Source organism: Sphingobacterium sp. GVS05A, from assembly GCF_019969845.1.
Taxonomy (GTDB): domain Bacteria; phylum Bacteroidota; class Bacteroidia; order Sphingobacteriales; family Sphingobacteriaceae; genus Sphingobacterium.
On the sequence record NZ_JAHXYR010000004.1, the window covers coordinates 230,687 to 346,029 of the forward strand.

The 115,343-nt window shown below is 41.0% G+C and carries 81 protein-coding genes, 1 tRNA gene and 1 riboswitch (2 of these 83 running past the window's edge); of the genes, 48 read left to right on the top strand and 34 right to left on the bottom strand.

The features are described from left to right. Positions 1 to 381 carry the final stretch of a hypothetical protein gene (locus tag LC454_RS11575; protein WP_223582497.1) on the top strand. 606 nt of this gene lie to the left of the window's left edge, so 381 of the gene's 987 nt are visible here — the last part of the coding sequence; its start codon lies off the left edge, out of view; the stop codon is at positions 379 to 381. A gap of 294 nt (positions 382 to 675) precedes the next feature. Continuing rightward, positions 676 to 2,040, top strand: a complete 1,365-nt coding sequence (locus LC454_RS11580) for a sulfatase-like hydrolase/transferase (protein ID WP_223582499.1) — start codon at positions 676 to 678, stop codon at positions 2,038 to 2,040. Positions 2,041 to 2,406: 366 nt separating this feature from the next. Here the strand turns inward: LC454_RS11580 and bglX are convergent, their stop codons facing one another. The 5 genes from bglX to LC454_RS11605 all read right to left on the bottom strand — a co-directional run bounded on the left by bglX (position 2,407) and on the right by LC454_RS11605 (position 14,115). Continuing rightward, positions 2,407 to 4,683: a beta-glucosidase BglX gene (gene bglX, locus LC454_RS11585; RefSeq protein ID WP_223582501.1), complete on the bottom strand. Its 2,277-nt coding sequence runs from the start codon at positions 4,681 to 4,683 to the stop codon at positions 2,407 to 2,409. A gap of 258 nt (positions 4,684 to 4,941) precedes the next feature. Then, positions 4,942 to 6,327 carry a glucoamylase family protein gene (locus LC454_RS11590; RefSeq protein WP_223582502.1) on the bottom strand — a complete coding sequence of 462 codons (1,386 nt, stop codon included), beginning with the start codon at positions 6,325 to 6,327 and terminating at the stop codon, positions 4,942 to 4,944. A gap of 79 nt (positions 6,328 to 6,406) precedes the next feature. Continuing rightward, a complete protein-coding gene (locus LC454_RS11595; protein ID WP_223582504.1) occupies positions 6,407 to 7,837 on the bottom strand; it encodes a RagB/SusD family nutrient uptake outer membrane protein in 1,431 nt (476 codons plus the stop codon). Positions 7,838 to 7,858: 21 nt separating this feature from the next. Beyond that, complete coding sequence (locus tag LC454_RS11600; RefSeq protein ID WP_223582506.1) at positions 7,859 to 10,963, bottom strand: SusC/RagA family TonB-linked outer membrane protein; 3,105 nt, start codon at positions 10,961 to 10,963, stop codon at positions 7,859 to 7,861. 266 nt (positions 10,964 to 11,229) lie between these two features. Continuing rightward, positions 11,230 to 14,115, bottom strand: coding sequence for a triple tyrosine motif-containing protein (locus LC454_RS11605; RefSeq protein WP_223582508.1), 2,886 nt, complete (start codon positions 14,113 to 14,115; stop codon positions 11,230 to 11,232). 321 nt (positions 14,116 to 14,436) lie between these two features. Here LC454_RS11605 and LC454_RS11610 point away from each other — a divergent pair, with 321 nt between their 5' ends. From LC454_RS11610 to LC454_RS11655, 10 genes are all read left to right on the top strand, one after another. After that, positions 14,437 to 17,538: a SusC/RagA family TonB-linked outer membrane protein gene (locus LC454_RS11610; RefSeq protein ID WP_223582510.1), complete on the top strand. Its 3,102-nt coding sequence runs from the start codon at positions 14,437 to 14,439 to the stop codon at positions 17,536 to 17,538. 116 nt (positions 17,539 to 17,654) lie between these two features. Continuing rightward, complete coding sequence (locus LC454_RS11615; RefSeq protein WP_223582512.1) at positions 17,655 to 19,169, top strand: RagB/SusD family nutrient uptake outer membrane protein; 1,515 nt, start codon at positions 17,655 to 17,657, stop codon at positions 19,167 to 19,169. 289 nt (positions 19,170 to 19,458) lie between these two features. Continuing rightward, complete coding sequence (locus tag LC454_RS11620) at positions 19,459 to 22,548, top strand: SusC/RagA family TonB-linked outer membrane protein (RefSeq protein ID WP_223582515.1); 3,090 nt, start codon at positions 19,459 to 19,461, stop codon at positions 22,546 to 22,548. A gap of 11 nt (positions 22,549 to 22,559) precedes the next feature. Beyond that, on the top strand, positions 22,560 to 24,128 hold the full coding sequence (locus LC454_RS11625; protein ID WP_223582516.1) for a RagB/SusD family nutrient uptake outer membrane protein: 1,569 nt from the start codon (positions 22,560 to 22,562) through the stop codon (positions 24,126 to 24,128). Positions 24,129 to 24,146: 18 nt separating this feature from the next. Continuing rightward, on the top strand, positions 24,147 to 25,601 hold the full coding sequence (locus tag LC454_RS11630; protein ID WP_223582517.1) for an alpha-L-fucosidase: 1,455 nt from the start codon (positions 24,147 to 24,149) through the stop codon (positions 25,599 to 25,601). Between the two features lie 36 nt (positions 25,602 to 25,637). Beyond that, positions 25,638 to 28,112 (top strand): glycoside hydrolase family 2 TIM barrel-domain containing protein, encoded by a 2,475-nt coding sequence (locus tag LC454_RS11635; RefSeq protein ID WP_223582518.1) that lies wholly within the window; start codon positions 25,638 to 25,640, stop codon positions 28,110 to 28,112. A gap of 4 nt (positions 28,113 to 28,116) precedes the next feature. Beyond that, positions 28,117 to 30,687, top strand: a complete 2,571-nt coding sequence (locus LC454_RS11640) for a glycosyl hydrolase family 95 catalytic domain-containing protein (protein ID WP_223582519.1) — start codon at positions 28,117 to 28,119, stop codon at positions 30,685 to 30,687. Between the two features lie 19 nt (positions 30,688 to 30,706). Then, entirely contained in the window at positions 30,707 to 31,894 is a 1,188-nt protein-coding gene (locus tag LC454_RS11645) for an alginate lyase family protein (RefSeq protein ID WP_223582520.1), read from the top strand. 73 nt (positions 31,895 to 31,967) lie between these two features. Beyond that, a complete protein-coding gene (locus LC454_RS26530; RefSeq protein ID WP_317196259.1) occupies positions 31,968 to 34,673 on the top strand; it encodes a glycoside hydrolase family 88 protein in 2,706 nt (901 codons plus the stop codon). 62 nt (positions 34,674 to 34,735) lie between these two features. Beyond that, entirely contained in the window at positions 34,736 to 38,911 is a 4,176-nt protein-coding gene (locus LC454_RS11655; protein WP_223582521.1) for a two-component regulator propeller domain-containing protein, read from the top strand. A 238-nt stretch (positions 38,912 to 39,149) separates the two neighbouring features. Here the strand turns inward: LC454_RS11655 and LC454_RS11660 are convergent, their stop codons facing one another. The 5 genes from LC454_RS11660 to LC454_RS11680 form a co-directional block, all read right to left on the bottom strand. Further along, positions 39,150 to 40,349, bottom strand: a complete 1,200-nt coding sequence (locus tag LC454_RS11660) for an MFS transporter (RefSeq protein WP_223582522.1) — start codon at positions 40,347 to 40,349, stop codon at positions 39,150 to 39,152. Between the two features lie 198 nt (positions 40,350 to 40,547). Then, positions 40,548 to 41,606, bottom strand: coding sequence for a dihydrodipicolinate synthase family protein (locus tag LC454_RS11665; protein WP_223582523.1), 1,059 nt, complete (start codon positions 41,604 to 41,606; stop codon positions 40,548 to 40,550). Between the two features lie 18 nt (positions 41,607 to 41,624). Then, positions 41,625 to 42,647, bottom strand: a complete 1,023-nt coding sequence (locus LC454_RS11670; RefSeq protein ID WP_223582524.1) for an NAD-dependent epimerase/dehydratase family protein — start codon at positions 42,645 to 42,647, stop codon at positions 41,625 to 41,627. Positions 42,648 to 42,654: 7 nt separating this feature from the next. Beyond that, positions 42,655 to 43,884, bottom strand: a complete 1,230-nt coding sequence (locus LC454_RS11675; RefSeq protein WP_223582525.1) for an Nramp family divalent metal transporter — start codon at positions 43,882 to 43,884, stop codon at positions 42,655 to 42,657. A 4-nt stretch (positions 43,885 to 43,888) separates the two neighbouring features. Beyond that, positions 43,889 to 45,412 (bottom strand): PQQ-dependent sugar dehydrogenase, encoded by a 1,524-nt coding sequence (locus LC454_RS11680; RefSeq protein ID WP_223582526.1) that lies wholly within the window; start codon positions 45,410 to 45,412, stop codon positions 43,889 to 43,891. 375 nt (positions 45,413 to 45,787) lie between these two features. Here LC454_RS11680 and LC454_RS11685 point away from each other — a divergent pair, with 375 nt between their 5' ends. The 4 genes from LC454_RS11685 to LC454_RS11700 all read left to right on the top strand — a co-directional run bounded on the left by LC454_RS11685 (position 45,788) and on the right by LC454_RS11700 (position 54,020). After that, positions 45,788 to 48,904, top strand: coding sequence for a SusC/RagA family TonB-linked outer membrane protein (locus LC454_RS11685; RefSeq protein WP_223582527.1), 3,117 nt, complete (start codon positions 45,788 to 45,790; stop codon positions 48,902 to 48,904). Between the two features lie 11 nt (positions 48,905 to 48,915). Beyond that, positions 48,916 to 50,532 (top strand): RagB/SusD family nutrient uptake outer membrane protein, encoded by a 1,617-nt coding sequence (locus tag LC454_RS11690; RefSeq protein ID WP_223582528.1) that lies wholly within the window; start codon positions 48,916 to 48,918, stop codon positions 50,530 to 50,532. 55 nt (positions 50,533 to 50,587) lie between these two features. Further along, a complete protein-coding gene (locus LC454_RS11695; RefSeq protein WP_223582529.1) occupies positions 50,588 to 53,311 on the top strand; it encodes a hypothetical protein in 2,724 nt (907 codons plus the stop codon). 70 nt (positions 53,312 to 53,381) lie between these two features. Beyond that, positions 53,382 to 54,020 (top strand): GntR family transcriptional regulator, encoded by a 639-nt coding sequence (locus LC454_RS11700; protein ID WP_223582530.1) that lies wholly within the window; start codon positions 53,382 to 53,384, stop codon positions 54,018 to 54,020. A gap of 38 nt (positions 54,021 to 54,058) precedes the next feature. Here LC454_RS11700 and LC454_RS11705 read toward each other — a convergent pair whose 3' ends face one another. Further along, a complete protein-coding gene (locus LC454_RS11705; RefSeq protein WP_223582531.1) occupies positions 54,059 to 54,856 on the bottom strand; it encodes an SMP-30/gluconolactonase/LRE family protein in 798 nt (265 codons plus the stop codon). A gap of 159 nt (positions 54,857 to 55,015) precedes the next feature. Here LC454_RS11705 and LC454_RS11710 point away from each other — a divergent pair, with 159 nt between their 5' ends. From LC454_RS11710 to LC454_RS11740, 7 genes are read left to right on the top strand one after another with little or no spacing between them, the layout of a single operon-like run. After that, the gene (locus LC454_RS11710) at positions 55,016 to 56,338 is read left to right on the top strand and encodes an aspartate aminotransferase family protein (protein ID WP_223582532.1); all 1,323 of its coding nucleotides are present in this window, start codon (positions 55,016 to 55,018) and stop codon (positions 56,336 to 56,338) included. Positions 56,339 to 56,346: 8 nt separating this feature from the next. Further along, positions 56,347 to 57,525 carry a galactonate dehydratase gene (gene dgoD, locus LC454_RS11715; protein WP_223582533.1) on the top strand — a complete coding sequence of 393 codons (1,179 nt, stop codon included), beginning with the start codon at positions 56,347 to 56,349 and terminating at the stop codon, positions 57,523 to 57,525. Positions 57,526 to 57,537: 12 nt separating this feature from the next. Continuing rightward, positions 57,538 to 58,308, top strand: coding sequence for an SDR family NAD(P)-dependent oxidoreductase (locus LC454_RS11720; RefSeq protein WP_223582534.1), 771 nt, complete (start codon positions 57,538 to 57,540; stop codon positions 58,306 to 58,308). A 3-nt stretch (positions 58,309 to 58,311) separates the two neighbouring features. Beyond that, positions 58,312 to 59,703 carry a hypothetical protein gene (locus LC454_RS11725; protein WP_223582535.1) on the top strand — a complete coding sequence of 464 codons (1,392 nt, stop codon included), beginning with the start codon at positions 58,312 to 58,314 and terminating at the stop codon, positions 59,701 to 59,703. Beyond that, complete coding sequence (locus LC454_RS11730) at positions 59,684 to 61,249, top strand: SLC5 family protein (protein WP_223582536.1); 1,566 nt, start codon at positions 59,684 to 59,686, stop codon at positions 61,247 to 61,249. Before LC454_RS11725 ends, LC454_RS11730 begins: the two co-directional genes overlap by 20 nt. 45 nt (positions 61,250 to 61,294) lie before the next feature. Then, a complete protein-coding gene (locus LC454_RS11735; protein ID WP_223582537.1) occupies positions 61,295 to 62,527 on the top strand; it encodes a M20 family metallopeptidase in 1,233 nt (410 codons plus the stop codon). After that, on the top strand, positions 62,520 to 63,512 hold the full coding sequence (locus LC454_RS11740) for a Gfo/Idh/MocA family protein (RefSeq protein WP_223582538.1): 993 nt from the start codon (positions 62,520 to 62,522) through the stop codon (positions 63,510 to 63,512). Before LC454_RS11735 ends, LC454_RS11740 begins: the two co-directional genes overlap by 8 nt. A gap of 28 nt (positions 63,513 to 63,540) precedes the next feature. Here the strand turns inward: LC454_RS11740 and LC454_RS11745 are convergent, their stop codons facing one another. The 3 genes from LC454_RS11745 to LC454_RS11755 form a co-directional block, all read right to left on the bottom strand. Then, positions 63,541 to 64,218: a YiiX family permuted papain-like enzyme gene (locus LC454_RS11745; RefSeq protein ID WP_223582539.1), complete on the bottom strand. Its 678-nt coding sequence runs from the start codon at positions 64,216 to 64,218 to the stop codon at positions 63,541 to 63,543. Positions 64,219 to 64,552: 334 nt separating this feature from the next. Then, complete coding sequence (locus tag LC454_RS11750) at positions 64,553 to 65,491, bottom strand: hypothetical protein (RefSeq protein ID WP_223582540.1); 939 nt, start codon at positions 65,489 to 65,491, stop codon at positions 64,553 to 64,555. Then, on the bottom strand, positions 65,484 to 65,978 hold the full coding sequence (locus LC454_RS11755; protein WP_223582541.1) for a hypothetical protein: 495 nt from the start codon (positions 65,976 to 65,978) through the stop codon (positions 65,484 to 65,486). Before LC454_RS11755 ends, LC454_RS11750 begins: the two co-directional genes overlap by 8 nt. Positions 65,979 to 66,375: 397 nt before the next feature. On the opposite strand from LC454_RS11755, the gene LC454_RS11760 reads away from it, so the two are divergent. The 9 genes from LC454_RS11760 (at position 66,376) to LC454_RS11800 (ending at position 77,831) form a co-directional block, all read left to right on the top strand. Then, positions 66,376 to 67,185, top strand: a complete 810-nt coding sequence (locus LC454_RS11760) for a phosphoribosyltransferase family protein (RefSeq protein WP_223582542.1) — start codon at positions 66,376 to 66,378, stop codon at positions 67,183 to 67,185. Then, positions 67,178 to 68,686 (top strand): nicotinate phosphoribosyltransferase, encoded by a 1,509-nt coding sequence (locus LC454_RS11765; protein ID WP_223582543.1) that lies wholly within the window; start codon positions 67,178 to 67,180, stop codon positions 68,684 to 68,686. Before LC454_RS11760 ends, LC454_RS11765 begins: the two co-directional genes overlap by 8 nt. Continuing rightward, positions 68,676 to 69,458, top strand: coding sequence for an NAD(+) synthase (gene nadE / locus LC454_RS11770; RefSeq protein ID WP_223582544.1), 783 nt, complete (start codon positions 68,676 to 68,678; stop codon positions 69,456 to 69,458). Before LC454_RS11765 ends, nadE begins: the two co-directional genes overlap by 11 nt. A gap of 64 nt (positions 69,459 to 69,522) precedes the next feature. Further along, a complete protein-coding gene (locus LC454_RS11775; RefSeq protein ID WP_223582545.1) occupies positions 69,523 to 70,437 on the top strand; it encodes a hypothetical protein in 915 nt (304 codons plus the stop codon). A 4-nt stretch (positions 70,438 to 70,441) separates the two neighbouring features. After that, positions 70,442 to 71,146 (top strand): NUDIX hydrolase, encoded by a 705-nt coding sequence (locus tag LC454_RS11780; protein WP_223582546.1) that lies wholly within the window; start codon positions 70,442 to 70,444, stop codon positions 71,144 to 71,146. A 362-nt stretch (positions 71,147 to 71,508) separates the two neighbouring features. After that, entirely contained in the window at positions 71,509 to 72,321 is an 813-nt protein-coding gene (locus tag LC454_RS11785; protein WP_223582547.1) for a hypothetical protein, read from the top strand. Between the two features lie 210 nt (positions 72,322 to 72,531). After that, the gene (locus LC454_RS11790) at positions 72,532 to 75,009 is read left to right on the top strand and encodes a tetratricopeptide repeat protein (RefSeq protein ID WP_223582548.1); all 2,478 of its coding nucleotides are present in this window, start codon (positions 72,532 to 72,534) and stop codon (positions 75,007 to 75,009) included. 9 nt (positions 75,010 to 75,018) lie between these two features. Then, the gene (locus LC454_RS11795; RefSeq protein WP_223582549.1) at positions 75,019 to 77,592 is read left to right on the top strand and encodes an SEL1-like repeat protein; all 2,574 of its coding nucleotides are present in this window, start codon (positions 75,019 to 75,021) and stop codon (positions 77,590 to 77,592) included. Positions 77,593 to 77,600: 8 nt separating this feature from the next. Next, positions 77,601 to 77,831: a hypothetical protein gene (locus tag LC454_RS11800; protein ID WP_223582550.1), complete on the top strand. Its 231-nt coding sequence runs from the start codon at positions 77,601 to 77,603 to the stop codon at positions 77,829 to 77,831. A 66-nt stretch (positions 77,832 to 77,897) separates the two neighbouring features. Here the strand turns inward: LC454_RS11800 and LC454_RS11805 are convergent, their stop codons facing one another. Next, positions 77,898 to 78,434: a YfiT family bacillithiol transferase gene (locus LC454_RS11805; protein ID WP_120260806.1), complete on the bottom strand. Its 537-nt coding sequence runs from the start codon at positions 78,432 to 78,434 to the stop codon at positions 77,898 to 77,900. Positions 78,435 to 78,658: 224 nt separating this feature from the next. Here LC454_RS11805 and LC454_RS11810 point away from each other — a divergent pair, with 224 nt between their 5' ends. Beyond that, complete coding sequence (locus tag LC454_RS11810; RefSeq protein WP_223582551.1) at positions 78,659 to 79,324, top strand: DUF2625 domain-containing protein; 666 nt, start codon at positions 78,659 to 78,661, stop codon at positions 79,322 to 79,324. 5 nt (positions 79,325 to 79,329) lie between these two features. Here LC454_RS11810 and LC454_RS11815 read toward each other — a convergent pair whose 3' ends face one another. From LC454_RS11815 to LC454_RS11825, 3 genes are all read right to left on the bottom strand, one after another. Then, positions 79,330 to 80,175, bottom strand: coding sequence for a hypothetical protein (locus LC454_RS11815; RefSeq protein ID WP_223582552.1), 846 nt, complete (start codon positions 80,173 to 80,175; stop codon positions 79,330 to 79,332). Between the two features lie 318 nt (positions 80,176 to 80,493). Continuing rightward, positions 80,494 to 81,804: an NYN domain-containing protein gene (locus LC454_RS11820; RefSeq protein ID WP_223582553.1), complete on the bottom strand. Its 1,311-nt coding sequence runs from the start codon at positions 81,802 to 81,804 to the stop codon at positions 80,494 to 80,496. 424 nt (positions 81,805 to 82,228) lie between these two features. Continuing rightward, positions 82,229 to 83,008 (bottom strand): helix-turn-helix domain-containing protein, encoded by a 780-nt coding sequence (locus LC454_RS11825; RefSeq protein WP_223582554.1) that lies wholly within the window; start codon positions 83,006 to 83,008, stop codon positions 82,229 to 82,231. Positions 83,009 to 83,170: 162 nt separating this feature from the next. On the opposite strand from LC454_RS11825, the gene LC454_RS11830 reads away from it, so the two are divergent. Next, the gene (locus LC454_RS11830) at positions 83,171 to 84,379 is read left to right on the top strand and encodes a CynX/NimT family MFS transporter (protein ID WP_223582555.1); all 1,209 of its coding nucleotides are present in this window, start codon (positions 83,171 to 83,173) and stop codon (positions 84,377 to 84,379) included. 123 nt (positions 84,380 to 84,502) lie between these two features. Here the strand turns inward: LC454_RS11830 and LC454_RS11835 are convergent, their stop codons facing one another. Then, complete coding sequence (locus LC454_RS11835) at positions 84,503 to 86,362, bottom strand: CocE/NonD family hydrolase (protein ID WP_223582556.1); 1,860 nt, start codon at positions 86,360 to 86,362, stop codon at positions 84,503 to 84,505. 500 nt (positions 86,363 to 86,862) lie between these two features. On the opposite strand from LC454_RS11835, the gene LC454_RS11840 reads away from it, so the two are divergent. The 6 genes from LC454_RS11840 (at position 86,863) to LC454_RS11865 (ending at position 92,651) form a co-directional block, all read left to right on the top strand. Continuing rightward, entirely contained in the window at positions 86,863 to 88,191 is a 1,329-nt protein-coding gene (locus LC454_RS11840) for an inositol-3-phosphate synthase (RefSeq protein WP_223582558.1), read from the top strand. A gap of 198 nt (positions 88,192 to 88,389) precedes the next feature. After that, complete coding sequence (locus LC454_RS11845; RefSeq protein WP_223582560.1) at positions 88,390 to 89,130, top strand: NDP-sugar synthase; 741 nt, start codon at positions 88,390 to 88,392, stop codon at positions 89,128 to 89,130. Positions 89,131 to 89,143: 13 nt separating this feature from the next. After that, positions 89,144 to 90,028 carry a hypothetical protein gene (locus LC454_RS11850; RefSeq protein ID WP_223582562.1) on the top strand — a complete coding sequence of 295 codons (885 nt, stop codon included), beginning with the start codon at positions 89,144 to 89,146 and terminating at the stop codon, positions 90,026 to 90,028. Next, positions 90,009 to 90,962, top strand: coding sequence for a CDP-alcohol phosphatidyltransferase family protein (locus LC454_RS11855; protein ID WP_120260813.1), 954 nt, complete (start codon positions 90,009 to 90,011; stop codon positions 90,960 to 90,962). Before LC454_RS11850 ends, LC454_RS11855 begins: the two co-directional genes overlap by 20 nt. After that, positions 90,952 to 91,941: a lysylphosphatidylglycerol synthase transmembrane domain-containing protein gene (locus LC454_RS11860; RefSeq protein WP_223582564.1), complete on the top strand. Its 990-nt coding sequence runs from the start codon at positions 90,952 to 90,954 to the stop codon at positions 91,939 to 91,941. The genes LC454_RS11855 and LC454_RS11860 overlap by 11 nt, the downstream gene beginning before the upstream one ends. A 2-nt stretch (positions 91,942 to 91,943) precedes the next feature. After that, complete coding sequence (locus LC454_RS11865) at positions 91,944 to 92,651, top strand: HAD family hydrolase (RefSeq protein ID WP_223582566.1); 708 nt, start codon at positions 91,944 to 91,946, stop codon at positions 92,649 to 92,651. Here LC454_RS11865 and LC454_RS11870 read toward each other — a convergent pair whose 3' ends face one another. The 7 genes from LC454_RS11870 to LC454_RS11900 all read right to left on the bottom strand — a co-directional run bounded on the left by LC454_RS11870 (position 92,652) and on the right by LC454_RS11900 (position 99,364). Next, positions 92,652 to 93,524: a helix-turn-helix domain-containing protein gene (locus LC454_RS11870; protein WP_223582568.1), complete on the bottom strand. Its 873-nt coding sequence runs from the start codon at positions 93,522 to 93,524 to the stop codon at positions 92,652 to 92,654. A 2-nt stretch (positions 93,525 to 93,526) separates the two neighbouring features. Further along, positions 93,527 to 94,204: a M15 family metallopeptidase gene (locus tag LC454_RS11875; RefSeq protein ID WP_223582569.1), complete on the bottom strand. Its 678-nt coding sequence runs from the start codon at positions 94,202 to 94,204 to the stop codon at positions 93,527 to 93,529. A 133-nt stretch (positions 94,205 to 94,337) separates the two neighbouring features. After that, on the bottom strand, positions 94,338 to 96,407 hold the full coding sequence (gene ppk1, locus LC454_RS11880) for a polyphosphate kinase 1 (RefSeq protein ID WP_223582571.1): 2,070 nt from the start codon (positions 96,405 to 96,407) through the stop codon (positions 94,338 to 94,340). A 166-nt stretch (positions 96,408 to 96,573) separates the two neighbouring features. Next, complete coding sequence (locus LC454_RS11885) at positions 96,574 to 96,951, bottom strand: hypothetical protein (RefSeq protein WP_223582573.1); 378 nt, start codon at positions 96,949 to 96,951, stop codon at positions 96,574 to 96,576. 10 nt (positions 96,952 to 96,961) lie between these two features. Further along, positions 96,962 to 97,540, bottom strand: coding sequence for a DJ-1/PfpI family protein (locus LC454_RS11890; RefSeq protein ID WP_223582575.1), 579 nt, complete (start codon positions 97,538 to 97,540; stop codon positions 96,962 to 96,964). 77 nt (positions 97,541 to 97,617) lie between these two features. Next, a complete protein-coding gene (locus LC454_RS11895; RefSeq protein ID WP_223582577.1) occupies positions 97,618 to 98,181 on the bottom strand; it encodes an NADPH-dependent FMN reductase in 564 nt (187 codons plus the stop codon). 247 nt (positions 98,182 to 98,428) lie between these two features. Then, positions 98,429 to 99,364, bottom strand: a complete 936-nt coding sequence (locus LC454_RS11900; protein ID WP_223582579.1) for a 1-aminocyclopropane-1-carboxylate deaminase/D-cysteine desulfhydrase — start codon at positions 99,362 to 99,364, stop codon at positions 98,429 to 98,431. An 18-nt stretch (positions 99,365 to 99,382) separates the two neighbouring features. Here LC454_RS11900 and LC454_RS11905 point away from each other — a divergent pair, with 18 nt between their 5' ends. Further along, the gene (locus tag LC454_RS11905; RefSeq protein WP_223582581.1) at positions 99,383 to 100,429 is read left to right on the top strand and encodes an RluA family pseudouridine synthase; all 1,047 of its coding nucleotides are present in this window, start codon (positions 99,383 to 99,385) and stop codon (positions 100,427 to 100,429) included. A gap of 20 nt (positions 100,430 to 100,449) precedes the next feature. Then, positions 100,450 to 101,316: an aminotransferase class IV gene (locus LC454_RS11910; protein WP_223582583.1), complete on the top strand. Its 867-nt coding sequence runs from the start codon at positions 100,450 to 100,452 to the stop codon at positions 101,314 to 101,316. A 40-nt stretch (positions 101,317 to 101,356) separates the two neighbouring features. On the opposite strand, the gene LC454_RS11915 is transcribed toward LC454_RS11910, so the two are convergent. Beyond that, the gene (locus LC454_RS11915) at positions 101,357 to 101,932 is read right to left on the bottom strand and encodes an NADPH-dependent FMN reductase (RefSeq protein WP_223582585.1); all 576 of its coding nucleotides are present in this window, start codon (positions 101,930 to 101,932) and stop codon (positions 101,357 to 101,359) included. Between the two features lie 216 nt (positions 101,933 to 102,148). Here LC454_RS11915 and LC454_RS11920 point away from each other — a divergent pair, with 216 nt between their 5' ends. Together LC454_RS11920 and LC454_RS11925 are read left to right on the top strand one after the other, a co-directional pair. After that, entirely contained in the window at positions 102,149 to 102,691 is a 543-nt protein-coding gene (locus LC454_RS11920) for a hypothetical protein (RefSeq protein WP_223582587.1), read from the top strand. 309 nt (positions 102,692 to 103,000) lie between these two features. Further along, positions 103,001 to 103,927, top strand: a complete 927-nt coding sequence (locus LC454_RS11925) for a polysaccharide deacetylase family protein (protein ID WP_223582589.1) — start codon at positions 103,001 to 103,003, stop codon at positions 103,925 to 103,927. 92 nt (positions 103,928 to 104,019) lie between these two features. On the opposite strand, the gene LC454_RS11930 is transcribed toward LC454_RS11925, so the two are convergent. Next, positions 104,020 to 104,601, bottom strand: coding sequence for a PhnA domain-containing protein (locus LC454_RS11930; protein WP_223582591.1), 582 nt, complete (start codon positions 104,599 to 104,601; stop codon positions 104,020 to 104,022). 172 nt (positions 104,602 to 104,773) lie between these two features. Between LC454_RS11930 and LC454_RS11935 the strand changes: the two genes are divergently transcribed. After that, positions 104,774 to 105,643, top strand: coding sequence for a neutral zinc metallopeptidase (locus LC454_RS11935; RefSeq protein ID WP_223582593.1), 870 nt, complete (start codon positions 104,774 to 104,776; stop codon positions 105,641 to 105,643). 73 nt (positions 105,644 to 105,716) lie between these two features. On the opposite strand, the gene LC454_RS11940 is transcribed toward LC454_RS11935, so the two are convergent. Continuing rightward, positions 105,717 to 106,697 carry an acyl transferase gene (locus LC454_RS11940; protein WP_223582595.1) on the bottom strand — a complete coding sequence of 327 codons (981 nt, stop codon included), beginning with the start codon at positions 106,695 to 106,697 and terminating at the stop codon, positions 105,717 to 105,719. A 171-nt stretch (positions 106,698 to 106,868) separates the two neighbouring features. Next, positions 106,869 to 107,612: a 3-oxoacyl-[acyl-carrier-protein] reductase gene (gene fabG, locus LC454_RS11945; RefSeq protein WP_223582597.1), complete on the bottom strand. Its 744-nt coding sequence runs from the start codon at positions 107,610 to 107,612 to the stop codon at positions 106,869 to 106,871. Positions 107,613 to 107,928: 316 nt separating this feature from the next. Here fabG and LC454_RS11950 point away from each other — a divergent pair, with 316 nt between their 5' ends. The 3 genes from LC454_RS11950 to LC454_RS11960 all read left to right on the top strand — a co-directional run bounded on the left by LC454_RS11950 (position 107,929) and on the right by LC454_RS11960 (position 111,331). Next, positions 107,929 to 109,428: a malate:quinone oxidoreductase gene (locus tag LC454_RS11950; RefSeq protein WP_223582599.1), complete on the top strand. Its 1,500-nt coding sequence runs from the start codon at positions 107,929 to 107,931 to the stop codon at positions 109,426 to 109,428. A gap of 11 nt (positions 109,429 to 109,439) precedes the next feature. Next, a riboswitch (TPP riboswitch) is annotated at positions 109,440 to 109,581 on the top strand. A 60-nt stretch (positions 109,582 to 109,641) separates the two neighbouring features. Further along, complete coding sequence (pnuC, locus tag LC454_RS11955) at positions 109,642 to 110,262, top strand: nicotinamide riboside transporter PnuC (protein WP_223582600.1); 621 nt, start codon at positions 109,642 to 109,644, stop codon at positions 110,260 to 110,262. Next, positions 110,237 to 111,331 (top strand): acyl-CoA dehydrogenase, encoded by a 1,095-nt coding sequence (locus tag LC454_RS11960; protein WP_223582602.1) that lies wholly within the window; start codon positions 110,237 to 110,239, stop codon positions 111,329 to 111,331. Before pnuC ends, LC454_RS11960 begins: the two co-directional genes overlap by 26 nt. A 124-nt stretch (positions 111,332 to 111,455) precedes the next feature. On the opposite strand, the gene LC454_RS11965 is transcribed toward LC454_RS11960, so the two are convergent. The 4 genes from LC454_RS11965 to LC454_RS11980 form a co-directional block, all read right to left on the bottom strand. After that, a tRNA-Arg gene (locus LC454_RS11965) sits at positions 111,456 to 111,527 on the bottom strand. Positions 111,528 to 111,922: 395 nt separating this feature from the next. Next, the gene (locus tag LC454_RS11970; protein WP_223582604.1) at positions 111,923 to 113,215 is read right to left on the bottom strand and encodes a phenylacetate--CoA ligase family protein; all 1,293 of its coding nucleotides are present in this window, start codon (positions 113,213 to 113,215) and stop codon (positions 111,923 to 111,925) included. Beyond that, positions 113,212 to 114,876 (bottom strand): C45 family autoproteolytic acyltransferase/hydolase, encoded by a 1,665-nt coding sequence (locus tag LC454_RS11975; protein WP_223582606.1) that lies wholly within the window; start codon positions 114,874 to 114,876, stop codon positions 113,212 to 113,214. Before LC454_RS11975 ends, LC454_RS11970 begins: the two co-directional genes overlap by 4 nt. Beyond that, positions 114,833 to 115,343, bottom strand: partial view of a phytoene desaturase family protein gene (locus tag LC454_RS11980; RefSeq protein ID WP_223582608.1) — the end only. Its footprint extends 1,031 nt past the window's final position; 511 of the gene's 1,542 nt are visible here — the last part of the coding sequence; its start codon lies beyond the right edge, outside the window — the gene reads right to left on this strand; its stop codon occupies positions 114,833 to 114,835. The genes LC454_RS11975 and LC454_RS11980 overlap by 44 nt, the downstream gene beginning before the upstream one ends.

A 115,343-nucleotide genomic window follows, 5' to 3' on the forward strand; every position in this document is an offset into this window, starting at 1 on the left:
CGGGTCGTGCTGCGGGATCGTGACACAATTCAACAGTTAGCATATTTGAAAGATAAAGGTATAATAGATATTCCGCTATCGAGACAGCTAACTTCACTACCTAACTATGATGACCTTAGTCAATCTACCGAGCACCGGGCAAGAGCTTATCTCGAGGTGAATTGCGCGCATTGTCATAATCCTAAGGGGACTGCTTATATGACTATGCTTGATCTCAGATTTGAAAGTCCGATAAACGAAACTGGGATTTGGCTCAAACAGGCAAAAATTATCGGACGAATGTCTGTACTAGGTGAGATGCATATGCCTCAAAAAGGAACTACTATACTTCATGAGGAAGGTGTAATACTAATCAAGGATTATCTTAAGTCCTTGAAATAAATGAATTGTAAATTTTTTAAACTGTTGGTATTTAGGGTTTAAGGCCTGTGTTTTTTTTCTCTTAAATCGGATTTTGTATATGTTTTTAATAAAATCTATAGAATTAGTAGATTATATTGAAATATCTTTTATATTTGTGATAGATAAATTTCCCTTATCTTTTCTCAAATAGACATTAGGGGAGGCGCTCGCTTCCCCTAATGTCTTCAAAATAGAAACAAGTTTTCGATTGGCGTTGGCACTTGTTGGTATTTTCTTATATTGCGATAGTGTTTCCAATTAAATAATGCTATCATGATGCGGTATACCAAACTTTTCATGGCAATGGCCATGTTTCTCTTCGTTACATTTGTTAATGCTCAAAATAAGAAGCCTAATATAATCCTGATTCTTACAGATGATTTAGGGTACAGTGACCTCGGCTGTTATGGCAGTCCAAATATTTCAACCCCTTTTTTGGATTCGATCGCCAGTAAAGGTGTGCGGGCAACAAACTTTATGGTATCAACGCCCTCTTGTACCCCCTCACGGGCATCTTTGCTGACCGGGCGCTATGCTTCCCGCTATAATCTACCTGCCCCAATCGGTCCCGGATCAAATCTCGGATTACCGGATGAGGAAGAAACTATTGCGGAGCTACTAAAAAAAGTAGGATATCGTACGGGGCTGATCGGTAAGTGGCATCTTGGTGATAAACAAGCTTATCATCATCCAAATAAACAAGGATTCGATTTTTTCTATGGAATGCTGTATAGTCATGACTATCGTGACCCTTACGTAAAAACGGATTCTGTGATTAAAATTTTTAGAAATAGAAAACCAGAGGTTGTAGCACCTGATGATTCGGATTTAAGTGCCTTATACCATAAGGAAACAGTTGATTTTATAGAAAATCAGGATAAAGATCATCCATTCTTTTTATATTATGCACACAATTTCCCACATCTTCCATTGGCTTTTGCGAACAAAAAGAATAAGTTTGCCGATCAACAGAATGCAGGCCCATTAGGAGCGGTGATGCGTGAGCTGGATCATAACTTTGCCGAACTTTGGAAGACAGTTGAGAAAAAAGGATTGGCAGATAATACTATTCTGATTTTCTCAAGTGACAACGGCCCGTGGATTGCCTATCCTTCACGGATGTCAGATGACCATGCAACTAAAAATTGGCATGTGGGTACTGCTGGAGTATTTAAGGGGTCAAAAGCCGAAACGACCGAGGGTGGAGTACGTGTTCCATTTATTGTATACGGAAAAGGATATGCGCAAGAAGGTAAGGTAATTAGACAGGCGATCAGCAACTTAGATGTGTTACCGACAATAGCCAAATGGACAGGAGCTCCTCTTCCAAAAAAATCCATCGATGGCCAGGTAATAGATGATTTATTGAGTGGTAAAACAGAAGATTTAAAGGCTGTACATCGACCTATATTTTTAGTAAACTATGGTCACGTTGAAGCTGTTCGATCAGGTGACTGGAAATATAGACGAGTACCGGCGGGTGTCAACCAGATATCGGGAAAACCCTATGACGCGGTAGAGGAACTGCATAATATTGCTTGGGATCCAAGTGAGCGAACCAATATCTTAGCGGATTATCCCGAGAAAGCAGCGGAATTACGTTTACTGTTTGAAAACTTCGATGGGAATATGAAATAACAACGAGATTAGGGGATATACGTTAACAGTACTCATTCCTCTGTAAGGAATATTGGATCTATTTTTGAAATCGTCCTATTTGTTTTATTGGGTTGTTTACAGATGCTGGTACTTAACTTCTGACCAAGTTAACACCATCTTTGCCTGTAAACCCCTATTAACAGGTACTTTATATGGTTTTAACAGGGGGTTAATAGGGATTTAGCCCTGCTATACCCCTGTTAACCCCCTGTAATATCCCTGCTAATCCCCTATTAATATCGAAACTGGTATTAATCAATAGTTAATTTGCGCCTCAACCGCTAAGCAGACAAGTAAAAGCTGTCTAAAAAATAACGTAAGTCCCTGATAAGTGGGTAGTCTACTTTAAAGCAGCTTAAAATCCTTCTCCTTTACATCACGGCTATTGGGGCCGATGTAAACTTTGAAATCTCCCGGTTCGGCTACATAGTTTAGATTGTTATCAAAGAATTTGAGGTCTTTTACTCGAATCTCAAACTTAACAGTCTTCGTTTCACCTTTCTTTAAAAATATTTTTTGAAATCCTTTCAGTTCTTTTACGGGACGGGTGACTGAGCCGACCAAATCCTGGATATATAATTGAACAGTTTCTTCGGCGTCATAATGACCTGTATTGCTAATAGTAATACGCGCTTGAATATTACTGCTGCTGTCCAAAGTGTTTTTATCTAGATGAATCTCACCATAGGTAAAGCTCGTGTAGCTCAATCCATAACCGAAAGGGTAGAGTGGGGAGTTGCTTACATCTAAATAATTCGATTTAAATTTTTCAAAATCCCCAGAATTACCATAAGGTCTTCCGGTGTTTTTGTGTGCATAATAGATAGGGATCTGTCCAACATTACGCGGAAAAGTTGCTGTAATCTTTCCCGAAGGGACAACATCTCCAAACAATACGTCTGCAACAGCCTTTCCAGTTTCTGAGCCCCCAAACCAAACATTTAATATAGCAGGAACATGTGCATCTTCCCAGGTAAGGGTGAGTGGTCTACCAGTAAATAGTACGAGTACAACTGGTTTTCCTGTTGACAACAATGCTTTTAAAAGGTTTTTCTGATTGGCGGGAATATCCAATTCAGAGCGGCTTGAACTTTCACCAGACATTTCCGAGGATTCTCCAAGTGCAGCAACAACGACATCGGATTGTTGCGCGATTTTCACCGCTTCTGCAATAATTTCATCTTCTTTTCGGGGATCCCTAGTTATCGTACGACCAAACATTGTCGCATGCTTTTGGTAGGTAGGATCTTCCAGTAGATTACTTCCCAGGTGTGTGAGAATATTTACTTTGTCACCCAATACTGCTTTCATGCCCTCTACCAAAGATGCCGTTTTCTCCAATTCTGCACTCACACTCCAGGTCCCCGGCATATTGGCGCCTGAGTTGGCCAGTGGGCCAATCACAGCGATCGTACCTGTTTTTTTTAATGGGAGCGTCTGATTTTCATTTTTCAGTAAAACAAATGATTTAGTCGCAATTTCTCTTGCTTTGGCATGATTAGTTGCGGAACCGATTACCGTTTTCGCACGCTGCTCATTGCAATAACGATAAGGATCTTCGAATAATCCCAGTTTATACTTCGCTTCCAGTACAAATCGACAAGCTCTATCAATATCAGTGATTTTAACTTTACCTTCATCAAGTGATTTTTTCAACGTGGTGAGAAAACCTTCGCCCACCATATCCATGTCAATTCCGGCATTTAAGCTTAAAGCCGAAACTTGTTGCAGATCTCCAAGTCCATGCGCTGTTAGTTCGTTAACAGCGGTATAGTCGGTTACAACCAGACCTTTAAAACCCCATTGCTTGCGTAATACATCGGTCATCAACCATTTATTGGCCGAAGCAGGAACCCCATTAATGTCGTTGAAAGAAGTCATAATACTTCCAGCGCCAGCATCTATGGCCGCTTTGTAGGGCGGTAGATATTCATTGTACATACGATGGAGACTCATGTCTGTGCTATTGTAGTCCCGGCCACCCTCTGCTGCGCCGTATAACGCAAAATGTTTGACACAGGCCATCATCGTGTTGTATGCCGCTAAATTATCCCCTTGGAAGCCATGGACGATGGCCTCAGCGACTTTTGAACTTAGGTAAGTATCTTCACCCGCACCCTCAGAAATACGTCCCCATCTTGGATCTCTCGAAATATCAACCATCGGCGAAAACGCCCAGTTAATACCATCAGCAGTAGCTTCTTCGGCGGCAATACGGGCGGACTGCTGAATTAACCCCATGTCCCATGTCGCTGCAAGCCCCAATGGAATAGGGAAAACAGTACGATAGCCATGTATTACATCCATACCGAAGATAATTGGAATCTTAAGTCTGGACTGTTTGATTGCAATTTCTTGGGTTTTGCGAATCTTGGATGGTGTACTCATACTAAAGATACCACCAATCTGACCATTTCGTATTTTGGCTTCCACATCCGTGGAAACCGTAGTTCCCGTTGTCGCCTCCCCGCCGGTGACTAGATTCAGCTGTCCGATCTTTTCTTCGATGGTCATTTTGGCCATAAGTTGGTCAATAAACTGATCCATTTTTTGATTCGATTGTGCCGGACTGGCATGCCAAGCTAAAAATGCAAGGAGGAATGTTCCTACTACTTTTTTCATAGTATTAATTTCTTTTATATATGTACGGACTCTTGCTATGAGTGTGCTCAGCAGATCCGATTTTGATGATGATTGAGGTTTCAATAGATAACAATTACAGTGAATATCTATATTATTTACAGCTCATTTTCATCTGTTTTTGTTATTTATAAAATAGGCTTGATAATCAGTTCAAGCGTGTTGTTGACGATTTTATATTTTCGTGGATGGAACCATTTTCAACGTGTGACGGATTAAAAATGATTCCGGAATTTACCACTACTTTAAATAAGGACTTGTAAAACCAAGTTTTTTCAATCCTTGTTGAATCTCTGGTGCTTGCATGAATAAGTCCCAGATTTTTCCTGTTCTATAGTTCTCGATCATGACAATGATCGGTCCTTGATCTATCGCTAGATAGCGTTGCGGGAACCAATTGGCAGTTTCACTATAGGCATCATAATAGCCATATTTACCCCAAACTTTGGCTCCCAGTTGTCTATTCAGATATTGTGCAAATTGAATACTTTCATTTGGCGAGTAGGGCATAGAAGATAATGCTGCTGTGGGTGAGATTACTCCTGAGTCATTGTCCGGATGATGTGCATCGTATCCCTTGATTGAATAACTAGCTGTCCAGCCCCAACCTTTGTCTACACCATAACCTTTATAGCCTTTGGGGTTTTGCCCAGCATAAGCCAAGTTTATTTTGACATGATTCCGTGTCGCTTCCCAATAATCAGCATACTGATCTTTAAGTCCTTTCGGACTTAAACCCAAGTAAGAATAATGTTCCCAAAACAAAGGGCCTACTTCGCCTTCTTTGGCATTGTGTTTAAGTACTAATGGGATATCATATATTTTAGCAGTGCTTTTAATCCCTCCAGATCTAGCCCATCCTTCATGATATACACTCGGTGCGATAGGGTGAGAGGGGGAAGAGGCAGCTAAAACATAAGTGATTAGACATTCATCGTAGCCCTTGATCGGATGGTTCTGCTGAAAATTAAATTTTGGACTCCAATGCCAATAAAGTACATTTTGTCCATTTGTATAATGATTCCAGTCTATTTCTTTCCAAAGCTTATCGGCTTTTAGGGCGACTACTTTGGCGGCATCGCTTTTATCTTTCAGATACTCACGAACAGTGATGAGACCTTGTGCTAAAAAAGCTGTTTCAACAATATCTCCACCATTGTCTTTTTCGCTGAAAGGTTTGGCTGTGCCTAATTCTCCGTCATACCAATGTGCCCATGCACCACGAAATCGTTCTATTTTGGCGAGATAATCCATAATGTGGTTGAGCTTTTGCGTACCTTGGTCCGCGGTGATAAATCCGCGTTCCATGGCGACGATCATACCCATTAGACCAAAACCACTTCCACCGATGGTCACCACATTACGATCATTCTCGGGGTAGACACCATCCATATGAATGCGTTCGCGGGCTAGCCCCGATGTTGGCTCGGCACCTTCCCAAAAATATTGAAAGGTTTGTTGCTGAATATTCGTCAATAGGGAGTCTTCATTTACTTTATTTTGACCTATAGAATCCTTTGAGGACGGATCCCCGGATCCGTTGGTAGAGGTATTTTGGCATGAACTGCTGAGAAGAAGGGCCAAAGCAATACCAGTAAGGCTCAGATATGCTATTCGTTTTCTCATGGATAAAATATTTTTTAAGAATCTTGAAAAATGTCCAAACGACTTGCAGGTCGCTTGGACGGTTTATATTTTGTATGTACTACCAACCTGGATTTTGTGGCATTTCTGGAGTCTGAATACGTTGGTCTTCCGGAATTGGAAAGAGCAGCATTTTATCCTGAAACGTTTTTCCATTCGCAGCCATAGCTGTTTTTGCTTGTTTAGTACGAACAAGATCAAACCAGCGGTCGTGTTCAAAGGCTAGTTCGAGACGTCTCTCTTTCCAGATCAATTGACGAAGTTGAGCTTGGTCTGTGGTTGTTATATTTGACAATTTTACACGTGTACGTATAGCATTTAAGGCACTCAGTGATTCGTTGCTATTACCTAATTCGTTGGAAGCTTCCGCTAATATTAAGTAAATTTCACCTAAGCGAAGATAGCGGACATTTTTGTCCGTGTATTCGGCACCACCATTTGCGGATGAATATGCCTTCATATTATACATAGGGTTTTCGACGCCGTTGTCAATTACTCGTCCGTCATAAAGAGTAGAATTTCTAAAGATGATAGTGGCATCGCGACGGATATTATCTTTTTCAGCGTTGAAAGCATCTAATAAATTTTGACTAGGTGTATTAAACCCCCAACCAAGCCTGACAAGCCCTCCGCGGGGAGCTTGTACTTGGCTATATTGCTTAACCCCAAGGGCAATTGAGGTTCCTCGAGCCTGCCATTCAAACAATGATTCTGGACCATTCTCACCTTCCAGTCTCCAAATTTTTGCATAATCAGTCTCTAAACTGTAGCCACCCGAGCTGATCACTGTTTTTGCTAGATCGGCAGCCTGTTGCCATTTACTTTGATATAAATAAACTTTTGCCAACAGACCTTGGGCGGCCCCTTTGGTTGCACGTCCTAAATCTTTGGCAGCATATGCAGATTTTAGAGGTAGGTTGTCAATAGCAAATTGAAGATCAGCTTCGATATAGGCATAAACCGCAGATGCTGGCTCTCTTTTGATAAGATCGCGATCTTGAATTGGAACATCTCCCCAGCCACGTACAAGGTAGAAGTAATTTAATGCACGTAGAAAACGTGCTTCACCAATTAATCTATTTTTGTAAGCTACATCGGTCAAACCAAATTTTTCGGTATAGTCTATTGCTTGCGTAGCTCGTCCTATTGACTTATACCAACGAGACCACATAGATTTAATCGAACCTGTTGTAGTTGTATAGGTCAGATTGTCCAGATCTGCTTTGTCCCCACCATTGTCTGTCGCAGAACTTCCTTTATCCGCATTATCAGAAATCATATCGGTGATGCCGATATAAGAAAAAGAGTAGTCCCAGTCTGTAAACATGCCATAGACTCCATTAATAAATTGTTCTGGAGTAAATACCTGCTCACTATCATTTGCTTCAACCCTTTCACGCGAAGGAACATCTAAAAAATTACTGTCTTTACATCCTTGCATAACTACGCCGGTTGTTGCAAGGAGTACTATATAGAGTTTATTTATTTTCATTGTTAGTAAGATTTAATAATGTTAAAATTGCATATTAAGCCCGAACAGGAAATTACGTGTAGTAGGATAAGCAGATAGTTCTATCCCAGAAGTTAAATTGGGACTACCATCGCCTGCCAATTCTGGCGAGAAACCGCTATACTTGGTGAACATAAATGGATTTTGGGCAGTTACATATAATCGTAAGTTAGATTTTGAGCTGTAAAGATTACGGAAAGTATAACCTAATGTGATATTATTGATACGGAAATAACTGCCTGATTCTAGGAAATAACTTGACGCCCAATAGGCACGCTCCGCACCCGGGTGTACATTATTCGGGTTATCTTTGGTCCATCTTTCTTGAAATGTAGATAATGTCAGGTTTTCCCCCGCATCTTGTCTTACACTTTTTAATCCATTATATACTTTATTACCTGCAACGCCATAACCTGATAGATTGAAGTCAATTGCTTTATAATTGATGCCTATATTAATCCCGTAAGTCGAAGAAGGTAAGAATGAACCAAAGAATTTTTTATCTCGGGTATCAATTACACCATCACTATTTTGGTCCTTATATTTTAAGTAACCGGGTTTCGCTGGTCCAAAAGAAGGGTTATTCGCGATATCATTCGCATCCTGAAATACACCAATAGACTCAAACATCCACCAACCATAGATTGGTTGTCCGACACGAAGCTGTTTTGTTATTTCTCCATTGTTCAAACTACCTCCTGTTGCGCCATCGTAGGCTGGTTGAACTTCGGTAACTTTATTCTTGTTGTAGGCATAATTTAGACCAACGGTGTAACTAAAATCGGGACTTATACTTTTATTCCAATTTAAAACAACTTCCACACCTTGGTTTAAGACTTTCGCTCCATGCGCGTAAAAGTTTTGTTCTGAAGGAGAGGTTAACGTTGGGGTTACATTTAGTATCGTGTTCGTATTTAATTTATGATAGTAGTCAATTGAACCCGACAAGTTATTATTTAAGAAAGCGAAATCAATACCGGCTCCGGTTTCACGGGTTACTTCCCAGGTGAGGTCTACTGCTGGAGTACCATAGGCACTACCATACACCAAATTCTGTTCTGGACCAAAGACATAATTGTAATTAGATGCACCTGGACTATTCATGATTGTAGAAACATTAAGTGGAATATCTTGATTCCCTAATTTTCCCCAGTTTCCGCGAATTTTTAGTAAATTAATCCATGAGGCGTCCTTCATAAATTCCTCATTAGAAATATTCCATCCAAATCCTAGAGAAGGAAATGTTCCCCAATACTTACCCGTATTTTTAAATACGCTGGATCCATCTCGACGAATTGTTCCTGTGAAGTAATATCGACTATCATAATTGTATTGTACTCGACCAAAATACGACGCTAATGCACGTGGAGTATAATAAGTTTGACGGCTAATCAGTTCGTATTCGTCGGAAGCCAAATCAATGTTCCAATACTGTTCTTGCTCCGGTACACTGTAGCCTGTTTGGCTATTCATACTGTTAATATCATATTTCTCACGAGACATCCCCACCACAGCTTCGATATTGTGCTTATCAAATGTCTTGTTAAATGTTAGGAAGTTTTCCCATGACCATCGAAATTGTTCAAGGTTTTCATATTTTAGACTATTATTCGCAAAAGTTATATTCCCGGGCTTTCCATCGGCTTTCTCTTTATAAAAATCAGCCTCTGTTTTTAGTGGATTAGCATTAAGATAATTTTCTTTGATGTTTACAAATTGTCTGTCCTTTGAATAAAACTTATTGCCACCAATACGTGAATTTATTTTAAGATAGTCGGTAATTTTAAATTCACCTTCAAAGCTACCCTGTAAACGCAAAGTATTTGTCAGTTGATTCTGACGAAGAACTTCATATACCGGATTCCCCTGGGAGTTTAGATTGCCTAAGCTCTCGCCAGGTGCAGTTTCAATACCAACTATGCCTGTATTGATATTGACACTATTTGTGCCGTATCTTCCATTACCATACATTACAGGTACCAACGGTGATTGTCTGTAAGCTGTACTAAATGCACTATATGGTTTTGGCGTAGCTTTGGTTAACGTCAAATTTACATTTTGACTAAACTTAAGACGATTATTCAATAATTTATAAACATTATTGTTCCGTATCGTATTACGAGTAAATTTTGACCCTTCCAAAATACCGTTTTCAGTATAGTTATTTGCAGAGACAAAGTAATCAATCGTTTCTGAGCCCCCGGAAATATTTATCGCATTATTAAAAACGCTACCTGTTTTTAAAATTTCGTCAAACCAGTCTGTATTTGTAGCTTGTCCTGTTTTTAATCTATAACTACCAGGTTTATTGACTGATTCTAAAAATTCATTCGCAAAAGTGGTGAATTGTTCTGAATTAGCCATTTTAACACGGTTGAGAATTTTCTTCATTCCCGCAAAGCTTTCATAATTGATATTAACAGTGCCAGCCTTACCTTTTTTTGTTGTAACGATAATCACACCATTCGCAGCTCTTAAACCATAGATAGAAGCCGAAGAAGCATCTTTCAACACATCCATTGATTCGATATCCGAAGGGTTGATGTTGTTGATGTCCGTTTGTGCAATACCATCAACGATATATAATGGATTTCTCCCGCCCAAAGCTGTTCCCAAACCTCTAATAATGACATTTGGAGATGAACCCGGAGCTTCATTGGCTATAATATTTAATCCCGCCGCTTTACCCTGAATGGATTGCATTGCTGACATCGCAGGCTGTTTGGCAATATCCGAAGATTTCAATGAGCTAATTGATCCGGTGAGATCGGCTTTTTTCTGCGTACCATAACCGATTACGACAACTTCTTCTAATGCTTTATTTTCATTCTCTAGAAAAACACTTAGTTGCGTTTGGTTTCCGATGTATACCGTTTGCGTGCGGTAACCTAGAAAATTAAAAACTAATGAATCGGTAGGAGCGGCGTTGATCTGAAATTTCCCCGTTGCGTCGGTTTTTGTCGATGCGGTCTTTCCCTTGATACTAATGGTGACCCCAGGCATGGAGATCATGCTGGAGCCATCTTTGACGACTCCCTGGATAGAAGTTTGTCCATAGGCCACCGAGACGACCATGGATGTCAAAAATAATGCGGATAAATTCCTCATATCGTAAAATTTTGGTGTTTGTTTAAAAAATTCAATTGGTTATTCCCACAGCAAATATGTTGATGTAGTGCAAACTTGCCAAAATTTAACGTTTGCACATCACTACTACACTGTATTTATACTTTCTCAATGTGATTTTGGATTAGTTTTAATGTGTTGTTGTTGAGTGTTTTAATGTTTGTTTTTGTTGTAAAAAAAGAGCGCTTTAGTGTTGTTTTTACACTAAAGCGCTTGTGTGGTAATGATGTAGTCTTTGTAGCGAAATTTTAACGTTCCAACAGAAATTCGGATAGGTTTTTATCTGTTGGTATGCCCAGTTTTTTCCGCAAACGGTAGCGTCTGATCTCTACACCTCGCGTACTGATGTTGAGTAACGAAGCAATCTCTTTACTGGACATATTGAGCCGTAAATAAGCACATAGTTTTAGATCATTGGGAACGAGATCTGGAAATTCATGCTTTAATTTTTTAAAGAAATTTTCATGTGATTCATTGAAACTTTTCTCAAAAATATGCCAGTCGCGATCGTCGTTATGCGCGTCTTCGATTAGCTTATTTATTTTTTTCAATTCCTCAGAACTGAGTTTGTTTCCTTCTGCATCTTTGAGCTGTTTGAGTTCATCATGTAGATTATTCAACATTTCATTTTTATAAACGATATTGAGCGCAGCATTGGCCAGCTCCTTGTTCTTTAGGCTGAGCTGAGCTTCTAACTGTTGGTTCTTTAATTTAATCCATTCCTTCTCCTGTTGTTCGGCATCTCTTTCCAATGCAACTTTCTTTTCTTCTAGCCATTTTCGCTTTGCTTGAAACTGTCTTTTTCTTTCTCGTTGGAGATTGAAATTATAAATAAAATAAATCAATCCCGTAACCATCAAGATATAGCAGATTTTTGCCCACCATGATAGGTACCAGGGATATTTAATTGTAAAAGATATTGTCTGTATTTCCGAAGTCAGGCCGGTATTGGTTCTAGCTCTTATCTTAATTTCGAAATGCCCATAAGGTAGGTTTGTGAAATCTTGATAAGCTGTTTCACTCCAGTCCGACCATTTATCTGAATAACCTTCTAAGTAATACTGATATTGTAAGGGGGAAGAAGAGTAATAGGGGCTTGAGAAACTCACCCTGAGGTTATTCTCGGATGAAGCCAACTTAAGATCTCCATTTGGTATGATTGTTTCTCCGGTTGTGAGATTGGTCAATTGCGCAATCTGGGGCGGGGGCAATACGTATTTATGATCTTGACCTGAATTCCGATAAATGGCAAAACCATCATCTAATCCGATGAGATAATAATGATTTTCGATCGGTAGGATGTTTTCATAATTACTCATCATACGATCTTGCAAAGGGCTGAGCAGATTGGAATCTATTTTAAGCTTTCCTTTGCTATCAAAATCTACCTTGGCGATTTTTGTTTTCTGGATAAACCAATAGCTGTTGGTATTGATCGGGATGACCTTATTTGAATTTTTATAACTTCCTAACGCATTATTTAATTCGCTTGCATAACTAAAGCGTTTGACGATATTATCAAACTGCATGAATCCACTGTCAGTCGCAAAAACAAGATTGTTTTCTAATGTGTAAATGCCTGTAAATCTTCTTTTGGAAGCAAGACTATCTTGCTTCGATGTAAATTGAATTTGTGCTTGTTGAAAGCTTGGGTCAAGACCGATCAGCTGCACTTGTCCCCAATCTCCAATCCAGAATGAATGATTGTCTTTTTGGGCGAGGAATCGAACAGGTTCCTTAATCGAGGAAAATTGCTGTGCAAATCGAAGCTGCATATCATCAAATACGAACTTTGATAGTCCAGTATAATTTCCCTGAAGAATATTCTTTGTACCGAATATAGGTTTGAATATCCAACCGCCCGTAATTTTGGAAATCTTTTCCAATTTACCGTCAACCAGTTTAAAGGTTCCTTCGTTATGGCCGCAGATCAGTTCTGCACCAAATATGGCCAATGTCCAGACCTGACCATTTGAATTGGGAACCTGAACAAAATCTAAGGAATTATAATTGTTTAATCCCTTCCATTCGCTAACGAATAAGCCCTTATTTGTCCCTAAGTAAATTTTTCCCTGATAGATAATTGACGTATATACCGTGCCGATTTTACCTACAAAATCGGTATAAAAAGACAAAGAAGAGTTGATTTCAATGCGGTCAATCCCATTGTCCAACCCTACCCAGATATTCTGTTGTTTATCTTTTGCAATGCTGAGTACAGTATTGTTCTGTAGTCCGTTATTTTTATTGATATGTTGGACTACTTCTCCATTTTTATTAATAATAATTACGCCATTTTGAATGGTTCCAAACGCATACTGCCCTCCAAATAAATAGATACCGTTATTGATTTGGGATTGACTTAGTATTGGATTAGCGGGAATTGACCATGTTCGGATGTTTCCGTTGGAATCCATAAGATAGAGCCCGTGATGGGCTGTAGCAATAATTGAATTATTTTTATCAAATGGTAATATTGCCAGTACATTTTTGTCTTTAAGGATCTCCTTGCCTGGTACAGGTACTAATTTGTTCGCTTTGAATTCATGTAGGCCACTTGGGAGCTGTTCAAAAAACAGTTGATCGTTGAGTTGATGCGGAAATAAAAAAGGCTCACCTTTAGCCGTAAGTGGCCTAATTGTATTATTCTCCCATATATAGGCTTTGGAGAAAGTATGAAAAAATACACGATGATCTTCAACGATAATTTTCCATATTTCCTCGTTTGGAAAATAAGTCTTGTCTTTAACCAGCTTGGAAAGGCTATGATAACTCATCTCTCCAAAAGCCTTTGAAGTCCAATAGCCAAATTCTCCTCGTCCACCGGTGTATACTTTTCCCGTTTTATCAACAGCTACACTGCGGACGGTCGAGTGGTTTGGGAGTGGGTACATGCGCCAGTATTGTCCATCAAACCGCAATAAGCCTTCTGTATTGGCACTGTAGATTCGTCCTTCCTGATCAATAGCCAATGACCAGTTTTGATTTCCCGCTTTGTATTGGCTTTTCTTGTATTGCTTTACAAAAGGTGTGCCTGTAGGTATAATTGTCTGACAATAGCCCGTATTCATACAAAGAGCAAAAAAAGCACAAAACCAAAAGATATAGGCTATGCTATATTTTTTTGAGACCATCTAACACCTCGCTTTAAATTAATTTGAAAAGCAATATATAGATTTTATCGCAAAAGGGAGAATACCTACAGCAGATGAATGTCATTATAGACATTCAAGCTTGTTTTTTTGACCTAAAAGTCGAAATCGTTTTCGCATTTTTAATAGCCCAATTCATTGAAGGCTACTCGTTTTTTAATTACCTTGGAAACAAATAACCAAACAAAAGACGACTATGACTTGATCAAATCTTTGAAAATTAGATTTGGATTCAAACGAATTGCTCAAGGAGTGAATCCATCAATTTAAAACGTAAACCCCAAAACACTAAACAGTAAAATTATGAAATCAAAGCTTTTCAGAAGAGGGCCCTGTGCGCTTATTCCCTATGCTTCCATGGCAATATTTTTGTCACCGGGATTATCATTGGGGACCACTAAGGGCGAAAACAGAGGTATCTATTATCAAATTAATCAGGAAGAATCAGAAATCAGAGGTAAGGTTGTCAACAAAGACAATTCTCCCTTGCAGGGAGTTTCTATAAGCGTGAAGGGAGTCCCCGGCCGGAGTACACAGACTAACGATAAAGGTGAGTTTATGTTAAAGGTACCTGCGAATGCAACATTAACTTTTTCTTCCGTTGGTTACGCTGGGCAAGAAATTAAACTTGGGGCGAATCAAAAGACGGTACAGCTCACCTTACAATCGAATGAGTCAGTTATGGATGAGGTCGTTGTCGTGGGCTATGGAACACAACGAAAAAGTGATTTAACAGGTTCCGTGTCTTCCATTAATGCGAATCAAATTAATGCATTTCCATTGGCAGGTACTGCACAAGCATTACAGGGGAGAGCCCCTGGGGTCTCAGTGACCAGCACAAATGGAGAACCCGGTAAAACTCCTCGTGTTCGGATTAGGGGTGGTAGTTCCATCAATGCGAGTAGTGATCCATTGTATGTGGTTGATGGCTTTCCCGGTAGTTCGGCCCCTGCTCCCGAAGATGTCGAATCTATCGAAGTGTTAAAAGACGCTTCTGCAACAGCTATTTATGGCTCTCGTGGTGCCAATGGAGTGATCATGATAACAACGAAAAAAGGACGTTCGGGCAAACCTGTTATTGAATTAAATAATTCCTTTGCTTCACAGAAAGTAGGGAAGCGCCTTTCGCTATTAAATGCGTCGGAATTTGCCTCTTATATTAACGATACCTATAAGAATGCTGGGAACAATAATCTACCATTTAAAGATCCTGGATCCCTGGGTGAAGGAACTGATTGGCAGGACCTGATTTTTAGAAATGGAAATCAGTTGAATAATCAAGTCTCCGTGTCGGGAGGCAGTGACAATATCAGGTATTATACTTCCGTCAGTCATTTTGGACAAAAGGGAACTGTGATCAATTCGGATTTTAGAAGACTTTCCGGGACTTCAAATTTAGAGATGAAGGTCTCTGATCGCATCAAAATCGGAACAAGACTGCTGTTTAATCGCAATAAATTAAACGGTGTAAGAACACAGGAAGGAAGTAGCGGAACGACAGGTGCGGGAGTAATCTCCGCAGCCTTGCGCTTTGAACCTACACAGGGAGTTTACGATGATGAAGGAAAATACACCTTGAAGCAGTTCGGTGACCCGCATGATAATCCGGTAGCTGCTGCTATGGAAAGGAAAAACGAGGTGATTACAGATCTGTTTCAGGGGAATGGATTTGTGGAGTTGGGAATTCTCAAAAATCTGATCTTTCGTAGCACCTTTGGTGTACAGGTCAGCAATCAACGTACAGGTAATTATGTCTCAAAAGAACTTGTCGAAGGAAGAAATTTCGGTGGAGTTGGATCGATCGCGGCACATAAAAATACCAATTTGATTAATGAAAACTTCCTGACATATACGCAAACCATTCGCGAAGACCATAATCTGAATGCGATGGCTGGTTATTCCTATCAGAGTTCTAGAAATGAAACCTGGCAGGCTAATAATCGAAATTTCATTTCAGACAGCTTTAGCTATTGGAATCTAGGTGCTGGTTCCAATTATCAAAATGCATCTTCGAATCTTGAAGATTGGGTAATGTCTTCATTTTATGGACGTTTAAACTACAATTACAAAAATCGTTACTTTATTACTGCTACAGGTAGGTATGATGGTTCTTCGAAGTTTGGTGACAATAATAAATGGGCTTTCTTTCCTTCTGGGGCGCTTGCCTGGAACCTGAGTCAGGAGCCGTTTATGAAATCGATCGATTGGCTGAGCAATTTAAAATTGCGAACAAGTTATGGCGAAACCGGAAACTCGGAAATTGGTTCCTACCAATCCTTGGCTAGATTTTCACCTACTTTGACAACAATGGGCGGAAGTCCAGTTAACGCAGTGCGTCCCACGAATGTCGCCAACCCAAATCTGACTTGGGAAACGACCAAACAAACAGACGCTGGATTGGATATCGGTATTTTAAAGAGCCGAATCAACCTATCAGTAGACTATTATTACAAAAAAACGATCAATCTCTTGTATCAGGTGCCACTGCCGCTCTATTCAGGTTTTACTACGGCACTCCAAAATGTGGGAAGTGTACAAAACAAAGGTTGGGAATTTGGTTTGCAGACAACCAATCTCAACGGTGCCTTCGGATGGAAAACAGATTTTAACATCAGTTTCAATCGCAACAAGATTTTGCAGCTTCCTGGAGGCGAGATTCGATATAATACGATCCCTGGTCACATGCTTTCAACGGATTCGCAGCTGCTACGTGAAGGAGAGGTACTCGGCGCATTTTTTGGATGGGTGACAGATGGAATTTATCAGCAGGGCGATGATTTTAGCGCACAACCAAATAAGAAACCTGGAGATATTCGCTATAAGGATTTATTTGGGCGCGATAAAAATAATCAATTGATAGCCGGTGCAAATGGTGTTGTCAATGCCGACGACCGTACGATTATAGGCAATCCAAATCCTGATTTCACCTTCGGTTTTAACAATGATTTTAAGTATAAGAATTTTGATCTGAATATTTTTATGCAAGGAAGTTATGGCAATGATATGTTGAACATCACACGAATGGAACTGGACTGGATGGCCGGAAAAGGAAATGCTACAAAGGATGCACTGCGACGCTGGACACCCGAAAATACCAATACCGACGTACCAAGGGCAAGCTCAACCAACAATCCCGAAGTTTCCTCGCGCTGGGTAGAAGATGGCTCTTACCTCCGGTTAAAGAATCTTGCTCTTGGCTATAATTTTTCAGAAAAGTCACTCGAAAAAATTCATTTAAAATATTTAAGAATATATGTCAGTGCACAAAATATATGGACATGGACTAACTACACGGGTTTTGATCCTGAAGTAAGCTATCAGGATTCTAACCGAAATGTCGGATTAGATTACATGGGCTACCCCAATATTAAATCCTATACCCTTGGCTTAAATATAAGGTTTTGACATTACTAAGAACCATCTGAGTACCATTGATGGTAGTTAAATGAAAAATAAATAATTTGGGTGCAGCAATTTTCAGCTAGATGCTCGAAATAGGCACCTGTTAATAATTCATGCTCATGAAAAAGATAACTATATATCGTATTATACTTACGACGCTGTGTTTTACCAGCTTGTTTTCCTGTACCAAACTGAACGAGGAACCGGTAAGTATTTTGGATCCCAAGCAATATTTTAAGACCGAAGCGGATGCAGAAGCTTCAGTGATGGGGATTTACGGGCTTCTAGCCAATGCAGATTTTTATGGACGGCGATTGACCATGGTACTGCAATTACTGGGTGATGACATTGATATTGCGGATATTGGTACGCAATCTAGTCGGATTCAGTTGAACAGTTTTACACATGATGCGAGCAATCAGGATCTACTCGCGGTATGGAAAACCGCTTATCTGGGTATTGGCGCTGCAAATGCCGCAATAGATGGTATTCCAGCCGTCACAATGAATGAGGCTAAAAAATCCGCCCTCATTGCCGAAGCGAGGTTACTTCGGGCGCTATATTACTATCACTTGGTTCAACTATTTGGGGATATTCCCTATATTGGGGAATTCGTCAGTGATCCAAGCAAGGTAATTGCTATCAGCAAAACTCCAACAGCAAAGGTTTATGAGAATATCATCGCAGATTGTGAATATGCAATAGTGAATTTGCCAGATACCTATGCCAATAACAACAAAGCAAGACCATCCAAAGGCGCCGCTCAGACTTTGTTGGCTTCGGTCTATATGGTCTTGAAAAAATGGGATGATGCCGCTAAGATGGCTGAGGCTGTAATCAATGATGCAAACAAATACCAGTATGCTCTGGTCAAAGATTATAATAGTCTATGGGATGCTAATCTTGGTTTTCAGACCGAGCATGTTTGGGTAGTTGATTTTCTGGGGGGAATTACCGGAGAAAATGCATCCAACCAAGATTATACGGCGCCGATGACTGGTGTGCGGGATGCCGATATGTTGGGATGGAGCGTTATTGTACCATCAAATGGCGTATATGGTAGCTTTTCTGATCAAGATTACAGAAAGAAAATTAGCTTTCTGACCGAAACACCAATAAAAGGAGTGATGACACCCTATCAGAAATGGAAATGGCCTCGTATACATACAGCAAAATGGTGTTTGCATCCGGGCACTAATGCTGGAGCGGATGGCTCTGACTCCGATATCAAACATGTTATCTTTCGCTATGCTGAAGTTCTTTTAATGGCAGCTGAAGCATTAAATGAAAGTAAAGGCGGACCAACGGAAAAGGCATATAGCTATATAAATGCTGTTCGGGCTAGAGCAAGGTATACGCCACAGGGAGTACAGAATTATCCTGCAGACTTAGCAACGGGTATGTCGCAGACAGACTTTAGAAAGGCAGTGCAGGAAGAACGTCGTATTGAATTAGCTTTTGAATGGAAAAGGTGGTACGATATCAAACGTTGGGGACAAGTAGTAGATGCATTTACTAGGCAGGGAGCCTATGAAAGCCAGCCAAAAGTAAAAGATTTTCATGCACTGATGCCTATTCCTCAGGATGAAATCGCACGTAATACAAATTTACTGCCCCAAAATCCAGGGTATTAGTACAGCAATATCGGATTTCTTTGGTGTTAAATGAAAGAAAATATCAACTTGTAAATAGGTTGATATTTTCTTTTTAAGGATAGATAATACCTTTTTTATATCATCGTCAAGAATGAAACAGCGATTGAAAATTTAATTTTCTTCAAAATCCGTTTAATTCTACTGGAAATCAAGAAAAAAGACATTTTTTCCACCTATTCGAACGAAAAATCTCCCTCTAGAGACCGACTATTTTTGATATTTGGTTTCATTTATTGAGTTCAAAATAACCACATAAACCAAGAGAACTATGATAACACCGATAACCAAAACGGTAGGGAAGGGTTTGCTTTTATTTTCGCTGATGAGTATGGCTGCACCAAACGTGTTTGCACAGTCTCAGCTAAAAATATCAGGAAAAGTAACCTCACCTGCAGGCGAACCACTTGCAGGGGTGACAGTACAGATTAAAGGCGCAAAGAATGGAACCGTTACAGATGTATCCGGCAATTATCAGATTCTTGCCAAGGATATTGATGTATTGATTTTTTCACTGGTAGGTAGAGAAAAAACAGAAATCGCTATTGATAAAAAAGATCATATCAATCTAGTACTACAAGAGTCAAGTAGCCTAATGGACGAGGTCGTCGTTGTAGGTTACGGAACACAGAAAAAGAGCAATTTGACTGGAGCGGTTGCTGCAGTAGACGGAAAAGTACTGAATAAACGAATTGCGACTAATCCTACACAGTTACTTCAAGGGCGTATGCCGGGACTTCGTGTGACACAAGGATCCGGAGAGGCAGGTAATGAAAATGTGAATTTACAAGTTAGGGGATTAGGTTCTTATGGTGCTTCTTCCGCACCATTGGTCATTGTGGATGGGATTCCCGGTAGTTTGGAGAACCTGAATCCACAGGCGATTGAAAATATTACAGTATTAAAAGACGCCGCCTCAGCAGCAATCTATGGAGCAAGAGCTGCAAACGGTGTGATCCTCGTGACAACCAAACAGGGGAAATCCGGAAAAGCACAACTGAGCTACGATTACAATGTTGGAATAACAAAGGCTTCAGCATTACCTGATTTGGTCTATAATTCGGTAGATTATATGACCCTATATAATCAAGCTGCTAAAAATTCTGGTATCACCAATGCGAATTCGCTGTTCAGCCAGGAAATGATTGATGCATATAAAAATGCGACAGACAAAACGCTTTATCCTGACTTTAACTGGTTGGATGCCGTGTTTAAAACTGTACCCGTACAAACGCATAATTTAAGTTTAAGTGGTGGTGCTAATGGAACCAATTATAACGTCATCCTTGGTTATGTCGATCAGCCCGATATTATGATTGGTACTTCCTTTAAAAAGTATAATCTCCAATTGAACCTGAACTCGAAAATCAACGATAGAATAAGTTTTGGTTCGAGTATTACATTGAATTATCGTGATCGAAAATATCCGAGAAACGGAGCTGAAGATCAATTTCTGTCAACAATAAGCCAATCTCCGTTATATGGTCCTGTGCTTCCAGATGGAAGTGGCCGATATACTTCCCGAGCTTACCCATTTCAGTCACCCAATAAAAACCCCGTTGCGGTTGCAGACAACGCATTGACTAGGCTGAACAATTACTTTATGCAGGGCAATATCTTTGTGAACATAAAGCTATTGGAGGGTTTAGAATGGAAAACCAGCGGTGGTTTAACCTATAGTTTTAACAAAAACTATACAAACAAACCAGTGATCAATCAGTATATGTGGCAGGCAAAACCAGATGCACTGCCTGCACGCCAATTGGATGTCGGAGGACAAGGATTGGAGGTGACTGATGATAACAATGTATATCCTGTGGGGTATACCCAACTGACTTACGACAAGTCATTTGGAGACCATAATTTGAAAGTATTAGCCGGCACACAAGCAGAATATAACAAGACGCAAAAATTATTCGGTAGCAGATTGCAATTCCCTAATAAAGATCTGCTTGAATTGGATGGTGGTGGTGCCGGACAACAGTCAAATAGTGGCGTGACCGATGAATGGTCTTTAAGATCTTATTACGGTCGGTTAAATTATGATTATAAAGGCAAATACCTGTTGGAGGGAAATGCCCGTTATGATGCTTCTTCACGTTTTCCCGAAAATAGAAAATGGGCCTTTTTCCCATCCGTATCAGCAGGATGGAAGATCTCAGATGAAGCTTTTTTTGGCGAACGGCTTAAAGAGACAGTCAATGAAGTCAAACTTAGAGCTTCCATCGGAACCCTCGGTAATCAGAATATCGGAAACTATCCCTATCAAACTGTTTACAGCTCTGCTTTTGCCTATCCATTTGAAGAAACCCTACAACAGGGAGCACGTCAGGTTGCTATGGCAAATGAACGTATAAAGTGGGAAAGTACCAAAGTATTGGATTTTGGTATTGATCTCGGATTCTGGAATAATAAGTTGACAGCCTCTTTTGATTGGTACAATAAAGTGACCTCCGATATTCTGTCATCATCGACAGCATTCCCTTCCTATATCGGTCTTACTGCACCGACGGTAAATTATGGAACCTTGCGTAATAGGGGGATCGAACTCGGACTTCAATATCGTGAAAAAATTGGGGAGGTATCCTTAACATTAAATGGTAATATCCAGGCCAATAGCAATAAGGTTATAAAATATGGCGCTGAACGTATTTCAGGCAATACCATTATTCGGGAGGGGTTACCATATGGCAGTTTCTACTTACTGGAAAGTGTAGGAATATTTCGCTCGAAGGAAGAGATCGCAAGTGCGCCAAAACAACAAGTCCCAGCGCAACCTGGCTATTTGAAATTTGCGGATGTCGATGGTGATAACAAGGTGGACAATAATGACCGCGTTGTAGTACCTGGGGCATTTCCAGATTTTGATTATTCATTTAATGCCACCGCAGTATGGAAAAACTTTGATTTTACGGCATTTTTCTTTGGATCTCAAGGCCAAAAAATATTTGTTAGCGAATGGGGAATCGTTCCTTTTAGACAAGGCGGGACTTTCACGCGAGAATGGATGGACGCTTGGACACCGGAAAATCCAAATGCATCGTTACCGATTGTAGGATTAGACAATTCACCAGCAGCAAATAATGTACGGACGGCCTCTACATTTTTCTTGAAAGATGGATCTTTCTTACGATTGAAAAATATTCAAATAGGTTACAGTATTCCACAGAATACATTATCAAAGGCAGGTATTTCGGGATTACGTGTTTATTTTGCCGCAGATAATCTGGTTACTTTTTCGAAGTTCCCAGGTTTAGATCCAGAACGCGGTGTATCGTCCAGCGGTGGAGCAACCTCAGGACGTTATGTAACCCATCCTCAAAATAAAGTTTTTGCATTTGGTGCAAATATCACCTTCTAACTGATGAGATCATGAAAATTAAACTAAAAAAGACATATCTATATTTTTGTTTGGCGGCTACCACAGCGCTGGGCAGTTGTGCTAAAGATTTCTTAGATAAAAACCCAACGGATAAAATACCTGAATCTACTTTTTGGAAAACTCAAGCGGATGCAGACCTTGCACTATCGGGCGTGTATGAATTCTTATGTAGAGGATATAATTCTACATCTTCTTCCAATGCCCGGGGGGGCTGGGGTGGGGCAAGCATGTTCTGGGACGGCTTATCCGATGATGCATTCATATCAAGCACATCCAATAATTTTAATACAATTTCTAGAGGTGGATTGACCTCAACGACAGGCGGTATGCAAGCGGAAGGTTATGAAATCTCCTATCAAGCAATCGCAGCCTGTAATAAATTGATTGCCAATATAGACCGTATCACCAGCATGAGCCAGCAGGATCGGGATCGCTATAAAGCCGAAACCCGTTTCATTCGTGCGCATTATTATTTTTTACTGACTAATCTTTATGGTGATGTGCCACTGACACTTGAGCCACTAGGTTTGGATGATGCCAGCGCTAGACTGGGAAGGACTGAAAAAAGCAAAGTTTTAGAGGCTGTTTTAGCAGATCTTGATTATGCCATTGAAAAGTTGCCAAACACCGCATATAAAGGACATGCTGTCAGGGGTGCCGCACTCGGATATAAAGCAAAAGTATTATTGACAAATAAAAAATGGGCTGAAGCTGCTGCAGTAGCAAAGATGGTGATGGATGAAAACAAATTTTCGATCTATCAAGGTGGCTATAGGGATTTATTTAGAAAACCTGGTCAAAATAGTAATCCTGAAATTATGTTTTCAGCGCGTTTTCTACCACCTAATATGTATAGCCCTGCAGATATGATGTATTCCTATTTAATGACGGTACAGCCGCTGGGGTATCTGGTTGATTCCTATTATTGTATTGATGGCAAGGATATCAGTACCTCTGCCAAATATGATGCGAAAAATCCCTATGAAAACCGTGATCCCCGATTGAAGGCATCTATTATCTATCAAGGGGTATGGCGTGGAACGACAGCTTCTTCCGCCTTTGATCCTGTAGCAGCGGATGTTAAGGGGGGCTTCTTGCCCAGGAAATATATCAATGAAGCCAAATGGCCAACCAGCTACGCTACACAAAGTGATCAAGATTGGGTATTTCTTCGTTACGCGGATATTTTGCTGATGTATGCAGAAGCAAAAAACGAAAGTGCTGGACCTGAGCAAACAGCCGTCGATGCATTGAATCAGGTACGATCCCGTGCAGATGTGAAAATGCCTTTGCTGCAATTTAGTTCCGGATTGACAAAAGAAGAATTTCGCGATATTATCCGTCACGAGCGACGTGTTGAATTGGCTCTGGAAGGACAGCGTTACTTTGATCTAAAACGTTGGGGACTTATAAAACAAGTCATGGACAAAACCAAAGATCCCGATGGTGCAATGCGCTTATTTGCTGAGCGGGATACTTTATGGCCTGTGCCACAGTCCGAAGTAGATATTGCTAAAAGTTTGGGAAATGATAAATTTACGCAGACAAAAGGTTTCTAAAATATAACCATTATAGGCATGAAAACTAAACTCAAGATGTATAAAATACTATTCCTGATACTCTTGGTCTCAGGAATATCAAGTGGCGCATCAATGGCGCAAGAGAATAAGCTACCTGATAGTCTACGGATGAAATGGTGGGAGGAAGCCAGATTTGGTATGTTTATCCATTGGGGCGTATATGCACAATTTTGCGGTGTCTATCGTGGTCATGAACAAGCTCGGGGTGGAGCGGAATGGATTATGAACCGTTCAAAAATTCCAGTTGACGAATATCAGGCAATGGCAGGCCAGTTTGATCCTATACAATATAATCCCGACGAATGGGTGCGAATGGCGAAAGATGCCGGCATGAAATACCTCATTATTACAGCCAAACATCACGACGGTTTTGCGTTGTTCGAAACCAAAACCAGCAAATGGAATATGGTCGATGCGACTCCTTATGGTAAAGATTTGTTAAAGCCTTTGGCCGCCGCCTGTAAAAAGTATGGTGTCAAATTAGGTTTCTACTATTCACAAGCGCAAGATTGGAATAACCCTGGAGGTTCGGCAGCACGAAAGGTAATGCGAGAAGGCTGGCCCAATCCGGACTCGGCTAAAATAGATGCCTATACCTTAGCGCATAAAGGCCATTGGGACCCAAAGCAAGAAACTGCGAGTTTTGATGACTATATCAAAAATGTATCTGTACCACAGGTGAAAGAACTTTTGAGTAATTATGGTGATATTTCCGTCTTGTGGTGGGATACACCAACAAATATGACTGATGAAGCTGCGAGCATGCTACATGAACAACTGCGCCTGCAACCCAATATTATTACCAATGATCGTTTGAAAAGACCAAATTTTCCGGGGGACACAAAGACGCCAGAACAGAAAATTCCAGATTGGAGCGAGTTGGAAGGAAAGCATTGGGAAACTTGTATGACTATGAATGGAACCTGGGGATTTCGTACGTCTGACCATAAATGGAAGTCGGCAGAAACATTGATCCGTAATTTGGTTGATATCGCATCAAAAGGCGGGAATTATTTGCTCAATGTCGGCCCGAAACCAGATGGAAGCTTTCCACAGGAAAGCATAGACAGATTGGCGACGATAGGCAAGTGGATGAAAATCAACAGTGAAGCAATTTATGCAACCAAAAGCAGTCCTTTGCAACCCTTTGAGTGGGGAAGATGCACCATGAAGGAACAGGGCGACAAGACCCTGCTTTACCTGACCATATTTGACTGGCCTCAAGATGGAACGGTCGTTCTTCCAGTAAAAAATAAAGTTTTAAAAGCTAGTTTTTTAGCGAATGGTAAGACGCTTAAAGTGAAATCTCAGTCTGATACGATCAAAATTGACGTTTCAAAACAGGCAATTGATCCTGTCGCAACTGTGATCAAAATTGAGTTGGCTGGAAAACTAGAAAGAGATAAGATTGCCACAGCAAAGAAAATGAAAACCGGAGCCTTGGATGAATAAGCTGAATCCAAAGATTAAGAAAAGAAACCATATTTAATGATAAAGGAAAATAAGTTTTATAAAATACTTGCATTGCTATTGGGATTTGGCGCTTTACAGCTCCAGGCTCAGGAATCAAAGCGAATCGACAGGGAATGGGACTTTCTGAAGAGCGATCTTGGGGGGATTTGGGAAGCTGTACGGCCGGTTGGGGCGGGCAATCCTGAATCCGTTCCACTATGGCAAACCGTTAGTTTGCCTCATTGTTACAATGCCTTAGATGCTGTTGATCCAGCTGTCAATTATTATCAGGGCCCAGGTTGGTATAGAAAGACATTAACCATTGAAAACCCCTATCCAAATGGTCGTACATTGCTTCATTTTGAAGGTGCAGGACAAAAGTCTACGGTTTATATCCATACGCAAAAGGTTGGGGAACATGTCGGCGGTTATGACGAATGGACAGTAGATATTACTGAGGCCGTCGAACAGTTTAAAAAAACCGAAGCCTATAAAACACAGTTTAAAGGGAAGATACCGGTTTCAATTCGGGTAGATAACTCGCGTGACCTCGAAATGATTCCCTCAGACCTATCCGATTTTAACCTATATGGAGGTATCTATCGCCATCTGAATTTGAAATATGTACCACAGACGGCTTTAGAAAAAGTCTTTGTTAGCCCTACAGTGGATGCAGATGGAAAACAGGGGGTATTGCAAATCCGTGGTCGCCTTTTAACACAATCCAACAGCTCAAATTTTGATGTCGAAACACAGCTTTATGACCCTTCGGGTAAATTGCTACTGAGTCAGACACCGGTTGTTCGTTCGGTGGAAGGATCTCTTGACTTTGGAAAATTAACGGTTAAAAAACCCGAATTGTGGAGCCCAGATCATCCCGCTTTGTATCGTTTGGTAACCATCGTCAAAAGCAATGGACAGACATTTAAAGAAGAGAGTCTTTTTGGTTTCCGGCATGTAGAATTTAAAGATAATGGTCCCTTTTTATTAAATGGGAAAAGACTTTTGCTTCGGGGCACGCATCGTCATGAAGATCATGCTGCTGTAGGAGCGGCCATGACAGATGCACAGATTTTACAGGAAATGACGATGATGAAAGAGATGGGCGTCAATTTCATTCGGCTGGGTCATTATCAACAAAGCCGCAGGGTACTCGAAGCCTGTGATAGTCTTGGTATTTTGGTTTGGGAGGAAATCCCTTGGTGTCGCGGTGGCTTGGGCGGTGAAATCTATCAGCAACAAGGGAAACGGATGTTGACAAATATGATTGAGCAGCACTATAATCACCCTTCGATCATTATTTGGGGGCTCGGTAATGAAAATGATTGGCCCGGCGATTTTCCCGAATTCGACAAAGAGAAAATCAGGACATTTATGCGTGAATTGCATTTACTTTCCCACCAATTGGATCCCAGTCGAAAGACGGCCATACGACGTTGTGACTTTTGTAAAGATATTGTTGATGTGTATTCACCCTCTATCTGGGCTGGTTGGTATCGTGGAGTGTATACAGATTATAAAACGGCCTCGGCAGAGGAAATGAAAAAGGTCAAACATTTTCTTCATGTGGAATGGGGCGGAGATAGTCATGCTCGTCGCCATGCAGAGGATCCGGATCGGGCACTAGCCAAAATAGAAGGCGATGGTACCACCGATGAACGGGCTGGCGATGCATCCCTCGTGGGTGGCGCTGCAAGAGTTTCCAAGGATGGTGACTGGAGTGAAAGCTATATCTGTAATTTGATCGATTGGCACCTCAAGGAGCAAGAAACCATGCCTTGGCTTACGGGTACCGCATATTGGCCCTTTAAAGATTTCTCAACACCTGTTCGTCCAGATAATCCGGTTCCCTATGTCAACCAGAAGGGTGTTGTCGAACGCGATTTTACGAAGAAGGAATCCTATTACGTATTTCAATCGTATTGGACTTCAAAACCCATGCTTCATATCTACGGACACTCTTGGCCTGTTCGTTGGGGCGGGGCGGATGAGGCAAAGATGATCAAAGTATATTCCAATGCGAAAGAGGTCGAACTATTTGTCAATGGCGAAAGTCAGGGGATAAAGAAAAGAAATAGCCAAGATTTTCCCGCTGCCGGATTGCGTTGGATGGTGAAGTTACGTGAGGGAAAAAATCAAATCAAAGCTGTTACCAAAAATGGGAAGGAGCTTATGACAGATCAGATTGAACAAGTGTATCAGACACAGCGGTGGGGCAAACCTGCGAAATTACAGGTTGAAGAAATTGCACGGGAAGATGATATCATAACGGTGCAGGCCAAGTTACTGGATAAAGATGGTATTCCTTGTCTGGATGCTAAAAACTGGATCTATTTTGATGCTACAGGAGATGGTGAGCTGATCATTGATCAGGGAACATCGATAGGCGCGAGAAAAGTACAGGCATACAATGGAAGAGCCCTGATACGGCTTCGCTTATCCGCAGGAAAAGCAGTTGTGTCCGGACGGATGGACGAATCAAAAAGTACTTTGTTGACAATTGAAAAATAGTGAGATGATAAAATTAAACACTAATTTGAGCTTTTTTCTTTTGCTCGGGATAATGGCCACTGTTACCTGTGGTCATGCACAACATAAACAAAAGAAGCGCCAACTGTGGTACGATAAACCTGCTGCATATTGGGAGGAGGCACTACCTTTGGGTAACGGTACGACAGGAGCAATGGTCTTTGGCGGGGTGAGCAGGGATCGTTTTCAGATTAATGATAATACCCTGTGGTCGGGCGAACCTGAGGCTGGAAACAACCCCAATGGTCCGCAAATTTTACCGTCAGTACGTGAAGCTATTTTAGCTGGGAAATATGAAGAGGCTGCTGTTCTCTGGAAGAAAATGCAAGGCCCTTATTCAGCACGTTATTTACCCATGGGTGATCTGTGGCTGGATTTTCATCAAGAGGAGAAAGAGGTAAAAGCTTACCGGAGAGATTTGGATTTGGAAGGGGCGGTAAGTACGGTAAGTTATACTTATCAAGGTGTTCAATATCAAAGAGAGAGCTTTGTCAGCTACCCCAACAAAGCATTGATCATTCGCTTAAAAGCAAATAAAGCTAAATCGATCACTTTGGATCTGTCCATGACCAGTAAACTGAAAAGTACCGTTTCAGCACTCGGCAACGATGTACTGACCCTTGTGGGTAAAGCCCCCAGTTTTGTAGCCAATCGGGATTACGAACCTAAACAGGTGGTTTACGATAGCATTGAGGGAAAGGGGATGACTTTCGAAATGCGTGTTAAAGTACAGGCAAAAGGAGGGAAGGTACAGCAAGAAAAGGATAAGCTTCGTATCATTGGTGCTGATGAGGTACTATTATTACTGACAGAAGCGACCAGCTTTAATGGTTTCGACAAATCGCCGAGCCAAGCTGGAAAAGATGTAAAGGCGACAGTTAACCGTTTAATGAAACAGGTTGCAGTAAAAAACTTTACAACACTGCTTGCTGATCATCAGAAGGATTACAGATCGCTGTTTAACAGGGTAGATTTTGAACTGGCTGGAATTTCAACACATGCAAATTTACCGACCGATCAGCGGATTATGCAATTTTCAAAAGGTCCTACAGATCTGGATTTACTGACTTTGTATTATCATTTTGGACGTTACCTGCTGATCGCAAGTTCGAGACAAGGTGGAAGACCCGCCAATTTACAGGGGATTTGGAATGATCATGTACAGCCGCCTTGGGGAAGTAATTACACCACGAATATCAATACCGAAATGAATTATTGGCTGGCAGAAAATACCAACTTGTCCGAATGCCATCAGCCACTATTTGATTTTATGGAGGAACTGGCGGTCAATGGAGCGCAAACTGCCGCTGTAAATTACAACATAAAGGAAGGCTGGGTAGTTCACCATAATTCGGACCTGTGGGCCAAGACCTCTCCTCCGGGAGGGTATGACTGGGACCCTAAAGGTATGCCACGATGGTCTGCATGGCCAATGGCCGCAGCTTGGTTCAGCACACATTTGTGGGAGCATTATCGCTTTACAGGAGATAAATCTTTTCTCCAAAATAAAGCTTATCCACTGATGAAGGGGGCGGCTCAGTTTATGTTACATTGGCTGATCGCTGATCCTGAAAATAAATATTTGATAACAAATCCTTCTACATCGCCTGAAAATACAATTAAAATAGCAGGAAAGGAATATCAATTGACCATGGCATCCACGATGGATATGGCAATTATCCGCGAGTTATTTACTGCGGTTATTCGCTCTTGCGATGTACTGCAGATCGACCCTGAGTTTAAATCGACATTGGAACAGGCGAGTGCAAAATTATATCCCTATCAGGTTGGACAATATGGTCAACTGCAAGAATGGTTTAAAGACTGGGATGATCCCAAAGATCAGCATAGACATATTTCGCATCTTTTTGGACTCTATCCTGGTAACCAGATTAGCGTTACAGAAAATAGTGAATTGGCCGCTGCGGCAAAAAAATCGCTGCTTTTGCGCGGTGATGTGAGTACAGGTTGGTCGATGGCATGGAAAACAAATTGGTGGGCAAGATTACAGGATGGAAACCACGCTTATAAAATTCTTAAGGATGCGCTGAACTTTATTGATCCCAAACTGGATCGCGCTCAGATGAGCGGTGGTGGTGCTTATCCAAACTTATTTGATGCACATCCTCCTTTTCAGATCGACGGCAATTTTGGCGCAACGGCCGGAATGACTGAAATGCTTTTGCAAAGCCACGATGGTGCTATTCATCTATTGCCAGCGCTGCCCGATGAGTGGTCGACAGGGCATATTAAGGGAATTAAAGCCAGGGGAAACTTTACGGTAGACATCGATTGGAAGGATAATAAATTGCAACAGACGCGCATCGTTTCCAATATAGGTGGAATATGCAAGTTGCGGACCTCTATGCCAGTGAAAGTAATTGGAACGAATGGGAATAAAGTCAATGGGGCTGAAAATGAATTGCTATACAAACCAAGTTCATTGAAATACCATATCCTTGACCGCGAAAAATTATCGCCTTTATCAACCAAAGAAACTTTTGAAATTGAATTTCAAACAGTCAAGGGCAAGGAGTACCGCATTATCCCGATATAGCTCATAAAAATCTAAGGAAATGAATTTAAAATCAATCTTCAGACTAGCGTGCACATTTATTGGGATTGTGCTGCTCCCCCTGTTTGCTGGGGCGAATGAACCCAATGGATCTTTCAAGAGTAAAATCGTAACGGTTTTGCGTCCTATTATAAAAAAGCAATCAAAATGGGCCATGAAGCAAAAGCCCCTGACCGTGACGGCTTACCCTGCAGCTCGAAGTAGCGGTGTTATTCATGACTTTTACTCGGAAGGCGACTATTGGTGGCCAGATCCAATGGATGCGAGTGCCCCCTATGTCCAAAGGGATGGTATGAGTAATCCAGCCAACTTTGTTGCCCATCGAAAAGCCATGATCCGTTTTAGCCAAATTATCGGCGCCCTAGCTTCGGCCTACCGTTTGAATCCGGATAAAAAATATGTGCAGCAGGCGTTGGTTCATTTGCAAGCTTGGTTTGTCGACTCGGAGACGATGATGAATCCAAATCTGCTGTATGCCCAAGCTGTACAAGGGCGATTTACAGGTCGCGGTATAGGTATTATTGATACCATTCATTTAATGGAAGTGGCACAGGGCGTAAAAGTGCTCGAAAATGATCCAAACTTTCCACAGTCAACCAAGGATGCCATCCATCGTTGGTTTGCAACATATCTGCGCTGGTTGACTGAACACCAATACGGTAAAGACGAAATGAATGCAGCAAACAATCATGGCTCCTGTTGGGTTATGCAGGTCGCATCCTTTGCCAGTCTAGTGCAGGATACAGCTTTGCTCAAGATGTGTGCTGAACGCTACCAGCAAATTTTATTACCCAGCCAGATGGAAAAAGATGGTAGCTTTCCCCGAGAGCTCCAACGGACCAAGCCCTTTGGATATTCACTATTTAATCTAGATGCCATGACCATGATCTGCCATATCCTGTCTACAACAAATGAACCGCTATGGCGATATACGTTACCCGATGGACGTACAATCAAAAAAGGGGTGGATTTTATGATACCTTATATCAGTGATAAGAACAAATGGCCTTATCAAAAAGACGTGATGTACTGGGAGCAATGGCCTATTGCTCAACCTGCTCTTATCTTTGCTGCAACCGCTTACCAAGACAGCAGCTATCTGAAACTTTGGGCTGAGCTGGATCATAATCCCAAGGAGGAAGAGGTCATTCGCAACTTGCCCATCCGTAATCCTTTAATATGGTTGTAATGCTGGAAGACCATTTTTATCCAGTTATAAATCTTACCAATTAACCTTTTACTTAAACAAACCTAAATGTAATATGATTTTCAATAAGAATATGCTGCTGTCAAAACATGGAGATGTTTCGAATCGTTTTATCCCAAAAAGACGATTTATTATTTCGATACTGAGCTTGACAACTATCTTTTGTGGCATTCAGGAAACAAAAGCGCAGAGCGCAAACCAATTGAAAAAAGCCTGGGATCTTGCGGATCGACAGTCGCAATTGCTCTATAAAGAGCTACAGGTGCTAAAAAAAGCTGATTCTACATTAGCATCTCCACGTACACTCTCCGAAAATAACGAGTTGGTGGCCGTTAAACGTGGCGATTGGACCAGTGGTTTTTATCCTGGGGTTTTATGGTATTTATACGAGAAATCCGGAAAACATAAATGGAAAGAACTGGCGGGTGAATTGACCGGAGGTATAGAAGGCGAACAGTATAATGGGAAAACCCATGATATGGGCTTTAAGATTTTCTGTAGTGTTGGTAACGGTTATCGTCTTACAGCCAATGCACATTATCGGGATGTCATTATCCAATCCGCTAAAACTTTGGCAACACGCTTTAATCCTAAGGTCGGATGCATCCGTTCTTGGGATCATAATAGCCATCGTTGGGATTTTCCGGTCATTATTGATAACATGCTCAATCTGGAATTGCTTTTTGAAGCAACAAAATTGACCGGGGACTCTAGCTATTATCATATCGCTGTAAGTCATGCAAACACAACGATGAAGAATCATTTTAGATCGGACTATAGCACCTATCATGTAATTGACTATAATCCTGCGACAGGTGAAGTACAGCACAAAAATACACATCAAGGATTTAGTGATGAGTCTACCTGGGCTCGGGGAGAAGCATGGGCACTCTATGGTTATACCATGTGCTATCGTGAGACCGGTGATCCAAAATACCTGCAGCAAGCCGAAAAGGTCGCACACTGGCTTTTTGGCCATCCACGTATGCCTAAGGATTTAATCCCCTATTGGGATTTCGATGCACCTCATATCCCGAATGAACCGAGGGATGTTTCAGCTGCCACCGTGATTGCGTCGGGACTATTGGAGTTGAGTACATTCAGCAATCAGGGAAAAGACTATTTGAGCAAAGCGCAGACAATAATGTCTAATCTGATTGACCACTATATGTCCCCTCCAAATAAAAATAAAGGGTTTATTTTACTGCATAGTACAGGATCAAAACCCTCCAATACCGAAGTAGATAAGCCATTAAGTTACGCAGATTACTATTTTTTAGAAGCCTTGCTTCGGGAGGAAAACTTGCGTTCGGGACGGGCACAGTCTAGCCTGGTTCGAAAAGACCCCGAGGGTAAACTCATCTATTTTCCGGATGATAGGGGAAATATCATCCCTGATTTCAGTCGGGTTGGTTATCATCAAGGAAATCGACAGCTCCCCACTGTAGCCAGCGCTATTTCGTTACATCCTACAGCAGATGGAACTGATCAACAGATGATACAACGTGCCATCGATGAAATCTCAAACAAACCCCTTGATAAAAACGGATATAGAGGGGCGATAACGCTGAAAAAAGGAATTTACAATATACCTGGAAGTCTACTGATCAAATCGAGTGGTATTGTGTTGAGAGGAGAGGGGGATGCGGAAGGTGAAACCTTATTGCGTGCCACGGGAAAGCAACAACGTAGCTTATTGAAAATTTCTGGTGACGGAAACTATGTCGAAGATCAGGCTAAAGCACAAATGCTTGAAGCAATATATATACCTGTCGGAAGTAAGTATGTCGTTGTCGACGATAGTCGTGATTTTCAGAAAGGGGCATCAGTACTCCTTTCTTATGAACTCAATGCGGCGTGGATTAAAGCGGTCAAAATGGATCAAATAATAGCAAGGGAAGGAACAAAACAATGGACAACTAAGGAATATAAACTAAAATTTGAACGTGTTATTTCTTCCATTAGTGGAGACACGCTGTTTTTAGATAATCCAGTTGTCATGGCTATAGATCCGCAGTTTGGTAAAGTCTCTGTCGTTCCATTTAAGTTTGCGGGACGTATTCAGGAAGTGGGGATTGAAAATCTACGTTTTGAATCCGAATTTGCCAACGAAACAGACGAAAACCATGCTTGGATAGCTATTGAGTTTGATAAAATTGAGAATGCATGGGTACGCAACATTACGGCACGCTATTTTGGTTATGCGGCAGTAAGCTTGGGTGCCTTCGCAAAACAAACATCCGTTATCAATTCGAAATGCCTGGATCCCAAATCTCAAATTACCGGGGGACGTAGGTATTCATTCAATAACAATGGTCAACTCAATTTATTTAGACAATTATATACCACAGAAGGGCGGCATGACTATGTCACGGGAGCAAGAACTTTGGGGCCAAATGTTTTTAGCATGTCCACTGCAACGAATACCCATGCGGATATTGGACCACATCATCGTTGGGCAGTAGGCACCCTGTACGATCAGATTACAACCGATGGCGAGATTAATGTTCAGGATCGCGGTAACTGGGGGAGTGGACACGGTTGGGCCGGCGTAACACAGGTATTGTGGAATTGCAAAGTCAAAAGTGCGGCCGTACAACAACCTTGGGCTTCGGGGCAAAATTTTGCAATAGGGGTGAATGGCAAAAACAATCATGGTCGGTTTAAAGACAGGACTGCCGGTTTTTGGGAAAATCAAAATAAAAAATTGCTCTTAGAGTCACTTTATGAGCAACAATTGAACGATAGATTAAATAAATAACTATTGGTGTTTATAGAATGGAATGATTATTTTTATCGTATCCAATTTCAATTATATTCCTCATGATGCCATTACGTATTTGTATACTTTGGGTTTTTAGTACGTTGTTTGCCCTTTCTATTTCTAATGCACAGGAGAAGAACTATCGTTTTTTACATCTTGATGTAAACGAAGGTTTATCACAAGGGAGTGTTTTTGCTATCGAACAAGATCACCTGGGCTTTATGTGGATTGGTACCCGTGATGGCCTGAATAAATATGATGCACATAAGTTTACAATTTATAGAAGCAATCCGCAGGATAGCCTTTCCCTGGAACATAATTTTATACAAGCAATTACCCAGGACAAGAAACAGCGACTTTGGGTAGGGACAACAGGCGGCCTTAATTTATACAATAGGAATGCAGATAATTTTACGCGTATTCCTTTGCCAGTCGTTGAGAACACAAGTGGGAAAATAGAAGTGAATGTGCATCAAATTTTCCAAGATTCAAATGGTGTAATTTGGATTGCTACAAATGTTGGATTATATCGGATAAAAGAAGGTGCTGATTTGGAGGCGGAGCTTGTTTTCAATGAAATTACGGTTGAGGGAAGCAATGGCCGCTCGTATTTTCGAAATTTTAGAACGATATACGAGGACGGGAAGAAAAGATTGTGGTTTTGCACCGATGATGCAATTGTGCTGATGCAGTCAGCTTCCAAGGATGGTAATAGATTAAAAGTGTTGCGGACCTATTTCAATCAGAAAGGATTGGTTAATAAAGTAAATCAACGATTTCAGGCCGTTCTGGAATTTGCTCCCGGTGTTTTTTGGGTAGGAACAAAATACAACGGAATAAAAATAATCAATGAAAATACAGGAGAAGTATCTTCTTTGAATACTGATGACAGTCCTGCTGCAAATTTGGCAAACCAGGATGTACGCTCTTTGAAGAAGGCTGACGATGGGAGCATCTGGATTGGAACATTCAATGGCCTTTATTTATACCGAAACGGGAAAATATTATTTATACAGGCCGATGATAACAATCCCAATAGTTTGAGTAACAACTCTATTCGGCCAATATTTCAGGATAAAAGAGGGTCTATCTGGATCGGTACTTATTTTGGCGGGATTAATATATACGATAAAGATATCCCCAATTTCCAAAATTTCACCCATCAATCTCGACGAAATAGCTTGAGCTACAATGTTGTCAGTGCTTTTTTAGAGCATCCAAATGGCGAGCTAGTCATTGGGACAGAGGGTGGTGGATTAAATTATTTCAACCGACATACGAGTTCATTTTTTAATGAACGGCATGATAAGAGTAATGTGGGTAGCCTAAGCCATAATAATGTAAAGTCTATCTGCCGTGATCGGGAGGGTAATTTATGGGTCGGCACTTATGATGGTGGATTAAATTTAAGACGTAAAGGACAACAGGTTTACGAGCATTTTCGTTTTGATCCAAATGTGGCAAATGGGCTTGCTAATAATAACGTGTATGCTTTGTTGGAGGATCGTCAGGGTGATATTTGGATCGGAACATTTGGTGGCGGTTTGCAGGTACAGCGGAAAAATAAAAAACCAGGTTATTTCCAGACCTTCAACGTTGCGGGTAAACAGTTGAGCTCTAATATGGTCAGAGCACTCATGGAGGATTCCAGAGGTAATTTATGGATCGGCACTTCTAATGGACTAAATCTTAAAATAGCAGGTACCGATAAGTTCATATCGTTTTTGAATCACAAAAAAGACTCGCTGTCGATCAGTGGTAACGATATTATTAGTATTCACGAAGATAGAAAAGGACAAATCTGGATTGGAACCTATATGGGAGGTTTAAATCGCTATCTGCCCGAAAAGAAAGCCTTTAAACGTTTCAATGAACAAAATGGCCTTCCAGTCAATAATGTTTTTGGTATTCTGAGTGATCTAAAGAACAAATTGTGGCTAAGCACAAACACAGGGATTACCTGTTTCGATCCGCAAGCAGGAAGTGTTAGAAGTTATACAAAAGTGGATGGTTTGCCTGGTAATGAATATATTCAAAATGCAGCCACCATACTGCGGGACGGAAAATTTGCTTTTGGTAGCTTTTCTGGTTTTACCCTATTCAATCCAGACAGTCTTAGCGTCAATAGCTATGTTCCACCGATACAGTTTACGGATCTTAAATTGTTTAATCGTACTGTTAGACCCGGAATAGATGGTGTAATCCCCAAGGACATATCCATGATGGATGAATTGGTATTAGATCACAATCAGAATGTATTCAGTCTTGAATTCAGTGTGTTGAATTATGTTCATCCTGAAAAAAATAACTATGCCTATTATTTAAAAGGTTTTGATCAGGAATGGAATTATGTAACCAATCCAGTCGCTACCTATACGAACTTGGATCCGGGGAATTATGAACTCTGGATAAAAGGGTCAAATAATGACGGCATCTGGAATGAAAAGGCGCGGGTTTTAAAAATAAGAATTCTCCCAGCACCTTGGAAAACATGGTGGGCTTATACAGGTTATTTCTTGATTTTGGGTTTTATTGTGTTCTTAATTATCCGTTTTTTTCATGGTAGAAATAAACTAAAACGTGACCTTTTGATCCGAAAGATTGCTTCCGAGAAGCAGGAGGAACTGCATGAAGCCAAACTGAATTTCTTTACAAATATTTCGCATGAATTCCGTACACCCCTGTCTTTGATTATAGGACCATTGAATCAATTGAAAACGGATCATTCGCTATCTGACTATGCACAGGAACATCTGGGCTACGCCACACGAAATGCTGATCGCTTGATGAATTTGGTCAATCAACTACTTGATTTTCGAAAACATGAAGGCGGAAAAATGGAACTGCACAGTCAGAAAGTTCTTGTATCCGAATATCTTAAAAACGTTTTATTAAACTTCCATTTTATAGCAGAGAAGAATAATATCCAGTTTTTTCTCGAGAATAATATTTCCACCGATTACCAGGCATATTTTGACCCTGAGCAGTTTGAGAAAGTGCTTGTCAATCTGATTTACAATGCCTTTAAATTTACCGATAAGGGGGGACGGATAAAAGTACAAGTAGAACTTGAGGGCAATGACGATACGGCTAAATTACTTGTTTCGGTCTGGGATTCCGGTAGAGGCATCCCCGCAAAAGATATACCCTTTGTATTTGAACAATTCTATCAGGCAAACACCGAGGGTTTTGTCGCTACAAGTAGCGGTATAGGACTTGCATTGTCAAGGTCCATTATCCATTTACATGGAGGATTGTTAACTGTTGAAAGTAATATGGCCGCAGAACCTTTAGCCTATAATACGGTCTTCCGGATCAGTCTGCCGCAACAGAATGTACATATAGATACTTCATTTACAACCGATATGTTAAGTAGAATTGAAGAAACGAATGTCTCTGAACAGTCTGCTCAATTGGTCGACGATCAAGGGTTTGTGGAAGTTGAAAATGACCGGACAGCAGATGAGAAGCCGATTATTCTTGTTGCCGAAGATAATGTCGAGCTGAGATGTTTTCTTTGCGAAAACTTACGCAAGAAATATGTGGTTTTAGAAGCAAACGATGGAAACGAGGCCCTGGCATTGGTCCACGCCAGACAACCGGATATTATTATTTCAGATGTGACGATGCCAAACTGTGATGGTATAACACTGTTGCAACAAATAAAGAATGATAATAGCACGAATCACATTCCGGTTATTTTATTGACGGCGCGAACCGCAGACCCATATATCACCGAGGCTTTTGAAGTGGGAACTGATGATTATATTACCAAACCGTTCAGTATGCCACATTTGATTCAGAAAATATCAAACATTATACAGACGAGAAAACGTTTGGAGGAAAAATTTGTTCAAAATTATCTTTTGGGAGGACAGGGGATAGAGACTACCGAAAGAACACGCTTTTTGGATCAGGTATTGCGTATTGTGGAGGAAAACCTAGGCTGCGAGGATTTCGGTGTGCAGGAGCTGACGAAGGCAATAGGCGTGAGCCGATCAGTTTTATACCGTAAGATAAAACAGCAAACTGGTTTGAACCTGGTTGAATTTATCAATATGGTACGTTTGAAAAAAGCCGCACAAATACTGTTGAATAATAGTGGATTGAGTATTAGCGAAGTTGCTTATCAAGTAGGCTTCAATGATCCAAAATATTTTAGTAAAACCTTTAAGAAATTCTATAAAGAAAGTCCACGTACCTATATCGAGAAATTTAGTGTTAAAAATAATTAAGGGCTCACAAGCACCAACAGTCATGAAAATCAATTGAAGGTTCTTTCTGGCCAATAGAAAACAGACAATTCAGAAAAAAAAGGTTTTCAAACGGGGAGAATGAAAACCTTCAATAACCAATTATAAACCTAAATTATGATAGTACAAATATAGCTGTTTTAAACTTCACCTGAAAATAAATTAGCAATCTTATTGGATTGTGTAGCTTAAAATCGACAAAGTCTTTTATGTGTTTTAGCTATAGCCTATTCGTTTTAGCTAGCTTACTGATGAAAAAAAGTGTGAGCAAACCTAAAACTGCAAATACGGCGTAACCCAATCCGATTTCAAGTTGAGAAGAGGGATTGATTAAACTGACTGTGCCGTAGCTCAGAGAGGACGTTAACAGGTAAGTAATTCCACCGACCAATCCGCCGGCTATTCCTGCTGACAATGGGAATCGACCCAAACAATAACTGAAATAATTATTGAATATAAATCCGGCTGAGCAATGTACCGCAAATGCGAAGAATGTCAATGTATATAAATTTGTCTGATAAGGGGATACCACAATCATCAATAATACCAGGATAATCTGGATAAAATTAGCAATTCGCAGCTTCGGTATTAAGGCTCTTTTGATCAGCGCTTTTCCAATAAAACCACCGCACATCCAAGCTAATCCCATGATAAGTGAGGTGTAGCCTGTCGTGATTGCTCCGTAACCCAATTGATGCTCGATAAAAAATGGGCCACTAAGGTTATAAAACATGACTAATCCGTAAGATATTCCGCACATCAACACGCCAAAAGTAAAATCGTTTGTCTTTAACATCATTTTAAATTCGCCGATAAGATAGTTGACGTGTAACGGTTTTCTTTGTTTAATTGTCTCGCCAGAGAAGATAAATTCCAGGACAAAAAGTACCGCACTATAAACTGCGAGGACCATAAAATTTGAACGCCATCCAAACTGCGTTTGTAAGTATCCACCAATAAAGGGGGCGACAATAGGTCCAATAGACCAGACGATGGTCATGATACTGAGATAGTGCTTGCGTTGCTCGCCCTCGTACACATCGACAAAGTAAGCCCGTTTGGAAATGACGACGAATGCTGAAAGAATACCCTGCAAAATACGCATGCAGTAAATTGTCCAGATATCATTTGTGGTGGCGGTGATCCAAAAACTAAGGATAAAAAGGAACAACGAAATTAGATTGATCCGGTATCTACCCCATGCGTCAACGAGCGCACCAGTAAAGAATTGAGCTACACCGTAGCTGATTAGAAACAATGATAGTGTTAACTGGATATGGCTTTCACTGAGACCAAAGTCCAAGGCCATTTGAGGCATCGAAGGAAGATAGATATCAGTAGCAAGACCTGTAATTGGAACAAGTGCAAAAGCCAGTATCGTTGGAACAAAAGATTGTCTGGGTTTAGTGTTTTTTTCCATCGTGATAATTTGTCGACAAAAATAATTCCATTGATGGATACAAAATATATAGAATTCAAACAAATTATTGTGAAAATCAAACAGCCTGTGCTCAGGACGTCAATAACAACAATGTTGACCCTAAAATGACTCAACATTGTTGTAGAAATACTGCTGGACCAAGATTCTGAAAATATTTTTGGACTGCAGTTGTCGGTATTATCTGGAATTTAGGAAGCACTGTACAAAAGCATCATCGTTTAGTTCAGGATAATCGCTGTACACACGGTCAATTTCTTCTTTTTGACCAGAGGATAGTTGTTCTTTTGGATTGATACACCAAGTACCCTTCATCAAGCCCTGGCGTGTGAGGACTTCATGGAGCCCGGGGATACAGCCATGAAAAGCGTTTGCCGGATCAAAAAAAGCAGCATTACTGTCTGTTATTTCAATGGCTTTGCTTAAAAGGTGGCTTGCTGTCTGATTATCAGGATGGCGCTTGTAATGCTTAATTTCATCTAGAAGTGTAACCGCTTTTTTCGTCCAAACAGCCCAATGCCCTAGTAAGCCCCCTTTAAAATCTATAGCAACCGTCTTCCCGTTCACTGGAAATTGATAGGTAGTCATTAGATCATTGACGATATTGTCATCATTGCCTGTATACATGGCGATTTGATCGCTACGATTTGAATTTGCGAGCGCACGCATGACATCCAGGGTTTGGTAACGATTGAAAGAAGCACATTTGATGGCAACAACATTCTCTATCTCAACAAACTCCTGCCAGAAGGAATAGGAAAAAATACGACCGCCTACCGAAGGTTGAAGATAAAACCCAAATACTGGAATGATGGCAGCGACTGCACGAACCCGATCAAGTATAGCCTTTTCTGTCCAGTCGTTGAGTCCTCCCATGCTCAATAAACCGATATCATAACCATATTTTAGTGCCGTCCTTGCTTCCTGTACAGCTTGTTCGGTAGGCCCACAGATACCTGCAATTTTAAGGAAGGGGCGTTGAAGCTCTGCATTGTCCACCTCTTCGCTGGCCCATTTTAAAACAGTTTCGAACAAGTTGATTTTCGGATCACGAATTTCGAACTGGGTAGAATGTACAGCGACGGCAATTCCTCCGGCACCACTTGCGATATAATATTTTGTCAGAAGACGTTGAGACTCCTCATCTATACTACGGTCCTCGTGAAGAGCCAGGGGATGAGCGGGGATGACGGTTCCAGCCCAGAGATGTTGTTGTAAATTAGCGTCTAATTTTTTCATTAGAATAATTGTTTTTCCTTAAAATTTTCCCTTTCTTTCTTGAAAATGGGTGTCTTTGTTCCAAAGCTCACCGCCATTCATTAACCAGTGTGCGGTAATATCAATGGCTTCCCGGATGGTCGTTTTTGGATAGCCAAATAGACGGTGACATTCAGAGGCATTATTGAGTAAAGCGGTTCCTGCAGCTTGGTTTACAAATACCGGTGTGGTATTAAAATGTTCCGCAAAGCGCTCGGCGATCCAACGGATAGATAGGATCTCAGGACCAGTTACATTCAATATTTTGGCTGGTGTCTGGCAATGCAGTAGAGATCTTAATGCAATTTCATTGGCGTCTCCTTGCCAGATTACATTGACATTTTCGGTTGTTAGGTCTATGGGTAATTGCTCTTTGACCGCTTTTGCTATTTCAACCAATACACCATAGCGAAAATCAACAGCATAGTTTAGACGATAGATGAGCGTTGGCGTATGATTTTTCTTGGCGAAATATTCGAAAATACGTTCTCGTCCCAAACAAGACTGTGCGTATTCACCCACAGGTTCTGGTGTGGTTTCTTCGGATACACCCGCTCGATTGATGGAGACAAAAGGAAGTACATTTCCTGACGAAAAGGCCACAATATTGGATTTTTCAAAATGTGAGGCAACCATTCCGGGGAGGTAGGTATTCATCGCCCAGGTGAAGTCTTCATTTCCCGTTGTGCCAAATTTATGACCAGCCAGATAGATGACATTGGGAACCTGTGGAAGCTGTTTGAGCTGTTTGGGATCCAATAGATCACAGGCAATAGTCGAGATGCCGGTTTCTTCTAATTCTTGCTGGAGCTCTTTTGTTGAAAAGCGCGATACGCCAATAACCTTTTTTTCAATGCCAGCGGCCTTAATCGCCCGAATAGCCAATTTAGCCATACTTGGCCCCATTTTTCCGCCGATTCCTAAGAACAGGATATCTCCCTGGATTTTTTTTATGTCTTCAATGAGCTCCGCCGATGGTGCGAGTATCTGCCGCTCTAAAGCTGCTAAAGTGTTGTTATCCATAGCTGGTTTATGTGATTAAATTGTAAAAATTACTGATAGCGAGGGCGACGAGCAATACGAGTCCTAAAATCGCCCACAATTTCGTCAATGGTTTGTTTTGGAGATCACCCATGATCTCCTTATCATTAGCGACAAGAAATAAGACAATACCAATAAATGGGACAAGGAAAATGGTGATGCTTTGCGCGAAAACAATAAGTTCTAGGGGTAGATTCCCGAAGATAAGTGCAATGACAGAACCAAAAATCATCACTAGGGATATGAACAGTTTGACTTTTGGGTGGTTTAGGTTATTGCCATATCCAAAAGTATCACCGAGTAACGAACCCCCAAGGACGGCATTTCCAATTAAGGAAGAAAAAGAAGCACCAAAGAGACCAATGAAAAAGAGGTGCGAAGCGTAGGTTCCCAAAAGTGGCTCCAGCGCACGGCCCATTTCGGCTGCCGAACTCAGTTTAATGCCTTGTGGATGCAGTGTGTTCGCTGCACAAACCATCACCGCCGCACTCATGATACCAAGAATAATAATGCCAATCCGGCTTCCCATAAGCTGCCTTTGAGTCGTCTGCTGATCGTTGGATAATTTGCGTCTGGATTGCACCAGATAACTCTGATAGAAGGCGCCCACGATCGAAAAACAAGAAGCTGTAAAAGCGATGATCAGACCTACCGAGCTTGGTGGAATACTGGGTACAAATCCTTTGAAAAAGTCAGCTATAGGAGTCTCAATCATAATCGCTGTTGAAAGAAAGGCAAAGAGCATAAGAATAATCAGTGCCAGCATTAATTTTTCCAGCAACGCATAAAATGATTTAAAGAAAAGCAGCAGGATACCGATCACGTTAAACACAATAATCCATATTTGGGGATTTGTCCCTGTTGCTTCTGAGATGGAGATTGATACCCCCGTCGCATTGCCCGATTGGAAACAGGTAGCGACAAGAAAAATACCGATACCAATAATGATGGCTGTTGTTTTTCCAAACTTATTACGAATCAAAGCGAGCAGGGATTCGTCACGGGCAATACCGATACGTGCCGCCATATTGGTGAAGACTGTCATAAAACAGATGGCAACAACCACAACCCAAAGGAGTGAAAAGCCGTAATCAGCACCCATTTTTGACGTAATAGTCATTTTGCTTGGGCCAAAAACCAAAGCCGCGGTAATGATTCCTGGCCCTAGGATGGATAGCCAGTTTTTGAATAAGGAGCGTTTAGGAGCTTGTTGTTCCATAAATTTAGCGTAATGAGGTTAAGTTTTGTTGGTTGATTTTAGTCGCATTATTCCCAAAATGAGTTCGAATATAATTTGCAACCGCGATGACTTCCTCGTCTTTGAGAAACGAAAATGCCGGCATTGCGCCCTCATATTTGACTCCATTGATCGATTGACCGTTCAGCCCATGCAAGAGCAGTTTTAGAAGTGCTTTTGGTTCACCATTGACCATCGTTGACTGTGCTAATGGCGGAAACGTATTTGTGAGTCCCTTGCCATCAGATTTGTGGCAGGAAGTGCAGTAAGAATCGTATAATGTTTGTCCGTTTTTTACACCGGGCACGATACTGTTGGCCGTTTGTGGCTTGAGGATAGGGGACACGGCTTTATCTGAAAGCCGTAGCCGGTAAATTACATCATCATCTGGTTTCGGAAATCCTTTTTGTGGATTCCAGTCCCTGTTGCTGGAACAGAAGTAAATATCACCATTGGGTAAAACCAGCACCGAACGCAGGCGGCCAAGTTGATCTTTAAATAGAACTTTTTCATCGGTTATCTTTTTGCCATCGGCTGATAATTTCAAAATCCGTAAGGACTGATTTTTTAGCGTTGCTAAAATCAAACTGTTCTGCCATTCCGGAATAGTAGCGATACCATAATAAGCCATTCCGGAGGGGGCAACAACTGGTGTCCACGATTTAATGGGTTCAGTTCGAGGGCTTAGCTTGGCTATGGCTTTCTCCTTTTCGGTATCAATCATACCTTCAATTTGCGGCCAGCCATAATTTTTAAGGGGCTGGATAAGATTAATCTCATCCTCAATGGCATCCCCGTGTTCGGAGGTGTAGATCGTTCCTTTGTCGTCATGGGTAAGTCCCTGCATATTACGGAAACCCCAGGCATAAACATAACTGTTTGCTATCGGATTATCCGAAGGAATTGTACCATCCAGGTTTAACCGCAAGATCTTTCCATTTAACGAACTGCTATCCTGTGCAAAGGTATCGCTTGCAGCGTCGCCTGTCGCCCAATAGACTTTTTTGTCAGAAGATACAATGACACGTGAACCGTTGTGTCCCGTATTGCCCGGTATCTGTAATAGGCGCTTTGGGTTGGACAGTCTGCCATCGGCACTGTAATCGTAGCGATATAAATTTGAAAAAATAAGACTGTCTCTTTTACTGGTATACGAAAGATAGAGATAGGCCTGCTCGTGTTCGGGCTGATACAAAGACATGCCTAACAGTCCGAGCGTACGCTGATGGTAGACATCTTTTAAGCTATCGACTAAACTGACCCTTTTTGTCCGTATATCCAGTCTACGGATACTTCCACCAATTTCCGAAAATAAGATAGCCTGATTTACATGATCGTATTGTAAGTCCCATGGAACCTGTAGGCCAGTGGCCTCTTTGGATAAAGAAAGTATGCTGTTCTCCAATTGGATGCTATTGATTATCACTGTCTCCTTTTCGTCCCCGAGAGAACAGGAAGATAGAAAGGACGTCAATAGCAATAGCCAAATACAGTTTATTTGTTGTTTCATTGTCGGTCAATGGTTATTCTTTTGATTTATCTGGTTATGTCAAAATTAGTTTATTAAAAATAAATATACAAAAAATAATGTAATTTGTATACAAAATAACAGAAAATACATTGCTAAATTCGATTTAGTGTTCTCGTTAATTAATTCTATAGATGATTTTATTAGGTTAATCTGTATTTGTTGTGAATACTGTTTTGTAAAAAAGTAAAAAAAATACTTAATTGTATACAAAAATTATATATTATTGTATTCACTATGATGAAGTATGGGAGCGGAGTTATTATAAATTATAAAGACAAAACGCCGCTTCTTTAAAATACCAATAAACTGAAGAGCTTATAAATCATTTATTTAACCACTTTAACCTGAGTATTCATGATACTAAAACAGATTAAAATCCGGGATGTGATAAACAGGAACTGCCTTTTGGTCGGACTACCTTTTATTTCAATGGGTGCATTTGCCACTGTTCCGTCTTTTCCTCGTTTGGAAAAGATTCCCATTCAACGCGTTCTTACTTCGGCCGGGGGCGCAGTAAATTTTCAACAGCAGATTGTTGGGCAGGTGCTCGATGCGAAAGGTCAGCCTTTGGCTGGGGTAGAGGTGCGCAATCTTAAAAACTCATCTGTTACGGTGACAGATCAGGAGGGACGGTTTAAAGTGAATGGGTCTTCTTCGGATCAGATTCAGTTTCGCCTGATCGGTTTTAGTACAAAGGTAGCCCCGGCTAGGGATGTGCAGGCTTTGGTGCTTGAAACGAATGAAAGTGCCCTGGATGAAGTTGTTGTGGTTGGTTATGGGAAGCAGAAGAAAGAGAATCTAACGGGGTCTGTTTCCAGTGTCAGGTTTGATGAGTCAACGGTGAGCCGGCCAAATATGAATTTGGCTTCCGCTTTGGTCGGTAAAGCTTCAGGACTTAATATCGCGCAGACCTCCGGTAGTCCGGGTGCGGAAGGGTTTGATCTGTTGATTCGTGGCAAGGGGACAATGAATGATGCTTCTCCTCTGGTTGTCATTGATGGGGTACCCGGTGCGCTGAATGATGTCAATCCCAATGATGTGGAAAGCATATCCGTGTTGAAGGATGCGTCATCGGCTGCAATATATGGTTCCCGGGCTGCGAATGGCGTTATATTGGTAACCACCAAGCGCGGGAAGGGAGAAGATTTTACAGTAACCTATAATGGGTACTTCGGGCGTCAGCAGGCGGCTAAAAATATCGGTTTTATAACCGATATGGCAACCCATATGGAGCTTGTTAATGAGTCGGAGGGGCGAGAAAAATATAGTGCTGAATTAATTGATACCTGGAGAAAGGAGTCGGCGGTCGGTAATCCGCTGTATCCAAATACAGATTGGTACAAGGAAATGCTGAATACTTCACCGTTAACCGAACATATGCTCTCTGTTCGTGGCGGTGGTAAAAAAGGAAACTTTGCCATGTCCTTGGGTTTTCTGGATAATAAAGGGGTCGTGGATAATTCTGGTTATAAAAAATATGATTTTCGGATCAATGCCGATACGAAGATCAAGAATATATTGACATTGGGCGGAAATGTTTTTGGTACCTGGTCAAACCGGCAACCCTTGGATGTAAATAGCTTTTTTGGAGCGATCCGTAATACGACGCCGGGAGTTGTGCCGCAGTATGAGGACGGGCGTTATGGCGGGGAGATGTTCCCGGGGCTCCCTCAGGGGGCTAATCCAAGAGCTTATGTTGATAATATCCGGGGAGATTACGAAAGGCAAAAGCTTGGATTTAAGTTTTTTAGTATAGTGAATTTCATGGAGAATCTGGAGTGGGAGAGCAGTTTTGGTTTTAATTACAATAATAACAGGAATTGGGAATATGTGCGTCCTTATTCATTGTGGAACTTACAGACTGGATTGGAATATCAAAAAAAGCCAAGTGTAAGTAGTTTGTTCAATGGCAGTATCCGCAATTATACAACGGTGCTGAATACCTTGTTGCGGTACCGCGAAACAATTGCAGAAAATCATCATTTGGCAGTCTTGCTGGGTTTTGATCAGCAGTATAACCGTATGGACAAATTTGATGCAAAAAAGAATGATATATTGGGGGATGATGCGATCTATATTCTGGATGCGGGGGCAAACCTCGAAGCGATCAATGGTTCCGGGACAGATGATGCCCTCCAGTCTTATTTTGGTCGTCTGAATTATGATTTCAAAGGAAAGTATCTATTTGAAGCAAATGCGCGCTATGACGGTTCTTCCCGATTTGCAAAGCAGAATAGATGGGGTTTCTTTCCATCCTTTTCAGCTGGCTGGCGTGTAACAGAGGAGGAGTTTGCTCAGCCTTTGAAAACAGTATTTGATGAAATTAAAATTCGTGGTTCATGGGGTCGGTTGGGGAATAATAGAATCGGGGATTACACCTATCAGGTGGTATACGGTTCTTATTTGTACCCATTCGGTGGTCAGTTGAAGCAGGGGGTGGCGCCAAAGGAAATCGCGAACAGTAAAATAAAGTGGGAAACGACAACGATTGCTAATATCGGTTTAGATCTTGCTCTATTGAAGAATAGGTTGACTTTTAGTGCCGAATATTTTGATCGCAATACATCTGATATCCTGACGAGGATCCCTATTCCGATGGTGATGGGTAACTTTTCACCGCCTTGGCAAAATGTTGCCGAGATGCGTAACAGAGGGGTTGATCTTCAGCTTGGATATTTTGGGAAAGTGGGTGCAGATTGGTCCTATAGTCTGAATGGGAACTTATCCTTCCTGAATAATAAAGTGATTAAGTTTAATGGCAACAGATCAATCAATGAAAGTTATATTACTATGGAAGGAAAGCCTTTCAATAGTTTCTTTATGCTCGAGTTTGATCGGATTATACAGGATCAAAGTGAAATTGATCAATTGAAGGCAGATGGTTATACTTTTGGGACGTATGTGGGCGGAGAGCCTAAGCCCGGGGATCTATTGTACAAAGATGTGAACGGTGATAAGGTGTTTAATGAGGAGGATCGGGTTGTCAAGAATTATTCGGCATTGCCAAAAGTTACTTATGGACTGAGTCTGAGTGCAGGTTATAAAGGTTTTGATCTGAATGTTGTGGCACAGGGTGTTAGTGGTGTGAAGCAATATTGGGGAAACGACGGTTTTAATACATTTAATATCAATGAAGGCTTCCTGCAGAATGCGGAGATTTTAAATCGCTGGACGCCTGAAAACCATTCTACTGAATATCCACGATTGCGTACTTCTGGAAGTGCTTTAAATACTGTGTATAGTGATTATTGGTTGCAGAATACGTCGTTTTTAAGAATAAAATCGCTACAGCTGGGTTATGCTTTACCAAAAGATGCTTCGGCAAAATTTAAAGTGGATAGGTTACGTGTATTCGCTAATCTGGAAAATTACTTCACATTCACAAAGTTCAAAGGTTATAATCCGGAGAATGCCAGTGTCTCTTATCCCTTAATGAAACAATGGGTAGTTGGTTTAAATGTAACATTTTAAGACGAAAAGCCATGATTAAGAAATTTAACAAAATAATAATTGCATCACTTGCATTGGCGCTACTAAGCTCTTGTAGTGATTTTTTGGATCGAAACTCATTGGTCGGTCTATCGGAGGAGAGTTTTTGGAAGTCTGAGCAAGATGCTGTCATGGGGGTGAACACCCTTTACCATGCCAATCGGGAATTTACCAATAGTATCGTGATTTATGGGATGATGGATGATTTTACTGATATATCCTATCAGTCTTTTGCAACAGGATTGACAACGGGTGTTTTTCCTGCCAATGCAGGTTTTTACCTAACCTCCTGGGGGATCTTTTTTAAAGGAGTGTATCGTGCAAATACGGCCTTAAAGAATATTCCTGCTATCGCAATGAGTGAAGCGATAAAAAAACGGAGTATTGGTGAAGCCAAGTTTTTCCGGGGGTATTTTTATTTTAAATTATGGGATTATTTCGGTGGAGTTCCTTTATATGACAGTCCCATCAATGTGGATGAATCTTATGAGCCCCGGAATACGGAGAAAGAGGTGTATGAGTTTATTGTCAAAGATATGACCGAAGCTTATGAGACATTGCCAGATACTTATGATGCTTCAAATAGGGGGCGTGTAACCAAATGGGCGGCTCTTGCCATGCGGGGCAAAGCGCATCTTTGGGCGAAGGAATATGCAAAAGCCGCTGCTGATTTTAAGGAGCTGATGGATAAAAGTGACCGCAAATTGCTTGCTGATTTTCATACTTTGTTTCGGGTTGCTGGCAATAACAATAGCGAAGTGATCTTTGATGTGCAATATATTGCTGAGCAGGGGCACGGTATAGCGACCGATCGTAATTACGGAAATGCACGGGGTGCGACGACAGGATCCCAAAGGACAAGGCCAACACCTCAGCTTGTCAATGCTTTTGATATGGAGGATGGAACAGCTTTTAATTTTGCAAATTATACCAATGCAAAAGGGCTGCCTTTTAACCCTAATAGTGCGGAGGATTGGAAAGATGAGGCTTCGGTGCGTAAGCTTTTTGAAAAACGGGATCCGCGTCTGCAGCAGTCTATTGTTGTGCCATGGTCGACTTTTGTGGGGCGCGGAGGTGTGACTTATCTGTATAAGTTTCCGGTGGCGAGCACCGATCCGAATGCTTATGTACCTGTGTGGACAAATGGCAGTTATGCATGGCGCAAATTTGTGGAGACGGGCTCTGTTTATACGCTTCAGGATAATATGCCGCAAAACTTTCCATTGATTCGCCTGGCGGATGTACTGCTGATGTATGCTGAAGCAAAGAATGAGACCTTGGGTGCGCCTGACCAAACGGTTTATGATGCAGTGAATGCGGTTCGTAAAAGAGTTAAAATGCCTGATCTGCCTTCTGGAATGAACAAAGAGCTCATGCGTGAAAAAATACGCCATGAACGTATGGTGGAGCTGGCTGGTGAGGGGCAGCGGTATTCGGATATCCGACGATGGAAGATCGCTAAAGATGTCGTGGATAAAGTTTGGATGACAGATTTTAACGGGACTCAGATCAGACAGCGGGGTTTTCCGGACCATTATTATCTGTGGCCTATTCCGCAGGCGGAAAGGGATGTGAATCCAAAGTTGACACAAAATCCGGGCTGGGAGTAGAAATACTTCCACCGGTTGGCTAAATAGTTGTATTGTATCATTGGTAATGAGTTTGATGAAAACATATTTTTCGTTGTTTTTGGTGTTGGTATTAACGCCAGTTTCCTACGCGCAGCAAAAAGAGATTCTGGTTGACTTGAGTCGGGGTGACTTAAATAAAAAGACCGTCGTTTATGAAAAACCAAAGGGAGGAAGTGGGCAGGGGCTGGTGTTGAAAAACGTTCCCCTTGCCGGTTACCCTGATCGTTTGGCAGATATTGAAGTTACGGTTAAGGTGCCACAGGCTGGGTGGTATGTGCTGGAGTCAGATGCCCGGCCTCAGGATCTGGAGCGGTTAAAACAGGAAGATGAAACAGGTCTAATGACAAAAGTCGCCTATTTTCAACTGGGTAGACAGCGGGTGACAAAACGTATAGTGTATGATAATCTGAAAGGTGGGCATCAGGAGCTTGGGAAATTTGAGTTGCTGAATGCAGCGGAAAAATTGAAAATCTGGCTACCTGCAAATTTAATGTTGCAGAGTTTGCGCCTCAGGCCTTATGTTCCACCTGTGGCACCTTTAGCGGCTGTACATTATCAGCCTAAAATTACGCCAGCGCAAGAAAGGCCAAGGTTGTGGGTGAATAAAGAAAGTTTGCCTGTTGTCAGGGAACGGCTTTTGTCTGAAGAGAATGGTTCGGCATGGGCTAAAGTGAAAGCCTCGGCTTTAATGCCCTATACCTTTCCGACCAATGAACATCAGGAAATGTTTTACAATGAAGGGCTGGAGCATGTTATTGAGCAGAAAGCTTTTTACTACCTCATGACGCAGGATGAGCGGATTGGCCGGGAAGCTGTGGATCTTGCTTCGCGTTATTTGTCGGTTCTGGAATTTGGGAATGTAACACATGGTGATATTACCCGTGAATTGGGACGGGCGATCTATACAGGGGCGCTGGTCTATGATTGGTGTTATCCACTGATGGATGCCGTTGTTAAAAGTCAGATGCGGAAAGACTTTAAGCGGTTGGTCATGGATATGGAGGTGGGGTGGCCGCCATTTTACGGACTGGAAAGTATTATAAACGGCCATGGTAATGAAGCGCAGATCTGCCGGGATATGCTGTCCTGGAGTTTGGCTGTATATGATGAAGATCCTGAGCCCTATAAATATGTTGCTTATAGCGTGCTGGAGCAGCTTGTGCCGATGCGTAAGTTTGAATATCAGTCTCCACGGCACAACCAGGGGGTTGACTATGGTGGTTATCGTTTTGGCTGGGAGATGCATGCTGCCTGGTTGTATTATCGTATGCTGGGTTATCCCGTATTTGATGATAACATCAAGAATATGCCCTATTATTGGTTGTACATGCGTACACCCGACGGGAAAATGCTGCGTGATGGCGATATGTTTAATGTGAAATATAATTCCAGTGATGATTTTTATTGGAAGAACCCTCAGACAATGCTTCTTTGTTACGCTTATTCGGGAAATGCAATGATCAAGGCCGAATTTTTGAAACAGGGTGGTTTGCCTGATAATCCCGTGCTATTTCTGTTGTTAAATGATCCGAAGCTCAAAGCGGATTTCGATCGCTCAAAGCTGCCGCTGACCAAAGATTTTGGGCCTGTTTTGGGGGCTATGGTTGCCCGGACAGGATGGAGTGAGGAGAAGACAAGTAAGGATGTCGTTGCGGAGATAAAAGGTGGTGGTTATCATTTTGGAAATCATCAACATGCGGATGCCGGTGCCTTACAGATTTATCATCATGGTATTCAGGTGGGTGATCTGGGTTTATATCTTTCTTATGGATCACCTTATGACTTTAATTTTAATAAGCGCTCCGCGGCGCACAGTATGCTATTGGTTCGCGATCCTGCCGAGCCGCTCTTGTTCCGGACCAAAACTAATGATGGTGGGACGCGCTTTAGTCAGCGCTTTCCGCGTACCGTAGCGGAGGTGCTCGGTGACTCCTGGTACCACACCGGAGAAATTAGGGCTTCGGCATTTGGTCCGGATCCTATCCAGCCGGCTTACAGTTACTTTAATGCGGACCTGACTGCGGCCTATTCGTCCAAAGTGAAATCGTATGCAAAGAGTTTTCTGTTTTTGAATCTGAAACGAAAAGATGTGCCTGCTGCTATTGTGTTATTGGATGAATTGAAAACCAATAATAGCGAATTTCAGCCCTACTGGCAGATTAATACGCTGAATAAACCGGTCATTAATGGAGCAGGGTTTGTTTTGAATAATCAGTTTAAAGCTGTGGGCGGGACGACCTATGTCGATATGTTTAAGCCTGCGGTATTCGATAGGGAGGTGAACGTTTATGCTGGTGATTCCACGGCTTTTGTATTTGGGGACCTGTATCAGGTGAAATCGCCTTGGCCTGAGGCGCGGGGTGCGCGGGTTTTGGTTAGCCCAAAAGCCAAAAGTACGCAGGTGAGCTATGCGACGGTTTTTCAGATGGCGGAAAGTGCCGAAGCAAAATTACCGGTGAGTTATGAAGAAAAGGAAGATTATTACCTGATCCGGATTGCAGATCGCGTGCTCGTTATTGCGAAACCCGATCGGTATCTCGATAAAGCGGTTGAAATCGCTGTTCCTGCTGGCCAGGAATACGAAGTGATTGTTGTGGGCTTGAAAGATGGTTTCTGGAATGTGAAAAATCCATCGAAAAATAGTAGCTTTAATATAAATATCCTCAAAGGGAATCATACGACCAGTTGGAAATCTAAGGCAGAACTATTCTATTTGTCACCGGGGAGACAGTATGGTGCCCGTGAAGGGGCGTTTTAGTAAAGGAATATATTGTTTAAATTTTTTAAATGATTTTGTATTCTTATTTTTGTATAAAATTGTATACAATATGAAAGAGGATTCACTTGCCAATAGAGTTTATTTAGAAGTCCGCAAGAAGATTTTATCAAGTCAGCTCGCCGGTGGGGCGCGGTTGGTTGAAAGTGCCTGGGCTGATAAGTTGGCTGTAAGCAGGGTAGCTGTTCGCGAAGCCTTTATGCGTTTGGCGGGAGAGAGTCTGGTGGAGTTTGGTGAAAAAGGAGGTTGTTTTGTGAAAAAGATGACCGTCGAGGATGTGCGGGATATCCGTGAGCTGCGTGAATTGCTTGAAGTCGGTGCTTTAAAGATTTTGTTTTCAAAAAAGAATAAGGAACTGATTGATGATTTGGAATTGATCTGCAATGACTTTTCGGATATGGTGAGCAAAGGGTACTATGGTGGAGCCTGTGAGGCTGATGTGCGCTTTCATGAACGTATTATCGAAGGTACTTGCAATTCCAGATTAATTGCTATTTATAAAAATAGCAATATTCCTTTATTTCACATGAAATTAGGTGCCATTCTGGGGCAGATGGAGGATTATCTGGATACCGAACAAGAGCATCGTGCAATTGTGGATGCATTAAAAGCGAATGATTGGAACAAGGCTTATGAGACGTTGGTGCATCACCTCGATCGAGGTGAGCAGGAAGCTTTGGAGCTTGTGTAAAGTCTCGCTGGAATATACAAAAGACAAGGGGATATATATTATAATATCCCCTTTTTTGTGTGATTCAGTTGGAGTAATTGACCCTTTTCTGCTTCTGTAATAATCAGTCCCATCGTTCCGCATGGGTCTAAAGCGCAGTTGGTAGGGTTTTGTCCTGCTGTTTGAATTTTTTCAGTGGCTATGCCGCTTTGATCCAGTGCGAGGATGTGCCCTGAGCCATATATGGCAACAAATAAATTGCCTTCCTCATCAAATGCGAGCCCATCGGGTCCGATCTGTCCACCTGCAAGTGCAAATTTTTCAATGGAATCCATTTGACATGATAAGGCATTCCAGTTCATTTTCCAGATCCATTTACTGCCTGTTTCGGCAATATATAATTGGCTGCTGTTGGGGGCAAAGGCTAGTCCGTTCGGATAGTACATGTTCTGATGGACGACATGCGCCATGCCATTGGTCCTTAGGCAGCAGATATAGCCTGTTCCATCTGTCAATTCGCTCCCCGGACAGGTAAATAACAGATTTCCGTTGCTGTCAAAACATAAGTCATTGGGCATTTTTAATGCTTTGTTGTCGAGTTCATTCAGGAGTGTATCGCAGCTGTTGTTGGTGGGATTATACCTGCGGATGCTGTGTTGTAATGCATCGCAGAACCAGATTGTTCCGTCTGGCGCAACGGCAATTCCGTTGGGATGCCCGTCAACCTGTATGCGATCGTACTTGTTGTCCCTGTAGCGGATTAGGTTGCCGGCTTCTTTTTCTACCAGCCATATCGTGCCTTGCTGATCAAAGGCGGGGCCTTCCGGAAAGTGTAGACCGTCAATAAGTATATTCATCTGAATTATTTTAAAATTTATTTTAAATGTATACAAAAATATTGTAATTTGGTATACATAAAATAGTGTGTATTTAAATGCAAGATTGCTGTATCGCGCATTTGATACAAAGCAGTCATCCCAATTATAAAAATAATAAAAGCAAAACTTTTAATAGGCATGCAAGAAAACGAAAGATCAGCCGCAATACTGCGCGAGAATGCAAAATGGATACCAGGAGGTGTGGTATCGTTGAATAGGAAGTCGGACCCCAATATCTGCTTTGTTAAGGGAAGAGGTAGCCATGTGGAGGATATCGACGGAAATAGTTATATCGATTATCAGGCTGGATTTGCAGCTTCCTTTCTTGGTCATAATGATCCCGATGTCAATGCTGCGGTATTGAAGACGCTTCAGGAGCAGCAGCTGCTGATGGGAGCGGGGCCTACTTTATTGGAAGGGGAGTTTGCGGAACTATTTTGTGCATCAGTTCCCAATGCCGAGAGTGTGCAGATTACGACAACGGGATCCGAGGCTACTTATCATGCGATCCGGATCGCCCGTGCGGTGACGGGACGCGATCATATCATCGTCATGCAGGGCGGATACAATGGTTGGCATAATGATGTGGCCTGCAATGTGATCAGCCAAAAAGCGGATATCGGATCTTATCAAAGTCCCGGTGAATACCCCTTTGACTCACTGAGCGCCGGGGTTCCCAAAAACCACAGTGATCTGGTGCATGTTATCAATTACAATGATTTGGATAGTGTTCGTTATGTACTGCAGAAGTATTCAGTAGCCTGCATCTTATTGGAGCCTATTTTACAGAATATAGGTATCGTTAAGCCGCAAGCGGGATATCTGGAAGGACTTCGTAAGCTTGCAGATGAGCAGGGTTTCTTATTGATCTTTGACGAGGTAAAAACTGGATTTAGACATGCTTTAGGCGGTTATCAATCCATTTGTGGTGTTCAGCCAGATCTTTCCACCTTTGGCAAAGCGGTAGCGAATGGTTATCCTTTGGGAGTAATTGCAGGAAAGAAAAAGTACATGGATTATTTTGTTGATCCGGATAAAACCAAGCGGGTCATGATTGCGGGAACATTCAATGCTTTTCCGCTGACAACAGCTGCGGCAATTGCAACATTGAAAAAACTTTCTAGTCCTGAGCACCAGGTCTATAAGCATGTTGAACATCTGGGTGCACGCTTGGAACAGGGATATCAGGAAATATTTCCTAAATTAGGTGTACCATTTTATGTCGCTCGTCAAGGCTCGGCTTTCTGTACTTACTTTATGGATCATGCGCCACTTAATTTTCACGATATTCTGGATAATCATGATTTCGAATTGGATATCCGCTACCGCAAAAATCTCATAAAAGAAGGAATCTTTAATTTCCCGGCTGCAATTAAGCAGGGAAGTATTTCCTTTGCGCATACAGAAGATGATATTGACCGGACCTTAGAAGCGACAGCACGTGTAATAAAAACTTTGTAACCCTGACTATGAAAATAACCGCTATCGAAACCTTTGTATGCCATGCGCGCATGCGAAATTGGATTTTTGTTAAAGTTGTAACCGATCAGCCCGGACTTTGGGGCTGGGGTGAGGCGACGTTGGAGTGGCATACACAAAGTGTCGTTGGTGCAATTAAAGATATTTCTCAGCTGTTGGTCGGCGAGGATCCACGCCGCATTGAGTATCTGTGGCAGATGATGTACCGCCAGCATTTTTGGCATGGGAACGGAATTGTCCGCGGAACGGCAATCAGTGGTATTGATATTGCCCTATGGGATATTTTAGGTAAAATTCATAATGTGCCCTGTCATGAATTATGGGGTGGTCGAGTACGGGATTATATCCGTCTCTATTGTCATTTGGGTGGTGGCCGAATGGAAGATTTTTACGAAACTGCACCTGACGACGCGAAACGTTTTGGCGATCTTGCCTTAAAGGCCGTTGATGAAGGTTTTACGGCTTTTAAATCCATGGCTGTTCCGGAAACGATGTCCCTGGAAGGGCTTCGCCCGATTAAATATGCTGAAGCCTGTGTAAAGGCAATGCGCGATGCCGTGGGTGATGATATTGATATTATGGTAGATTGCCATGCACGTCCTAGTCCGCGCATGGGTATGCAATTTGCCAAGGCGCTAGAACCTTATGGTCTGTACTTTTTTGAGGAGCCATGCTGGCCCGAATCCATGGAGGATATTGCCCTGATCCAACGGGCAGTAGCGACACCTATCGCTTCCGGCGAACGCCTGATCGGTGTGCATGCTTTTCGGGATATGCTTGAAAAACGTGCGGTAAGTGTTATTCAGCCTGATATTACACATTGTGGTGGATTATCTGAAGCCCGCAAAATAGCTGCTTTGGCGGATGCTTATCGTGTGTCTATGGCGCCTCATAATCCACAGGGACCTGTAAGTACAGCTGCCTCTATTGAGTTGGGCTTCGCAACACCTTCGTACATTATCTGTGAGAGTGTTCACAAAGATGTTGAATGGCGACAAGATGTCGTCAGTGAAGGATTTACGGTGCAAGAAAAAGGCCGTATTGTCTTCCCCAATACAAGAGCTGGTCTGGGTATTGAAATCAATGAAGAGGAGGTGAAAAAGCATCCGTTCCAACAAGAAATTTTACAGCGTACATTTTACAGAGATGGCAGTGTTGGGGACTGGTAGATTTAAATAGATATGAGAGCAGAATATAAAAACAAAGTGGTTTTGATCAGTGGTGGACTTGGTGATATTGGCAGGGCAATAGCCGAGGCTTTCCTGACGGCGGAGGCAATTGTCTGTATTGCGGATCGTTTTGCACCAGCACTTGCGAAAGAGCGGTGGCCTTCGCTCGATGAATCTCAGACCAATCTATTTTACGATCAGGTTGATGTTACGGATGCTGATCAGGTGGAGTTTTGGGTTGATCGTATAGAGCGGGAGTTTGGGGCAATAGCGATCTGTATTGCTAATGCGGCCTGTGTCACGATTCAAAACTTTCGGGAGCTCAGCAATGCAGCCTGGAAAAACGAAATGGCAGTCAATCTGGACGGTGCTTTTTTTCTGGCCAATGCCTGTGCTAAATCATTTGTAGCGACTGGTGTCCGGGGGAATATTGTCTTTTTGGGCAGTTGGGCAGGGCATGCTGTGCACCAGAACCTGCCGGCATACAGCGTTTCCAAAGCTGGCTTACGGATGCTTTGTCAAACCATGGCGCTTGAATATGCTATTGATGGAATCCGTGTCAACGAAATTGCACCCGGTTATGTCAACGCGGGCTTGAGTAAAGTGGTTTGGTCCAATGATGCCGCACTCCAAAAAAAGGCCGCTGCAGTAGTACCACTGGGAGATATCCTCGAAGCGGAGGAAATAGCCAAACAGGTGCTTTGGATATGCTCCGACAATTGCCGACAGATGACGGGGGTAAGTATCGTACTGGATGGCGGCCTCTCATTAATTAGACCTTAGATCATGGAACAAAAGGATCCAAGAAAAGAAACAACAGGTGGTTTACTGGCTAAAATTGGACTTGGCCAATGTAATATCACGCCTAGCTTAGGGATCTATTCGCGCAATTGGGGGGCAGCTACTTTTGACCAAGCTGTTGCTGTGCACCAGCCCTTGCTTATGCATTGCCTTTATATGGCGCCTGTCGATTCCCCGCCTGCCATTATATTGACAGCCGATCTGGGTTGGTGGAAAAATGCAGAAGACGAACGGGTATTGCGTTCTGCATTGCTCGATCATTTCAATCTGACAGCATCACAGCTGGTCTTTACACTTTCACATACACATGCTGGCCCCAGTATCTGTTCTACGGATATACACCAGCCCGGAGGTGAGTTGATTCCACCGTATCTGGAATTCTTAAAAGCGCAGGCGATCAGCTGTGTCCAGCAGGCGAAGGATGGATTATTCGAAGGGAGTTTACATTGGAGTTATGGGGTATGCGATCTGGCCTGTAATCGGGATCTGGAAATTAATGGCGAATATCTCATCGGCTTTAACCCTTTAAAAGAAGCGGATCATACCTTATTGCTTGGGCGTGTTTACGATAACACCGAAAAATTAAAGGCGGTGATCTGCAATTATGCCTGTCATCCGACGAGTTTTGCCCACGAAAACGAACTGCTTTCTCCGGATTTTGTTGGTGAAATGCGGCATACGGTGGAAGCGGTCTTGAAAGTTCCCTGTTTGTTTCTGCAGGGCGCATCGGGGGATCTTGCTCCCAAACGTCAATACGTCAAAGATCCGGCTTTGGTAGAAGCAAATGGTCGGCAGTTGGGCTATGCGGTGCTTGCAACCTTGGTCCAGGAGGATCATGCAGCTCAGCGTTGGGCGTTTGACAAAGCCTTAATTTCAGGAGCACCTTTGGCTTGCTGGAGCTTTCAGAAACAGGTATTATCGACTGAATTCAAGCAGCTTGTGCATACTGTAAAAGTGCCATACAAAAACTTGCCGAGCCTTGAGGCTATTTTTAAGGAGTATGAAAGCTGTTCGGATCGGGTTATGAAAGATCGCCTTTGGCGGAAATACAATACCCGCAAGACCATTGCTGATCAGCGGGAAGCAACCATTCCGGTATGGCTGTGGAAAATGGGAGATGCTATTTTGGTGGCCCAGGCCAATGAAGCATACTCTTGTTACCAGTCGATTATACGGGCTGAATATCCCAACCATACCATTGTCTTTATCAATATAGCCAACGGTTATGTAGGCTACCTTGCGCCAGCGGAATGCTATGATAAAGATATCTATGCCGTATGGCAGAGTCCCTACGAACGGGGTAGTCTCGAGATACTTATTGAACAAACGAAATTAGGAATTCAAACATTACTGACCGATGAAATTAGATTGGATTGATATCATTATTTTTGCGGTATACATAGTCGGTATCGTCGTATTGGGATTATATGCCTCGAAGAAAAGTTCCTCGTCCAAACGGGACTATTTTTTGGCAGGAGATAAGTTGCCCTGGTGGATGATCGGCGGGAGTATTATTGCCGCAAATATCAGTAGCCATCATCTTGTCGGCGCCATGGGGGCAGCCTATAGCCGTGGGTTTGTGGCCATCACCTTGGAATGGGGTGCTATATTGATCGGTTTTAATGCACTGCTTTGGATATTTCTGCCTTTCTACATACGCAATGGCTTTTATACAATTCCCGAATATCTTGAAAAAAGATATGGAAATGCCACTCGCGTGCTCTATGCGATCTTGATCCTATTTACCTACGTTTTTGTAGAAATCGGTGCAGTGCTCTATCTGGGCGGACTCTCATTACATGCTTTATTTGGTATTCCCATTCTGTATAGTATTTTTGGAATGGCGATTTTGACGGGCTTGTACACCGTGTTAGGAGGGCTGAAAGCCGTTATCTGGACCGAAATGGTTCAACTGGTTATCCTGGTGCTCGGCGGTGTCGTCCTGACCTTTGCAACCATAAATGCGGCAGGCGGATTTCAGTCCGTCGTGGAATCATCCAAAGACTGGAAGATGTTCTATCCGGCTTCCGATCCCGACTTTCCCTGGACAATGTATCTAGGCGGTTTGCTTTGTATCAGTGTATTCTACTGTGCGACCAATCAATTTATTGTTCAGCGCGTATTGGCAGCAAAAAATGAATGGCATGGCCGTATGGGCGTTATTTTCGGTGATTACCTTAAATTTTTGGTCCCGCTGATCATAACGATTCCGGCTCTGGTAGCGCCTAAATTTTTACCGCATTTAGATCAACCGGATCTGTTATTTGCGACGCTCGTAGAAACGCTGTTGCCCAAAGGTCTGATCGGTCTGGTCATGGCTGGTCTCATCTCTGCGATTATGTCCCATATTTCTGGCGCTATAAATTCCTGTACAACCATACTCACAGTAGATATTTACAGTCAATACATCAATAAAAATGCCTCTGATGATCAAGCGATACGTTTTGGTAAACGTGCTGGAGTCGTCATTATTGTGCTTGGTATTATGAGCGCTGTGGTATTGATTAGTTATTCAGACAAACCGGTATTCCTTTACCTGATGAATCTGTATGGTTTATTTACACCGGGTATAGCTACGATGTTTCTGATGGGTGTGTTTTGGAAGCGGACGACGGCACAGGGAGCGTTGACGGCTGGCTTATTGACCATTCCACTTTCGTTGCTCTTGGAATATGTACTTCCAGATATGCCATTTTTTAATAGAACGGGCATTGTGTTCTGGACCTGCATGATCGCCTGTGTATTGGTCAGTTTATGTACACCGGCCGTTCCGGAAGCGCGGCTGAAAAACCTGATATTGACACGCGATTCGCTTCAGATGCCCGAAGGGGATCAAGCCTCTTATCGTGGCTTTCGGAATCCAACCCTCTGGTGGATAATTATTACAGTGATGGTGCTGTATTTTTATGTGCGCTATTTTTAACCTAACTTGTTGGACGATTCCTTATGAAAGTATCGTAACTGAAATATGTTTTTTATCAATACATCGACGATGAATGCTATGTTGAAAGAACTAGACACCGAAATTGAAGCTATTTTCCCGGAGATTGTTGCGATCCGCCGGCATATTCATCAGCACCCTGAGCTGTCTTTTCAGGAATATAAGACGAGTGCCTATATCCAGGAGCGGTTAACCCTGCTCGATATTCCATTTAAAGTTGTTGCCAATACAGGCGTAGTTGCGGTGCTTGAGGGCGAAAAGCCCTCAAGTGACGATATCGTGGTTTTGCGTGCCGACATTGATGCATTACCTATTCACGAGCAGAATGATGTGTTGTATAAGTCCACAAATGAGGGTGTTATGCATGCTTGTGGTCACGATTTTCATACAGCAAATCTATTGGGTGTCGCTACAGTCTTAAAGGGATATAAAGCCGAGTTTTCAGGGAAAATTGTGCTCTTGTTCCAGCCTGCGGAAGAAAAGATTCCCGGTGGTGCGATCCAGATCCTGGAGTCCGGTATCCTGGAGTCTTTCGGTGGAAAGATTAAAGCGGTTTTGGGTTTGCACGTCAGTCCGCGTGTACCTTTAGGGAAAATAGGTTTACGTCCGGGGCGGTTTATGGCTTCAAGCGATGAGTTTTATTTTACCATTAAAGGACGTGGCGGTCATGCGGCGGAGCCGCATCGTGGCGTTGATCCGATTATGATTGCCGCTCAGTTGCTGACCACTTTACAGCAGCTGGTCAGCCGTAAAGCAAACCCAGATATCCCTTCTGTATTGACTTTTGGTCGTTTTATCGGAGACGGTGCCGCGAATGTCATTCCCGACGAGGTGAAGTTGGCTGGTACCTTTCGTACCATGGATGAAACCTGGCGCAAGGAGGCATTGGAGACAGTAGCAACAATTGCACGGACATTGCCCGAGGCCTTGGGAGCGACAGTAGATGTGGAAGTGCGTCATGGTTATCCTGCATTGAATAATGATCCCAAATTGACCCAGCAAGTAAAAAATATCCTACAAAGGAGCATGGGAAACGAAGTCGTGCAAGATCTGGAAATCTGGATGGCAGCAGAAGATTTTGCTTATTACTCCTATCGGTACCCATCTTTATTTATGTTGGTGGGCACGAATAATGACCAGATCAATACCCAATATGGGCTTCATAATCCGCAGTTCAATCTTGATGAAAAAGCATTTAAGACGGCGATTTCGGCTTTGGTGAATAGTGCTGTTTCTTTGTTGAATGAGTCCAATGGATAGAAAGCATTTCTTACTTTCGTTATTGCCGTTGGGGCTTTCTTTTCACACAAGAGCCGATTTTTCGGAGGAAAGACTCAACCTGATATTAACAAAGCCGAAGAAGAAAAAAATCGGTATTATCGGTTTGGACAGTACACATGCCATTGCTTTTACAAAAGCGATCAATACGGCCAGTGCCGATAGTTTATATAGGCAATTTTCGGTTGTTGCGGCCTATCCTTACGGCAGTAAAACAATCGCGCTTAGCGCGGGGCGTATTCCCAAGATTACGGCCGAAATTCAGCAATATGGCGTCTCGGTCGTTTCCAGTATTGCTCAGCTGCTCAAACAAGTGGATTATGTGTTTTTGGAGACGAATGATGGCAACCTGCATTTACAACAGGCTCTTGAAGTTCTTAGGGCTCGAAAACCATTGTTTATCGACAAGCCTATAGCCAATTCGTATACCGATGCGCTAAAAATATTTGAAGCAGCCCGGAAGTACGGGTGTCCTGTATTTTCCTCCAGTTCATTACGTTACATTGTCGGCCTGCAGGAGCTTGATAAGAGTAAAGTTGTTGGAGCCGATGTCTATAGTCCCGCTGTCACGGATCCGTCGCACAAGGATTTGTATTGGTATGGAATTCATGCGGTGGAAATGTTGTTTGCCTTAATGGGGCCGGGCTGTATAACGGTGCGAACGGTACAGGAAAGGGGGACTTCCATGTACATTGGTCAATGGGATGATGGCCGAATTGCCTCGGTTCGCGGTATCCGGGAAGGGACGGATGATTTTGGTGGCACAGTCTTTTTGAAAGATCAGATTGTTCATCTGGGGCAATTTATGGGTTATGGCCCCTTGTTGGATCGTATACTTCCTTTTTTTCAAACTGGGCAAAGTCCGGTGGATGAGCGGGAAACCTTAGCAATTTGTGCTTTTATTGACGCTGCGGAACAGAGTAAATTGAATGGGGGCACACCCGTTAAATTGCAAAAACTAGACTAGCTTGGCGGCTGATATCGTGTAAGGCTGTTTAGTTGCTCGCTACCGTTGTCAAAAGCTCACTATTGAAAATAGATGCCGGTGAAATTACTGTTTCCTCCAAAGGGATCTGATTGCCGTAACGTTCTTTGAGTTTGCTTTTGACCTCGGCGCTACTGAGGTCAAAATCTTTGAGTTTTTCCAGTTTGCCTACTTCGATTCCGGCACCGCGCTGATAGATTTTCCAGATCAATTCCGAACAATAAATTCTGCTGTCCGACCATTCGAATGTGGCATCGTAGTTTTTACCCAAAAACCCCTCACCGATTCCCTTCATTTTAGCTAAAATTTCTTCCGATAGTACTTTGTCTGCTTCTTTAAGCCTTTTGATGACATAATGTTTGTTTTTTCCTCGAGCGATCCAATCTGTCAAGGTGGTGACTGTGACGGGTTGAACAGCCTCCAGCACGTAAGGTTTTCCATCCTCATGAAAAATAAGACCACAATGAGAGTAAGGAGAACCCGTGGCTAGTTGCACAGCTTTACACTGTGGCGAGATGGATGACTGAAAGATCATATCTCCATCTTTTAACAGGGGGAGCATCGCGCTACTTTTAACTTTTTTATCTAAAGATCCATTTTGAGCTTTCGTTGCATTAATCCGGAAATAAGATCGCCCGATCAGCAGCGTGGAAATGATTATCAGGACAAATACAGCTATTTTTTTCATCGGTGTAATTTTTTTAATAGGATCATATTATCTGCTATCATCTTTTATTCCAGTAAGATACGAATCGTATCGGCATAATTTATAGATTTATCTGTATCACCTTATTTTGGTAACGTTATTTTAGCTGTTGTTAGTATGCGCTGATTATGAATTGATTTTTCAATCTTGTTATTCACTTAAATAGTTATGCTGTTATTCAATCCCTATACTGCCAGAATTAGTGTATATCATAAGTTGTTATCCTTATCTTATAGCTATGAATTGTTTTTAAGTTTAGAGTTATTAGATTGATAGATAATTTGATGTGTGATAAGTGTTGTTTTATTTAAAAAGATCAGATAGCTTTCTTGCTTTCACCTGCTCTGCGAATTGCATTAAGTACTTCTGTTTCATCTTTGTATGCCTTTTCTGTTGAAGCACCATGATCCAAAAGATAGCGTGCGATAACCTTGTTTTTTTGTTGTATTGCTTTACCAAGCAAGGTGTATTGTGTAAAACTGTAGTCGAATTTGACCTCATCTATACCCCAGATGTTTAAACTGTTTAAGGATGTTTTTTTGATAAAATCCAAGTCGTCCTGTTCAATCGCCATTTTAAGTAATTCAAAGTCATTGAAATTCTTATTCTTTGTCAGAAATGAGTTGTAAAAAAACTTTGCCACAGCGTAGTTTTTATTGGCTAACATATTGTGAATTGCATTGTAACCAAATTCTGCTGTGTTGGAGAAATCGTTCAATTGGCTTAGAAACAAGAGTATATTTTCTTTAGGTATGGTCCCCCAGTTGAGTCGCTTTAATTGCTCTAAATCGTTTGCCGCAAATAGTGCTGTCAGCTCTTCAATGAAGCTCAAGGAAAACAAATGGTTGTTTAATGTAAGTTTTGAGGGCCAGTTTTTGGTCGTCAATAACTTGATTTTGTTATCGATAATCTGATAGCTGGCGGAAACAGAAACTCCCTGATAACTACTGATTTTAAGTTCTGAGTCAGTTAATTCATACTGTTTCAGCCTAAGATTCTCGACGTTTGTACCAGGGAATAGGGTATGCAGATTCAGTGCTATAGCAAGATAGCTGCTATCATTTACCTGTAGATTATAGTGTAAATAGCCATCGTCATTGATTGAATAGGGACTGAACGATTGCTGTTGGAGTTGATCAGGCAAAACCGCCCAAGTCTCCTGCGGCAATAAGAGTGTGCTTAGACTAACGAATAAACAGCATATATACGTTGATGCTCGCAAGAGCAATGCTCGAATGAAATACATCTTATTCATCAACATATTGTATTAAAATTGCTTCGATCTCATCTATAAGTTTGTAGGAGTCTGATTCCAGTAGATCTATTTCTGCTTGAATGGCCGGAGTAATGGGCAACTGCATCAGTTTTCGATATACTTGAATGTCCAGATCAATACTCTTGAGTTTGAGTTGAAGTAAATATTGCCCTTGCTCGGTTTGTAAGCATAGTTGGCTGAACGCCTGTTTCAACCTTTCCAGTTCGGCAATTGTTCTATTGTGGTCATTTTCTGCCGCTAAACCGTAATTTGGGTATTTTTCACCCAATTGATTGAACGCATCAAGATATTCCTGTTCCGATAAGGAATGTATATTCATGTAAAGCAGGTTATAGGCGTATAAGGCTTCCTGATTTTCCTCACTGACCGGAACGTCCTGATAATCTTCGACCAACTGCGTGATGTCTTGATATTCAGTTTGTAAAATAGTTTCAATATCCTTATTGATTAAATTTGCTTTGTTCATGCGAATATTTTGTTCTTTTGGCAGTCAACGGTTGTGATCAATTCGTTTGACTGTTTGTCTTAAAGACAAAGATCTGGTTTTCAGCGAAAGATACTATCCCTGTATTCAGCTAATTTTATACGGCCTCCTGGTCGTTTTGTGTTTCTCATTTTCAAGCGAATTTTAGCGTTTGTATGCTTATGTTTAGATGCACAGAAGGTAAAACTGTGATTTTTTACTAAGCGTCATTAATAAATAAGATGGTTTTAATAAAAGTTATTTAACTGTAAATTAGGTGTTTGTGTGTTTATTTTGATTTATTGAGTAAAAAGTACTCAATAAATTTTGTCAAGGTGAAAATAATACGCATATTTGTTGAGTAAAAAGTACTCAACTAGAGTGGTTGTAAAAAAGAAAAATGATTATATTAAATAAACATCAGCTCATCACCGAACAGTTTCCGAATGGTGAAACGAAAGTGAAGGATTTCGATCAGTGGATCAAAGCGGATAATCTACTAGAATTTACCTATCAAGAAGATGGCGATTTGATCCGTTTGTTTTTTGTCAAGAAGCGACTTGAAGAAGCAGGAGCGAGTTGTAAATTATGGATTCGTTATATGCCCTATAGTCGTATGGACCGCAAAATTGAGGGCGACCTGTTTACCCTAAAATATGTCGCTGCATTTATCAATAGTTTGCAGTTTGATAAAGTTTATGTTATTGAGCCACATTCCGAAACAACCCTCACATTACTGGAAAATAGTGTAGCGATCTATCCTGCGCTAGATTGGTTGCCGAAACTAATGGAAAAACTCGAATTTTCAGATAATGACCGAATTGTATTTCCGGATAAAGGGGCAGCAGCACGCTATCTAAATAGTGGCTACGAAGATGCCTGTGTCTTTGAAAAGCAACGCAACCCACAAACGGGACGTATTGAAGCGATGAAATTAAAAACAGGTAACATTGTAAAAGGTGCCAAATGCATAATTGTCGATGATTTATGTTCTGCAGGTGGAACATTTCTCTGGGCGGGAAAAATTCTAAAGGAGATGGGGGCAAGTGAAATCTACCTGTTGGTGACTCATTGTGAGTCAAGGATTTTCAAAGGTACTTTGTTGGAGGAAGATTCACCGATCGACCTTGTTTTCACCACAGATTCTATGATGAACACTACGCATCCGAAATTAAATTATATCAACTTAACAACTGAAAGCAATGTTTAGAGCAATGATCAAAAATCCGATTCTCTGGACGGACGGTTACAAATTGTGTCACAAGGATCAATATCCAGCACATACAGAATGGGTATACGAAACCTGGACTCCCCGGATGTCCCGGATCGTAGGAATAAGCCATGTTGCCTTCTTTGGATTGCAGGGGGCTTTGGCGGAGATCAGTAATTCTTTCGATGAATATTTTTTCGCCCAACCTGAGGAAGCAGTTGTCGCGCAGTATGAAGAAGCCATTCGTGAAGTGTTCGCGATGACCAATAGCAATTTTGCGAGTACACATCAGTCACAACATATACGTGCTTTACATCGTTTGGGTTATCTTCCTATTAAGGTGAAAGCCTTGAAAGAGGGGAGTCTCGTACCGATAGGCGTGCCGATGTTTACGATCGAGAATACCCATCCAGATTTCTTCTGGTTGCCAGGTTATCTTGAAACGCAACTCTCCGCTTATATCTGGTCACCAATGACCGCTGCGACTATCGCTGATCAATACAAGCGATTGTTGACAGGTTTTGCTGAAAAAACAGGTGATGTCAATAAAGTATTCACCCAAGCTGGAGACTTCTCTATGCGCGGTATGGGATCGCCCGAAACGGCTTATCGCACTGCAGGTGGGCATTTACTAAGCTTCGGTGTTTCCGCAACACTCTCCGTTCGGGAATACCTCAAAACCTATTACGGTGCCACAAGTGATGTCATGATGTACACGCCTTCAACAGAGCATAGTGTGATGTGTTCTTACGGTGAACAGGAGGTTGAAGCCTTCCGGCATTTGATTACGGAGGTTTATCCCAGCGGAAACATTTCTATTGTGTCCGACACCTATGACCTATGGTATGTTGTGGATCATGTATTGCCACAATTGAAAGATCTGATCATGGGACGGGAAGGCAAGTTTGTCATTCGACCAGACAGTGGCGATCCTGTTAAAATTATTTGTGGTGATCCGAAGGCTGACAACGAAACAGTTCAAAAAGGGATTGTCGAACGTTTATTTGAACTCTTTGGCGGGACGGTCAATGCGAAAGGCTTCAAAGAACTTGATCCACATATTGGTGTTGTATATGGCGACTCCATCACCGTGGAACGGGCAACTAAGATCTGTGAAGGTTTGATGGCGAAAGGTTTTGCCTCGACCAACACAATACTTGGAATAGGATCCTATACCTATCAGTATGTCACAAGAGATACCTTTGGCTTCGCTTTAAAGGGAACGGCCGAAATTGTTGACGGTCAGTTTAAAGCTATTCAAAAAAGACCGGCCACAGACACTGGTAATTTTAAGAAATCCCAAAAAGGTATGGTTGCCGTTGTATTTGAAAATAATGATTTTCACTTGATAGACGATCTCAATCCAACGACCATCGAACAATTGAATGATAGCAACCTGCTCAAAGAATGTTTTGTGGATGGGGCCTTTGTCAGCACGACTAGTTTTAAGGAAATAAGAAATAGATTACAAACAGAATCAATAAGAGTATATGGAAAATAACCTAAGAAAACCGTTTTTCATCAATGATGAAAACGTTGAACAGTATGCACAACAAATGGCATCATGGATTGCGGGACAAGTGAATGCGGCAAACCGTCAGGGTTTGGTACTGGGCATGAGCGGCGGGATTGACTGTAGTGTGGTTGCTTGCCTATGTCGCTTGGCGAAGGTGGATGTCCATTTGGTCATGATGCCCTATGGTAGCGACATGAACAATAGCAAGAGTCATGCACATGGGATGGAGCTTATTGACAAATTTGATTTCCCGTACCATATCTTTGATATCAAACCAGCGGTCGATGCGCTGACCATCAATAACGAAGCCTATATTGCAGCTTCAAGCGAATCCAACCGTGTCTTGAGCTTAGCCAATATCCGGCCACGGGTCCGCATGACTTACCTGTATCAATTTGCTCAATTGGGAAGCCGTTTTGTGATCGGTACCGGCAATATGGCCGAAGCGACCGTAGGTTACTTTACCAAATGGGGAGATGGCGCTTATGATCTTAATCCCTTGGCCATGGTGACCAAGCAAGAAGTATATACACTGGCAAAATACCTAGGTGTCCCCGAATCCATTCAATGTAAGAGTCCTTCAGCAGGTCTATGGGAAGGACAGACAGATGAAGAAGAATTGGGCATGAGCTATGCACAGATTGACGGATTTATTCTGACTGGCACATCCGGTGACCCGACGATAGATGAACTGATCCGTAGACGTCAACAACAGTCTGCTCATAAGTTTGCTGCGATTCCAACTTTCAAAGGCTAGTAAAAAGTAGAGCTGATAGGAAAAAATTAGGTTTAGGACACATACAATACATACATTATTGAAGATGAAAACAAGATATGAACAGATTGTTGATGTAAGAGAGATCGCATCCGAAAAAAGGGATCATATTCCGTCCATATTGTCATTGGCTGGGCAGGAGCAAATCCTGCCTGCTGCATCGGATAAAAAGCGTACACTGCTTTTGGCGATTGATGTACAAAACGATTTTATGGAATCCATTGGCAGTCTACCGGTAGTTGGTTCGCGTGCTGATGTACAACGGCTGACCCAATGGATGTACAACAATATGGCTTCTCTGACACAGGTCATGTGCAGCCTTGACTGTCATTCACTGCTGCAGATTTTCCATGCAGACTGGTGGGTGGATACGCAAGGAAATCAGCCCAAACCTTTTACGGTCATCCGTCACAAGGATCTTATCGATGGAACATGGACTGTCGCCAATGCGGACACAGCCGAACAATCTCTAGCGTATCTTAAAAATTTAGAAACCGAAGGGAAAAAGGAGCTTTGCATCTGGCCCTATCATTGTTTAGAGGGCAGCTCGGGGGCGCAATTGGAAAGTCAATTTACCAATATGCTCTATTTTCACAGCGCTGTACGTCAAGTCAAACCCCTATTGGTCTATAAAGGACAGGATCCCTACACTGAAATGTACGGTATCATCAAAGCCGAATACGATGACAATAAATTTGTCAATCATGCCGTGCTCGAGGCTATCGAGGCCTACGATGCCATTTATCTTGCTGGACAGGCATCAAGTCATTGTGTATTGGCATCTGCAATGCAGGTATTGGAATATTTTGGAGAGGATAAAGCGATTACGTCCCGCATTACCCTACTGATAGACTGTATGTCACCCATTGCTGGTTTCGAAGAGTCTACACTGCAGGCTTTTGACTCACTGCGTGAAAAATACGGCATACAGATCAAAAAGTCCACAGACGTAATTTTATAACAAGATGGTCAGTACTCCAAAAACATATAACTACGAATACTCCAGACCTGCAGTTACAGTCGATTGTGTGATCTTTGGTTTTGAAAAAAATCAACTTAAACTGTTATTAACCAAACGGGCGATAGAACCTTACTTAGGGAAATGGGCATTTCCCGGTGGCTTTATTCAGGAGGATGAAACTGCGGATGAATGTGCGCTACGTAAATTGTCCGAAGAAGCTGGGCTCAGCAATATCTTTCTTGAGCAGCTCTATACCTTTTCGGATTTAAACCGTGATCCCCGGGGGCGGGTCATCAGTATTGCCTATTATGCTTTAGTTAAACCTAACGAATATATCCTGGAGGCCGGACTTGATATCGATGCGGTGCAATGGTTTAGTTTGGAGGAGGTCGCTGATTTGGCTTTCGATCATCAGCAGATCCTATCTGTTGCGGTCGAACGCCTCAAAGGTAAAATCCGTTACCAGCCCATCGGATTTGAACTGCTGCCGGTACAATTTACCTTACCTGACCTGCACAAATTGTATGAAACAATTCTGCAGCGTTCGATAGATCGCGGTAATTTTCGCAAAAAGATACTGAGCATGGATCTGTTGATCGACCATAGCGACATGCAAAAGGATAGACATGCCAGAGCGGCAAAAATCTATAGTTTTGATAAAGAAAAATACGAAGAACTCAAAGAAACAGGATTTTACTTCGAAATCTAAAAATTTACCTTATCCATCAGGCTCATGAAACAACATGGGCCTTTATCCATTTCAATATTTGGAGTTTACAAGCCGAATATCGATTGTCACAGCGCTTAAATTGACTTACCTTTCCTATTATGTGATTGAAATACGATATTAGATTGAAATATCTTAATGGTGAATTATCTGTTAATATGAAACCATCATGATTTATTCAATCGCACTGGGGAATGAATAACCGAGCAAAGCGAGCTCATGAATGCCGCTTAAAACATACACTCGATGAATAAATCTGATCGCTTCATCACAATTGAAACCGCCGAAGGCAGCATGAATGCCTTAAAGGGAAAATTGATTAATGAATAAACAAATTTATACAGATGAAAAAAGTACTTTATTGCGCTGGTATTGTTTTGTCGCTATGTATGGCATGTCAACAAAACAAGGTAAAAAATCCTGTTTCTCCTCCAATAAAGGAGGCTATTGTAAGTGAAAAGCCAGCGGTCGATTCGCTTGTCTTTCAGGATAAAATGATCAAAATTTATAAGATAGATTCCATCAGCTTTTTTAAGGAACAGCAAAAGGCCGATTATAAGAGAGATACCATCGCTTCGATCAGCGATGTAAAAGTCGCGAAAAAGCTATTGCAAGGCCGTGTCGTATTTGGAGACTATACTCCAGGTAAGGTCATGGAAATTGATACATTGGTGGAGGGGAATGTAATTGCTCAGGTACGGCTTAATGATGGTCGCTTACTAACGGCCGGAAAAACAGAAGGTACCATTGATCTGTTGGAGAATATGTTTGTGAAATATTTTCCATCGGAAGAGATTTTGTTGTTGGAGGGAGGACATACAACAGATCAGGCACTTGATTTGCGTCGGGGGAAATGGGATATTGAAGAAATCGGTAATTTAGACTATGTTTATTTCTCTAAGCATAAGAAATATAGATTGAATGGCATGTTTAACGGGCAGGAATGCTCCAGTTACTTTTTGCAAAAAAAGGAAAATGAGGTCTATCTGACCTATGCGCAGATTCCCCTGGACTGGAATGATAACTTTGAGTTTTGCACTTTAAAAGATATTTTTTGGAATGGAGATCAGCAGGTATACTTTCGGAATTTTTTCTATGGAGCACCGCATGATAAGCGAGCGGGTTTCTATAGACTGGATATTATTTCCGAAAATTGATGTCATCAATAGGAATGCATTGAATCTCAAATTGCTTTTCCTGGCAAACTGCCCTTGCAAGTAAGAATTAGCAAAAGGAAAAATCCCTGTTTTCCGCTAAGCAGAATATTTAATAATAGCTGTATTTTTACTGCATCAGGTACAGTGCTTGCCGTTTTCATCGTATTGAGGTAAGCACGATCTATTTTAAGACTATCGAGCAATAAGGTTATGGCGCATCGCATTTATATATATAACGTAAATCCTAAAACAAAAGAAACATTTGAAGCACATCTGGCCGAATGGAATTATGAAATTCCAGCCCTGATGTTCCCGCTATTTTCTTCGGGTATCCGTTCCCAAGGAACACAGCTCTATGCTAATAAGGAAGATGGTATTGCAAGGTTACGCTATTTTTATGCGCTGCTTGCTGATGTTTATCAATTGCATTACAAAAAGAAGTATGCTGAACCGGTTAACAAGATGTTTGAATTTTTGGAAAGCTTACCATTCGACACCTTTCAAATCGATGGACGGGATGTCTTCAATATGAATGTAGAGAAACATACAGAACAGGCAAGTGACTGGGTTGATGAGATTAGGACGACGGGAGCTTTATACACACAGGCCTTTGAGCAGCAGAGTTTGGATCCTCTTCAGAAGATCTTGCAATTATCAGGCTATGATACTTTTCTGGAAATGCTCGAGACAGACTGGATTAACTATGGTTTGGGCTTGTGGGAAGAACATGCTTTTCAGCAGGAGGGAACCGAAGTCTTTGAAGAAAATGGAAAACAAGGATTAAAGGATGCTCTTGGAAATATCCTGGTAGCTCCGAAATATGATGAGCTATTTGAGTTCAATGAAGCAGGGATTGCTGTGGTTGAACTGGATCATCTATTTGGTTACATCAATGAGCGGGGAGAGGAGATCGTATCCTGTCAGTACGTTGAGGCATTTGACGCGCATGTTATTGATGGGGTTAATTATGCTGAGGTTGAAATCGAAGGGAAACGTGGTATATTGAATATTGATAGCAAACAACTTTCATTACCTGCTGCCTATGATGATCTGGACTGGTTTGCCCGTGGTTTTTTGAATGCAAAGCAAGGTGATCACTATTTTCTTTTTGCTGCTGATGGAACACAGGTTATTACCGAATCGGCGGATGAACCTTTTGGATACGATTACAGTAAGCTTTTTTATAAGCGGCAAAAAGGTACCATGAAGCGGAAATACTTTCGTATGGATGGTCACTATTTGGGCAGTTTTCTGGAAGATAGCCTACAGGCTCTTCCCAATGCCTATTTCTGGATCAAACCCAATAAGTTGCAGCGCAAGATTTCAATCATCAAACCTGATGGCACTGTGCTGGATGAAGAGATTGATCGTATCATCGTCCTGGATGATTATCGTAGCATCGCATACCTGAAAAATAAACAATGGCAGATTTACGCACTCACGCATGATCTATTCCGCTTAGTCGATCGATCTATTGATAAAATCTTGGTCGATAGCATTAAAAACTTTCGAAAAGATGTCTTTGTTGTCGCCTGTGCTGAAGGGCAAGGAATATATGAAGCCTATCTTGATCAATGGCTGCTCGAACCTGATCCGGCTTATCTAAAAATCGAATATTGCTATATGGACTTTATGCGTATCCAGCAATCCGAAGGAATGCGCTATTTTGATACAAAAGTGAATTTCTGTAGCGAACTTTACGATTATGTCAGTGCGCCGATTCATGATCCACATCCGGAACGAAGCGAAGGTGAATTCTTACTCTTATTTAAAGGAGAAAGGCTGTTTTATGTAGATCTAAAACGAAATGTTGTTGAATTTCCTGAAACAGCATTTAGCCGTTTGTATGCCGAAAAATATAATTTGCAGGGAGCAGACCAGAGCTACTTTGTACAATTTTATCAAGCATGGACAAAACGGAAAGGAGCGGGGTACGAATCTTATCTTGATAACGAGACGTTATACGAAAAAGCGCGGAAACTAAATTGGGCCGGTAAGATAGCTGAGGCTATACCTTTGTTGACTATCGGTGCCTCCCGAGGTAGCGCCGACTGTCAATACCTTCTTGGCAATATCTATTGCGATACAGATCATGAAGATTTTCTGGATATTCCTAAAGCGATCGGCTTCTACAAGCAGGCTATAGCACAGGATCATGCACAAGCTTGGACGAACTTAGGGTTCATCTATGCTACGGGCCTCGGCCTTCCGCTTGATATTCCCAAAGCCTTAGAGGCTTACCGAAAAGCTGCAGCACTTGGGGAAACGCAAGCAATGAGCAATCTTGGCAACTGGTATTATGAAGGGGAACATCTGGAACAGGATTATGTGCAGGCCTTACACTACTTTAAGCAGGCTGAAAAAGATGGCATCACTAACGATGCGCAGGTAGCCGAAATTTATTACCAACAGAAAGATTACGCCAATTTATTACCTTATCTGAAAAAGGATAAAGACGGACAGTATGCTGCGATTTATTATGGTATTTTGTATGAAGAAGGTTGGGGCGTAAAACAGAGTATGGTGAAGGCTCTGCGTTACTATGAACAAGCAAACGAAAACGCTGCCTATGCTTATGCCGTCAATCGTCTCTTGTATTACTATAAAAATGGAACGTTTGCAGATGCAGCTAAATACAACTTTTGGTTGGATTTTGCTAAAAACAATGACGTTGATATTGAAGAATAAAAAAAGAATATGGCACATCGAATTTATATTTATAACACAGATAAAAAAGATCAGGAGTATTTCCATGCTTATTTGGGTGAATGGAACTATGTCATTCCAGATTTGTTGCTGCCCCTGTTTGCGGCAAATCCAAAATCAAAAGGTACCTTGGTATATGCTGAAAAAGAAGCGGGTGTTTTAAAATTAAGGAGATTCTACGATCTGCTTATTCAGGAGTATAACTTGATATCCAATGCTGCTGTCCTGCTGACCATCGAAAAAATGTTCGATTTTCTGCATGGACTTCCATTTGAATGCTTCCAGATCAATGCGCGTGATGTTTTTAATATGTCTGAGGTTAAACATAGTCAACAAGCAAAGGATTTTGCATTTGAAATTCATGAGAAGAACCTGTATTACGAAAAAGCAATAGAGAAGCAGTCGTTATCAGAGCTTTATCCTATTTTGAATCGCTCAGGTTATGATTCCTTTTTAGCGATGTTAGAGGCTGAGTGGAGCAACTATGGATTAGGCTGGTGGAATACGGAAGCGATTGATAGCCTTGATAACCAGTTTTTTGAAGAAAACGGACGTTGGGGAATCCGGAATGCGAAGGCTGAGGTGAAAGTTGAACCCCGCTATGAAGAGATCGGAGACTTTGATTACAATGGCTTTGCAGTTGTTGCGAAAGAAGGTTTGTTTGGCTATTTAAATAGAAAGGGCGAAGAGACCATCCCTTGTATGTACGCCTCTGCAGAGCCTGTACAGAGCGGCCGTGGTACGATAGTAGGAAAAGTGAGTTTAGCGGGCAAATATGGCTTGGTGGACGTGGAGACTGGCGCTACAATTATTCCCTTGAACTATGATGTTTTGGACGATTTTGCTTATGGATTCTATCAGGGAAAGCGGGACGAAAAATATGATATTATCGATGCCGAAGGTAAGGGCTTCCATACGACAGGTTCTGATGAGCCTTTTGAAATAGACTACGAGGGCTTTATTTATCAACCGATAGCGAACAGCAAACTACGTAAATATTATTCCAATCAGGGTGTTCTATTGGGCGAGTATCCTGAAGGGGTTTTGAACGAATTGTTGTTTGATTTTTACGCGGTCAATTTAAACAATAAAAAAAAGAAATCAGTCCATGCAGCAGACGGCTCCCTTTTGGTAAAAGATGTGGTTGTGCTAAATGCCATGAATGGGCTCAGTGCATTATATTACCTTTCAGAAGGCAAATATTTTCTGTATGACCTCGCTAACAAGGGTTTTCTTCTGCAAGATCTGACGATTAAATCTATACAGGGAGGTGCAGATTTTGGTAATGGTGCCTATAATTGTTATATCATCGAAACCGAATCGGAAAGAGGGATCTATCACACAGAGACTAAAAGCTGGCTGATTCCATTGTCAGCACATTATGCTACAATCAGCTATGCGCTGATGGACTATTTTATCCTGCAAGATCAGGTGGGCGGGTATTATTACTACGATACTGATAGCAAAGAACTGAGTGAATCCTTCGATTTCATCTGTGGTAGTGTACGGCATTATCAAGATCTAATGATGTTGCGCGACCGCAAACTGTTCAATAAAGGATATGAGGGATTGGAAGAGGTGCCCCAAGATCAGTATGGATATTATATCAAGGCATTGGACAAGCTGGAAGGAAAGGAACTTGAGGTTTTTGACCATTTTTTCACTCAGTGGAAATCGAATCGGGGTGTAGATTTCGAATCTGCTTATGATAGTTATACCTTGTATCACATGGCCATGGATTGCTGCAGAAATGGAGACGTCGAAAATGCTATCCGTTACTTTACATTTTCAGCTGATCAGGACAATGAAAGCAGCATGTATGAACTTGGTAATATCTATACGGATACCGATAATGAAAATAAACGTTTTCTGGACCTGAAAAAAGGAATTGCATACTATGAGCGTTCTGCCGGAAAGGGGTATGCAGCTTCTTGGAATAGCATCGGTTATCTTTACCAGCATGGAATAGGCTATACGTCGGATCTAAAAAAAGCTTTTGAGGCCTATAACAAAGGGGCTGATCTTGGGAATGGCTATGCATTATCCAATCTGGGTTATTTCTATTTTAGTGGGACCTATGTAGAGGAAGATCTTGAAAAAGCATTGGATTACTACAAAAAAGCGGAGTTGAAACTGGTTGAAAATAATCGCAATATTGCTTCGATTTATTATAGTTTAGATGACTATGACCGTCTACTTGTTTATCTGAAGAAAGATAAAGCGGATAGTTATTCCAATATTTATTACGGTTTGATGTATGATGCGGGGTTAAAATTTAAAAAGGACAGTAAAAAAGCCATTCATTATTTTGAGCGGGCAAATCATTATAGTGTCTATGAGTCTGCTACAGAAAGCTTATTGGGTTATTATAAAAATGATCCCGACTTTATGGATCAGGAAAAACATGCCTACTGGTCGGACTTTGCCCGACAACACGAATTGGATATTGAACCCGAATTGTTAATTTGGGCGAATGAGAAAATTGGGGGAGTAGAAGCAAAGGACGAACCTACAGAAAATAGTAGTTCATCCTTTTTTAGTAAACTGTTTAAAAAGAAAAAATAACCTGCACGATGTTATCTTCTGCGAATTTAGATTTCACAGGTATGCTGATCGACCTAGCCTTTATGCTATTTTTTGGCGCAGGTGCAGGTTATTCCCTGATAGTGGGGATTATCCATATCATCCAGAAAAAGACCAAAACGTTTGGCTATTATCTGCGGACATTTTTGATCGCCGGTATCGTAGGCCTTGCTTTGGGAGCCTTTGGTGCCTTTATTATCACGCTGTCGCTGATGGCCTAGGAATACGTGATTCTCAAGGGGTCGCATTGACTTTTTTGGCAGCTACCTGAAAATAAGACTTTATCGTTAGACCGATCTATTTTTTGCGTTGACGATATGCATCAAATGGTGATTACAATGCCAGGCATAGAGACCTATATTTACTTTAAGGGAAATATACCGTTTTGTAACCGGATGAATAAAGGCTCGTTCAAGTTGCTCATCACTCAGGCTCTTAAGCAAGATTTCCCAACGTTGGTGTAAGCCTTCTAATAATTTAAGGGAGCTTTCAATTGGATTGTGTTTTGCATCCGGAAGTTCGGCCCACAGGTTTTCTTCATAGAGTTTTATCGTAGGGTCATCTTCTGTCAGCGCTAACTTAAAACGGACAAAGCTATTCATGTGGCTATCAGCGCAGTGATGCACCACCTGTCTGATGGTCCAACCGTCTGGGCGATATCGTTTCTCTAAAGCGATATCTGGCAGGTCGCTGACTTCGGATTTGAGTCGTGCGGGGAAATCTGCGATTGTTTTTATCCAATCATTCAGTAGTTGCTTGTCAATATGATCTGGTACGGCAAAGCGGCCTATGGGATACCGAAGTTTTTCTAATTCATGTTGCATGGTTTAAATTTAACGAAAATTGCTTCAAGGTTCCTATATTTTGTGCGTAAAGTAACGGTTAAATCCTGTTTTGGACTTTAGTTAATGAACTTATGTGATTTGGATGACAGGAAGAATTGTGGTAATTTCGGCAATTCAAGATGCGTCGCTTTATTCTTCTTTCTACGGCAGATGAGGTCGTAAGGGAAGTAAGTATGGTTTGTTTTGAATATAAAAGACAAGGAATGAAGAGTCTAAATGAGTTGATTAATCCGACAGATTCAGGATGGGGTCTGGTCGAAGAATGGATGAAGGGAGCAAGTAATTTTTATGAGGTACTGCCCAGAAATCCAAAACGTGCAGATGAAGAGTTATTACGAGCTCAGATTACCACAAAATCACCTATGGGTGCTATTATTCATCAAACCGGTGGAATACTCATCGATGGTGGATGGCTACGGATCCTAGGCTCTGGTTCGGCTAAATTGAATCGAGGTATCATGGAGTGGAACAAAGGGAAAAGCTTTGACAAAGAAGGGGAGAAAGGTGGTTTTTTGTTAATTGCCGATGATGTTTTGGGAGGATATTTTGCGATTAATGCTGGAGCTTTGGGCGAGGACATAGGACAGGTCTATTATTTTGCACAGGACACCTTGCAATGGGAAAGTTTGGAGTGCGGCTATTTTGATTTTATTTATTGGACATTGAAGGGTAACATCCGTCAATTTTATGAAACATTTAAATGGAAGGAATGGGCTGAAGATGTACAAAAATTGGATGGAAATCAGGTGTTTTCATTTTATCCTTTTCTATGGACAGAAGAAGCGCGTGATCTGCGCAAGGTTGATAGAAAAGTAGTGCCTATTGACGAAAACTATCATTTCACGATGGAGTTTGCCGGTGGAAGATAAACCTGTTACCAATTGGTGATCAACAGGTTCTTTGCCGCACGGAGACTACATTTCTGATATTTGGAATAGGCTTTTGCTGCTCTTTCCTGAATTTGTTCGTTGCTTTCTCCGTTTATATACCCTGTTAGCGCATCATGGAGACTGTAGGCTTCTGGACACATCAAATGGCTTGTCCAGAGAATGGGGTTTACAGTTTCCTTATCGATATGAGGTGCAAAATACTTTTTACTGTAACAAGCGAGGATAATCGCATTCCGCTTTTGGTGGTCGGTGTTTTTGAAACGCTGGTCTAGTTGGAAATCCATAAGGCCATCATGTCCGATATAAGCATTGAGCTTTGCATTGCCTGCTATTCCGATAATCTTGTTGTCTACCTGCAGTGTATCTTTTAGCTGGCCATGCAGGCCTCGGAGAAAATCAACTGTACACAGCTTAATCTCTTTGCCATCATAGGCATCTGCAACAAGGTAATAGTTTTCAGACCTGTGTTTATAGACCAAACGTTCGAGGATTGCACCTTTTGCTTTATACTTTTTTAAAAGTTTCCAATCTTTACTGCGATTGAAATAAGTTTTTATACCATATTCGCAGCCCCAATAGAGATTGTTGGCCGGATCCTGACCGTTACCGATTGCTTTGGGAACAGGTACGATTCCCTGATAGGTATTATCACATAATGCGACAAGTACATGAATTGTACGCGTTGTGGAATCATAAGGCAGAACGTCCGTGTGGTTATTTTCACTAGTCGACGGTTGCGCTGAATCTGCGGCGCTACGCTGCCCACATGCGAGAAATACGAGGGTACTGCTTAGTACCCATATATAGTTGAAAACCTTTTTTATCTCCATTGTATTAAACAAGAATGAATGATCTCATTTGTCGGTACATCAGATCCGACATTTAGTCCGCCTTGGATTTTTTATCAGGGTCATCATCCTTAAATAATGTCCAAGGTCAGTCTGAATATAAACAAATATAGCTGGAAAATAGTGATGATATACTCCTTGTTTTCAGGGAATTTTAATCTGCTGCCGGATCAGACGATGCTGATACGATAGATACATGAGCTCGCACATAGTCTTGTATCATTTGAAGTACTGATCGATCAACTACATTGGGTTCAATCAGTACTTCAAGTGTTTTTTTCAGTCCATCCGGCGCTAAAATTAGCGGGATTGATTTTGGAGTGTATAGGTATGCTCGTTGAGTTTCGTAATTTCTAGCTGGATACCTTCCGCTAGTCCAAGTTGGGTTGCGGCCTCTTTTCCTAGTTTAAGGACATGGAATCCACGGCCACGGTACGTGAAATTGCATTCATACTCATTGGAATCAATAACGATCCGGAGCTTTTGTGATTTCGTTGGAAATAGAGGCTTAAAATCTTTCGTAATTCTGATTTGCGCTTTTTTTGTATCATCCGCTGTAATTTTATTTCCTGCTGCTGGAAATAACATATGATTGGGAGAATCATTTTGAGCGATATTTTCTACTGCTTGTTGTTCCTCCTTCTGTTGAACTGCTGCAAGCTCTTTCGGTGGATTTTCAGTTACTGCTGTCTCCTGAGGTTTTTTATTTTGGCGACCTTTTTTTCGTGCATTTTGATTGGTAGGTTTTGCCGTAACTTCCTGTGCTTTTACATCAGTGGTTGCTACTGTTTTTTTGTCTTCAGCTTTTGGTGAGGGAGCGACGGCAGATAAAGGTCGTTTGATAATATTTCGAATGTAATAATGTTTTATTCTCGATTTATCCGTGTTACGTTCTTCAATTTCAAAATCCTCCGTATAGGCTTTAAAAAGGTGGGACATCTTATCGTAACCATAATTTCGCGCATCAAAATCTGGTTTTCTTTTATTGAAAAGACTACCAATTTCCCCTAAAAATGCCCATCCATTTTCATCTGCGGTGTCATCAACGGTGTCTTTTAATAATTCCAGTGTCTCTTCGTCAAGCACTGCTATGCTGGTTGGATTGTCTACAGGTGCCGGTTTGGGCTGATTCTGCTGTTTTTTCTTTGTGTTAGGTTCCTTTTTTGGATTCTTTTCAAAGATCTCAACATAAATAAATTTGTCGCAAGAAGCGATGAAAGGTTTCGGCGTTTTTTTCTCTCCAATACCAATCACCAACTTACCCGATTCTCTTAAACGGGTTGCCAATCTTGTAAAATCACTGTCGCTCGATACAATACAGAAGCCATCGACCCTGTCGGAATGTAGAATGTCCATCGCGTCGATAATAAGAGCTGAATCGGTGGAGTTTTTACCTTGGGTATAGCTATACTGCTGGATGGGGGTTATTGCATGGGTGAGGAGCTTATCCTTCCATTTTTCGACATAAGGATTGGTCCAGTCACCGTAGATCCGTTTGATCGTTGGGATACCGTAGCGTTTGACTTCGTTCAGAATCTCTTCGATCTTTCGATAAGAAACATTATCCGCATCGATTAATATTGCGATTTGTAAATCCCCATGCTCTGCCATATGTGTTTATTTATATTTTCGATGTATTTTTATGTTTATGTTACGAATAGGATTCTCCTATTTTGAACATATGGTTAAAAATACACTATTGTTGAAGAATTATTGAATTTTTTAAGAATTTAATTTGAATGATGATTTTCTGAAGGCTGCTATTTTGTAAGATTTCCTGCCTTATTTTATACATGAGATTATAACAGGATCAGCCATAAAAGGCACGTCAAATAGAATTTAATAGGAAGTATAGGGACAAAAAAAAGGTTTTCAAACGGGGAGAATGAAAACCTTAAATAACCAATTATAAACCTAAATTATGATGCAACAAAGATAGTGTGTATTTTACACATATGCAAATGTTGTTTATTATTTTTAATGAATCGCTTGAATTTTGTAGCTAAAAAACTACAAACACTTTCTTGTTATGCTGTTAAAGCTCAATAAAAGCGGAAGGCCGGTAGCCCATGACAGCATAAAAACTATTTGTAAAAGCCTGTACACTTTGGTACCCAACTTTGTAGGCAATCTGGGATATGGTCAGTTCACCTGTGCTTAATAATTCAAGACTTTTAATTATCCGTAGCAATTGCTGGTATTTGACCAGTGTCATTCCCGTTTCCTTTTTAAATAATCGTTCGATCGTGCGCAGGGAAAGATTGGATAATAACGCAATTTCTTCCATCTTAATAGGATGGGTATAGTGGTCGTGTAGGTGATTTAAGACTATCTGTAATCTATTTTCACTCGGCAGCGTAATTTCTAGATGCAATAAGCGGGATCCAAAGGCGGGGAGTTCGTTAAGGAGTGCACGAAGGAAAATTGTTTCATGTTCATTTTCTTCCGTTAATTTTGACCATTTTTCGGCATATAGGATCATCTCTCTTAACACCTTCGGAGCAGCGAATATTTGAACCTTTTCGAAAAATGGATCCCCCTGCTCGATATCAAAAAAGACGATCATTAACTTGATACTCTCGGAATGTGAATTGGTCTTATGTAAAGCATTTGAGGGTACCCATGCCACATGATTCTGGGGCAGGAGGTACATTTTTCCCTCAACGGTGAGGTATTGAAAACCTTGCTCGACATAAATCAACTGCGCCTTAAGATGGGTATGTAACGCATCGTCGTGAACCCAATTTTCTTCAAACCAGACAAAATTAGATTTTTTTATATTATCAATTGTATCAATATGATTGGAACAGCCCATGTCGTTATAAATTAAATCAATGGCAAATTTAATTAAATAACTGAATATATCTTTGCAACAAATCATCTTGTAGGTGTATTCATCATGCGGTAATATCGTATAGTAGCGAAGGCATCCACCCGCTAAACATTAGCTATTACACCCAAGAAATAAATAATTTATATGAATAATATTATACAAAAATCAAACACTGTATCCTGGAGCTGGTTGTCTGTATTGGTTGTTATTTTAGTTTCAACGAATCTGAGATCGCCGATTACGGCTGTGGGGCCTGTTTTGGGTCAAATCAGTGACTATCTTACATTAGATAGCTTTCAAAGTAGTTTATTGACGGCAATTCCTCTTTTTATGTTTGCAAGTTGTTCGGTCCTGGTGAGTAAGTATTCCCACGTTCGGGGTATGCATCGTTTTTTGTTGTTTGGATTGATTGTCCTTGCTGTGGGAATCATTGTGCGGGTAGGGGGCGGTACAACTTCTTTGTTTGTGGGATCCGTCATGATTGGCTTAGGAATCTGTGTGGGTAATGTTGTAGCTCCAGGGTATATTAAAACCAGTTTTCCCAATAACATCGGACTGATGACTGGTATTTTTGCTGTAGCAATGAACTTGACGGCAGCATTCGCATCAGGCTTTAGTCTACGTCTGGGTGACTGGACTAGCTTTGGATGGAGAGGTTCCCTAGGTGTTTGGGTGGTCCTGGCGATAGGATCTATTATTGCTGTTTTTTTTGATCAGTTACGTGGGCAGAAGAATGTTATTCCTAAGCAGAAGAAGCAAGTGCAGACTGGGATTGGGCATATTTTTAAATCCAGATTGGCTTGGTATATCAGTATATTTATGGGAATTCAATCATTGGTTTATTATAGTTTGATTTCCTGGTTGCCCAAGGTATTGGTCGATTATGGGATGGCTGCCAAAGACACCGGTTGGTTGTTGTTTTTGATTCAGATTGCGATGATCCCCATTATGTTTGTCGGGCCTATTATTGCGCACCGAATGAAAGATCAGCGACTGATGGCTGTTGCTGTTGCGGTGGGTATGCTGGGCAGCATTTTGATCTTCTTTTTATATAAGCTAGATGGGATCTATGTTGCAGCCATATTATTAGGGCTTTCCAATGGCCTGTCTTTTAGCCTTTCTATTCTCTTTTTTAGTTTAAGGGCAAAATCGACAGCGAATGCAATCAAAATTTCGGGAATGGCGCAATCAGTCGGGTATTTGATTGCTGCATTCGGCCCACCGATTTTTGGAAAATTGCATGAGATAGACCCATCCTGGAACTACTCCTTTTATTTTCTTGCGGCTAGTATTGTCCTGTTGTTATTGACAGGAATAAAAGCGGCAGAAAATAAATTCGTGGAAGAATCATAATCGCGTAAACGACATTTGGTAAATGCTAGCAGCCCCATTATTTTAAAATAATGGGGCTGCGGTCTATGTGAATAGCTTACTCATGAACCACTTGTTGATATTGTCAAGTTGGTTCACCTCGATTTAATCTTTTAAGATGTCAAATTCGATATAGGTCGCATTATTGACATCATGGAAAATGCGCTGTGTTGCTTTACGGAAGTCGGCTTTGGTCGCTGTATAGGGTTCCATAAATACCTGTGGATTCCGTTCCGCCAATGGGAACCAGGAATTTTGTACCTGAACCATGATACGATGTCCTTTTTTAAAGGTGTGCGCAACATCCGGCATCACAAAATCTACTTTCTCCACGAGACCGGGAGTCAATGCCTGTGGTTTGTCAAAGCCGTTTCTGTATTTTCCAGCCATGATTTCGCCTCTGACCATCATTTGGTATCCCGCCATTGTTTTTCCTTCAAAACTGGGAGCATCATTGGGATAAACGTCAATGAGTTTAACAACATAATCCGCATCGGTACCTGTTGATGATACTTTAAGAAAGTTTTTGATCGGGCCGACAATGGTAATGTCTTCGGTCAAAGCTGCTGTTTGATAGACCATGACATCGGGGCGATTGGCTGCAAAGCGTTGATCATCGACCATGTACTCGCGTGTACGGTTTTGGATGAGTCCGCCTTGATGTGGAACAGGTTTGTTTGGGTCCGTTACATATTCATCCCATGAATCCGTGCGTTGGACTTTCTCAAAACCAAGTTTGCCCTGTGGCTGAAAATAAAGTTTTTTTGTCTCGACATTTTTGGGTGGCCATTGTTTGAATTGCTTCCATTCATTACTCCCCGAAATAAAGATATTGGCCTCGGCAGGAGAGAAGCTACCTTCTTCTTTTAAGTAGTGACTGAAAAAGGGTTGTTCAAATTTTTCCTGGTAGGTGATACTTGTTTTTTTCTCAAATTGAATGTCGCCCAAATGATCTCCTGCTGCGCGAACCCATCCGCCGTGATACCAGGGACCCGCAACCAAAATCGAATTATTTGTTTTGCTTTTTTCTTCGATAGACTGATAGGTTTTAAATGTACCATAGGCATCTTCGGCATCAAAAAAACCGCCAACAACCATAACTGCAGGTTTGACATCTTGCAGGTAATTTGTGATGACACGTGATTTCCAAAACTCATCGTAGTTGGGATGCTTAAAGAGGTCGTTCCAGAATTTGACCGAATCGCCAAAATACTTTTCTTTGAGCTCTTTGGCGGTTCCGCCTTCAAGGAAAAAATTATATTTATCGACCTCGTTGATCTGAATGTTACTTTTGAATTGATCGGGGGTAATTGGTTTTGGACGTGGCACACCAAATGTTGACATAAATGTGAAAGCATCTTGCAGGAATAATACACCATTGTGGTGAAAATCATCCCCAATAAACCAATCGGTCACCGGAGCCTGTGGCGAGACCGCTTTAAGGCTGGGATGGGTCTTGACCAGTCCCACTGTGGAGTAGAAACCGGGGTAGGAAATCCCATAGAGACCCGCTTTTCCATTGTAGTTTTTCACATTTTTCTTTAGCCACTCTAAAGCGTCGTAGGTGTCTGTGCTCTCGTCGATCGCTTTTTTATCTTTACTCAGGTTTGTTGGTCGAACATCTTCAAAATCACCTTCACTCATCCATTTTCCACGGACATCTTGATAAACAAAGATATAGCCGTCCCGCATCATCGATGGGAAGTTACCCAAACTTTTCTTGTACTCATTTTGGCCATAAGGCCCCACGGTATAAGGTGTCCGGTTTAATAAAATGGGATATTTCTTGGTTTTATCTTTGGGGCTGTAGATCACGGTAAACAATTTCTTGCCATCTCGCATCGGAACCGTTACTTCGGTTTTCTCATAATAATCCCGAACATAAGCGGAATCTGTGGTAGTCTGTGCATGGAGCTGGCTCCCGGTTAACAATGCTAAAGCCAGAAACGAAATGGTAGTTTTCATTGAAATAATTATTTAGGAATGTTGATTTTTCATAGTTTACATAAACTTCTTACACTCGTTTAACCTAAACTCATGACGGTTTCATCAATTATCAGCTTAAAGGTAACGCTCTGGAAGACATTTTCCAATTTTATTGTCATATTTATATAGAATAGAAAAAGAAAAATTGACCAATTTTTTAGAAAGAATAACTTTTTTCGAATTGTATTTGGATTAGTTTTTTAATGTTAATATATTGAGTTAAATTAGTTATGATTATATTTTGTTTTCGCAAGTATGGTCAAATGCCTTATATTTCAGTGAGATGGACGATGTTGGCTTGGGGTGCTTATTCATTTCATCTCGTTTCTTTTGCCTTCGAATAGGCATTGAAACAGCAATTGTCATGATTTTATAAATAAAGTGACGATGGATATGAAATATGTTTTTTTAAGCTAATTTTAAGAATTATTTTATCATAAAACATCAATTAAATAACAATTTAAGTATATAGAATTAATATGGGACAACAAGTGAAAGATGCCAATGGTAAATTGGGTATTCTTATTCCGGGATTAGGTGCTGTGGCTACAACATTGATCGCTGGTGTGGCATCTATAAACAAAGGTTTTTCAAAACCAATAGGATCTGTTTCTCAATTGAGCAGAATCCGTTTAGGTAAGCGCACGGAGAATAGAAATCCTTTAATCAAGGATTTCGTCCCTTTGGCAAAGTTGGAAGATGTCGTTTTTGGTGGTTGGGACGTATATGAAGATAACGTATATGAAGCTGCTTCAAAAGCACAGGTATTAGAACAAGGGCAACTTGACGCTGTAAAAGCTGAATTGGAAGCAATTCAACCAATGAAAGCTGTGTTTGATCGTAATTTTGTTAAAAATTTGGATGGCACGCACATCAAATCAGAGAAAACACGTCGCGAGTTGGCTGATGCCGTACAACGTGATATCCGCGAATTTAAAGAAAAAAACGGCTTAGACCGTGTCGTAATAGTCTGGTGTGGTTCTACTGAACGTTATATTGAAACAAATGAAGCTTTCTCAACAATTGCAAAATTAGAAGAGGCTTTGGATAATGACGATCAACGCATTCCACCGAGCATGATCTATTGTTATGCGGCTATAAAAGAAGGCGCTCCTTATGTTAATGGTGCACCAAACTTGACATGTGACGTCCCTGCGATCGTTGAATTAGCTCATGAATATGGTGTTGCAATTGCTGGAAAAGACTTCAAAACTGGTCAAACGTTGATGAAAACAATTGTTGCTCCTGGTCTTCAGGCAAGAGCGCTTGGCGTTGAAGGTTGGTTCTCAACAAATATTTTAGGTAACCGCGATGGATTGGTATTGGATGATCCTGAAAACTTCAAAACTAAAGAAGTTTCTAAATTATCTGTATTGGAAGAGATCTTAGATGCGAAAAAGAATCCTGAATTATACGGTGATCTATACCATAAGGTACGTATCAATTATTACCCACCTCACGGTGATAATAAAGAATCTTGGGATAATATCGATATCTTTGGTTGGTTAGGTTACAAAATGCAAATTAAGATTAATTTCTTATGTCGAGATTCAATTTTAGCGGCTCCGGTTGCGTTGGATTTGGCATTATTTATTGATTTGGCGCAACGTGCTGGCATGTCAGGTATCCAAGAATGGTTGTCCTTCTACTTGAAATCTCCACAAACTGCACCAGGTTTACCTCCTGAGCATGATATCTTCAAACAATTAATGAAATTGCAAAATACCTTGCGTCATATTATGGGCGAGGATTTGATTACGCACTTGGGATTAGATTATTACCAAGAGTTAGTAGACAGTATTCAATAAATTACCTTTATAAAAAGGGGAATAATTGCTTCGGGCAGTTCTTCCCCTTTTTCTTCGGGACAATTAGTGTATGAACTTGTATAACCCGCTCTATTTAGAGATGGTGGAGGGGGCTATCAAGCAATTGTCCGGAAATAACCCGCTGTCAATTTTTGCGTTTGCGAACGTTGAGATCGTGATAGGGGTTTTACTTTTTTAATGAATGATTTTATTTTGCAATTAGAAGGAATGGAATTTGCTATCATTGCGGCGGGAGAAGGATCTCGATTGCGAAAAGAAGGCTTTAATTTGCCTAAGCCCCTGCTACCTTTACATGGTGTTCCATTAATTGAACGATTGATTCGTGTCTTTGCTAAAGAAGGTGCGCAGCAAGTGCATGTTATTATCAACAGACAATCACCTGAATTGAAGACATTTTTAACGCATACAGCATTCGAGCTTCCTATCGTCCTGATTGAGGAGGATACACCAAGCTCCCTGCATAGTTTTGCCTTATTGGTCGAAAGTAATCCAGATTGGACCTCCTGTTGTCTGACAACCACAGATACTGTTTTTAGACCCCATGAATTTCACGAATACCTAACAGCTTTCCAACAAAAGGAAAATGTAGACGCTTTTATGGCTGTTACACCATTTGTCGATGACGAGAGCCCGCTTTATGTGAATACAGACCAGGAACTAAACGTGGAAGCATTTTTAGATCAGGCTACAGCGGAAACAAAATTTGTTTCAGGGGGTATTTATTGTTTTCGTAAAGCGGCAATGAGCTGTGCATTAAGTTCCGTTGCGGCAGGAAATTCCAGAATGCGTAACTTTCAACGTGCGCTTTTGGAAAATGATTTGCATGTTGAGGCATTTGTGTTTGAAAAAGTAGTCGATATCGATCACTTGAAAGACCGTATTGTAGCGGAACAGTTTTTGAGTGAGGAAGTTAGTTAGTAAAATGAGCGAAATGATTTCTATTTTAGGCGTGACACGTAAAAACCGTTTTTCTCCCAATCATGTGGGGAATGATGCTGCAATATTTAATGAAGTTGTGCTAAAATTGACCGAGAAAGGTGCGTCAGTTGAAATTTGTAATGAGGACGAATTCTTAGCTTTGAATACGATTAAACAGAAGAATGTTCTGACCATGGGAAGAACAAAGACTTTGGTTAAGAAGTTGCAATCCCTTCAAAATAATGGTGTTAATGTGTTGAATTCAGGTTTCGGTATTGAGAGCTGTTTTCGGAAAAATATGACGCTCAAATTGTTGGAAGGGGGGATTCCCTATCCGAAGAGTATCGTCATTTCAACAGTCGCAGACATACAGGCTATTTTTGAAAAACTGAAAGGAAAAGGTGTCTGGATCAAACGTGGTGACTTTCATGCAATCCATAAAGAAGATGTCACTTTTGCTGCCAGTCTCAAAGAAGCACAGCATATCCTAAACGAATATGCACTCCGGGGGATCAAGGAGGCCGTTATCTCCGAGCATCTGGCAGGAGATCTATTAAAGTTTTATGCGGTTAGGGATACCGATTTCTTTTTCTACTTTTATCCCTATGAACATAATCATCATAAGTACGATTTGTACGAACAGATCAATGATGAAGTTGTCCATTTTCCATTTGATTTGGCTAATTTAAAGCAAGTAGCCAACCGTGCAGCGGAAGTACTGGATGTCCATATCTATGGCGGTGATGTGATTATTGATGCAAATGGAGATTTTCATATTATTGATCTAAATGATTGGCCCAGTTTTGCTCCTTGTCGAGCAGAAGCAGCTGAAGCTATTGCGCAAATGGTTTACCATAAATTTACTGAAAAGAACCACAATGCAGAGAGAACAAGTTAATGTAATCGAAGAAGAGAATTTGAGTGCATTCGAACAATCTTTAAAATCCAACGATACAGAAGAGAAAATAGATATTTGGTTTTATAGACCAATTGGTTTTCGTATTGCACAGGTATGTGCTAAAATTGGGATAACACCCAATGCTGTGACGATCATAAGTATTTTCTTTGGTGTTGCGGCCGGTATTTTATTTTATTACCAAGATCTATGGATTAATGTGATCGGAATGCTGTTGTTGGTCTTTGCAAACTCTTTGGATAGCGCAGATGGACAGTTGGCCCGGATGACAGATAATAAGAGTCGCTTTGGTCGTATTTTGGACGGCTTTGCAGGCGATTTTTGGTTTGCTTCCATCCATATTGCCATCTGTTTGCGCAGTATCAATGAAGGCTGGCCAGAATGGTTGTGGGTATTTTGTATCCTTGCTGGGGTGTCCCATATGTTGCAATCTGCAATGGCTGACTATTACCGCAATGTCCATCTATTTTTTATCAAAGGTAAGGCAGGAAGCGAATTGGATAATACGCGTGATTTGAAAGTTGATTACGATGCCTTGTCCTGGCGGAAGAACTTTTTTAGCAAGTTTGTGCTGAATGGTTATATGGGCTATACCCGAAATCAGGAAAAGCTATCCCCAAAATTGCAGAAGTTATTGCATATCGTCAAATCCCGATACAAAGATGATTTGCCCCAACAATTGATGGTTGATTTCAGAATGAAAAATAAACCATTGATGAAGTACACCAACATTGTGCAGTTCAATACACGGGTAATCTTCCTTTTTGTCTGGCTGTTTATCGGTCAACCGTGGATTTACTTTTTCTTTGATATGTTTGTTTTAAACCCGATCTTAATCTATATGTGTAATAGACAAGAAAAGGTAAGTGGTTATTTTGTTGATAAATTAACAAACGATCCAACTTATGGGGAGTAAAATCTATAAAGTACTCTTTATGCTGATTGGTATAGGCACCTTGGCCTATATGATTCATGCAATGGGGGTTCAGGAGATTTGGACGAATCTGGAGAAAATTGGTTGGTGGTTTTTGCCGGTATTGGGTAGCTGGGCTGTTCTTTATTGGATGAATGCTATGGCTTTTAAAGCGATCATTCAGGAGCCGCAATTGCCGCAAACCAATGTTCCTTTCTGGAAAGTATTGCAATTGACTGTGTCTGGTTATGCCATTAATTACATTACGCCATTTGTGGCGCTAGGGGGAGAACCTTACCGCATTATCGAACTGAAAAATTATGTTGGCGGTTCAAAAGCAGGTTCATCCGTTCTGTTATATGGTGTTATGCACATTCTATCCCATATATTATTTTGGGTGGTATCAGTTTTCCTGATTCTCTGGTTTGTACCAGCGAGTACCATGGTTGATGTTGCCTGTGCCGTCATTTTTGTCATGGCTATAGTATGCACCTGGTTGTTTACAAAATTCTATAAAAAAGGAATTACAGTTTCTTTATTAAAGACCCTGTCGCGCTTGCCCTTAGTTGGAAAGAAAATAAATAATCTGCTTGAGGCAAAGTTCGAAACCTTGAACGATGTTGACCAACAGGTGAAGAATCTATTTCAAAATCGTAGAAACCGATTTTATACAGCTCTTTTCTGGGAATTTGTTGCCCGGGTAGTCGGCTGTTTTGAGATCTATTTTATCGGTCTGGCACTGGATATCAACATTGATTTTATTGATGCGATGATCATTAGTTCCGGATCCTCTCTATTTGCTAATTTGGTATTTTTCTTCCCAATGCAATTAGGGACTCGTGAAGGTGGTTTGGCGATGGCTGTGATGAGCATAGGCTTACCTGCTTCAGTCGGTATTTTTATGGGGATTGTGACAAGGATCAGAGAGATTGTTTGGATTATGATTGGTTTAGGTTGGATGAGTTTAGTTAAAAAGAAATAGCAATGGATAAGTTTATAATTAAGGGGATTATTTTTGATTACGGTGGTACATTAGATACAAATGGGGGACATTGGGGGGCAGTGATATGGTCCGGTTACGAAAAATATCAAGTTCCGGTTAACCTGAATTCCTTTCAAGAAGCCTACGCCTATGCCGAACGTCAAATGGCGATTCAGCCGATTATCAAATCAGATTTTAATTTCCTGGAAGTACTTGAGGCGAAATTGAAAGTACAGTTTGAATATCTTATTGCCGCCGGCTATGATCTGGATATGCAATTGGCTGATAAAATCGCATTTGATGGTTATTCTCTTGCCAAAGATACTGTTGCACAGGTAAAACCATTATTGGCTATTCTGAGCGACCAATATCCCATTGTGATGGTATCCAACTTCTATGGAAATCTAAAAGCTGTGTTGGCTGATTTTGGGATTTTATCATATTTTAAAGCGGTTGTCGAGTCAGCGGTAGTGGGGGTACGTAAACCAGATCCTGCAATTTATGCACTTGGTGTCGAGGCGATGGGTTTGCCTGCTGCTGAGATCTTAGTCGTGGGTGATTCCTATAGTAAGGATATGGCTCCAGCAAAGGCTGTCGGTTGTCAGACGCTATGGCTGAAAGGACAGACTTGGGGAGAAGATAAACTACAGGATACTTCTGCCGCAGATAAACAATTTAGTACCATCTTTGATCTCAACGATTTTGTTTAATCAAGCTTTTTGACGAAATTCTTTAGGCGATATGCCTACATTTCGCTTAAAGAATTTTCCAAAAAAAGACTGATCTGAGAAATGTAACTGTTTCGCGATTTCTCCGATCGAAAGCCCCTGACGGAGCAAACATTTGGCCTCCTCCACCAAAACATTCTGAATCAATTCTATTGCTGGCTTTCCGGTGAGTTCTTTCGTGATCACCGAGAGGTGTTTGGGTGTAATACCTAATTCTGAAGCGTAAAACTGTACCATATGTTCACGACGGAAAGATTGTTTTAATAGCAAGTAGAAATTGGCCAATATTTCTCTTTTCCGTGAGGGTACCACGGGAATATTTTTGATATTTTGGCTGGCTAAACGTGCGATCTCACAAAACAACACTTCCGTCAGCGACTTGATAATCTGTGGCTTGAAAATATAGTCTCCATCTTGCTTGTCGTAATGAATAAACTGCTTGAATAGGTTAGACAGGTTTGCGGCATCTGATGTCGAAAGTGAAAAAATGTGATTGCTATTCAATGCGAGGGACTTTTTTGTAAAGTCAAAAAAGTCTTTTTGAAGTTCCAATTTAAACGTAAAATCTATACTAAAGAAAATCAAATAGACTTCACAGTCCCAAGATTTGGTGACAGATGCTCCATTGACTTTCGACGAGGGATGAGTCAAGAGCAGGTGATGCTGTCCAACTTGTACCCGTTCGTCATTTATAATAAAAGAGGTTTCCCCTTTTTTTATTAGGCAGAGCGAATAAAGGCTCTTATTCGCCAATACATGTTGCTGTTGTGGGCTGAAGACTGGTTTGGATTTGTTTCCCTTGATGTGAAAAGCGAAAAAATCTCTGTTGTCAATGAGTTTATCGATGGAGGACATGCTTACTTTACAATAAAATCAAAATACGTTTTGCGATAGGGCTCATCCTTTAAGGTATAGTGCCACCATTCTTTATCGTAGGCCTTAAACCCAAATTTAGCCATAGCTTCACGTAGTATCCTGCGGTTTTCCTTTTGTTTTGCAGTTAGTTTGGTATTGTTATGATGAGAGACGGCACCAAAGAAATCAAAAGGACCGCCCATATCTATTTCTTTGTGATCTTTAAGACTGACCAATGTTAAATCGATGGTACTACCGCGACTATGTCCTGATTTGGTCGCAATGAAACCGAGTTTAAATAAGTTTTTCTTATCCAGCTCTGGATAGAACTCCCGTTTAGCGATTGTATCTTGGGTGGCCAAGGACCAGGCTTTAAAATGATCAACTGCGCGTTGCGGACGATAGGCATCAAAAATTTTTAATGCCAAGCCTTGATTGTTTAGATGTTGTTCAACTTGCTGTAAGGCCAATGCGGCACGCTTGGTTAGGATCGCAACGGGTTTTTCGTAGCCAGGGATAGGTTTTCCTGTAAAATTATGGCTTCCAAAATAACGCATTTCGAGGGTAATTGTCGGGATGAATTCTTTTACGTAGACGAAGTTTGCTGGCATCTTTTGTTGGGCTTTCGTTTGGAAGGCAAAAAAAGCAAGACCAATGGATAGACAGAAGTTGAGTTTCATAGGATGAAGATACAAATTTGATGCTCAATTCTAGCATTCGGCTATGAGCTGAAAATGTATTGCAAACAATAGCAAGAAGATGAAAAAGAAAAGCCTCAGGGAATGAATACCTAAGGCTTGTCAGAAAATATACTTAATGATCTGTTATTTTTCTTTTTAAATAGTTGTAGATCTCGATCTGCGAGCGGCAAGGCTCCTTTTTATTTTCAACGTAGTGATTGCTTAGGGAATTGTTCAAAATACGAGCTTTAACATTATCGGTTAGTTGAATGTAAAGCATTTCCTTTAAATCTTCCTTGATTTTTTTACTGGTGATTTTTACAGCTGCTTCAATGCGATGATCTAAATTTCGGGTCATCCAATCCGCCGAGGAGATATACATTAATTCTTTACCCGAATTGTAGAAATACATGATTCGGGCATGTTCCAGATATTCATCGACGATTGAAATTGCATTCATCGGAGATTTAAATGTTTTCTGGTTCATCGCGCAATAAATCCCACGGATGATAAGGTCTATTTTCACTCCAGCTGTTGCAGCATCATAAAGTTTTTTAATCATATCTTTATCACTCAACGAGTTTACTTTGACAATGATAGCTGCTTTTCGACCAGCTTTAGCTTCTGCGATTTCCAGATCGATAAAATGTAGCAATTCCCTGCGCATATCAATTGGACAGATCAATAAGCTTTTACAGTTTTTGATCATCTCGGCGGGGTCTGATTTTGGTCTTCTGAGGTAATTGAAGACTTTATTGATATCCGCAATGACATCTCTATTGCTCGTCAACAGGCAATAGTCCCCATATAATTTGGCCGTTTTTTCATTGATATTACCGGTGCTGACAAAGCCATATTGAATTGTTTTTGCGCCAGCCCGCTTTTTGATAACACATAATTTGGCATGTACCTTTTTATTGGGAACTCCTGTTAGGACTTTGATGCCTTCCAATTCAAGTTTTTCTTTCCAGTCCAGATTATTCTCCTCATCAAATCGTGCCCGCAGTTCAAGCATGACCGTTACTTCCTTACCATTTCGGGCAGCGTTTATCAATGCATTGGCGACTTTGGAATTCGATGCCAAGCGATAGGCTGTAATCTGTATGGTTTTTACATCCGGATCCATTGCTGCTTCACGTAGCAGGTCAATAATAGGCCGAAACTCATGATAAGGAAAGGAGAGCAGAACATCTTTCTTCAAAACTGTATCGGTGACCCGTTCATAATTTTGAAAATAGGGATGTGGAAATGAAGTTCTCTCCTGTGGTTGATGATAGGACTTAAACACATTGGGGAAGTCCATAAAATGCTTGAAATTATGGATCTTTTGTCCAGGTATGATACTATCTTTTTTTGATAGGTTGAGTTTTTTGATCAGAAACTCGACGAGTTTTGGATCCATCTCCTGATCAAAGATAAAACGGGTCGGTTTACCTTTCCGTCTATTTTTGACGCCTTTGCTTATCTTTTCAACCAGCGTTGTATTGATGTCGTTATCGATATCGAATTCTGCATCTTTCGTGACCTTAAACACATGTGCATGGAATACATCGAAACCGAAATACGAAAATATCAATGGAAGATTGAACTTAATGACATCTTCGAGCAGAATAATATGTTTTTCATCCTTTGGTGCCGGCAATTGGACGAAGCGTCCGTTCTGGCTGGTGGGAATTTCAATTAGGGCAAACTTAGTCTCGTATTGCCATTCACTTTTTCCCATGGCGATACCTAAATAGAGGCTCTTGTCACGGATATAAGGCATTGGACGAACATCATCTAGAATTAGCGGAATGACATTCGACTCCACATCATCCTGATAATACTCACTGACAAACTGCTGTTGCTCCGGACTAAGCTCTTCACTCGTCTTGATAAAGACATTTTGCTTGGCCATATCTTTTTGGATCCGATTCCAGGTGTTATCAAATTTCTTTTGCTGTTTGATTACCCGAATATTGAGTTCTTCTAAAATCAATTGCGGATCTTCATAAAAAGATTGATTGGCACTTTTGTCCTTGAGGTCGATGGCACGTTTGAGGCCTGCAACACGTACACGAAAAAATTCGTCCAGGTTATTGGAAAATATACCTAAAAATTTGATCCTTAAGGGCAAAGGTACTGTCTCATCTGCAGCCTCTTGTAAAACTCTGCCATTAAAGCTCAACCAGCTAATATCTCTAGGAATAAATCTTTTCGCCATAGCTAAATATACATAAATTTAAGAAGCAAAACTATAGCTCTAGGCGCGATAAACGAACTTTTTCGTGTTAAAGAATTATTAATTTATTTTTTCTTCATCTACTTCCAAAAAAATACCCCAAAAAGTGCGAGATCTTTTGGGGTGAACAACATCGTTGACTGTATTGTTATTTCTTTTTTCCGTATTTTTTTGAAATCTGGATCGCTTTATACTTGGTGCCATCAAAATGCGGGGCATCAATTGCCAATGTCGTAGGGTAAGGGGCCGTACGATCGAAAAAATATACGGTGGTCGTACTGCCATAATCGTTGACTGGCAGGAGCTCCAGACAGGCTGTATAATCTGCATTCAATAGGTCGCCTACTGTGACGGCATAGATACGGATAATCCCACCTTTATTTTGCTCATTCCTAACAAAAGCAACTTCCTTAAATCCGCCAGGAAGATCTTCTATACTTTTCTGATTGAAAGTATCTTTTAAAATAAAACCCAACAACACTAAAACCGGGATGACCAAAAGCCATACCTTTTTATTCTTCTTCATTAAAATACGCTTAAATAGTAATGTTTATATCCAATAATTTATAAAATTCTTTTAAGATAGCCTGATGTCCGGGCCAAGCAGGAGATGTAACGAGGTTTCCATCTACAACCGCCTGATCAGCTGGAATATTTTTCCAGATGCCACCCGCCAATTCAATATCAGGCCCTACGGCGACATAGGCTGTCAGTGTACGCCCTGTCAGAACCTTTGCTGCTGTCAATACCTGAATCCCGTGGCATATTGCTGCAACAGGCTTATTCTTTTCAAAGAAATGCTTGGTAATTTCCAATACACGTTGGTTAAGACGGATATATTCCGCCGAACGACCACCTGCAATATAGAGTCCATCGTATTCTTCAGGGTTGACCTGATCAAAATCCTTATTGATCGCAAAATTATGACCCCGCAGTTCCTTATACGTTTGGTCACCTGTAAAATCATGTACCGCGGTAGGCACTACATCGCCCTTTTTTCGGTCAGGGGCAATAGCATCAACTGCTATTCCTATTGATCCCATCGCTTGAAATGGAACCATCGCTTCGTAGTCTTCTACAAAGTCTCCAACAAGTAATAATATTTTCTTTGCCATATCAAAAAGCTTTTTTAGTAGGTTCTGAATTTACATATTAAAAGAGGTTTTTACAATGGTTATTTGTTAATCTTTTGTTAACCTTGAACCGTTAACTTTTCAGCAAGAGCACGTTTAGTCTTGCGTACTTTAGCCTCGAGTTGGCTTCTCAAAGTAGGATTGGTAATACCTTTTCCTTCCTCAAAATTTTTATGGAATTCAGGTAGGGAGAACGCATCCAGGATATCAGCACCATCCCAGGTAATTCTATTGACTGCTGCATTCAATACAGTTGAGCCACCCATTGGACCGGGAGAAGTAGCTAATAAGAAAACAGGCTTACCATTGAAGGTTTTGCGATTCGGAATCCGCGATACCCAGTCAACAATGTTTTTGTAAGCTGAAGTATAGGAGCCATTATGTTCCGCCAGTGAAATAAGCAAGAAATCCGCGGCATCCATTTTTGCTGCAAAATCATGCGCTAATTGTGGAATGCCCAATTCTACTTCCTTATCATAAGAATAAATAGGCATTTCAAAATGATTGAGGTCAAGAAGCTCTACACTATCATCAGCTTCTTTGTAATATTTGGAAGTACTTGTTACAAAAGTTTTATTGATAGAATTCTTATTACTTGTTCCTGCAAATGCTAATATTTTCATCTTTATAAATTTGTTTTTTAATTGTGATGAAGCTATCAGATTTATTCATTCCCCAGTGAGATTATTCATTCACAATTTGTTCTTTGATTGCATTCATGAACTCGCTTCACTCGGTTTGAATAAATCATGATGGTTTCATCTGTGTATCAGTTTTAATTTTTAAACTGGTCAAACTTACAACATAATCACAAAAAAAATGTCAGCAAAATGTCTGCTAGGGGCATAATAACCGATTTATTGACCTAGATCAATGAAATGCGAAGCGTTCGTACATCCCGAGTAATCCGGTGAGCCCACCTGTGTGAACAACCAGTAGCTGATCTGCTGGAGTGAAATAATCTTTTTTGATGAGATCATCTACAGCATAAAGCAATTTTCCGGTATAAGTAGGCTCGATCATAATACCCGTACTGCTGATAAAATCCTGTGTGAATGCAAGTAGTTCAGGTGTAGTCTTAGCATACCCTCCAAAATGATAGTCCAGATGTAAAACAGGTGCGGCAAGATGGGGGTAGAGTTGAGCAACTTCATCATTGATAAAGCTGCCGTTTTTGAGTACGGGTACCCCGTGTATCTGGGTGAAAAGGACTTTTTTGTCAATTGCGTTGGCAATTCCGGCAAGCGTAGTTCCGGTGCCACAGGCAGTAAAGATATGTTGGTAGTCCTGTTGGAGCTCATCGACAAGTTCGGCACAGCCTTTGGCTCCCAACAGGCCATAGCCTCCTTCATGGACATAGAAGGCCGTTGGATCCTGACCGAAATAGTCGCTATAGAGCTTTTCTTTGTCCCTATAGGAATCCCGGTCCACATAAATTAGGTGCATCCCGAATAATTGGCACATGGTCAGAACCGGATTATTAACCTGTTCGTCACCTCTGACGAAAGCTGTCGTTTTGAGCCGGAATGTTGCTCCTGCACAAGCGGTCGCTAGCAAATGATTGCTCCATGCACCACCAAAAGTAACGATATGATTTTTTTGGAGCTGCAATGCCTCCTGAAGATTGTACTTTAATTTTCGCCATTTATTGCCCGAAATAAAAGGATGGATCAGGTCGTCTCGCTTCAGTGTTACCTTGATGTGCTTTTTTTCCCATAAAGGTAATGTGACTTCTGTTTCGGGGCTATGGATATTGAATGGCAACATAACATTAAATGAAAACAAATTTAACGAAAATTGTTTCATTTGGTTTATTTTTGTAGAATGACAGAACAAATGGGATCGCAAGATCAAGAAGAACAAGAGTTATTTGAACATCTACGCATTGAAGTGGATAAGGGGCAAGCTTTACTCCGTATTGATAAATATCTGATGAATAGGGTGGAAAATGCGACAAGAAGCAAAATTCAGCATGCCATTGAAGCAGGTTCTGTCATGGTTAACGGAAAAGAGATCAAGGCGAGCTATAAAGTCAGACCAGAGGATGTCATTACGTTGGTATTACCAGATCCACCACGCGATAATGAGGTTTACCCCGAAAATATTCCGTTAGACATAAAATACGAAGATGACGATGTACTTATTGTAAATAAAGAAGCAGGGATGGTAGTTCATCCAGGTTATAATAATTATACAGGTACATTGGTCAATGCATTGACTTATCATATACAACAGTTGCCACAATTGCCGGGAAATTCAGACCGTCCCGGTCTGGTACACCGAATAGATAAAGATACTTCCGGATTGTTGGTGATCGCTAAGAACGAAAAATCGATGGCATTTTTGGCTAAGCAATTTTTCGATCATAGCATTACCCGTAAATATATTGCCTTGGTATGGGGTGATTTGAAAGAGGATGGAACGGTTACAGGTTACATTGGTCGTCATTTGAAAGATAGACGTATTATGGCCATGTACGACAGTGAGGACAAAGGAAGATGGTCAGTGACGCATTACAAAGTACTGGAACGATTGGGTTATGTGACCTTGATCGAATGCCAGTTGGAGACGGGGCGTACACATCAAATTCGTACGCACATGCAATCCATTGGTCATCCATTGTTTAATGACGCAATGTACGGTGGGGATAAAATATTAAAAGGAACTGTCTTCTCAAAATATAAACAATTTGTAGACAATTGCTTTAACCTGCTTCCACGGCAGGCGCTTCACGCACAGGTATTGGGATTTATTCATCCGACTTCAAAAGAAAATATCTATTTTGAGGTACCATATCCTGAAGATTTTCGTTTAGCTTTAGAAAAGTGGCGTGGTTACGCCGCAAATTCCATGGCTGTAGAAAATGATTAAAATTTTGAAAACAAATAAAGATGCCGACAAACTATATCAATTTTAACGGCAATGTAGTGCCGGAAGAACAGGAAATATTTAGCGTAGAAAATAGAGGCTTTCGCTATGGTGATGGATTGTTTGAAACCATGTTGTATAAGGATGGTGATATTCGTTTTCTGAATTTTCATGTAGCGCGCTTGCAACAGGGGATGGAATTGATACACCTTGATGATGCGAATCTTTTTGACGAATTTTTTATCCGTTCAAGATCGGAGGAACTGATTCGTAAGAATAACATGTTGGGGCAGCAGGTTCGTATTCGATTGATTGTATTTCGGATGGGTGGTGGATTATATAATCCATCTACAAATAAACCGGGATTTGTCTTGCAGGTACAACGCATAGAACCCAATCTGCGAGATAAGAAAGTCGGTCTGATCGTGGGCTTATATAGTGAGTTCAAAAAGCCTTATAGTGATTTGTCAAAACTAAAATCGCTCAATTCGCAAATTTATGTACTGGCGGGTATCTACAAGAAAAAAATGGCCTTTGATGATGTATTGATCTTAAATCAGGAAGGTTACCTTTGTGAGTCCCTGACCTCAAATATCTTCGTGTATTATGAAAAAATATTATATACGCCTGCGCTATCCGAGGGATGTATCGAAGGTGTTATGCGACGGGTAGTGATGGATATGGCACGAGCTGAAGGGATTGAAGTTGTGGAGGCACAAATAAGCGCTGAAATCATGAAAAGAGCGGATGAGATTTTTTGTACCAATGCGGTACAAGGGGTGCAATGGGTCATGGGCTACAAGCAGAAACGCTATTTCAATAAAATATCACGGATTTTGCAAGAAAAGTTGCTGAGCTGGAATTATGATTCAAATGAGGAGCAAAGCTAAGTTTGGAAGAATTAATTGCTAAGCATACAAAAAGCCAAGATTAATCTTGGCTTTTTGTATGTACTATTCTGATGATCCAGTGCTCAAAAGCCTTTTTGAAGTCGAGCAGGAAGTCTTTTGTTTTTTGTAATTCAACTTTTCCGCTTTCGCCGATACAATCTTTTATATTACCAAGATAAGCTTCGGGTTGCTGCATTGGATAGATATTGACAAATACCAAGGACTGCCGGATATGATGATTTGCACCGAAACCACCATAAGCTCCTGTCGAAGAGGAGATGATGGCTCCCGGTTTGCCATCCCATTTATTCTTCCCGTATGGCCGGGATCCTACATCTATTGCATTTTTTAGTACAGCAGGTATGGAGCGATTATACTCAGGGGTAATGAACAGAATAGCATCCAGTGCTGCGACCTCTTTACGAAACCGGATATAACTTTCAGGCGGATTGCCTTCGTCATCAAAATCTTGGTTATATAAGGGGAGATCACCAATTTCAAGAATACGATAGTTAAACTTGTTTGGTGTTTGTTCAAGAATAAAATCAGCTATCTTTCTATTATAGGATTGTTTCCTTAAACTGCCGACGATGATTCCAATGCTGTAAGTATTCATACTGAAGTTCAATTAAAGTATTAATAGTATTATTGGTTGAACAATTTGCTCCCTAAAAAGTTTCCCTGTTTTGAATGTAGAAATAAAACTAAGTGGTTTGTGCTGAATAGATTAAGTTTTTGTTAACAAAAATTAACATTTACCATTTAATCTTTTGCATACAGTTTGTTGTCGTATTGTAAAGAATAAATTACAAAACTAAGGGAGGAGCTACTTATGAAAAAAATGTTTTACACCGCTGCTATCGTTGCAGGTCTTTTTGTGGCTGGGACGGCTGATGCACAGGTAAGTATCAGCGTAAATATTGGGAGTCAGCCAAGTTGGGGACCAGTGGGTTATGATTACGCCCGTTATTATTACATGCCTGAATACAATATGTATTATGATGTACCTGCGAGATGTTATGTCTACTATGACAATGGAGGTTGGATACGAAGGGCGAGTTTACCGAGAAGATATCGGCACTATGATTTTTATAGGGCGCATAAAGTAGTGATCAATGATCGCACACCTTGGCATCATCATGACCGTTATAGAAGCAGATATGGCCACTCACGGGGCAGACAGGTTTCTATCCGGGATAGTCACCATGGACATAGTGGATATTCCTTTGCAAGTGAGCGCAGTGTAAGACGAGATCATTCCTGGGGTGAGAGCAATAGAAGACATAACGATAGAGGAAGAGGGCGTGGACGCGGATACGGAGATAGAGATAATGACCGACACGAGCACGGACACAGAGGGAGACATAGAGATTAATTGGATGTGTCTATTTTGAGTATCTTAATCGTTTAATAGGAAAGGGACTTGTCGTAAGACAGGACCCTTTTTTTATAGCATCGATTTCGGTTGAGTTAGTCTTTAGTATAGGATAATCTCTAGATAGATGCTAAAATTTTATAACGATATGTTCAATAAAATAAAGTGTAAGGAATAAATCACAGGATATAAAGCGTTGATTCATGAAAATTATCTTAATTTTGCGACACGAGCATATGAAGTGACTTTAATAAAGTAGGGCATTTTGTGTGCAAAAGATAGCATGTGGCGTGTAAGTTAATTTATGTAATGGGAAAAGTAATTAAATCAAGCTTTGTATTGATGGGCTTGGGAATAGCTAGTTTAGGATTACAGTCTTGTAATCAAAACAGCGGTAAAAAGGAAGAAAAGGGTGTTACTGTCGATTCTGTACAGCACAAGAAAGATAGTCTAATTGTTATGCAGGATTCTATTACAAAAGTGGATTCGCTACGCAAGGATTCCATTACCAAAATGGAGGCGAATGTTTCCTATAGTGGTGCTAAAGATACCACAGTTTTATTGACGGACTCTGTTTCGCCGCGATATATTTACCTTACTTTTGATGACGGCCCGCTTAATGGGAGCCAATATTTAGATTCTATCGCAACAGCCAAAGGTATTAAAATCAATGCATTTTTGATTGGCGCTCATGACAAGATGAGTAAAAAAATGCATAGCTATACGGAGCGGTATAAAAATAATCCGTTGGTCGATTGCTACAATCATAGCTACTGGCATGCACATGATAAGTATACTACATTTTACTCAAACCCACAGATGGCATTTGAAGATTTTGAATTGGCAGAACAGTCTCTGGGCTTGCAGCACAAAATCGTTAGACTTCCGGGTCGAAATATTTGGTATGTGGGTGATCGTAAAAAGGTTGATCTGAAAAGTGGTGCTTCTACAGCCGAATTGTTACATCAAAATGGTTATAAAGTTATGGGCTGGGACTGCGAATGGAAGATCAATGGTGTAACAGGTAAGCCCGATTTATCGGTCAACCAGCTGTATACGCAGATGAAGAACTTGCTTCGTAAAGGTACATCCTACACAAAAAATAATGTTGTCCTGTTGACCCATGATAATATGTACCAAACGAAAAAAGGACAGAAATTACTGTCAGATTTAATCGACAGTCTTAAACAACATCCGAACTATCGCTTTGAGTTTATGCGCAATTATCCTCAATAGGGAGTTTACACAATCTATATGATTTAGCCCTAAATCAGTAGTATAAGATTACTGGTTTAGGGCTAAATTATTATAGCGGAAAAATCCCTTTCTTAATTTTGTTTGCGTAGATATTTTGTCAATATGACGATTGTCTGGCCTTCAATTTTTCCTTCGATCTGCTCGATATTATCTGCTACTAATCGGATATTTTTAACCACAGTACCTAAGGTTGCTTTGAGCGAAGAGCCTTTTACATCCAGTGTTTTTGTCAGCACAACAGTATCGCCTTCTAATAATCGCTGTCCGATGCTATCTTCATGAAAAGAAACGTAACCGTCGTTTTCGTGATCTCCGGTTTTCTTCGCTTCAGTTAATGTCTCATCATCAAGATAGAGTATGTCCAATGCTTCGGAGGCCCAGCCTTCATTTTTCAGACGGCTTAACATGCGCCAGCAGACAATCTGTACAGCAGGGATTTCTGACCACATGGCGTTAGGCAGAAATTTCCAGTCTTCAGGGTTTAATTGCTCCGTTTTGTTGAGCTGGTTGGCCAATGTTGCTGAAATCAGTAAGGTGTTATCCAAAGTCGAACTGGTTTCCGGAGGTAATGTATACGTTATTAAGTCCGTTGCGATGTCTGACAGTTCACATTTTCCTCCAGCACGCGCTAGTAATTGTTCTTCTAATTTCATATCTGTTTCTATAAAGGCCCAAAAATAAGAATATAAATTGTAGTAAGTTGTCGTTGCTAAAATAAAGCTGGTCTTTCTCTAAAAAAAATAGGATGAGCCGTTATATTGGTACTGAATTTGTACGCTAACGAAGTTGGAAAAGATTGTTAACTGAAATAAATATACAAATCATATGAAATGGCAAGGAGGTAAACAAAGTGGCAATTTTGAGGATCGTAGAGGGATGTCTGGTGGAGGAAAGCTAGCATTGGGAGGTATAGGAGGGATCATCGTATTGGTTATTGGTTTTCTGATGGGTGGCGATCCCATGCAGTTATTGCAACAGGCACAAAATATGGGTGCGCAAACGGAGCAGTCTGGGCAGCCGCGCGAACTGAACCCTGAGGAAAAGAGGTTGACTGAGTTTTCTTTGACTGTACTTCAGAGTACAGAAGATATCTGGGCTAAGCTATTTAAAGAGCAAATGCAGCAAAATTATACGCCGACTACACTGGTTTTTTATGATGGTGGTACGCAGACAGACGGTTGTGGGATGGGACAGGCTTCGTATGGGCCATTTTATTGCCCTGGGGATCAGAAAATCTATTTGGATCTGACCTTTAACCGCGAACTTTCGGATAAATTTGGTGCCAAGGGGGAATTTGCCATGGCTTATGTTATAGCACATGAGGTAGGGCATCATATTCAACAATTGGTTGGATTATTACCCAAAACCAACCAAGCCCGCGGGAAACTAAGTGAACGTGAAAACAACAAGATTTCGGTTATGACTGAACTTCAAGCCGATTTCTATGCCGGTGTATGGGCGCATTACCTCAATGAATACACGGATATAAAAATAGATTATAACGATATCGTGGATGGTATGAAAGCAGCGGAAGCTGTAGGGGATGATAAATTGCAGACGGCTGCGCAAGGCTATGCTGTTCCAGAATCTTTTACACACGGAACCTCAGCGCAACGAATGGCTTGGTTTAAAAAAGGATATGACTCAGGAGACATGCGGGCTGGAAATACGTTTGAAGATCCAAGTCTGAGATAGTAAGAATAGATTCCATAAGTGCTACCAACTGTAGTATGGAAAAGATAAGCCCTATAAATTTTTATGGGGCTTTTTATTGAACCAATAAATTACAGCCTCGAATATCACTTTGGTCAAAGCGTCCTAGTATCTCAAATGAACCATCCTGATATACTTTTCCGAGATCCTGTGTTGCTATAAATGAACAAGAGTAGCGGTTGGCCAAGTCGATGACATTAATGCCTCCGGTTCTATCAGAAGAAATTAAACTCAAAGGATCATTTGTATCGCGAATTAATACTTTCATCCATTTGGGCAAATGGAAAATCCCTTGACCCGAAGAGTACCCCTGTGACAATAATTCGGTCATACCATATTCTGAGTGGATCCCACTGACCTTAAAAGCATCCTCAAGCAGTTGGTGAATTTCCTGTTTCACCATTTCTTTGCGTTTACCCTTCATTCCGCCAGTTTCCATGATGATCAGTTCCGGAAATTCAAAAGCATATTGCTCAATGAAATCAAGCAAGGCATAGGTGACACCAAAAAGGATGGTTTTAGTTCCGTTATCTTTTAATTTAACAAGTGTATCGTATAGCTCCTGATGATTGTAGAGGAAATAATTACTCTCCGTTTGTTTACTCTGTTTCATCAAATCATCGATCATGTAGATCAGGGATGAACCACTTCTTTCAAGATAGGATGGGAGTAGGGCCAAAACAGCGATATCTGTAATCGGTCCATAGAAGTCTTCAAATATACGTCGAAAAGTTTGCTCATAGATGGATACATCGGCAACAAGATGTTTGGATGTGACCATACCTGTTGTACCTGAGCTTGAAAATACAATTTGGGGATCCATTCCAGCAGCCAGAACTTTTTGTGTTTTGAAAAATTCTATCGGCAGGAAGGGGATGTCCGTATAATGCTTGACTTGATTTTTTTCTTTACCTATCAGCGAAACATAGTCTCGATAAACCTGACAATGCTGCAGTTGGAAGTGATAAGTTTCTAAACAGTGTTGATTAAAGTCATCTTCTGTTTGAATTGCAAAAAAATCCGTCCAATTCGTCATAGCATTTAAATTTTGATGGACAAAATTAGCTAAAATTTAGAAATATTGGGTAGCAAAGCCAAAGCTGGAGAGTCGGAATAATGTAAAAGTGTCTGCGGGCGAATTTGGGTATTCGGAATAATTATAGAAAAACACTGGTGTCGACTTTTGGACACCAGTATTTGATATATTTTACAACATACCACCATCAACAGGAAGAACCTGTCCAGTGACATATGCGGATAAATCAGATGCAAGGTAAAGACAGGCATTGGCTACATCTTCTGGAGATCCAGCACGTTTCAAAGGAATTCCAGCTTCCCATGTCGCGATCACTTTAGGATCCAATATATCTGTCATTTCTGTACGGATAAATCCAGGAGCGACAACGTTTGCACGGATGTTGCGTGAGCCTAATTCTTTAGCAATGGATTTGGTGAATCCTATAATACCAGCTTTGGAAGCAGCATAATTTGATTGACCGGCATTACCTTGGACGCCAACAACGGATGACATATTGATGAAAGAGCCTTTACGGTTTTTCATCATTATTTTTGAAGCAGCTTTTGTAACATTAAATACGGATTTCAAGTTGACGTTTAAGACCTCATCCCAATTTTCTTCTGTCATACGCATGAGCAGACCATCTTTTGTGATGCCGGCATTATTGACTACGATATCCAGGCTACCAAAATCTGCAACGATTGCATTGATTAATTTTTCTGCTTCTTCAAATTTCGAAGCATCAGAACGGTAGCCGATTACTTTTGTTCCGTAGGCTTGAAGCTCTTTTTCTAGCGCTTGTCCCTTTTCTACAGACGAAAGGTAAGTGAAAGCAACATTGGCACCGTGTTGTGCAAACACTTCTGCAATTTTTCTTCCAATTCCTTTTGATGCTCCAGTTACCAAAGCAATTTTTCCTTCAAGTAGTTTCATATAAGAGTGTAATGTTATTCGTTGATGTTTTTGCAAAAATGTTAAAACTATATTATAACACAAAATCTTTCGATAAATAACGATTCAAAAAGCAATGGGCTTTTGTCCTATTTGGGACTATTTACTGCCGTATCGATGAACGATATCCTATGTATGGCCTTAGAAAACTGGAAAAAGTGGAATTTCGATTATACTTAGGATTATTTTAATAAATCAATGGTATTTTTGAATAAGTGTTTCTAAAAAGTACAGTTTTTTGACAAAAGACTTGGGGGTTTACCAAAAACTATATTAAATTTGCATCAATCACAAAAACATGAGCAAAAAATCAAATAAAGAAGTTGACGTTGTTCTAATCGGCGCCGGGATTATGAGTGCTACTTTGGGTACTCTAATCAATGAATTAAGCCCAGACGTTAATATTGAAATTCTCGAGCGTTTGGATGTTGTGGCGGCTGAGAGTTCTGACGCTTGGAATAATGCTGGTACAGGTCACTCGGCCTTGTGCGAATTGAATTATACGCCGGAACAAAAAGATGGTTCGGTAAAAGTTGATAAAGCTGTTAAAATTGCTGAGCAATTTGAAGTTTCTAAGCAGTTTTGGTCGTACTTGGTTGATAAGGGTGTTATTGCCCAACCGGAGAACTTTATCCGTAGCATTCCCCATATGAGTGCGGTTTTTGGTGAAAAAGATGTGAAATTCCTGAAGACAAGATGGGAAACAATGAACACCCAAACCTTGTTCAAAGGCATGGAATATACCGAAGATGCAACGCTATTGAAGTCATGGATTCCTTTGATGATGGAAGGGCGGGATGCAAGTGAGAAAATCGCTGCAACCAAAATGGATCTAGGTACCGATGTAAATTTCGGTTCATTGACACGTGATTTGATTAATAACCTAGCAAACAAAGAAAATATTTCAATTTCCTTAAACCACGAAGTTGTTGATATCGATCGTGAAGACGATGGCCGTTGGGAAATCGAAGTGAAAGATCTGAAAACAGGGGTAAAGAGAGAGCTAAAAGCGAAGTTTGTTTTTATCGGCGCTGGAGGTCACTCCTTGTTATTGCTGGAGAAATCTGGTATTCCAGAAGCAAAAGGTTATGGTGGATTCCCTGTAGGAGGGCAATGGTTGAGATGTGTAAACGAAGAAATTATCAATACGCACCATGCTAAAGTCTATGGTAAAGCATCTGTTGGCGCACCACCAATGTCTGTACCGCACTTAGATACCCGTTATATCGATGGTAAACAAGCCTTACTTTTCGGTCCATACGCTGGCTTCTCGACAAAATTTTTGAAACAAGGTTCGTATTTTGATTTGCCTGCTTCGATCAAATTATCCAATATCCGTCCGATGTTATCGGCAGGACTTGACAATTTGCCGTTGACCAAATATCTGATCACGGAAGTCATGAAATCTCCTAAAGATAAATTGGAGTCGTTGAAACAATTTATGCCAACAGCTAAATTGGAAGATTGGGTTATTGAGAAAGCCGGTCAACGTGTTCAGGTGATTAAAAAGGATGAGAAGAAAGGTGGGATTTTGGAGTTTGGTACAGAAGTGGTTTCAAGTGCAGACGGTTCTATCGCTGCGCTATTGGGAGCTTCTCCAGGTGCATCAACTTCGGTAGCGATCATGATCAGTCTATTGAAGAAATGTTTCCCTGAGCGTGCTAAATCAGATGAATACCGCAAGAAATTGCGCGAGATGATTCCCTCACATGGCAAATCGTTAAATGATGATGCTGAGCTTTGTAGAGAGACGCGTATCCGTACGCATAAAGCGTTGAAATTAATTGATATAGATTAATTTCAATAAATAATATACTTATGGGGTGCTCGGAATGATAATGCCATCTGGGCTGAGATTATACCCAATAAAAGCGATTGTACGACCTTGTGCAATCGCTTTTATATACCTGATCCGGATAATGCTGGCGTAGGGATTTTAATTTCAATAAAAACATCCGTTTTTTCTGCTCATAAGTTTATTATGTAATTACACGAACTAATAAACAATTGAATGACTTCTGATACAATTTTCGAGGCTTTTATTCAACAAATGCAGCAAGCCACCATCGCAGAATGGCTGGGGGTATGTTTTGGTATCTTACAGGTTTGGTTTTCAAGGCAAAATAAATCGATCAATTACCTCTTTGGGATAATAGGCATTATTATATCCGTATATGTATTATTCCATGCAAAATTATACGCAGAAATCTTGTTGCATCTCTATTATCTGGTGATGAGCATCTATGGCTGGATCTATTGGAAATATAGCAGTGATACGATTGTACCGATCAGTCGTAGTACAGCAAGAGATTGGCAGATTGTTGGTCTTATCTGTGTAGTCGGTTTTCTATCGTTCTATTTTGGCCTGGTGCATTTAACTGATTCGGATGTTCCGTTATGGGACTCTTTTGTTTCCTGTACAGCCTGGGCGGGGATGTGGCTGTTGGCAAAGCGTAAACTTGAAAATTGGATTTTATTGAACATCAGTAACCTGATGGCAATTCCCTTACTTATACACAAAGGTCTATTCCTTTATGCTGGTTTAACCTTATTTTTATTTGTGATGGCTTTTAGTGGCTATTTTAATTGGCGGAGAATATTAAGTGATGAAAAAAAATATGCAACTGACTGATGCAGCTATCGCTGTTCTAAAAGATCAGCAACGTAAAGCAATTCAGCAAAAGAGTTTGTCTGATGAGCAGCTTGAACTGATATACCTGAACAAGTGGTTTAAAATCTGGGTACCACAATCTCTGAATGGCTTGGGGCTGGATCTGGTTGGCGGGCTTTCCCTGTTGAAGGCGCTGGCCTACCAGGATGGGGGAGTGGCCTGGACGGTAACTTTATGTGCGGGAGCGAATCTTTTTGTTGGTTTTATTGACTCCGAAATTGGGCGGGATATTTTCACTTCAAAACAGGTATGTTTTGGCGGAAGTGGGCAGATTGCAGGCATCGCTGAGCGTGAGGGCAAGTCTTATCGCTTGAAAGGGCTTTGGAAATATGCTACTGGAGCACCCCACCTGACACATTTTACCTTGAACGCCTATATCCAGGCGGATGGACAACAACTGTTGGATCAGGATGGAAATCCACTTGTAAAATCTTTCTTTGTCGCGCGTGAATTTGCATTGATTCATTACGATTGGGATACCTTCGGCCTTGAGGCGACGGCATCGCATTCTTTTTCACTAGATAATATACAGGTAGAGGAAAACCAGTCTTTTCTTATTGATGCCTCAAAAAGTACACGACCTGAGCTGCTCTATCAATACCCTTTTATGCCGTTTGCGGAGTTGACCTTATTGGTGAATTTTATGGGGATGTACCATCGTTTTCTGGATCTGATCGAGAAGTTATTTGTATTGAAGTCTAATCATGGGAAAGGGGAGCAAATGGAAAGTAAAGCTGCTTTTCGGAAATTGGATGAAATGCAGCAGGACTATACAGGTAGGGAAAATAGTATCTTGGAGCTTGCGACTCGTTCTTGGGAGAATCTCAAAAATAAGGTTGATAATACTACGTTATATGAGCGTATAGCGATAGAAAGTAGAGACTTTGTGGAGATTATTCTGTCCAATGTCATTAAACTCTATCCCCATACGGGGATTTCGGGCGCAGCCGCTGACAATGAAATCAATATTTTGTTTCGGAATATATTTACGGCATCTCAGCATAAATTGTTGCAAAAGAATTTGTCCTAAACGTCTGGCTAGGCAAGAATGCTGCAATAGAATTTTAGCTGGAGATTTTTGAAGAGCATGGAGTTATAATTGGTAAATAAAAAAGACGATCAATTGATCGTCTTTTTTATTGTTAAATAGGAAGTGTCCCCGACGAGATTCGAACTCATATCGTCAGAACCGGAATCTGAAATTCTATCCATTGAACTACGGGGACGTGTCGCAAAGATATACTATTTTCTAGATCTTACAAATAATCTTTGCGATAAAATTTAAACTTTTGAGTGGGGAATTTCTGGCGTATATCTATCCTGTTTTTTGACGTTCCCGCTTTTATAATTTGTGTCATTCTGCTTTTCTGCGCTAACTTTTTGTCTATTAATATTATGCGTAAAAGTAAGCTCCATTCGCCTTGACTAATTAGGATATTGTAACCTGTTTTCATCAGGCAAGGTAGATTGAATATCGAAATCTGAGCGTTTAATTTTTTTTGCTGACTACAGAACAAAGGCCGTTATTGATAGACCTATTTGTACGGATTTGCGCGATTAAATTGTCAATAGTCAAATTATCGTTTTCTTTTATTGAGCTTACTGTTCATTTTTACCAGAGTTACTGCTCTCTTTTATCAAGCAAATACGTCGGTTTTCTGTTCAGTGGATTATAAATTTTGCTAATTAGTATCTCTTCCCGTTCAAATTCCACTGTTGGAATTACACGTAATTTAGCTTGAAAACTATCTTTAATTTCCTTTAATAAAGCGGCATTTTCTTGTTTGGCAGAGATTAAAATTCGAATATCGTCGGTACCAATCACTGTGCTGGATATCTCAATCTGATAATGTTCAATCTCTTCATAACTGGCCAATACATCAAACATTGCTGGGGGAAACAAGGTGGTTCCCTTATATTTGATCATCTGCTGTTTTCTTCCTTCGACTGGACCTATTCGATAGCTGTTTCTGCCACAGATGCAGGGGGCGGCATGCCGTCTAACCATATCACCGGTTTTATAGCGCAATAATGGCATTGCCTGAATACCTAAAGTTGTTACAACAAGCTCGCCAAGTTGCCCATCAGGTACGGCATTGCCATCGTTGTCCAGTATTTCCGTAATAATCAATTCTGGATGCTGATGACCACCATTGAAAGCTTCACATTCAGTAAATGCCGAACTCATTTCGGTGGAAGCATAGGTGGAGTATAGGGCAATATTCCATTTCTCCTGAATACGTTTAGCCAGTTCGTTATCTTTTAATTCGGCTGTTCTGAGATTTTCACCAATGCAAATAGCCACTTTCACAGAGCTATTATTGTAATCGATGTTGTGCTCTTCGGCATAGGCGATCATTTTAAGTAGGAACGAAGGAACAACAACGAGAAATTTAGGTTTAAACTGTTGTATTGAATCCCATTGCATTTGTGGTATGCCGGCTCCGATACGGAGTATTCCAGCGCCAATTTTACGGAGACCGAGGAAGTAGGCCAGACCCGCCATAAAACGACGATCTAAGGTTGTCATGATCTGCACACGATCGCCCTTTTGTATACCAACACGTTGAAATGAAATCATTTCATTGTATGCAAGCCGCTCCAGATCTGCATCCGTAAGTCCGAATACAACCGGCGTACCTAATGTTCCGGAAGTCGTAGAATAGTCAATAATCTGATCTTGGGGAACGCATAAGAAATCCCAGTTGAACTGTTGCAGTTGTTCTTTGGATGTGGTTGGAAGCAAGGGCAGGTCTCTGATACCACGAATGCTTTGAATATTGATCGCTTCAGTTTTGAATAATCGTCTGTAATAACTCGAATGTGTATTTAAGTAGTTTAAAACCGTCCTGAGCTTTTCATCTTGAAAGCTGGTAATTTCCTCAATACTCGCTTGTTCTATGTTTGGGTTCATCGATGACCTCCTTTCTTTTCGATCTTTCGGATATATGAAGCAATATTTTTTTGATCAACCGCGGTTGTTACTTCAAGTGCATTAGCCCGTTGGAATTGGTCCAATGCTTCTCCGTATCTTTTTTGATCGAAATAGTATTTTCCTTTTTTATAATAAACAGCCCAAAACAATGGGTTTAATTCTTGATAGCTCTGCCATTCCGATTCAGAAATCGATTCTTCGGTCTTTAATTTATGGTCGATAATACGGTCTAAAATTCGATATTGCTCATAATTCTGATAGGTCTTGCTATTTAAGAACGGGTCCTGAGGGATATTCAATGCTGCACTTGACACCGAATAACCGGCCTGATGTAAAGTGCTGTCAAATATCTTGTTGAGGTCATAACAGACAAATTCGCCGAGCTGATAAGGGTTTGCTGATACCCAGACAAGGCGCTTTTCCGGTTGGAAAACAATGCCATGATGTGCTAAAAGCTGGTTTAGTGCCTTTTCGTTGCCTAATCCTATTTCCCTATTTTTTAAACCATTACGGTTCCTTAATATGGTAGCGATCTCATTAGGAGTGAGTTTGTCATGTTCCTGTAGCTGGGCTGTCAACAATTGATAGCGATAAGTACTGTGGCTTTCCTCAATTTGCTTAAGGTTGCGCTTGTCCGAACGATATGCAGGGCTTTGAAAATGGTTCGTGCACAACAGATGGTTCGTGTTTTCAGATTCGTATACATCAAATTTATGTGGCGACATTTCAATTAAAATTGCTTTTCCTTCATCTGCGGAACCAATCATCAATGATTCCGAAATAAAAATGGGGTGTTTTTTTGCAATTGCAATCGCTTCTTTAAAATTTCGTGCATATTGGAGAATTTCTCTTGCCACTATAGATATTGGGGTTTTTGCGGCCCAAGGAATAGAAGATTTCCCCGCATTAAGTGTCACTGTAAGTCCTGCACGATTCATTCCGGAGACAACACCGATCATCCCAGCCCAGCCGACGGAAAGAAAGGCATAGCCAGAATCAGGTTTAACAATGGAAATGAGTTTATTTTTACTAAAATCATCACCGGCATAAAAATCAAAATTTCGGCCGATAATTAGGCCTCCATCCGCGGACTTCTGATCCCAGGCCGCCAGAGAGGAGCAACCGACCAAAGCAAGATCCTGAAAAGCATGGCCCAGGTCGTGTGCACCGTGTAGAAAAAGATTACGTTGATAGGGATCCATTAGCGCGTCATAACGTGGAGAAGCATAGCTTGACAAAGCAAATATCTCCTTTTTATATTCCGATGGGATATATTTATGGATTTTACGATTATAAATTTTTGTCAGTCGCATCATCCATTTCTGTTTCTTCGTAGAGGGGATAAATTCCTGTATTTTAGAAAAGAATGCATCTTCCTGATACGCATATAACGATCGTGTCAGTAACCCTGTTTTTAACCCGATTTGCATTGGATTTCCAGTGACATAGAGTTCCCAAAGTCCCTGTCTATTCTGTAACAGGAAATTACTGTCTACAGCAATGTAATTGCTTCCCGAATCGGATAACTTCAGTTCTAGTATAGTCTGTGTTTCAAATTTAGCTTTTTCTTTCAGTGCACCATTCAGTGTGCATGAACTAAATAGCAATAGTATCCAGGTCGTTAGCCACAGCTGTCTCATCGTTCTCTTTAAATAGGTCATCTTCAAATTCCTTTCCAAGCATCATTAAGCAACAGGAGAAGGCTGTAATCGTAACGCCCAATACACCATGCATCTTGACATTTTGCCCCGTCAAAAATAAATTTTTGACTTTTGTTTTTGTAGAAATCAAGCTGTTCAAGGGATATTGGTGCTCTTTCAGGTAACCATACATATTGCCTTCCTCCGCACCGATAAAGTCGCGATAGGTCAATGGGGAAGAGGTATGGACCGATCGGATTGCATCCTTTATATTCGGGAACAAATGCTGCAGCTCTTCAATAATCTGATTGGCTTTTGCGATTTTAAATGCTTCATAACTATCTCCTCTGGTACTCAGTTGCTGTATAATCGAGCGATTAAAGCTTTCATCCCATTGCTGTACTTCTGCTGCTGTCATATAGCACATGACGGTCATTGTACTGCAAAAGGTTTGATCTTGATCGTTA

Coding starts and splice junctions, on each gene's coding strand:
- LC454_RS11580 (WP_223582499.1), top strand. CDS start 676: ATGATGCGGTATACCAAACTTTTCATGGCAATGGCCATGTTTCTCTTC.
- bglX (WP_223582501.1), bottom strand. CDS start 4,683: ATGAAAAAAGTAGTAGGAACATTCCTCCTTGCATTTTTAGCTTGGCAT.
- LC454_RS11590 (WP_223582502.1), bottom strand. CDS start 6,327: ATGAGAAAACGAATAGCATATCTGAGCCTTACTGGTATTGCTTTGGCC.
- LC454_RS11595 (WP_223582504.1), bottom strand. CDS start 7,837: ATGAAAATAAATAAACTCTATATAGTACTCCTTGCAACAACCGGCGTA.
- LC454_RS11600 (WP_223582506.1), bottom strand. CDS start 10,963: ATGAGGAATTTATCCGCATTATTTTTGACATCCATGGTCGTCTCGGTG.
- LC454_RS11605 (WP_223582508.1), bottom strand. CDS start 14,115: ATGGTCTCAAAAAAATATAGCATAGCCTATATCTTTTGGTTTTGTGCT.
- LC454_RS11610 (WP_223582510.1), top strand. CDS start 14,437: ATGAAATCAAAGCTTTTCAGAAGAGGGCCCTGTGCGCTTATTCCCTAT.
- LC454_RS11615 (WP_223582512.1), top strand. CDS start 17,655: ATGAAAAAGATAACTATATATCGTATTATACTTACGACGCTGTGTTTT.
- LC454_RS11620 (WP_223582515.1), top strand. CDS start 19,459: ATGATAACACCGATAACCAAAACGGTAGGGAAGGGTTTGCTTTTATTT.
- LC454_RS11625 (WP_223582516.1), top strand. CDS start 22,560: ATGAAAATTAAACTAAAAAAGACATATCTATATTTTTGTTTGGCGGCT.
- LC454_RS11630 (WP_223582517.1), top strand. CDS start 24,147: ATGAAAACTAAACTCAAGATGTATAAAATACTATTCCTGATACTCTTG.
- LC454_RS11635 (WP_223582518.1), top strand. CDS start 25,638: ATGATAAAGGAAAATAAGTTTTATAAAATACTTGCATTGCTATTGGGA.
- LC454_RS11640 (WP_223582519.1), top strand. CDS start 28,117: ATGATAAAATTAAACACTAATTTGAGCTTTTTTCTTTTGCTCGGGATA.
- LC454_RS11645 (WP_223582520.1), top strand. CDS start 30,707: ATGAATTTAAAATCAATCTTCAGACTAGCGTGCACATTTATTGGGATT.
- LC454_RS26530 (WP_317196259.1), top strand. CDS start 31,968: ATGATTTTCAATAAGAATATGCTGCTGTCAAAACATGGAGATGTTTCG.
- LC454_RS11655 (WP_223582521.1), top strand. CDS start 34,736: ATGATGCCATTACGTATTTGTATACTTTGGGTTTTTAGTACGTTGTTT.
- LC454_RS11660 (WP_223582522.1), bottom strand. CDS start 40,349: ATGGAAAAAAACACTAAACCCAGACAATCTTTTGTTCCAACGATACTG.
- LC454_RS11665 (WP_223582523.1), bottom strand. CDS start 41,606: ATGAAAAAATTAGACGCTAATTTACAACAACATCTCTGGGCTGGAACC.
- LC454_RS11670 (WP_223582524.1), bottom strand. CDS start 42,647: ATGGATAACAACACTTTAGCAGCTTTAGAGCGGCAGATACTCGCACCA.
- LC454_RS11675 (WP_223582525.1), bottom strand. CDS start 43,884: ATGGAACAACAAGCTCCTAAACGCTCCTTATTCAAAAACTGGCTATCC.
- LC454_RS11680 (WP_223582526.1), bottom strand. CDS start 45,412: ATGAAACAACAAATAAACTGTATTTGGCTATTGCTATTGACGTCCTTT.
- LC454_RS11685 (WP_223582527.1), top strand. CDS start 45,788: ATGATACTAAAACAGATTAAAATCCGGGATGTGATAAACAGGAACTGC.
- LC454_RS11690 (WP_223582528.1), top strand. CDS start 48,916: ATGATTAAGAAATTTAACAAAATAATAATTGCATCACTTGCATTGGCG.
- LC454_RS11695 (WP_223582529.1), top strand. CDS start 50,588: ATGAAAACATATTTTTCGTTGTTTTTGGTGTTGGTATTAACGCCAGTT.
- LC454_RS11700 (WP_223582530.1), top strand. CDS start 53,382: ATGAAAGAGGATTCACTTGCCAATAGAGTTTATTTAGAAGTCCGCAAG.
- LC454_RS11705 (WP_223582531.1), bottom strand. CDS start 54,856: ATGAATATACTTATTGACGGTCTACACTTTCCGGAAGGCCCCGCCTTT.
- LC454_RS11710 (WP_223582532.1), top strand. CDS start 55,016: ATGCAAGAAAACGAAAGATCAGCCGCAATACTGCGCGAGAATGCAAAA.
- dgoD (WP_223582533.1), top strand. CDS start 56,347: ATGAAAATAACCGCTATCGAAACCTTTGTATGCCATGCGCGCATGCGA.
- LC454_RS11720 (WP_223582534.1), top strand. CDS start 57,538: ATGAGAGCAGAATATAAAAACAAAGTGGTTTTGATCAGTGGTGGACTT.
- LC454_RS11725 (WP_223582535.1), top strand. CDS start 58,312: ATGGAACAAAAGGATCCAAGAAAAGAAACAACAGGTGGTTTACTGGCT.
- LC454_RS11730 (WP_223582536.1), top strand. CDS start 59,684: ATGAAATTAGATTGGATTGATATCATTATTTTTGCGGTATACATAGTC.
- LC454_RS11735 (WP_223582537.1), top strand. CDS start 61,295: ATGTTTTTTATCAATACATCGACGATGAATGCTATGTTGAAAGAACTA.
- LC454_RS11740 (WP_223582538.1), top strand. CDS start 62,520: ATGGATAGAAAGCATTTCTTACTTTCGTTATTGCCGTTGGGGCTTTCT.
- LC454_RS11745 (WP_223582539.1), bottom strand. CDS start 64,218: ATGAAAAAAATAGCTGTATTTGTCCTGATAATCATTTCCACGCTGCTG.
- LC454_RS11750 (WP_223582540.1), bottom strand. CDS start 65,491: ATGAATAAGATGTATTTCATTCGAGCATTGCTCTTGCGAGCATCAACG.
- LC454_RS11755 (WP_223582541.1), bottom strand. CDS start 65,978: ATGAACAAAGCAAATTTAATCAATAAGGATATTGAAACTATTTTACAA.
- LC454_RS11760 (WP_223582542.1), top strand. CDS start 66,376: ATGATTATATTAAATAAACATCAGCTCATCACCGAACAGTTTCCGAAT.
- LC454_RS11765 (WP_223582543.1), top strand. CDS start 67,178: ATGTTTAGAGCAATGATCAAAAATCCGATTCTCTGGACGGACGGTTAC.
- nadE (WP_223582544.1), top strand. CDS start 68,676: ATGGAAAATAACCTAAGAAAACCGTTTTTCATCAATGATGAAAACGTT.
- LC454_RS11775 (WP_223582545.1), top strand. CDS start 69,523: ATGAAAACAAGATATGAACAGATTGTTGATGTAAGAGAGATCGCATCC.
- LC454_RS11780 (WP_223582546.1), top strand. CDS start 70,442: ATGGTCAGTACTCCAAAAACATATAACTACGAATACTCCAGACCTGCA.
- LC454_RS11785 (WP_223582547.1), top strand. CDS start 71,509: ATGAAAAAAGTACTTTATTGCGCTGGTATTGTTTTGTCGCTATGTATG.
- LC454_RS11790 (WP_223582548.1), top strand. CDS start 72,532: ATGGCGCATCGCATTTATATATATAACGTAAATCCTAAAACAAAAGAA.
- LC454_RS11795 (WP_223582549.1), top strand. CDS start 75,019: ATGGCACATCGAATTTATATTTATAACACAGATAAAAAAGATCAGGAG.
- LC454_RS11800 (WP_223582550.1), top strand. CDS start 77,601: ATGTTATCTTCTGCGAATTTAGATTTCACAGGTATGCTGATCGACCTA.
- LC454_RS11805 (WP_120260806.1), bottom strand. CDS start 78,434: ATGCAACATGAATTAGAAAAACTTCGGTATCCCATAGGCCGCTTTGCC.
- LC454_RS11810 (WP_223582551.1), top strand. CDS start 78,659: ATGAAGAGTCTAAATGAGTTGATTAATCCGACAGATTCAGGATGGGGT.
- LC454_RS11815 (WP_223582552.1), bottom strand. CDS start 80,175: ATGGAGATAAAAAAGGTTTTCAACTATATATGGGTACTAAGCAGTACC.
- LC454_RS11820 (WP_223582553.1), bottom strand. CDS start 81,804: ATGGCAGAGCATGGGGATTTACAAATCGCAATATTAATCGATGCGGAT.
- LC454_RS11825 (WP_223582554.1), bottom strand. CDS start 83,008: ATGGGCTGTTCCAATCATATTGATACAATTGATAATATAAAAAAATCT.
- LC454_RS11830 (WP_223582555.1), top strand. CDS start 83,171: ATGAATAATATTATACAAAAATCAAACACTGTATCCTGGAGCTGGTTG.
- LC454_RS11835 (WP_223582556.1), bottom strand. CDS start 86,362: ATGAAAACTACCATTTCGTTTCTGGCTTTAGCATTGTTAACCGGGAGC.
- LC454_RS11840 (WP_223582558.1), top strand. CDS start 86,863: ATGGGACAACAAGTGAAAGATGCCAATGGTAAATTGGGTATTCTTATT.
- LC454_RS11845 (WP_223582560.1), top strand. CDS start 88,390: ATGAATGATTTTATTTTGCAATTAGAAGGAATGGAATTTGCTATCATT.
- LC454_RS11850 (WP_223582562.1), top strand. CDS start 89,144: ATGATTTCTATTTTAGGCGTGACACGTAAAAACCGTTTTTCTCCCAAT.
- LC454_RS11855 (WP_120260813.1), top strand. CDS start 90,009: ATGCAGAGAGAACAAGTTAATGTAATCGAAGAAGAGAATTTGAGTGCA.
- LC454_RS11860 (WP_223582564.1), top strand. CDS start 90,952: ATGGGGAGTAAAATCTATAAAGTACTCTTTATGCTGATTGGTATAGGC.
- LC454_RS11865 (WP_223582566.1), top strand. CDS start 91,944: ATGGATAAGTTTATAATTAAGGGGATTATTTTTGATTACGGTGGTACA.
- LC454_RS11870 (WP_223582568.1), bottom strand. CDS start 93,524: ATGTCCTCCATCGATAAACTCATTGACAACAGAGATTTTTTCGCTTTT.
- LC454_RS11875 (WP_223582569.1), bottom strand. CDS start 94,204: ATGAAACTCAACTTCTGTCTATCCATTGGTCTTGCTTTTTTTGCCTTC.
- ppk1 (WP_223582571.1), bottom strand. CDS start 96,407: ATGGCGAAAAGATTTATTCCTAGAGATATTAGCTGGTTGAGCTTTAAT.
- LC454_RS11885 (WP_223582573.1), bottom strand. CDS start 96,951: ATGAAGAAGAATAAAAAGGTATGGCTTTTGGTCATCCCGGTTTTAGTG.
- LC454_RS11890 (WP_223582575.1), bottom strand. CDS start 97,540: ATGGCAAAGAAAATATTATTACTTGTTGGAGACTTTGTAGAAGACTAC.
- LC454_RS11895 (WP_223582577.1), bottom strand. CDS start 98,181: ATGAAAATATTAGCATTTGCAGGAACAAGTAATAAGAATTCTATCAAT.
- LC454_RS11900 (WP_223582579.1), bottom strand. CDS start 99,364: ATGAAACAATTTTCGTTAAATTTGTTTTCATTTAATGTTATGTTGCCA.
- LC454_RS11905 (WP_223582581.1), top strand. CDS start 99,383: ATGACAGAACAAATGGGATCGCAAGATCAAGAAGAACAAGAGTTATTT.
- LC454_RS11910 (WP_223582583.1), top strand. CDS start 100,450: ATGCCGACAAACTATATCAATTTTAACGGCAATGTAGTGCCGGAAGAA.
- LC454_RS11915 (WP_223582585.1), bottom strand. CDS start 101,932: ATGAATACTTACAGCATTGGAATCATCGTCGGCAGTTTAAGGAAACAA.
- LC454_RS11920 (WP_223582587.1), top strand. CDS start 102,149: ATGAAAAAAATGTTTTACACCGCTGCTATCGTTGCAGGTCTTTTTGTG.
- LC454_RS11925 (WP_223582589.1), top strand. CDS start 103,001: ATGGGAAAAGTAATTAAATCAAGCTTTGTATTGATGGGCTTGGGAATA.
- LC454_RS11930 (WP_223582591.1), bottom strand. CDS start 104,601: ATGAAATTAGAAGAACAATTACTAGCGCGTGCTGGAGGAAAATGTGAA.
- LC454_RS11935 (WP_223582593.1), top strand. CDS start 104,774: ATGAAATGGCAAGGAGGTAAACAAAGTGGCAATTTTGAGGATCGTAGA.
- LC454_RS11940 (WP_223582595.1), bottom strand. CDS start 106,697: ATGACGAATTGGACGGATTTTTTTGCAATTCAAACAGAAGATGACTTT.
- fabG (WP_223582597.1), bottom strand. CDS start 107,612: ATGAAACTACTTGAAGGAAAAATTGCTTTGGTAACTGGAGCATCAAAA.
- LC454_RS11950 (WP_223582599.1), top strand. CDS start 107,929: ATGAGCAAAAAATCAAATAAAGAAGTTGACGTTGTTCTAATCGGCGCC.
- pnuC (WP_223582600.1), top strand. CDS start 109,642: ATGACTTCTGATACAATTTTCGAGGCTTTTATTCAACAAATGCAGCAA.
- LC454_RS11960 (WP_223582602.1), top strand. CDS start 110,237: ATGAAAAAAAATATGCAACTGACTGATGCAGCTATCGCTGTTCTAAAA.
- LC454_RS11970 (WP_223582604.1), bottom strand. CDS start 113,215: ATGAACCCAAACATAGAACAAGCGAGTATTGAGGAAATTACCAGCTTT.
- LC454_RS11975 (WP_223582606.1), bottom strand. CDS start 114,876: ATGAGACAGCTGTGGCTAACGACCTGGATACTATTGCTATTTAGTTCA.